The following is a 112345-nucleotide window of genomic DNA, read 5'->3' on the forward strand; positions in this document are numbered from 1 at the left end:
TTGGCACACTATTGAGTTCTCAAACAACAGACACTAACCGGCACCACCAACCAAACGACTGGATCGCTCCGGAGCAACTTTTCAAACTTACCCGAACCAGCCACACAAAGCAAACCAGCCCGAACCCCCACCAACAACCAGCAGCACACCAAAAGCGCCACCGGAAACCGGCCATTTGAAAGGGAGAATGTCACCATCAATTCCGCATCAGCGGCGGCAACTCGAATAACTTTACACACCCCAAACCCAACAAACAAATCCCAGCACCGTGAAGACCGTCACACAACACAACCACCACCAACCAGCCACCACAGCACCCAACCCAACACCCGCCGTCGAACCCCAAATAGACACCGAACAAAACGGCCAGCGAGAGAGCATCCGCCGCAAACAGGCATTCCGTGAGAGAGCGATCCCGAAAACGGGCCAAAAGGTGAGAGAGCATCCGGCGGAAAGGGCGATTACGTGAGAGAGCGTCCGGAGGGGGAAGCCAGCGACGCACTTTCTGCACGAAAAAGGCCGGCAACCACACGGGTTACCGGCCTTTCACAACAAGAAGGACAAACAGGAGCGGAACAGGGGGCGGCTAGGCGGAAACCTCTACCGTCGCCAGGTTCTTCTTGCCGCGGCGCAGCAGGAGGTACCGGCCGTGAAGCAACTGGTCCTGGCCAATGACGGCATCAGGATCGGAGATCTTGGCGTTGTTCACGTAGGCGCCGCCTTCTCCCACGGTGCGGCGGGCAGCAGACTTGCTGTCCGAGAGGCCGGAGGCAACCAAAAGATCGATGATGCCCAAAGAGTCGCTGCCGATCTTGGCGGACGGGAGTTCCGCAGTTGCGGCAGCGAGGCTTTGCTCGTCAAGTACGGTCAAGTCGCCGTTGCCGAAAACAGCTGCGGATGCCGCGATGACCTTCTCCGTCGCGTCAACACCGTGAACCAAGGACGTGACCTCGAAGGCAAGCTTTTTCTGGCCTTCGCGTGCGAACGGACGTTCCGCCACGGCCTGGCCGAGCTCCTCGATCTCGGCACGCGTGAGGAACGTGAAGACCTTGAGGCGATCCACCACATCGGCGTCGGCCGTGTTCAGCCAGAACTGGTAGAACGTGTACGGGCTGCACATTTCGGGATCGAGCCAGATGGCGTTGCCTTCGGACTTGCCGAACTTGGTGCCATCGGAGTTGGTGATGAGCGGCGTACCCAAGGCATGGACACTCTTGCCTTCCACCTTCCGAATGAGTTCGGTGCCGCTGGTGAGGTTGCCCCACTGGTCGGAACCGCCGGTCTGCAGCGCACAGCCGTAGTCCCTGAAAAGCTGGAGGTAGTCCATGCCCTGCAGGATCTGGTAGCTGAACTCGGTGTAGCTGATGCCCTCGTCGGAGTTGAGGCGCGACGCCACGGCGTCCTTGCGGAGCATGGTGCCCACACGGAAGTGCTTGCCGATTTCGCGCAGGAAATCGATGGCGCTCAGCGGCGCCGTCCAGTCAAGGTTGTTGACCATCCTTGCGGAGTTTTCACCCTCGAAACTGAGGAAACGGCGAACCTGGCCTTGAAGGTACCCGACCCACTCGGCAACGGTGTCCTTGGTGTTCAAGGTGCGTTCCGCCGTCGGGCGCGGGTCGCCGATCAGCCCGGTGGAGCCACCCACGAGACCCAGGGGCTTGTGGCCGGCCAACTGCAGGCGGCGCATCACCAGGAGCTGGACGAGGTTGCCAAGGTGCAGTGACGGAGCCGTCGGGTCGAAGCCACAGTAATAGGTGATCGGGTCCCCCGCGAGCAGCTTTTCCAGTTCCGTTTCGTCAGTGGAAACGTGGACCAGGCCGCGCCATTTGAGCTCCTGCCAGATGTTGGCAAAGGCGGGATCGTTCTGTTGGGACTCGAGGCTGTTTACATGTGACACGGGTTCTAAGTTAGCAGGATTGCCCACGCTGTTTTTCCTAGCGTTCGATGCCGGCCGGGAGGGGCGCGGCGGTGATGAGGCGGAGGCGCTGGGTTGGCCGGGTCATGGCGACGTAGAGGTCGCCCACCTTGCCGTGCTCGTGGTTGAGCATGGCGGCAGGTTCCAGCACCACGACGCCGTCGAATTCGAGGCCCTTGGCTTCCTTGGGGCTGATGACCACGATGTCTTGCTCGTAACTGCCGGCACCCGTGCCGATACGGCGTCCATAGACCTCACGGAGGGCTGTTGTGGCTTGCGGAAGCAGCGGCCCGTCGGCAATCACGGCGAGCAGGCCGCCGTCGATCGCTTCGATTTCCTCGGGGAGTACTTCCACCAGGCGCGACACGATGGCATCCGCATCCACGCGGTCGACGATCGGCGACCATTTGCCCTCCCGCACGGCCTTGGGGGCGGAGACAACCAGCCCGGCACGATTGGCCATGCGTACGGCGGCCTCTGCGATCTGGGACGGCGTGCGGTAATTTACCGTCAGTTCCTCAAGCGTCCAACGGTCACCAAACAACGGCGCCAGCGCGCTTTGCCACGAGTTGGCACCGGCCGCGGCGCTCGTCTGGGCGATATCGCCCACGATCGTGAACGACTTCAGCGGGCAGCGGCGCACCAGGAGCCGCCACTGCATGGGCGAGAGTTCCTGGGCCTCGTCCACAACGATATGACCAAAGGCCCACGAACGGTCGCTGGTAGCCCGCTCAGCTGCCGTGAGACGGCCTTCGCGCTCCTGGTTCTGGTCCGCCAGTTCCTCGGCGGTCATGAGGACGTCCACTCCCATGGCTTCCATGTTGGCGAGGGTCTGCTTGGCGTTGGCGAGGTCGCGGGCACGGTCCGCCTCCTGCTGCGCCAATCCGCGGCCGGCTGCCGGATCCAACTCACCAAGCAGTTCGGCAGCCTCGTCCAGGAGAGGAACGTCGGCTTCGGTCCACGGGGCGTCCGCCGGCCGCTGCAGCAGCAAGCGCTGCTCCGGCGTGAGGTGCGGTGTGCAGGCCTCCAGGATCTGCGGCTTGCTGAAGAGCTCCGAAACGAGTTTCTCCGGCGTCATTGGCATCCAGCACAGGTTGAGCATGATGCGCACATCGCGGGCGGTCCGGACGTCCTCGGCGAGGTACGCGCGGTCGGCGTTGTTGCCGATGTTCGCGGCTTCAACCTGGTCCGTGAGTTGCTCGGTGAGTTCGCGGAGCAGGATCTTGATGAACGTCAGGCGGGCCTCGTTGTGCGGCTTGCCGGTGGCGCGCGCCTTGTCACGGGCGCGCCGGACCTGCCGCTCGGTGAGGGTCAGCTTGCGCGAATCGACCTCAAGGATCCGGTCCTTGCCGGGGGTCCGCTGCCGGTTGGCCACAGCGTTTGCCACCACGGTGGCCATGTCCAGCTTGCCCTTGAGGGCGGCGATGTCCGCATTCTCCTCAGGGATGGCGTGGATGCCCGGCATGAGCCGGCCGAGGCTCGCCATCACCACGCCGGTCTCACCGAGGGAGGGAAGGACGCGCTCGATGTAATGCATGAACGACGACGACGGACCCACGAGCAGCACGCCCGCACTCTTGAGGCGGTCACGGTGGGTGTAGAGCAGATAGGCGGCACGGTGCAGGGCAACGGCGGTCTTTCCCGTTCCGGGACCACCTTGGACAACCAATGCGCCGGAAATCGACGAACGGATGATCCTGTCCTGCTCGGACTGGATGGTGCCGACGATGTCCGACATGCGGCCGGTGCGCTTGGAGTTCAGTGCGGCGAGCAAGGCCCCCTCGCCCTGGAGGGAATCGTCGTCGGCCAGCATGTCTGCATCCAGGACGTCATCTTCGATCGCCTTGACGTCGCGGCCCTGCAGGATCAAATGACGACGACGGCGCACGCCTTGGCGGTCGAACGCGGTGGCCTGGTAGAAGTGGCCGGCTTCGGGGGCACGCCAATCCACCATGAGGCGCTGCAGATCCGCCGTGGACAGCCCGATGCGGCCGATGTACTGGGCTTCGCCGGAGTCCAGGTCCAGTCGGCCGAAAACCAAACGATCGTCGACGGCGTCGAGCTGGGCAAGGCGGTCCTCGTACAGTGCAGCGAACGCGTCACGTTCCGAAACGTTCTGCATGGTTCCCACGGCACCGGCCTTTCGCACCTGCGCCAGTTGGGTGCGCTTCTCTTCGCGCAGCTCATCGAGCCGGGCATACAACCCGGCAACGTATTCCTGCTCGTGAACCAAATCAGCGTCGTGCATCGAAACCGTAACCCCTATCGCAAAAGACAGACCGTCCATTCTACAGCGATTTTGGTGAACGCGTGGGGTACAAGCCATCGGGTGGATAGCCGGCGCGTCGACGGGGCGTCGTGGCGTTGGATCACGCGGTGGAGGGCCGGGTGCGCGGCCGTGCGGCTTTGTAGCGGGAGACCGTGGGATCGTCCTCGATCCAGAAACGCCAAGGATACTCCGTGGTCCCACCCGGACCGGCAACGCCCACCCTCGGTCCGCTGGCGACGGCAGCCGCCGGGGACTCAGGCAACCACAGGCTGAAAGGTGCCGCGAGCGCGTCACGGCCTGAGTCCGCCGTCGTAAGCCCCAGCGCCGAAGCGAGCCGGGCGGGTCCACTCGCCAGGTCATTGTGCGACTTCGACGCAGGGCGGCGGACCGCGGCCAACTCTTCGCCTGCAACGATCTCGCCGGCGCGGAGCAGCAAAGCGGATGGAGCCCCCTCCGGCCCGCAGACAATGTTGGCGCAGTAGTGCATGCCGTACGTGAAATAGACGTAGAGAAATCCCGGTGGCCCGAACATGGGCGCGTTCCGGGCGGTCCGGCCTCCGTAGGTGTGCGAGCCGGGGTCCGGATGGGCCGAGTCGCGCGGACCCATGTACGCCTCCACTTCGGTGAGCCGGACTGACACGGGACCAGACTCCGAGTGGTGGGTGAGCACCGCTCCGAGGACCAGCGGCGCGAGGGTCCGCGGGTCTCCTGAGAGGACGTCGCGGATGCCCTGTGTGTCTGTAGCTGTCATGTCTCAGACCTTAGCAACCAGGCTCCGCGGTCATGTCCGATTTCCGCTAGCAGCGGTGTCCGCCGACTGACAGGATGGAGCCATGGACTTCTGGCAGCGCTACAGGGCAATCGACGCCCGCGATCCCCGCTTTGACGGACAATTCTTCACGGCGGTCCGTTCCACGGGGATCTACTGCCGGCCGTCGTGTCCGGCCAGGACGCCCAAAGCCGAGAACGTCACCTTCTACGAAACCTCGGCGGCCGCGCACGAAGCCGGTTACCGGGCATGCAAGCGCTGCCTGCCCGAGGCCGTCCCCGGCACGCCGGCATGGAACCTCCGCTCCGATGTGGCCGGCCGGGCCATGCGGTTGATCAACGACGGTGTTATCAGCCGTGAAGGAGTGGACGGACTGGCCCACCGGCTGGGGTACTCTGCCCGGCAGTTGAACCGGATCCTGAGCCATGAACTCGGTGCCGGTCCCCTGTCCTTGGCGCGTGCCAGCCGGGCGCAGACGGCCCGGACGCTCTTGGTCTCCACCGACATGCTGTTTGCCGACGTTGCCTTCGCGGCCGGCTTCAACAGCGTCCGCCAGTTCAACGACACCATTGGCGAGGTTTTCGCTATGACTCCGACGGCGTTACGCGCCAGTGCGCCAGGCTTGGTTCCGCGACGCGGCGACGAAACGACGCCGCCAGCAACGCTGACCCTGAACCTGCCCTACCGGGAACCCTTCGATCCTGGCATCTTCGACTTCCTGGCCGTGCGTGCGGTTCCCGGGATCGAGGCGGCCGGCGTTGGGCCGGACGGACGCCGTCATTATTCCCGGACCCTCCGGCTCCCCCGCGGCGAAACCACGTTTACCGTGACGTACGTTCCCGACGGCGCAGGCATCAGGTCCCGGCTGCAACTTGCGGCAACTGTTGCCGACCTCCACGACCTTCCGGTCCTGCTGAGCCGGGTCCGTCGCCTGTTCGATCTCGACGCCGATCCGGTCGCCATCGATGAAGCCCTCGCGGGCGACCCGCGGCTTGAACCGGGCGTCCGGGCCGTCCCAGGGATCAGGCTTCCCGGTGCCGTGGATCCCCAGGAGCTGCTGATCCGGGCCATGATCGGTCAGCAGATCACCGTGGCTGCGGCACGAACGGCCCTCACCCAATTATCGGCTGCAGGGTCACAGTTGGAGAGTGGCGGCAACGGCCTGCACCGTTTGTTTCCGACGGCGGCACAACTCGCCGAGCACGGCAGGGACCTCCTCCGTGGACCGCAGAGGCGGATCGATTCCGTGGTGTCTGCGGCCACCGCGATGGCCAACGGCACCCTCGATTTCGGCTACGGCGACGACGAAGCGAGCCTGTCACTCAAGCTGCTGTCTCTCCCCGGTGTTGGACCGTGGACAGTGGGGTACGTGTCCATGCGCGTGCTCGGAGCCCCTGACGTTTTTCTCGGCAACGACGCCGCGGTGCGCAACGGATTGAAAGTGCTGCCGCCCGCTTCGCGTGGGGCGGCTTCGGAATTAAGTCCGGACTTCCGGGAAGTCAGTCCGTGGCGCTCCTATGCGGTCATGCACCTGTGGCGCGCCGCCGCCGCGAAACGCTAACCCCACCCCCGGATGCTCTCTCACCAAACCGCCCGTTTCCGCCGATCCTCTCTCACCAAACCACCCCACCCTCGGATGCTCTCTCACCAAACCGCCCGTTTCCGCCGATCCTCTATCACGTAATCGCCCGTTGCCGCCGATCGTCTATCACTTCCCTGAAGCAAGTGAGAGAGGGACCCACCCAAACAAGCGATCGGTGAGAGAGGGATTCCCGAAAAGGGCGATTACGTGAGAGAGGGATTCCCGAAAAGGGCGACTACGTGAGAGAGCGTTGGAGTTTGGGGACGGGGGTCGGGGGTTTGGGGGTGGGGTTAGTGGGCCGGGGTTTGGGGCTGGGCGGGGACGCCGCCGGGCCAGGGCAGGAGTTCGGGCAGGTCCACTCCATCCGCGGCGGCCGTCGCGCGGAGGGAACCGAGGCTTGGTTCGCGACCGGCAAGCCATGCCGCGATATCCGTCAGCATTCCCGTGATGGCAATGGAGGTACCCCCGCTGCCGATGGTCTGCGGAGCAAGGCCCGTGGGCTGGAGGACAAACCTGTACTGCTGCGGTACCCGTGCAGCCAGGAAGCCGAAAAGATGTTCACAGAAGGGCTTGCTCCACGTCTCGGGGCCGTAACCGAGCCCCAGGTCCGCGGCGTGGATGACCAGTTCGCGCCACAGCGCCAGCCCGCCGTCGAGCACTGTACCGTCCCGATAGGTGATGCGCGCCTGCCAGCCGTCCGGTTCCAAAGCGTCGAACGCACCAACCGCCGACTCCACCGCAGCGGTGACGGACGCCGTGTGCTCCGCGAGGCTGTGTCCCGCCGCCAGGTTGATCGCCTTGGTGCGGCCTTCCATGCCGCCGTCGTACAGTTCGATCTTTTCCCCGCGATCCGCGTACTCCAGTTGCCTGGCCATGGCGTTCGCTATCCCGGCAAGGTGCGCCAAGACGTGTCCGCGGGTCCAGCCGGCAAGTTCGGAGGGTTCCGCGACGGAGGTTTCGTCCATTTTGGTCAGGAGGCGGGTGACGGTGCCGGCGGCTTTGTGAAGCTCTGCGGGCAGCGTCTCAGGGGTGATCTGGGTCATAGCGCCATGCTAACGCACAGTTAAACGCAGAGCGGGATGGCACCAGGAGGTACCACCCCGCTCCGGGAGGAGAAGCGCTAGGACGCGTAAGCGCGTGCAGCGTCCAGTTCCGCTTCGAGGGCAGCAAGCTGGCGTTCGACGGCGGCTGGTGCCGTTCCGCCTTGCGAGTTGCGGCTGTTGAGCGAACCTTCAGTGCTCAACACAGAGCGGACTTCGGGCGTCAAGTGCTCCGAAATCGCGGCATATTCTTCGTCCGTCAGGTCCCACAGTTCCACGTTGCGGCTCTCGGCCTGCTTGACGGCAGCGCCGGAGAGTTCGTGGGCTTCGCGGAACGGCACGCCCTGGCGGACAAGCCACTCGGCAATGTCCGTAGCCAAGGCGAAGCCCTGCGGCGCCAAGGATTCCATGCGTTCGGTGTTGAACTTCAGCGTCGCGATCATGCCGGAGACCGCAGGAAGCAGCAGTTCCAGGGTGTCAGCGGCGTCGAACACCGGCTCCTTGTCCTCCTGGAGGTCCCGGTTGTACGCGAGCGGGAGGCCCTTGAGCGTGGCCAGCAGACCGGTCAGGTTGCCGATGAGTCGCCCTGCCTTGCCGCGGGCCAGTTCGGCGACGTCCGGGTTCTTCTTCTGCGGCATGATGGATGACCCCGTGGAGTAGGAATCATGCAGCGTCACGAAGGAGAACTCCTTGGTGGCCCAGAAGATGACTTCCTCGGAGATCCGGGACAGGTCCACACCGATCATGGAGCACACCCAGGCAAACTCGGCGAAGACATCGCGGGAAGCGGTGCCGTCGATCGAGTTGTGGACTGCCGAGTAGAAGCCGAGGTCCGCGGCTACAGCCTCGGGGTCCAGGCCGAGCGAAGAACCGGCCAAAGCGCCGGAACCGTACGGCGAGACACCGGCACGCTTGTCCCAGTCCTGGAGGCGCTGCACATCGCGCAACAGTGCCCAGGCATGGGCCAGCAAGTGGTGGCTCAACAGCACAGGCTGGGCATGTTGCAGGTGCGTGCGGCCGGGCATGGCCACACCCGGGTGCGCCTTTGCCTGCTCAACCAACGCATCGATGGTGGCCAGGACTCCCTGCGCGATGATCCGTGCGTGGTCACGCAGGAACATCCGGCCAAGGGTTGCCACTTGGTCGTTGCGGGAACGGCCGGCACGGAGCTTGCCGCCAAGCTGGACCCCAGCACGCTCGATGAGGCCACGTTCCAGCGAACCGTGGACGTCCTCATCGCTCTCGGCCGGAAGGTAGGCGCCGCTCGCGACATCCTCATCCAACTGGGTGAGTGCGGCAAGCATGCCCTCAAGCTCAGCGTCGTCCAGCAGTCCGGCCTTGGCCAGCACGCGTGCGTGCGCCTTGGAACCGGCAATGTCGTAGCGGGCCAGCCGCCAGTCGAAGTGCGTGGACTTGCTGAGTGCGGCCAGGGCATCCGCGGGGCCGCCAGCAAACCGGCCGCCCCACAGTGCACCTTCGTTTGTTGCCGACGTCATTCGCCGGCAACCCGCAGGTCGCGACCCGAGGCAACCTTGGAGGACATGCCCCACAGTTCGATGAAGCCGCGGGCCATGGACTGGTCGAAGGTGTCGCCGGTGTCGTAAGTGGCGAGGTCGAAGTCGTACAGCGAGGTGTCCGAACGGCGGCCGTTGACGATTGCCTGGCCACCGTGGAGGACCATGCGGATGTCACCGGAAACGTACTTCTGGGTGTCCTCGATGAAGGCGTCCAGGGAGCGCTTCAGCGGGGAGAACCACTGTCCGTCGTAGACCAGCTCGGCCCAGCGCTGGCCGACCGTTGCCTTGAAGCGGGCCTGCTCACGCTCGATGGTGACGTCTTCCAGGTGTTTGTGGGCCGTGATCAGCGCCATGGCTCCCGGAGCTTCGTAGATCTCGCGGGACTTGATGCCCACCAGGCGGTCCTCGACGACGTCGATGCGGCCGACGCCCTGGGCACCTGCGCGGCGGTTCAGCTCCTGGATGGCCTGCAGCGGGGTGACCTTGACGCCGTCGATCGCTACCGGGACACCGGCCTGGAAGGAAATGGTGACCTCATCCGGTGCCGGTGGGAACTCCGGGGTGGCGGTGTAGTCGTAGATGTCCTTGGTGGGGGCGTTCCAGATGTCCTCGAGGTAACCGGTCTCGACGGCGCGTCCCCAGACGTTCTGGTCGATCGAGTAAGGGTTCTTCTTGGTGGTCTCGATCGGCAGGCCCTTTTCCTCGGCGAAGGCGATGGCCTTGTCACGGGTCAAGGCGAGGTCACGGACGGGTGCGATGCACTTCAGGTCCGGGCCGAGGGTCTGGATGCCCACTTCGAAGCGGACCTGGTCGTTGCCCTTGCCGGTGCAGCCGTGTGCCACGGTAGTTGCGCCGAATTCGCGGGCGGCCTTGACCAGGTGCTTGACGATCACCGGCCGGGAAATAGCCGAGACCAGCGGGTAGTGGCCCTGATAGAGCGCGTTCGCCTTGAGGGTGGGCATGGCGTATTCATTGGCGAACTCGTCGCGGGCGTCCGCAACGTAGGCCTCGACGGCACCGCAGCCCAGGGCGCGCTGGCGAATGGTCTCCAGGGACTCGCCGCCTTGTCCAACATCAACGGCGACGGCGATGACCTCGGCGCCGGTGGCTTCACCGATCCAGCCGATTGCTACGGACGTATCGAGGCCACCGGAGTAGGCCAGAACAATGCGCTCAGTCACGAGAGTGCTCCTTTGTGTGTTGCTTGTTTGTTTCTAATGCTTGAAGAAAATCAGTCAGTTGCCTGGTCCGGCTTCTTCGGCCAGCCGCAGGAAGCGGGCAGCGAGTTCCGCCCCGCCGTCAGGATCCCGGGACACCAACATCACAGTGTCATCGCCTGCGATCGTACCCAATACCGACGGCATCACGGAGTGGTCGATTGCCAGGGCCAGGAAGTTGGCCGCCCCTGGAGGCGTCCGGAGCACTGCGATGTTGGCCGAAGCTTCCGCCGTCACCAACAACTCCCCGCACAACCGGGTGAGGCGCGCGTCCAGGATTTCCTGCGTGACGCCACTCTTGGCGTTCCGGTCTCCCCCTTCGCCTGGAACGGCGTAAACCAACGCGCCGTCCTTACCGCGAACCCGCACAGCGCCCAGTTCCACCAGGTCCCGCGACAACGTCGCCTGGGTGACCTGGACGCCGTCGTCCGCCAGCAGCGCCGCGAGCTCTGCCTGAGACCGGACGGACTCGCCTGTCAGGATGGCCGTGATGCGGGCCTGGCGGGCGGTCTTGGTGGCCGGGCTCGCGCCCGGTACCGAAGGATTGGTGGACACTAGAACGTGCTCTCGCCGGTTCCTTCGACGGGGGCCAGTCCGTCGACGAAGGCCAGGCCGGATCGGTGCATAAGCCAGGCCATGAGTGCTTTCTGGGCATGCAGGCGGTTCTCTGCCTCGTCCCAGACGATCGACTGCGGGCCGTCGATCACGCCTGCGGAGATCTCATAACCGCGGTAAGCCGGGAGGCAGTGCAGCACGACGGCGTCCGGCGCTGCCTGGCCCATGGCAGCCTCGTCCACGGAGTACTCGCGGAACAACTGCATCCGGGCCTCCTTCTCCGCTTCCTGCCCCATGGACACCCAGGTATCGGTGGCAACGACGTCGGCACCCTTGAGGGCCTCCGCTGCGTCGCTGGTGATCAACACCGAACCACCGGTTTCAGCGGCACGCTCCTTCGCGGCGGCCACGATCTCCGCGGCCGGCAGGTAGCCCTCCGGTCCCGAAATCCGCACGTGCATTCCTGCGGTGACACCGGCCAGCAGGTAGGAGTTGGCCATGTTGTTCGCGGCATCGCCGAGGTAGGCCATGGTCAGTCCGGACAGCTCGCCCTTCTGCTCCTTGATGGTCAGGAGGTCGGCGAGGAGTTGGCAGGGGTGGTAATCGTCGCACAGGGCGTTGATCACGGGGACCTTGGAGTTTTCCGCCATGGCAACCAGGCCCGCGTGGGCTCCGGTGCGCCAAACAATGGTGGACACCATGCGCTCCAGGACCTTGGCGGTGTCCTCCACGGACTCCTTGTGGCCGATCTGGGCCTCACCGGGGTTAATGATGAGGGCGTTGCCGCCCATGTCCGCAATGCCCGTGGCGAAGGAAACCCTGGTCCGCGTGGACGTCTTGTCGAAGATGACGGCGACGGTTTTCCGCCCATTGCCGTCCGCAGCGAAGGGCTGCACGCTGTACGGCGCAGCCTTCATGCGGACCGCGAGTTCCAATACCTCGGCCTGCTCGGCAGGAGTCAGGTCCGTGTCTTTGAGGAAGTGCCGGGTGGAAGTGGTCACTGTGCGTCCTTAGCGTTAGAGGCTGTGGCTGTACTGGTGGCAATAAGCCCAGGCAACGCGGCCAGGAAACGGTCAGCCTGTTCGATGGTCAGGATGAGCGGCGGGGCCAGGCGGATGGTCCTGGGACCTGGGCTGTTGATGATGAAACCGGCGTCCAGAGCTGCTGTGACCATCGCAGGAGCGATGTCCGCACTGAGGTCGAAACCGATCAGCAAACCTTCGCCGCGGACTTCGGTCACGCCCTCGACGGCGGCCAGTCCCGTCCGCAGGTGCTCCCCTGCAACGTTCACGTTCTGGAGGACGCCCTGGCTTTCGATGGCGTGCAGCGTAGCCAGCGCGGCGGCCGTGGCCACCGGGTTTCCACCGAAGGTGGTGCCGTGCTGCCCGGCGGTGAGCAGGGCCGACGTCGTGCTTCCAAAGGTCAGCAGCGCGCCGATCGGGAAGCCGCCGCCCAGGCCCTTGGCGAGCGTGATGGCGTCGGGGACGATGCCCGCACCGTCGCTGGCCAGCCACTTGCCCGTACGGCCTATACCCGTCTGGACTTCGTCCAGGATGAGGAGTGCACCCGCAGCCGTGGTGGCTTCACGGGCCGCCTGCAGGTACTCGGCGCTCAGTGGACGCACGCCCGCTTCGCCCTGGATCGGTTCAAGGAAGACAGCCGCGGTGGAATCGTCGACGGCGGCGCGCAGCACTTCGATGTCGCCGAACGGGATATGGACCACGCCACCGGGCAACGGCTCGAAAGGCGCACGGTAGGCTTCCTTGGCCGTCAGCGCCAGGGCGCCCATGGTCCGGCCGTGGAAGGCACCTTCAAGGGCAATGATCTTGGTCCGCTTGCCGTCGCCGCTGTTCCGGCGGGCCAGCTTGAAGGCGGCCTCGTTGGCTTCCGTCCCGGAGTTGGCGAAAAACACCTTGGAACCGGCAGGTGCGTTGCTGATGGCAAGCAGCTTTTCGGCGAGCGCCACCTGGGTGGGGCTCGTGAAGAAGTTGGAGACGTGGCCAAGGGTTGCCAGTTGGCTTGAGATAACCGAGGTGACGAACGGGTGGGCATGGCCCAGTGCATTCACGGCGATCCCACCCAGGAGGTCAAGGTATTCCTTGCCGTCGGCGTCCCAGACCAAGCAGCCGGCCCCGCGTACAAGGACACGCTGCGGGGTGCCAAAGACGCCCATGAGCGAGGTGGAGTAGCGGGCCAACCAGTCCGCGCCGCTGCTGTGCCCGGTGATGGCGTCGGCCGGAGTTTCGACCACTGCTGCTTCGTTGGTGCTCATGCGTTCACTTCCTCGTCGGGTACTACTTGGGTGCCGATGCCGGCCGTCGTGAAGGTCTCCAACAGCATGGAGTGCGGCAGGCGGCCGTCCACGATGTGCGCGCGTTCCACGCCCTCGTCGATGGCTTTGAGGCACGCGGCCATTTTGGGGATCATGCCGGATTCCAGGCGCGGCAGCATGTCCCGCAGCTCACTGGCTGTCAGGGAGGAGATCAGCGAGGACTTGTCCGGCCAGTTTGCGTACAGGCCTTCCACGTCCGTCAGGATGACGAGCTTGGTGGCACCCAAGGCAGAGGCCACGGCGGCTGCAGCAGTATCTGCATTGACGTTGAGCACCTGGCCCGTGGTCTGGTAGCCGGTGCCTTCGTCGGTGATCTCGGGGGCCACCGTGGAAATAACCGGGATGCGGCCGGCGTCGAGAATGTCCTTGATCCCGGCGGGATCGACTCCCACTACTTCGCCCACGAGGCCGAGGTCCACTTCTTCCCCGTCCACCACGGTGCCGGTGCGGACAGCGCGCAGCAGCCCGCCATCCTCACCTGACATGCCAACCGCGTAGGGTCCATGCGAGTTGATCAGGCCAACGAGCTCGCGGCCCACTTGGCCCGTGAGGACCATGCGGACTACGTCCATGGCTTCGGGAGTGGTGACGCGGAGGCCGCCCTTGAACTCGGATTCGATGCCAAGCCGGCCCAGCATCGAGTTGATCTGGGGGCCGCCACCGTGGACCACCACGGGGTGGATGCCCACGTGGTGCAGGAACACGATGTCCTCGGCAAAGGCCCGGCGAAGATCGTCGTTCACCATGGCATTGCCGCCGTATTTGATCACCATGGTGGTTCCGGCAAAGCGCTGGATCCACGGCAAGGCTTCGATCAAGGTTCCGGCCTTGTCCTGGGCGGCACTCATGGAGGTGTTCTCGCGGGTGTGTGCGGTCATGGTCACCCTTAGCTCGAGTACGCGCTGTTCTCATGCACGTAGTCGTGCGTGAGGTCGTTGGTCCAGATGGTCGCCTCGGCGTCACCGGCCTGGAGGTCGATTTCCACCAGGACTTCACGCGGTTCGAGGTCCACCAGGTTGCGGTCGTCGCCGATGCTTCCGTTGCGGCAGATCTGGATTCCGTTCATGGAAACGTTGAGCTGGTCGGCCTCGAAGACAGCGTCGGTGGTGCCGACTGCGGAGAGCACACGGCCCCAGTTGGGGTCCTTGCCAAAGATCGCGGCCTTGAAGAGGTTGGACCGGGCCACGGAACGGCCAACGATTTCGGCATCGCGTTCACTGGCCGCGTTGAAGGTGCGGATGGCGATATCGTGGCTCGCGCCCTCGGCATCGCCGATGAGCTTGCGGGCCAGTTCGGCGCAGACGCTGGTGACGGCTTCACTCAGTTGCTCCGCCGACGGCAGCGCCTCGGACGCACCGGAGGCGAGCAGCACCACGGTGTCGTTGGTGGACATGCAGCCGTCGGAATCCGCACGGTCGAAGGTGACGCGCGTGGCGTCCCGGAGGACGACGTCGAGTTCGTTGGACGGGACCTCCGCGTCGGTGGTCAGCACCACCAGCATGGTGGCCAGGCCGGGAGCCAGCATGCCGGCGCCCTTCGCGATGCCGCCGACGGTGAAAGCCTTGCCTTCGGCGTCCTGGCCGGTGAACACCGCTTCCTTGGAGACGCTGTCCGTGGTCATGATGGCGGTTGCTGCTGCGGCGCCGCCCTCCTCGGAAAGCTCTTTGAAGGCCGCTTCCACACCCCGCAGGATCTTGTCCATGGGCAGCTGCTCGCCGATCAGTCCGGTGGAGCACACCACGACGTCGGAAGCTGAGACTCCCAGCACTTCTGCCACTTTCTCTGCCGTGGCATGGGTGTTCTGGAAACCCTGCGGACCGGTACAGGCATTGGCGCCACCGGAGTTGAGGACCACGGCGTCCACCCGGCCATCGCTGACCACCTGGCGGGACCAGTGAACGGGCGCCGCCGCGACGCGGTTGGATGTGAACACGGCGGCAGCTGACTTGAGCGGGCCATCGTTGACGACCAGGGCGAGGTCCGGGTTGCCGGAAGCCTTGATGCCGGCTTTGATGCCTGCGGCCCGGAATCCCTTGGGGGCGGTAATGGTCACGGTGCTACTCCCTGCAGGTTGAGGCCGGCCGTTTCATCCAGGCCGAGGGCAATGTTCATGGACTGCACGGCACCGCCGGCAGTTCCCTTGGTGAGGTTGTCGATGGCGCACGTGACGATCACGCGGCCGGTGTGGGCATCGAAGGCCAACTGCATCACTGCGTGGTTGGAGCCCTGGACAGACTTGGTGGTGGGCCATTGGCCCTCGGGCAGCAGGTGCACGAAAGGCTCGTCGTCGTAGGCGTCGGCCCAGGCCTGCCGCAGCTCCTCCGCGGTGACACCGTGGCCAACCTTGGCAGTCGCCGTCGTGAGGATGCCTCGGCTCATGGGCGCCAGCGTGGGAGTGAAGGAAACCGTCACCGGCTCCCCCGCAGCGTTGGACAGACCCTGTTCGATTTCCGGCGTGTGGCGATGACCGCCACCCACGCCGTAGGGACTCATGGAACCCATGACTTCGGAACCGATGAGGTTGACCTTGGCGGCCTTGCCGGCACCGGAGGTACCTGAGGCGGACACAATGACGACGTCGTCCGTCAGCAGGAGGTTGCCGGCGAACCCAGGCGTCAAGGCGAGCAGGGCCGACGTCGGGTAGCAGCCCGGGACCGCGATGCGCTTGGCGCCCTTCAGCGCATCACGCTGGCCCGGCAGCTCGGGCAGGCCGTAGGGCCAGGTGCCTGCGTGCGCGGAGCCGTAAAACTTTTCCCACGCCGCGGCATCCTGCAAGCGGTGGTCAGCTCCGGCGTCGATGACTACCGTGCCCTCGGGCAGTTGGGCAGCGATCTCCGCTGACGCGCCGTGCGGCAAGGCGAGGAAGACGACATCGTGACCCGCCAGGTTGTCTACGGTGGTGTCTTCCAGGATCCGGCTGGCTAAACCATGGAGATGCGGCTGCAACTCCCCTAGTCTGGAACCGGCGTTGCTGTGCGCGGTGATCGCGCCGATGGTGACGTTGGGATGGTTCGCCAGCAGGCGCAGCACTTCTCCCCCGGCGTAGCCGCTGGCACCGGAGACCGCAACAGAAATAGTCATGACACCACCATACAGCAAAACTATTCATGGTTGCTGATATTTATGCATGCCGGGGAGAACCTCATTTGGTGCAGCCCCGTATGCTTATTGAAGGGTGATCCAGACCGGGCAGACCGAACGTCGGCTGCCACGTTGCCCGTTATCGATACGGGGCACATTCCATGGCACCCACATCCACCGCTGAGCGCCCCAAACCACGCGCAATTCAGCCGAATCCCGTCGTACAGAGCTATTCAGAGCTCCTTAAGAGCGTCAAGAAAGCCGGACTCCTCGAGCGCCGCAGCGGCTTCTACGTTTGGGTGTTCACGGCCTTGGTTCTGCTCATGGCAGGTACGTGGCTCGGCTTCGCTGTCCTGGGTGAGTCCTGGTACCAGCTCCTCATCGCCGCAGCCGTGGGCATCCTCTGCACGCAGCTGAGCTTCCTTGCCCACGAGGCAGGGCACAAGCAGGTCTTCGCCTCGCGCCGGGCGAACGACTGGTCCGCCCGGCTGCTTGCCACTGGCGTGGCCGGCATCAGCTATTCCTGGTGGGAGCAGAAACACGGCGCCCACCACAACCATCCCAACGTCATCTCCAAGGACCCGGATATCCGCAACAACGCCCTGGTCTTCCATGAGGACGCGGCTGCCGAGCGCAAAGGGCGCCTGGCCTTCCTGACGCGGCGGCAAGGGTGGTTTTTCTTCCCGCTCCTGACCCTTCTGGGACTGAGCCTGCAATTCGATTCCCTGCGCTTCGTTTTCGGAAAGCAGAAAGTGCGGCACCGCTGGGTGGAAACCCCCATCCTGGTTGCCCGCCTGGCAGGGCTGCCCGTACTGGCATTTACTTTCCTCCCCATCGGCATGGCCTTCGCGTTCCTGGGTGTCCAGATCATGGTTTATGGCTTCTACATGGGTGCGTCCTTTGCACCAAACCACAAGGGCATGCCGGTCCTCCCGGCAGACAGCCGCGTGGACTTCCTGAGCCGCCAGGTCCTGACCTCCCGCAATATCTCGGGCGGGCGCTTCATGGACTTCCTCCTTGGTGGCCTGAACCGGCAAGTGGAGCACCACCTCTTCCCGGACATGGCACGCCCCCAACTCCACCGCGCAGCAGGAATAGTGCGGGCGTTCTGCGCCAAGCACTCCATTCCCTACACGGAAACCTCGTTGCCCCGGTCCTACGGCATCGTGGTCAGCTACCTCAACGAAGTGGGCCTTGCAGCCGGGCGCGGCTTCGACTGCCCGGTCGCGTCGACGCACGGACGCCGCTAGCAGTTCGACACGTCAGGTGGCATGCTCCCTAGGATGGAAACCGGAACCGGGCACCGGAAGGACCGCCCCGGAGTAAGGAGCCACCATGACGCACGCAATCGTTGCACAGCAGCCCGGAGGACCCGAGGTCCTTGAATACGCCTCCGTCGAGCCACCGCAGCCCGGCCCCGGACAGTTGCTCATCAAGGTTGCCGCCGCGGGGGTCAACTTCATCGAGACCTACCAGCGAAGCGGCATTTATAAGGTCGAATATCCCTTCACCCCGGGTGCAGAGGCTGCCGGAACCGTGGAAGCAGTGGGCGAGGGCGTTGAGGACTTTGCCGTCGGGGACAGGATCGCCACGGCGGAGGCCTCCCGGACGTACTCCGAGTACGCCCTTGTGGACGCTGCGAAGGCACTGCCCGTGCCGGATAAGGTGGATGACCACACGGCAGCCGCGCTACCCCTCCAAGGCATCACGGCCCACTACCTTATGAATTCTTCCTTCCGCGTAGAGCCCGGGCACACGGTCCTCCTGCACGCCGGCGCGGGAGGAGTGGGCCTGCTCCTGACGCAGTTATTGAAGGCCCGGGGCGCACGGGTGATCACGACTGTTTCTTCGGACGAGAAAGCGGACCTGTCGAAGCTGGCAGGCGCCGACGAGGTGCTGCGCTACGACGGCTTCGCGGACAAGGTCCGCGAACTCACCGACGGCGAAGGCGTGAACGTCGTGTACGACGGCGTCGGCAAGGACACGTTCGACGATTCGCTCAAGAGCTTGCGCATCCGCGGTTCATTGGTGCTTTTTGGAGCGGCCTCCGGCCCGGTACCACCGTTCGATCCCCAGCGCCTCAACGCAGGCGGATCCCTCTCCATCACCCGCCCCACCATGGGCCACTTTGTCCAGAACACCCATGAGCGCCGGTGGCGGTCCACTGAAATATTCGAAGCCGCAGCGAACGGAACCCTTTCTGTGCGGATTGGCGCTACCTATCCGCTGGCGGAAGCCGCCCAGGCCCATCGGGACCTGGAAGGCCGCAAGACCGCCGGTAAGGTGCTGCTGCTTCCCTAGCCACAGGGAAACGTTCGGTTACTGCCAAACGAACTGCTGTGCAACAAATTGTGACGAGCAGGAAACGTCAGACACCTATTGTTCACCTTTCTGGGTAAAGCTGGGCGGGTGAGCATAGATCAACCTGGCGCAGCCGCGGATTCACATGCCCTGGCCGCCTACCGTCCCCAGTTCCCGGGGTCGTCAGCAGCACCCGCCGAACGTACCCTCGTGGACATCCTGGAAGAGACTGCACAGTCCTTCCCCGAATCATCAGCGTTGGACGACGGCCAGAAGTCACTGAGCTACACCGAATTGCTGGCCGCCGTCCGTACCTTCTCCCGGGCCCTGAACGAGGCTGGGCTGGGCCGCGGGGACAAGGTGGGTGTCCGCATTCCGTCGGGCACCAATGAGCTCTACATCGCCATCCTTGGCATCCTCATGGCCGGTGCCGCCTACGTTCCGGTCGATGCAGACGACCCCGAGGAGCGCGCCAAACTGGTTTTCGGCGAAGCCAAGGTGGGCGCGGTCATCGGCGCGGGGCTGTCCATCAACGCCACGGATCCCTCGCGCGGACCCGTCCAGGGCCTCAGCAAGCCGGGCCTGGACGATGACTCCTGGATCATCTTTACGTCAGGTTCAACGGGCACCCCCAAGGGCGTGGCCGTCAAGCACCGCTCCTCAGCCGCCTTTGTGGACGCAGAAGCCCGCATCTTCCTGCAACCCGAACCGATCGGACCCCAGGACCGCGTCCTGGCTGGATTGTCGGTTGCCTTCGACGCATCCTGCGAGGAGATGTGGCTTGCCTGGAGGCATGGTGCGTGCCTGGTCCCGGCTCCCCGCGCGTTGGTCCGGACGGGCATGGACCTCGGACCATGGCTGATCAACCACGGCATCACGGTGGTCTCCACGGTGCCAACCCTTGCGGCCCTCTGGCCCGCCGAAGCCCTGGAAAACGTCCGCCTCCTGATCTTCGGCGGCGAAGCCTGCCCGCCTGAACTGGCCGAGCGGCTCGCTGTGGACGGCCGCGAGGTGTGGAATACCTATGGCCCCACTGAAGCCACGGTGGTGGCCTGCGCTGCACCCTTGGGAGGCCCGGGCCCGGTCAGGATTGGCCTGCCCCTGGACGGGTGGGACCTGGCCGTCGTGGATTCCGCAGGCGTTCCGGTGGCCGAAGGCGACGTGGGCGAGTTGATCATCGGCGGCGTGGGCTTGGCCCGGTACCTGGACCCCGCCAAGGACGCGGAGAAATACGCGCCCATGCAGACGCTGGGCTGGGAGCGGGCCTACCGCTCGGGGGACCTGGTCCGCTGCGAGGCCGAGGGCCTCATCTTCATGGGCCGCGCCGATGAACAGGTCAAGCTCGGTGGCCGGCGGATCGAACTCGGCGAAGTCGATGCCGCCCTCCAAGCCCTGCCGGGTGTGGCCGGTGCAGCGGCGGCCGTGCAGACAACCGCCGCCGGCAACCAGATCCTGGTGGGCTATCTCGCCGCGTCCGACGGCGTCAGCTTGAACCTGGACGACGCCCGGAAGGCGCTCGGCGAAAACCTGCCCGCAGCTTTGATTCCCCTGCTCACGACGGTCGATACCTTGCCCACCAAAACCAGCGGCAAGGTCGACCGCCATGCGCTGCCCTGGCCGTTGGCCGGCGCGGCTGCTGCCGAACCCGGCGATGCTCCCCTGAACCTGCCCGACGACGCCCGCTGGGTGGTGGAGCAGTGGGAGTCTGTCCTGGGCAGCACCGTGGGCTCCCTCGATGCAGATTTCTTCGCCTATGGTGGGGGCTCACTGGCGGCAGCCCAGCTGGTTTCCGCGTTGCGCGTCAGGTACCCCACCATCACGGTGGCCGACATCTACGCCACACCGCGCGTCGGGGCGCTCATCGACGCGGCCCGGCAGTCGATTCCCGACGGCGGCGCACCCGGTCCGGCCGCTGAGCGCACCGTTCGTCCGACGGCCGTTAAGTCGCAGATTTTCCAGGTCCTGATGGGCGTCCCGCTACACATCCTTGTAGGCATGCGTTGGCTGACCTACCTGATGGCCGCCAACCGCCTCCTTGCCGATTTCGCGGGGTTCGCCGCGGCACCGGTGGTCTCATGGTGGTGGATCGCTGCTTCATGGCTCGTCTTCGTCAGCCCCTTGGGCCGCATGGCCATCTCCGTAGCAGCTGCCCGGCTGCTCCTGCACGGCGTCCAACCCGGCACGTACCCACGCTCCGGAAAAACCCACCTGAGGCTTTGGCTCGCGGAGCAGATCCAGGACCTGTCCGGAGCCATCGGCCTGGCCAGCGCACCTTTCGTTCCGTACTACGCCCGGGCTCTCGGAGCAAAAATCGGACGCGACGTCCACCTGCATTCCCTGCCCCCAGTGACTGGCCTCTTGTCCCTGGGCAGCGGCGCAAACATCGAACCCGAAGTCGATTTGTCCGGCTGGTGGGTGGACGGCGACTCCGTCCACATCGGCCAGATCCACGTGGGCGCCGGAGCCGTAGTGGGCTCCCGGAGCACCCTCATGCCCGGCGCCACCATCGGCGCGGGCGCCCACGTCGAAGCCGGCTCGGCCGTACTGGGCAAGGTCAAGTCCGGGCACCTCGTTGCCGGATCGCCCGCTGAGCGGCGGGGCAAGGCCAAGCACGAATGGCCCGAACTGGTCCACCAGCGGACCCTGGGCGACAGGCTCTGGTTCTCCGCCTTCGCCGGGGCCTCCGCGCTGCTGGCACTGATCCCCTACGTCTCGGCCTTCGTTGGCGCACTGGTGATTCTCGCCTTCATCCAAGGCCACGAATCCCTCGAAAGCGCCGTTCCCCAGATCCTGGCAGCCCTCCCGCTGGCCGCCTTGGCATGGTTCTTTGCCAATTTCCTCCTCATCTTGATCGTTGCGCGGCTTCTGGGACTTGGCCTCAAGGAAGGCTACTACCGCGTCCGGAGCCGCGTCGGGTGGCAGGTCTGGGCCACCGAACGCCTCCTGGACATGGCCCGCGACCTTCTCTTCCCCATTTACGCGAGTCTGTTCACGCCGATCTGGCTCCGCCTGCTCGGCGCCAAAGTGGGCAAAAACGTGGAAGCGTCCACGGTCCTCCTGGTCCCCCGCATGACCACCATCGGGGACGGCGCCTTCCTGGCGGACGACACCATGGTGGCCTCCTACGAACTCGGTGGTGGCTGGATGAAGATCGCCCCGGCCAAGATCGGCAAGCGATCCTTCCTGGGCAACTCGGGCATGACTGCGGCGGGCCGGAACGTCCCCAAGAATTCGTTGGTGGCAGTCCTGTCCGCGACGCCGGCCAAGGCTAAATCCGGCACGTCATGGCTCGGCAGTCCGCCCGTGAGGTTGCGACGTACCGCCGTAGACGCAGACCAGACCCGCACGTTCCAACCACCGTTCAAGCTGAAACTTGCCCGTGCGCTGTGGGAGTTGTGCCGCTTTGTGCCGGTGGTGCTCACCGTGGCCATCGCTGCAGGTTCCATGCTGGCCTTCGACGCGATCGCGCAGCTTTGGGGCTACTGGGCGGCTGCCCTGCTGGGCGGAGTGGTCATGCTGGCAGCGGGAGCTGTGGCCGCGTTGAGCGCAATCGTCGCCAAATGGGTGCTGGTAGGCACCATCCGGATTGGTGAACACCCCCTGTGGAGTTCGTTCATCTGGCGCAACGAGGTTGTGGATACCTTCATCGAGATGGTCAGCGCTCCTTGGTTCGCCCGCTCGGCCGCCGGAACCCCCGCCCTCGTGTGGTGGCTCCGCGGCCTCGGCGCGAAGATCGGCCGGGGAACCTGGTGTGAGAGCTACTGGCTGCCGGAGGCGGACCTTGTGACCCTCGGCGAGAACTCCACGGTCAACCGTGGCTGCGTCGTCCAAACACACCTCTTCCACGACCGCGTCATGAGCATCGACACCGTAACGCTCGGCACCGGTGCCACCATGGGTCCGCACGGCGTCATCCTCCCCGCCGCAAGTGTGGGCGACGGCGGAACGGTGGGACCGGCGTCGTTGGTTATGCGGGGCGAGACCGTTCCGGCCGGAACCTATTGGATGGGAAATCCCGTGAGCCCCTGGGAGGGTCCGGCCACCCAGGCCGCAGGACTCAAGTAGATTGGGCAGACCGCAAAGAGCGAAACAACCAGGATTGAGGCCAACGGACTTTATGACCGCAGCGATCACGAACACCGTCGACCCCTACACCCTCAACCACGGCAGCACGAGCTACCGGGTTGACAGGTATGAGCTGGACCTTGACGTGCGGCTGGGCAGCAACAGGTTGATCGGACGGGCCATCTTGCGTTGCACCGCGTTGGAAGCCATGAGCCAGGTTGTCCTGGATCTCGTGGGCCTGCGGGCCTCAAAGATCCAGTTGGATGGCAGGAAGGTCCAGAGGTTCAACCAGCGCAGCGAACACCTGGTGGTCACTCCCACGGCACAGCTCCGGCCCGGCCAGCACTTCGTGCTGGACATCCGCTATGAAGGCAACCCGCAGCCGCGGCGTGGGCTGTGGGGGGAAATCGGCTGGGAGGAGCTCACCGACGGAGTCCTGGTGGCAGGCCAGCCGAACGGTGCCGCGTCCTGGTTTCCCTGCAACGACCATCCCCGGAGCAAGTCGAGCTACCTTATTTCCGTCACCACCGACGACAACTACCGGCCGGTCTGCAACGGCCGGCTGGTGTCCCGCATCCGGAAATCGAGCCGCGAGACCTGGGTCTATGAACATGCCCAGCCCATGGCGACATACCTGGCGACGGTGCAGATCGGTCGTTACGGCCTGATTCCGCTGAACGCCAACGACACCCACCACCGCGTGCCACAATTCGCGGCCGTCACGGCGGGCCTGGCCGAAGACGCACGGAATGGCCTGCGCCGGCAGCCGGACATGATGCGGACCTTCGAGGATTGCTTTGGCCCCTACCCCTTCACCGATTACACCTCTGTGGTGACCGATGACGAACTGGAGATTCCCCTTGAGGCCCAGACCCTGTCCATCTTTGGCCGCAACCACATGCGGGACACGTGGGAAGCCCAGCGCCTGATCGCCCACGAGCTATCGCACCAATGGTTTGGGAACTCACTGACGGTGGATAACTGGAAAGATATCTGGCTGCACGAGGGCTTCGCGTGTTACGCCGAATGGCTGTGGTCGGAGGAGTCTGGGACCATGAGGGTCTCCTCGCGCGCGCTGGCCGCTTGGAAGAGGCTCGCCGCCAGTCCCCAGGACCTGCTGGTGGGCGATCCCGGCCCCGAACTGATGTTCGATGACAGGGTTTACAAGCGCGGCGCCCTGGCCGTGCACGCCCTTCGCGTCAAGGTGGGGGACGATGCATTCTTCGGTTTCCTCCAGCACTGGACCGCGGCCAACCGCCACGGTTCGGTGTCCACAGTGTCATTTGTGGCCGCCGCGGATTCGTTCATTCCCGGCCTGGACGCCGGTGCTGTACTGGGGCCGTGGCTCTACGAGGCAGCGCTTCCGCCGCTTCCCTCACCGCGGTAGTCCAGGCATAGCGCGGCGACCAGGCCTTCCGGCAGTGCCCGTCCGCCTATGGTATCCACGTCCTGTACGCCCGGACGGTCCAGCACGTCCACTTCTGCCGGGCTTCGCCGTAGGCCTTCCCCGGTCATCTTCAGCCAGGCTTCCTTCCGTGCCCACAGCCGCGCACGTTGGGTGTCCCTTTCCTCTTCCGGCGCCGCGTCGATCAGCCTGCGTTCCCCCGCAGTCAGGGCAACGCCGTCAAAACCTGCAAAGCCAACCCGGCTTACCGCTTCAAGGTCCACTCCCAGCCGGAGGCCTTCCGCTGGATGTACGACGCCGGCCAGCAGCACCCAGCCCGACGCCCGGGAGGCGCTGAGCACCAAAGGCGCCGGACCGCCGTCGAGCATGAATCCGGGCCGGCCGTGATCCTGGCCGGGGCCGCACTGCGGGCAGTCGAAGTGCGGCGTGAGCCGGGACGAATCCACGGCCAGCAGCTCCGCCGCGAACAGACGCAATGCGATCCGACCGGCAATAAAGCCATCCCGGTCCTGCGCGGATGCGAAACGCGCCGCACGTCGTTCCCCCGCCCTGCCCAAAACCATGGCACGCGGAGTGTCAGGGAGTGCCACCTCCCCCAGCTGGAGCAGCCTCAAAACCGGTTCCATTTCCACCCCTCTTAAAGCAACGCAGGGTCACTTACGGCCCAATAATCCCTTCGGAATGGGCCGCGAGTGACCCCGCGTTGTTCGGTCTGGACTAGCGCTGGACTGCTCCGAAGCGCTCGGCGGCAACGGCAACGGCTGCAGCGCGGGCTTCGGAGGCCTCGTCCGCGGTCAGGGTGCGGTCGGCCGCCCGGAAACGAAGGCCGAAGGCCAACGACTTCTTGCCTTCCTCGATGCCCGGGCCCACGTAGACATCGAACAGTGCAACGTCTTCAAGGAGTTCACCGGCGCCTTCGCGGAGTGAAGCCAAAACCTCGTCGGCAGGCACGTCCTGCGGAACCACCAAGGCCACGTCCTGGGTTGCCACGGGGAACCCGGAAATGTGCTTGGCCACGATCACGTCGGCCGCTGCTTCGAACAGCGCGTCCACGTCGATCTCCATGGCCACGGACCGCGCCGGCAGGTCATGCGCAGCGAGGAGTTTGGGGTGGAGTTCGCCGGCATAGCCCACCACGTCACCGTTGCGGAGGGCCAGCTGGGCCGCCCGGCCGGGGTGGAACGCCTGGTGGCTGCCCTGGCTGACCACAAGCTCGACACCCACGACGTCCGCAATGAGACGCGCAACGTCCAGCCCGTCAGCCCAATCCCATGCCCGCGGCGCGTGCGTCGCAGCGGCCGGTGAATCGTGGCCCGTGAGCACAGCGGCGATGTGCAGCGGCTGGTGCGGGACGCCGTCGAACAGTCCTTCAAGAACCTCATCCGAAGGCTTGATGCCCAGCGGCGGAATGGAGGCGGTACCCAGCGTTTCTCCCGGCAGGAAGACCGAGCCGGCCTCGTACAGTGCGAGGTCGCGGAAACCGCGCGACTGGTTGCGGCGGACAACCTCGATCAGCCCCGGCAGGATGGACGTACGGAGGTAGCCGTGTTCCTCGCTGATCGGGTTGGCGAGCTTCAACGCCGTGCGTTCCGCACCTTCCGCGGCCGCGCCGAAGGTGTCGTTGGCTGCCTTGGAGACGAACGGGTAGGACAGGACTTCCGTCAGGCCTGCGTCTGCCAGGGCCTGCACCACGCGACGCTTCTGCTGCTGCGTGCGGCTCAAACCACGGCCTGGAGGCGCCACCGGCAGGGTGGCCGGAATGTTGTCGTAACCGATCAGGCGCGCGATCTCTTCGGAGAGGTCTTCCTTGGTTTCAAGGTCATTCCGCCAGCTCGGCGCCGTCACGGCGTAGCCGAAAGCGGTTTTCTCAACCACGGCACCGAGGTCCACCAGGGACGTGACGATCTGTTCCTCGGTGAAGTCGATGCCAATGCGCTTGGCGGCGAAGTCAGCAGGCAACTCGATGGTAACGGCGTCCGGTGCGGTCCCGACGTCGGTTCCGGCCTCATCAGCCGTACCGCCCGCCAATTCGACCAACAGGTCCACAACGCGCTGCGCGGCGATGTTGGCGATGTGCCAGTCGACGCCACGCTCGAAGCGCTTGGATGCCTCGGAGGGAAGCTTGTGGCGACGACGCGAACGGGCGATCGAAACCTCATCGAAGTGCGCGGCTTCCACCAGGATGTTGGTGGTGGAGTCCGAAACTTCGGTGTGGGCACCGCCCATGACGCCCGCAATGCCAATGGCACCGGAGTCGTCGCTGATCAGCAGGTCCTCGACATCGAGCGTGCGCTCCTTGTCATCGAGCGTAGTGATCTTCTCTCCGGCAACGGCGCGGCGCACCACAATGTCGCCCGAGAGCTTGTCCAGGTCGTAGCAGTGGTTCGGCTGCCCGAGCTCCAGCATCACGTAGTTGGAGATGTCCACCGGCAGCGAGATGCTCCGGATACCGGCAAGGCGCAGGCGGGAGGACATCCACGCCGGCGTGGGGCGGGAGGGATCAACGCCGCGAACCGTGCGCGCCACGAAGCGGTCGCATCCGGGCTTTCCGTAGATCGGGGCGTCGTCGTTGAGCTTCACGCCGTAACCGCCCTGCAGGGTGGCCGGTGCGCTGACCTTGGAGGCGGGGTCGGTGAAGACAGTCCCCGTGGCGTGGGCGTATTCGCGGGCGACACCACGGATGGAGAACGCGTACCCACGGTCCGGGGTGACGTTGATCTCCGCGGCCTGGTCGTAGAGACCCAGGAGTTCCATGGCGTCCGTGCCGATTTCGGGGTCGAGGCCAATGCTGGACAGCACCAGGATGCCATCGTGGTCTTCGCCAATGCCCAGTTCCCGCACGGAGGCGATCATGCCCGCGGACAAGTGGCCGTACGTCTTGCGCGCCGAGATGTGGAAGTCTCCCGGGAGCACGGCACCAGGCAGCGTCACCACTACCTTGTCGCCTTCCACGAAGTTGTGGGCACCACAGATAATGCCCTGCACGCCGGAAGGATCAATGCCCTTGCCGGTGAGGGTCTGCTCCTGTCCTTCCGGAACGACGCGGACCTGGCACCAGTTGATGGTCTTGCCGTTGGTCTGCGGTTCCTTGACCAGGCTCAGCACTTGGCCAACCACGATCGGGCCCTTCAGGGCGTCCGTGGGACGGTGGACTTCCTCTTCTTCGAAACCAACCTTGACCAAATCGGCCATGACGTCTTCGGCCGTTGCGTCGGCCGGTACCTGCGCGAATTCACGCAGCCAGGAAAGTGGGATACGCACTGTTAGATCTCCATCCCGAAGTGCTCGCTGAAACGTACATCGCCCTCGATCATGTCGCGCATGTCGCCGACTTCGTTGCGGAACATGAGCGTGCGCTCAATGCCCATGCCGAAGGCAAAACCTGAATAGACGTCCGGGTCAATGCCGGCTGCCCGGAGGACGTTGGGGTTGACCATGCCACAGCCACCCCATTCAATCCAGCGCGGGCCGCCCTTGGCACCGGGGTGCCAGATATCCAGCTCGGCGGACGGCTCGGTGAAGGGGAAGTAGTTGGGGCGCAGGCGGATGGACGCTTCGTCGCCGAACATCTGGCGCGCGAAGTGCTCCAATGTGCCGCGGAGGTCCGCCATGCTCAGGTTCTTGTCGATGGCCAGCCCCTCGAACTGGTGGAACACAGGGGTGTGCGTTGCATCCAGTTCGTCGGTGCGGAACACCTTGCCCGGGCACAGGACGTAGATGGGAACCTCGCGCTCCAGCATGGAACGCACCTGCACCGGCGAAGTGTGGGTACGCATCAGCAGGTGGGCCTCTGGCGGCTCAATGAAGAACGTGTCCTGCATTTCACGCGCAGGGTGGTCCGGCTTGAAGTTCAAGGCATCGAAGTTGAACCATTCCGATTCCACCTCCGGGCCTTCGGCGATTTCCCAGCCCATGCCCACGAAGATGTCCGAGACGCGGTCCTGCAGCGTGGACAGCGGGTGGCGGGCACCGGCGCGGCGGCGACGCGGAGCCGCCGTGACGTCCACCGTTTCCTCCACGAGGATCCGGGCGTCGTTCTCCGCTTCGAGAACCTGCGTGCGCGCTGCGAGCGCCTGGTTGACCCGGCCACGCGATGACCCCATCAGCTTTCCCGCAGCCGCTTTGTGCTCCTTGGCCAGGCCACCGATTTCACGGTTGGCGAGGCTGAGCGGCGACTTCTCGCCGGTGTGGGCGAGGCGGACGGCCTTGAGTTCTTCGAGGGAGGAGGCAGCCGCAATAGCGGCGACGGCGTCCTCAACGGCGGCGGTGATGGCGGCCTCATCCAGCGGATTCGGGATGGCAGCGCCTGGCAAAGTGTCAGTCATCTACTGTTCTTAGCTACGAGTCGGGAACGGCCGGCATGGCTGGCCTGCAAAACAAGAGGCAGTGTCCGCCGTGGCGAACACTGCCTTCCAGTCTAGTAGAACCTTCCCTACCGGGTCTTCAGGGGGCCGGAGGTGCGGCGGGCGGCGGCGGTGTGGGTCCGCCGTCGTACCTTGGCTGCGGAGCCTGGCCGGGAGTGTAGCCTTGGCCCGCCCAATCCTGCTGTGGCGCGTGTCCCGCGGGTCCGTTCTGTCCGGGTCCGTACTGTGCGGCCGGGGCGGAGGCCGGAACGGGCTTCGGCGCGCGACGCCGCAGGAGTACGAACAGCAGCACCACGGCAGCGGCAACCACGGCGACACCCACTACCAACCAGATGATCCACAGCGGGAATCCGGCGTTGGCCTCGGCCTTGACCTGGACGGTGGATTCACTGATGGACAGCATGTCGAACGTTGCGGTGTTTCCATCGACGGTGGCGCCCTTCGCCTCGACTACCTTGCCGGGGAAAGTGAAGCGGACCGAGGCTTCGTCGAACATCGACCTGGCCATACCGGCCGAAGCCGGGTCGCTGGAGTCGGTACCCGTGACGCCACCCATGGAGAGGACGTAGAAGTCGCCTTCCTTCTTGAGCTCGAAGGTGTTCTCTGAACTGGAGGACTCCGCCAGTTTGGCCGGATCCAGGTTGGCGGCGGTGATCTTCTTGCCCTTGTACTTTTCGTCCTCGTAGTCCACCACCGTGGATCCTTCGGGGATATCCATCTCCTGGCTGCCAGTGCCGTTGGACTTCATGAACTCGTCAAAGGACTTGTCTCCCAGAACTGACTTCTGGATTGCGTAGACCACTTCATAGTCGACGCTCTTCTCGCTGTTGACCTTGACGGACATGTTGAGCTTGACGCAGCCGGTCAGGGCCAGCACGACGGCGACCAGGACGGCAAGGACGCCTGCAGCGCGCTTCACTTTCATTTCTTCTTCCCCCAAATGGTGACGTGGACTGGGTGGGTGCTGGATCAGCGTAACCCGCGGCCGGCGCGGCGCGGGGTACGCCGGGCTAGCATGGCTTCATGACTCCCGGGCAGCGCTTGCGACAGATCGCCAACGCCGTCAATCTCAGCACGCCGTTGGGCTTGCTGGTTGCGGCGGCTTCCCGGTCCCGGTTGTCGAAAGGACCGCGCGGCCTGCTCATCGCTGCCGGCTACCACTGGAAGTTCCCGCATGCCGGGGCGTTCACGCTGGGGAACGTTATTTTGTACCGGGCGCCCCACGGTGTTGCCGGCACCAGTGAGAGGTTGCTGGCCCACGAAGAACGGCACAGCACACAATACGCCTGGTGCCTGGGGCTCCCATTCCTGCCCCTGTACGGAGTGGCCGCCGCGTGGTCCATGCTTCGGACCGGGAACCCCGGCTTGGCCAATATCTTCGAGCGCCATGCCGGATTGGAAGCTGGCGACTACATTGACCACCAAGGGCCGGGCGTTCCGGCCCGCAAGCGAAGCGAGGCGGTATGAAGCGAACCATCACAGTCACAGGTACGGCGAGCGCCAAGGCTGCGCCGGACCTGGTGACGCTGACGCTGGGTGTCGAAACCCGCCGGGACTCGGCAGCACAGGCTTATTCCGACGCCGGGCGCGCGGCGGGCGCTGTAGCGGCCAGCCTGCGCCAGGCCGGCGTGACGGACGCCGATCTGCAGACCAGCGGCTTGAACCTGCGCGCCGACCTGGTGTGGGTGGAGGGCCAGGGACAAAAGGTCTCGGGGTATGTCGCATCCACGAACCTGCTGGTGGCCATCCGCTCACAATCCGACGCGCCTTCCGCCATTGCTGCTGCGGTGGCCGCCGGCGGAGACGACATCCGGATCAATGGCATCGAGCAGGGCTTCTCCAACCCTTCCCGGGTGACCGGCGCTGCACAAGAGGCTGCGTGGGCCGACGCGGAGCGCAGGGCTCAGCAGTATGCCCAACTGGCGGGAGCCCGGCTGGGCAGCGTAGTGACGGTGTCCCAGCAGCCAACGCCGGGCGCCCCGGTCCCGGTGGGCGGCCTGGTCAGGGCCTACGCAGCCGAAGCCATACCCGTTGAAGCGGGAGAGTCATCGGTGACGGCAAGCGTCACGGTGGAGTGGGAGCTCCTGGCCGGCTAAGCCCTGTCAGTGGATGGCACCCGCGGACAGCTTGGCATCGGTGCCGGTTTGGGCTGCGGTACGAACGACGACGGCGATGCCCCTCGCCATTGATTCGACGGGCATGGATGGTGCCGTGCTGCCCTGGACGAGATCCTCCGAGGCATACGGCACGTGGACAAATCCTCCCCGGGTCCCGGCACGGTCCTTCAAAGCGTGCATCAATGCGTAGAAAACATGGTTGCAAACGTAGGTTCCGGCGGACTGGGAGACTTCTCCTTTGATGCCTTCGATCTGCAGGCTCCGCAAGGCCGACTTAATGGGCAAGGTACAGAAGTATGCGGCCGGTCCCCCGGGCACTACTTCCTGGTCGATGGGACGGTTGCCCTTGTTGTCCGGGATGCGGGCGTCGTCGCAATTGATGGCCACGCGCTCCAGGGAGATCCTGCTGCGGCCACCGGCCAGGCCAACACTGAGGACCAGTTCTGGTTGGTGGGCCTCAATGGCCTGAATCAATACGTCAACCGACTCGCCGAAGACACACGGCAGCTCGACCGTCTCCACCGTCAGGCCCTCGGCGCGGAGCATCCGGGCGGCCTGCAGCACAGCGGTCCAGGACGGATTGGTGGAGTCGCCGCCGAAGGGTTCGAAGCCGGTCAGCAGGATCATGGGCCAACCTTAGCAACGCCCGGACCCGGTTTCGAAGCACTTGACTTAAATTCGAACATACCTTCGAATGGAGTTCATGAGATGGGACGCACAAGCACTTTCACCAAGCCGTGAACGCGCACCCGGATTTAGTGCCAGCACAGCTCCCGGCCCTGCCCCGGTTGTGGACGCCTTGCTGCCGCTCTCCGGGTTAGTGCGTTCCATCTCAACACCCGAATTCTCCGGAGTCACCTTCCATGAGGTCACCGCCAAGTCAGTGCTCAACAAGGTGGCTGCCGGTTCCCAGATGCCGTTCGAGTGGACCGTGAATCCTTACCGCGGCTGCAGCCATGCGTGCGTCTATTGCTTTGCCCGGAAAACCCACACCTACCTGGACTTTGATTCCGGCCGCGATTTCGACTCCCAGGTGGTGGTCAAGATCAACGCGGCCGAGGTCCTGCGGAAAGAGCTGGCCAAACCGTCGTGGCAACATCACCCCGTGGCGCTGGGCACCAATACGGACCCCTACCAACGGGCCGAGGGTCGCTACTCCCTCATGCCGGGAATCATCCGGGCCCTCGCCGAATCCGGAACCCCCTTCTCCATCCTGACCAAAGGCACGTTATTGTCCAGGGACATTCCGCTGCTCAAGCACGCGGCCACCATGGTTCCCGTGGACCTTGGGATCTCGTTGGCCATGACCAACCAGGACCTCGCGGAGCTTATGGAACCAGGGACGCCCTCCCCCAAAGCCCGGTTGAAGTTGATTGCCAGGCTTCGCGACGCCGGGCTCGGCTGCGGCGTCATGGCCATGCCCATCCTGCCGTGGCTCACCGACTCGGATGAAGCCCTGGACTCGTTGTTCTCCGAGCTCGCCGCGGCCGGCGCCACGGGGGTCACCGCCGGGGCGCTCTACCTCAAGCCCGGAACCCGCGAGTGGTACATGGAATGGCTGGCCCGTAACCACCCGGAACTGGTGGGCAGGTACAGCCGTCTTTACGGCAAGGGCTCCTACGCGCCCAAGGAATACCGAACCTGGTTGGCGGGGCGGGTCAATCACTTCAAGGCCAAGTACTGCTTCACGGGTACGCACGGGTTCAGCCACCGAAACGCCCGGCCACGGACTGCGGAGCCGTCGCACGACGCCGCACATCCTGCAGGGCCCACCGAGGCGGGCCAGGAAACCTTGTTCTAGGACAAGCTCCTACAGCGCGGAGGCGGCCACGCGCTCCAGCAACGCCCGCACGATGGGAAAGTCGGCGGGGATCCATTCGAGCGCCAGGACTTCGTCCCCGTCGAGGGATACCCACCGCAGTTCATCGTGGTCTTCCAGGGGACGGGGCTCTCCGCCCGTCAGTTCAGCGAACCACACCCGCATCGCGGCCCTCTCATTCAGCGTCCAGCCGGAGGTGCTGCCGGACTGCAGTTCCTCGCCCAATCGGACAGTGACGCCCAGTTCCTCCACGAGCTCCCGATGAAGTGCCGATTCCGCAGATTCCCCGGCTTCCACCTTCCCACCAGGGAACTCCCACATCCCCGCGAATTGGGGAGGCGCGGTACGGCGCGCGGCCAGGAGAAGGGCAGGAGCTGAAAGGGAGTCGACGACAGCAGCGCCCACCACGTTGATCAAAGCAGTCACTGGTCAAGTCTAGGGGCGCGGGACCATGGGCATCGTCACAAAACAAAGCCCCGAGGGCCACCGGCCACTAAACTTGATCTCGGATTTTCTTCCTTCCCCGGCCCCGGGGACACCCTCACGAAGCAGGCTTATGACTACCACCATGTCCCCACCCACCTCCCGTCCCACGCGGCGCCACCTCGGTTTGGCCATCCTGTCGCTGGCCATGGGTGGGTTTGCGATCGGCACCACCGAGTTCGCCATGATGGGGCTTCTCAAGGAAGTGGAGGACGGGCTCCGCATCAGCACGCCCGAGGCCGGGAACCTGATTTCGGCCTACGCACTTGGCGTGGTCATCGGCGCGCCGGTCTTCGCGGCCTTCGGTGCCAAGCTCCCCCGAAAGCACCTGGCGTTGGGACTGATGCTCTTCCTGTCCATCGCCAACCTGACCTCCTTCATCGCACCGGACTACGGCCTCATGCTGCTGTCCCGGTTCGCATCAGGACTCCCCCACGGCGCCTACTTCGGTGTTGCCGCGGTCATCGCTGCCAGCCTAGTGGCACCGACCAAACGTGGATGGGCCATTTCCATGGTCATGGCCGGACTCACCGTATCCAACGTCATCGGCGTTCCCCTGGCCACCTGGGTGGGACAAACGTTCGGATGGCGGCTCCTCTTCGTTATCGTCGGCGCGATCGGCCTGGTCACGGTCTTGATGGTCTGGAAGTTTGTCCCCTTCGAGCCGGTCCATCCGGAGGCAAGCATCAGGCGCGAACTGGGCGCCCTCAAGCGTCTCCAGGTTTGGCTGGCCCTCTTGATCGGCGTCATTGGCTTTGGCGGCTTCTTCGCCGTGTACACCTACATCGCCCACACCATGACCAGCGTGGCCGGTATCCCGGAGAGCCTCATACCGGCGGTCGTGGCCCTGTACGGCGTTGGCATGGTGGTGGGCAACATCATCGGCGGCAGGATCGCGGACCGTTCCGTCATGGGGACCATCTACGTGGTGATGCCCGGCATCGCCGTGGCACTGGTGGTGTACGCCATTGCAGCCAACTGGGCTTGGTCCGCCTTCCTCATGGCGTTCGTCGTGGGCGGCATCGGTTCCATGTTGACGCCGGCTCTCCAGACTCGACTGCTCGACGCGGCACACGGCGCCGCGTCGCTGGCCTCCTCGTTGAACCACTCGGCCCTCAACATTGCCAATGCCCTCGGAGCTTTCCTCGGCGGAACCGTGATCGCCTGGGGTTGGGGTTACGTTGCTCCGGCGCTGGTAGGCGCTGTCCTCGCCGTGCTGGGCCTGGGCGTCGCTGTAGTCAGTGGCTTGGTGGAACGCCGGAGGCCCTTGGCCTGACAGTTGACAGAACCAAAAGGCGATCGGCTCCGTGCTGCGGAGGCGATCGCTTTTTGCTTTGTCCTATCAGGCCTGGCCGGCATCGGTGCCGCCGATGGTGATCTTCGCGGCCACCAGCAGCACCGCCCCCCGGGCGTGGCTACCTATGCATTTCCGCCAACGGGAGCGTTGGTGAATACCGCTCCTTGTTGGGAGCGGGCACTGGCGTACAGGCATACCGTGGCCGCCGTTCCCAGGTTGAGGCTTTCGGCTGAACCGTAGACGGGCACAGCCACCCGATGGTCGGCCAGGGCGAGTTCCGCATCGGAGAGACCCTGCGCCTCATTCCCGAAGAGCCAGGCCGTGGGCGCTTCCAGCGCGTAGTCCGAGGCAACATCCCCGTTGCCGAGCCGCCGGGCGGCGTTCTCGTCCTGCAGTTTGTCAAGGTTCACGGTGCCGTAGCCGTCAGCTGCCAGGATGCCAATCCCACGCGCCTTACAGAGCGCCACGAGTTCCTCGACATCAGCCCCAAGGACAACGGGAAGGTGGAAGAGGGAGCCAGCCGTGGAGCGCACGGCCTTCGGATTGTAGATGTCCACGCTGCTGCCTGTCAGCACCACGGCGTCCGCCCCCGCTGCGTCGGCGGCCCGCAGGACGGTCCCAGCGTTACCGGGGTCGCGCACTTGGCACATCACGGCAAGAAGGCGGGGACCGGCGTCGAGCACGCTCTCAAGGCTGACGTCCACAAAGCTGCACACGGCCACGACGCCCTGCGGATTGACGGTGTCCGCCATGGCGGCCAACACTTCATCGCTGGCCAGCCGGAGTTGCGTGCCGCGGGCCAAGTCGGCAAGTTCGGGAAGCCTGTCCAGGCACGCTTCGCTGGCAAAGACTTCATGGACGACGGCGGAACCTCCGCCCGCGAGCCGCTCACGGTGGAGGGTCAGCGCCTCCCGCACGGCCTGCGGTCCCTCAGCGAGGAACCGGCCGCGCTTTAAACGCGCCGGGCGCCCGGCAAGTTTGGCGACATCCCTCACCCGATCAGCTCGGGGGTTGGTCATCGTTATTTCTTGCGGGCGCCCGGTTTCGTTCATATAAAGAACTTTAGTGGCAGTTGCGACTAGTTCTTGATCTGCTGGCGGGCTTCGCCACCGGCAGGCTCGAAGCCTGCGGCCTTGGCAGCCTCAACGGTGGAGAACCAGTACTCAGCAGCGGTGTTTTCGTACCAGGTGGAACCCGGAACGTGGTACTTCTTGGACTCGGCGTTGCCCTTGATGGCGTGGCCTTCGGGAGCGCCTTCACCCTCAACGGCTGCGACGGCACCGTCGATGGCGGGCTTCTCGGAAACGACAGCCTTGACAGCGGTGGCGGTGGCAGCAGCGGAAGCAACCTTGGCAGCCTTCGGAGCAGCTTCAGCCTTGGCCGGAGCGGAGGTGTCAGCCGGGAGGGCAGCCTTGGCAACGTTCACCAGGGCGGTGAAAGCGTTGGCGTCGGAAACAGCCAGTTCGGCGAGCATGCGGCGGTCAACCTCAACCTCAGCAGCCTTCAGGCCCTGGATGAGACGGTTGTAGGTGAGGCCGTTGGCGCGGGATGCAGCGTTGATGCGCTGGATCCAGAGGCGACGGAAGTCACCCTTGCGCTTGCGGCGGTCGCCGTAGCTGTACACAAACGAGTGCAGCAGCTGCTCTTTTGCCTTGCGGTAAAGGCGCGAACGCTGACCGCGGTAACCCTTTGCGCGTTCGAGGACAACCCGGCGCTTCTTGTGGGCGTTAACCGCCCGCTTCACACGTGCCACGTGCGTACTCCTTCAGAAATCTTTATCCCAAGCTGCTACTGCCGGATCTCCGGCCGGCCTGAGAAGGCTTTTGGTGTAGTCGGTCCCCGCCGGACGGCGGCAACCTAAGAGCTTGGAACTTAGACGCCCAGCATCTTCTTGATGACCTTGGCGTCGCCCTTGAAGACGATCTTGTCGCCGGCGAGGCGACGGGTCAGGGTGGTGGGCTTGTGCTCCAGGTAGTGGCGGCGGTTGGCCTGCTGGCGCTTCAGCTTGCCGGTGCCGGTCAGCTTGAAGCGCTTCTTAGCACCGCTGTGGGTCTTCATCTTCGGCATGGGAACCGATCTCCTTACGTATCCACGGACAGTGTCCGCAGTTCTTTCGTGCAGCCTGCCTTCAAGGGCCGGCGTGCTGGTTGCTTGCCGTTCGGAGCGGAGCTCCTTGGGCGTCGAACTAGTTGGTCTTGCGTGATGCAGGCTTCGGCGCGGCCTTGGGGGCCGTGGGCCGTGCGCCCGGCTTGGGGGCTGCAGGCTTTGCCATCGGCTTCGGAACCGCCGGAACGGCAGGCTTCGGAGCGGACGGGACAACCGGCTTCGGCGCTTCCTGTGCAGGTGCCGCTACGGGAGCGGGAGCCGGGGCTTCCTCGGCAGCAGGGGCTTCCTCAGCAACTGTTGCATCCTCAGCAGCAGGGGCTTCCTCAGCAACCGGCGTTTCCTCCGGAGCCTCCGAAACCGCGGGTGCTTCACTGACGGGAGCTTCCTCGGCTGCCGTCTGCGTGGCTTCCTCGACTACGGGGGCTGCGGTTTCCTGCGTGGTCTCTTCCTCGGCAGCCGTGAGGCCGGCAGGAAGGAGGTCCGCGAGGGACTGCGTCATGGGACCCTGGTCGCCCGAGGTGTCCACACGTGCTGCCGCCTTGGCCTCGTTCTGGGCCTTGGCTTCGGCACGCTGTGCAGCGCGGCGGGCTTCGGCCTTGGCCTCGGCCTTGTTCTTGAGCGGACCGATCACCATGACCATGTTGCGGCCATCGATGCGCGGGCTGGACTCAACAACGCCAACCTCGGCAACGTCTTCGGCGAAGCGCTGCAAGAGGCGGATACCCATTTCGGGACGCTGCTGCTCGCGGCCACGGAACTGGATCATGGCCTTGACCTTGTCACCGGCACCGAGGAAGCGGAGGGCGTGCCCACGCTTGGTTTCGTAGTCGTGCTTGTCGATCTTGAGGCGGAAGCGGATTTCCTTCAGAACCGTGTTGGTCTGGTTCTTGCGGGCTTCGCGCGCCTTGACTGCGGCCTCGTACTTGTACTTACCGAAGTCCATCAACTTGCAAACAGGAGGCTTAGCCTGCGGGGCAACTTCAACGAGATCGAGATCGGACTCGGCAGCAAGACGCAGGGCGTCCTCAATGCGGACAATTCCTACCTGTTCGCCGGCAGGGCCGACCAGCCGCACCTCGGGGACGCGGATACGCTCATTGATTCTTGGCTCGCTAATGTTAAAGCTCCTGTGGTTGTGGTGAGTTTCACCGGCAAAAAGAGAAGGCCTCCAATTGCTGGTGCAATCGAAGGCCTCGAAGATCGGTGCAGCCCCACGAAGGAGGCTAACTGCGCTTTCCGGCAATGCCGTAAAGCGTCCGACCAGGTTACCCGGCAACCTTCAAGTCCCGTGAGGGAAACGGCTGACGCGGGTGGGAGAGAACTCCGCTTGCAAACTGAAAATCAAGTCTACAGAAATAACCCGCCAAGCGCACATTCGCACGGCGGGCACAGACTGCACTTCCACTAAACGTAGAAATAACGACTTCCAGTCGGTCTGTGACAAGCTTACCAGTATGAGCACTGAAGACAGCAATCACCGCAACTCCTTCGGCGGAGACGCGGCCGACTCCGGGGTCTCCCAGCAGATCCGCGACATCGCCGAAGTTCCCGCCGTCGAAGTTATTACCACCGGCGCCGTGCACCTCATGAGCGCCGCGGCGGTCAAAGTTGGCCTGGCCGACGACCCCCACGCGGAAGACCTCAAGGACCTGGACGAGGCCCGCAAGCTCATCACCGCCCTGGCCGGCCTGGTTACCGCGGCCGCCCCGGAGATCGGATCCCAGCACGCCGGCCCCTTGCGCGATGGCTTGCGTTCCCTTCAGCTGGCTTTCCGCGAAGCTTCCCTCATCCCCGACGCACCGGGCAAGGGCCCGGGCGAAAAGTTCACCGGCCCGGTGAACTAGCGGCCAGCGCAGGCGACAAACGACGACGGCGACCCAACCTTTCGGTTCGGGTCGCCGTCGTCGTTAAGGCCCAAGCCGCCTCAGACGCGGGCGGCGCGGCGGCGCAAGGACATCAGGACGAAACCTGCAACACACAAAACGACGCCGGCAGTACCCACCGCAGCGAAACCCCCGGACGGTCCGACGTTGTCGATGAACACCCCGGCCAGCGGCGCCCCAAGGGCCACACCGGCCGTCAGCGCCGAACCGTACCAGCCCATTGCTTCGCCACGCCGTTCCTCGTCCACAAGGTCGGCAACCTTCTCCGAGGACGCGGACAGCACGGGCGCACACAGCAGGCCGGGGAGGATCGACAGGAAGGCCAGGGTCCAGGTGTCCCTGGCGAAGCCCATGGGAATGGTCAGCGCGGCCATGCCCAGCAGGAGGAGCATGGGCGATACCGGACGGTTCATGGCGCCGTATACAAGTCCACCGACCACCGAGGCAGCACACCAGAAGAAGAACACTATGCCGATCTGGTTCTGGTGGCCTCCCCGTTCCAGCAGGCCAACGATGCTTACGTCCGAGCCACTGAGCACCATCCCGGAGCCTGCCGCCACAGCGAACAGTGCGGCCACGGAGACGGTAAACCACGTGAAATTACGGGCAACGCGGCTCCGCAGGCCGCTCTTGGAAGCGGAAGGCGCCATTTCCGAGGCAGCCTCCTGGACATGGGCGGGCGCGGAAGCAACCATGGCAGCCTCGGCGGCAGAAAGATCGTCCGCGGCCCGTTCCGCGGACTCCTCAACCGAGCAGGGATCTTCGGTCCGCGTTGGTGGGTTGAACCAGATCAGGAACATCCCCGCAACGGAAACCGACACCCCCACGGCCGTCAAGCCCAGCGCCGAGAAACCGCTTGTGGCAACAATGGCGCCGATGGCCGGCCCGATCATGAACACGAGTTCGGTGGCGATCGAGTCCAGTGCGAAGGCGCCGCGACGCTGTTCACCGTCCACCATCACGCCCAGCGACTGCCGGACCACGCTGAAGATGGGCAGCGTGAACAGGCCGCCCACGAACACCAGGGGCAGCAGCCACTGATAGGAAACGTGCGGCACGATCGACCAGATCACGGTCTCGGATATGACAGATGGAATAAGTGCCTTGCGCAAGCCCACCATGTCTACCCGGCGTCCGCGCCAAGGAGCGCCCAACGCGATCCCGATGGTCATGACGGCCGCGGCAGCTCCCGCCGCAGCGTACCCCTCCCCCAAAGTCAGGACTATGTGCAACGTCAGCAGGACGCCGGCCGCCGAATGCGGTATGCGGGCCACCATGCCCACCAACAGCAACCGCCGCACAGGGCGGATGGACAGCATCTCCTTATAGAGAGCGAAATTCACAGCCAGTTTCCTCTTGTTCCCCAAGGCAGCCCCGGGGAACGGGTGCTGCCGTTAATGCTGCGCGGGCTCCTGTGCTGCACGCTGCAGTTTTACTTCAATGGAATCAACGCCCTCGGCAAAGGAATCCATCCTTGCCCAGGCCTCGTTCAACCGGGCCACGAGCGCTTGCACCGCTACGGCGTCCAGCCCGTCCTCTAGGAACAGCACTACCCGCAACTCCGGTCCCGCCCCGCCGCCGGGTACCTGGCGTCCGTCGGCCGTCAGGGACGCAACGCCCGCACCGGGTTGCGTCTCAAGCCTGCGGACCGTGCGGAAACCAGAAACCGTGGAAGCGAGAGCAGCCTCCAGTTGATCATCAAGGTAGGACGGCGTCCAGTCCTTCTGCTGAGCAAGCGCCCACATGGCGGGGCGCCGCACCACGAACGTGTAATCCGACCCCGGGTCCAGGACCAGCAGTTGCGCACCCTCGGACACTGCGGAAAGTGCCGCCCTGGCGGCGTAAACAGCCACAGGGCGGGCCTCCGGATGCCATCGCTCCAAGGCATCCGCAGAAGTGAAGACGGGCATGGCCGTCCTTCCGTCAGGAGCCTTGAGAGTGACCAACGCCATATCGGCCTGCTTGTCGGCGTGGAGCCCGTCCATGCCTTCGGCCTCTTCGGCGAGTGTCGCCACCACGGGCACGAATACCCTGGCCGTGGCGAGCGCCGATACTACGTCAGCTTCGCTGCCCCGGCCGTCCAGCAAGGCCGCCACTGCGGCGAGATAGCCGGAATCGGCCGAGCCGTCGTCGTCCTCGAAGTTGTGGATCTTTGCTGCGTCGCCCTCCAGGCTGCGCCCCGCCCACGGCTGCCCGGCGGAATCGGTGGGTCCGCCTGCGCCGGCCAAGGCTGCGGCAATGTGTCCGGGAAGCTCTCGCCCGTGTTCCTGGTGTCCTGCCATCAGCGGCGGCCGGCGACGTCCAGCGCTTCGGGGAGCGTGAAGGCACCGGCGTACAACGCCTTGCCCACGATCGCACCCTCAACGCCCAGCGGAACCAACTCACGGAGTACCCGAAGGTCCTCAAGGCTGGAAATACCACCCGACGCCACCACCGGCTTACCGGTCTTCTCCACCATCTGGCGGAGCAGGTCCACGTTGGGTCCCTGCAGCGTGCCGTCCTTGGTCACGTCGGTGACCACGTAACGGGCGCAGCCGGCGTCCTCGAGGCGGGCCAGGACCTCCCAGAGGTCGCCGCCCTCCTTGGTCCATCCGCGGCCAGCCAGCGTGGTTCCGCGGACGTCAAGCCCGACGGCGATCTTGTCGCCGAAGCGCTCGATGGCGCGGCGGGTCCATTCCGGGTTTTCCAACGCAGCCGTACCGAGGTTCACCCGGGCAACGCCCAGGGCCAGGGCGCGTTCCAGCGACTCGTCGTCGCGAAGCCCGCCGGACAACTCCACCTTCACGTTGAGCTGGGAAACCACGTCGCTGATCAGGTCCGCGTTGTTGCCTCGGCCAAAGGCTGCGTCGAGGTCCACCATGTGCACCCACTCGGCGCCGGCTTCCTGCCAGTTCAGGGCTGCTTCCAGGGGCGTGCCATAGCTGGTTTCCGAGCCCGCCTCGCCTTGCAGGAGGCGGACCGCCTGGCCGTCAACAATGTCGACGGCGGGAAGGAGTTCCAGAACGGACTGTGCGGGCGTGGTCATGTGTGTCCTTGCAGTTGATGGGAGCGCCGGGTTACTTGCCCGGAAGCGTCAGGAGGTAGGCGGCCAGAAGGGACATCCCGGCCAGCACGTAGAAGGAAATGGAAACCCAGAGGGGCTTTTTCTGCTGGTGGAAGGAGATGCCCCCACCTACCAGCAGGCCGGCGAGCCCCATGAGCACTATGGACCACATTCAGGCGGCGCCTTCAGGTTTCCGCAGGCCGTCCACCCAGTTGCGGAGCAGCCTGGCCCCGGCATCACCCGATTTCTCCGGGTGGAACTGCGTAGCGCACAGCGGCCCGTTTTCCACCGCGGCGATGAAACGGGCTCCGTGCTCGGACCACGTCACCATGGGCGGAGCCATCCGGGGCTGGACAACGTCGAAGTTCCATTCCTGCACGCCGTAGGAGTGCACAAAGTAGAACCGCTCATCCTCCACTCCGGCGAAGAGCTTGGACCCCTCCGGAACGTCCACGGTGTTCCAGCCCATGTGCGGAACCACAGGGGCTGGCAGGAGCTCCACCTTGCCCGGCCATTCAGCCATACCTTCGGATTCGGTGCCGTGCTCCACACCGGCCTCGAACATCACCTGAAGTCCAACACAGATGGCGAGGACCGGCCGGCCTCCGGCAACGCGGCGCCCGATCATGCGGATACCGTCAACAGCCTTGAGCTCCTTCATGACGGTCTCGAACGCACCGACGCCGGGAACCACCAGTCCGTCAGCGTTCAGCACGTCTTCCGGTTTGGCGCTCAACACGACATGGGCACCTGCGCGTTCCAAGGCCCGCACCGCCGAACGCACGTTCCCCGAGCCGTAATCCAGCACCGTAACCGTGGGCTTGCCCTCGGGCGATTCGGGCTTTGCCGAAGCCGACGCGTCAGTCACCGCGCCGTCTTTGAGGATCTGGTTGCTCATAGTGCTCCCTTGGTGGACGGAATACCCTCCACGCGGGGATCGGATTCAACGGCCGCGCGGAGCGCCCGGGCGAACGCCTTGAACTGTGCCTCAACAATGTGGTGGGGGTCGCGTCCTGCCAGAACATTCATGTGCAGGCAGATACCTGCGTGCAGCGTGATGGCTTCGAACACGTGCCGCGTCAGTGAACCAGTGAAGTGTCCCCCGATCAGGTGGTACTCCTGGCCGGCGGGCTCCCCGCCGTGCACCAGGTAGGGGCGGCCGGAAACGTCCACAACTGCGTGTGCCAAGGCCTCATCCAGGGGAACAGTGGCCTCGCCGAAGCGACGGATGCCTGCCTTATTCCCCAGTGCGGTGCGCAGGACTTCGCCGAAGGTTATGGCCACGTCTTCCACGGTGTGGTGCGCGTCGATGTGGGTGTCCCCCGTGGCCTTGACCGTCATGTCGATCAAGGAGTGCTTGCACAGCGCGGTCAGCATGTGGTCGTAGAACGGGACCGAGGTGCTGATGTCCGAGACACCCGAACCGTCCAGGTTGATCTCCACCAGGACAGAAGACTCACTGGTGGTGCGCTCCATGCGCGCGGTACGGGCAGCGGACGGCGTGGCGCCGGTTTCGCTCATCTGGGGAACGTCCTTAACACGAAAGGGGAAATGGATCTGGGAACAAGTCTAAGTGGGTGGCTTCTTAGCCGTGCCGGTTAACCGTGCTGGGGAGCCACACCGGCGTCGCCGGTTAGCAGGGCTTCCAACGCTTCCAGGAATGCCGTGGTCTCCCGTTCGGTACCGGCAGTGACACGCAAGTGCCCGGGGATGCCAACATCACGGATCAGCACTCCAGCATCGAGCAGCCCCTGCCAGATGGCCTGCGGGTTCTCCAAGCCACCGAAGAAAACGTAATTGGAGTCCGAAGCCGCCGGCTTGAGGCCCATCCGCAGCAATTCAGTGACGATGCGGTCGCGCTGGACCTTGATGTCCTCGACGTCGGCCATCAGGGCCTCCCGGTGCTGCAGGGCTGCCAGGGCGGTCGCCTGAGTTACCGCCGAGAGGTGGTACGGCAAACGCACCAGGCGGATGGCATCGGTGACCTCGGGCGCCGCAGCCATGTAGCCCAACCGCGCACCGGCAAGGGCGAAGGCCTTACTCATGGTGCGCGAAACAATGAGCCGTTCGCGGCCCGGCAGCAAGGTCAGGGCACTGGGCGTGTTGTCGTGGGCGAACTCGTGGTACGCCTCGTCCACGATCACGATCGCCTGGCTGGCCTCTCCGGCCTCATAGACAGCCTCCACGACGTCCAGGCCGAGACCCGTTCCGGTGGGGTTGTTAGGCGAGCACAGGAAGACGATGTTGGCGCCCGCCTCAGCCACCTGCGCGGCGGCAGACGCGGCGTCCAAACTGAAATCCTCACCACGAACGCCACGGACATACTCCGTGTCGGTGCCACTGGCCAGGAGCGGGTACATGGAATACGTAGGAGGGAATCCAAGGGCCTTGCGGCCAGGACCACCGAAAGCCTGGAGGATCTGCTGGAGGACCTCGTTGGATCCGTTGGCAGCCCAGATGTTCGCAGGACTGAGGCCATGGCCCAGGAACTCCGCCAACGCCTCCCGCAGTTCGGTGAATTCGCGGTCCGGGTAACGGTTCAGCCCGGTGGCTGCTGCGGCCACCGCTTCGGTGATCGCGGCCTGGACATCGGCCGGTACGCCATGGGTGTTCTCGTTGACGTTGAGCAGAATCGGAACGTCAAGCTGCGGTGCGCCATAGGGGCTCAGTCCACGCAGGTTGGCCCGGAGGGGAAGTCGGTCAAGTCGCTCAAGCTGGTCAGTCACCCCACCAGTTTAAGGGGCGCCGATGAGTGCCCTGTAACTGTGACGCCGGACAGTGTTCACCTGGCCGTCCGGATGGATTACTTGGCAGGAACAAACAGTTGCTGGCCGGGCGTGATGCGTCCGCCGCGGAGGTCATTCAGCTGGATGATCTCGGTGATGACATCCCGCGGGTCCCGCTCGGGAGCGGCGGCTCCCGCTATGCCCCACAGGGACTGGCCGGGCTGCACGGTCACGCTGACGGCGACTGGCGGCTGCAGTTGCGACGGAGAATCCGATGCCTTGGCCGGCGAGTTCAGAAGGCCCGCAAAGCTGAGCAGAACGGCGACCAGCAACATGGCCGGGATGCCAAAGAAAACGATCCGGCCGCGCCGGGTGAGCCGGATGCGGGTGGGCGCCGGCGTATTGCGGAACTCGTGGAACGTTGTGACTGCGGACATGAGCTGAGCCCTTCTGAGCGATTGCCTGATCCCGGGGAACCAGGACCCTGCTGCCAATACCTTGTGTTCTCCGGGGTAGCGGCGATATTCGAACACTTCCTTCGAACATCGCAACCAGGATCCGGATTACTAGAACACATATTCGAACCTTGCTATGACATTTTTAGCACTTATCAACGAACGGTGTCGAGACTCGCTAGAACAAATGTTTGATAAACGCTGGTGCCTGGCCTACGTTTGAGTGAAGAATCAGGCACAAAAGCAGTGCATCAGGAGGGTCTGACATTTTTGGACCCACATCCCGGCAACACTCAGAACGCCGCCGGGCGGAACGGAAGGGCAATGGCGAACATGGCAGCAAAGGCCACAGGCGGCGGGGCACCCCTGCGGAGCCAACAGCCCACCAAAAGTCCCAAAAGCCTGACTGTCCGTCAGAAGAAGATCCTCGAAACCATCCAGCGCTCCGTCAATGAGAACGGCTACCCGCCCAGCATGCGCGAAATCGGGGATACGGTGGGATTGGCCAGCCTCTCCAGCGTCACCCACCAGCTGTCCCAACTGGAAAAGCTCGGTTACCTCAGGAGGGACCCCAAGCGTCCTCGCGCCATGGAAGTCCTCATGCCACTGACCCTTGACGGCGGTGCCACCATCCCGGGCGTGGAAGCCCCCGCAACATTGCGCAGTACGGGCGGCCTCGCCGTAACGGAGCTGGCAAGTGCCAGCGACACTGCGCTGGTTCCCTTGGTGGGCCGCATCGCTGCCGGTGGCCCGATCCTGGCCGACCAGACCGTGGAGGACGTCCTCCCCCTCCCCCGGCAGTTGGTGGGCCATGGCGAACTCTTCATGCTGAAGGTCGCCGGCGATTCAATGATCGATGCCGCCATCTGTGACGGCGACTGGGTTGTTGTCCGCCGGCAAAACGACGCCATCAACGGCGACATCGTGGCCGCCCTCCTGGACGACGAAGCCACGGTCAAGACATTCCGGCAGCGCGACGGCCACACCTGGCTTCTCCCCCAGAACACCCAATACGAGCCCATCCTCGGCGATCAGGCCACCATCATGGGCAAAGTCGTGTCTGTATTGCGCTCCCTTTAGTCAGCACACACTGCTTCAGGGCCGCCCGCGCCAGCCGTGGCGGGGCACCCCCGAAGAATCTTCTTACCGCCCGGTCCGGGCCAGCCTTTCCAAGGCGCCCTGGACGATCTTCCGGTCCGTCGTGGCCCAGAAGGGTGGCAAGGCAGCCCGCAGGAAACCGCCGTACCTTTCGGTGGAAAGCCTCGAGTCGAGTATCGCCACCACGCCTTTGTCTCCCGTTGACCGGATCAGCCGCCCTGCTCCCTGCGCCAAGCGGATAGCGGCATGGGTCGCGGATACGGCCATGAACCCGTTTCCACCGGATTGGGCCACAGCACGGGACCTTGCCGTCATCAGGGGATCATCGGGCCGTGGGAAAGGGATCCGGTCAATGACCACCAGTCGGCAGGAGCCACCCGGCACGTCTACCCCTTGCCACAGGGACATGGTGCCGAAAAGGCACGTATCGGGTTCGTCGGCGAACTGCTTCACCAGCGCTGCCATGGTGGACTCCCCTTGGCACAGGATGTCCACATCGAGCCGCAGCCGCATGGCGTCTGCGGCTTCCTCGGCTGCACGCCGGGAAGAAAACAGGCACAACGCTCCCCCGCCGGAGGCACGAATGAGGTCCTCAAGCTCGTCCAGGGCTTCGGGCGATGTTCCGCGTCCGGGCTTGGGCAAGTGCTTGGCCACGTAGAGGACGCCCTGCTTCGGATAGTCAAAGGGCGATCCCACATCCAGGCCCGTCCAGCTGGGAGCTCCGTCCCCCAACAGGCCCAGCCCGCCCGCGGCCGGTTCGAAGGCAGACCCGATGGCCAGCGTGGCGGACGTCAGAACCACTGTGTGGCCCGCAAACAGCCCTTCCCGGAGCCGTCCGGCCACGCTCAAGGGAGCAATATTGATGAGGGCGGGAGCTGTTTCATCAGGCTGCGAGTAGCCCTGCTGGGGATCGAAGGTGCTGTTCCTGGAGAACCACACCACCTCCCTGTTTTCCTTCGCGGCCAGCAACCGCTCGGACAGTTCCAGAATGAGCATGAGCCGCGAGCGGGCCAATTGGCGTCCGCCGTCCACGGCGTTCGACGAATCCGTTTTCGAATCGGACAATGCTGCCCTGGTGGCGTCCCGGAGCTGGTCCAGGCAATCAAGTTGTTCGTCGTTGAGGCCGTTGGGCACCAAGCCGCTTGGAACACCAACAAGAGCCATGTCCAGCCGGTCCGCGGCCGCGTTCAGGGCATCGACAGTGATGGCCGTGTGCTTGCGTGCGCTTGAGGCAGCAGCATGGATCATGGCCACGGACAACTGGCCGGAAACGGCTCCGGTAACCCGGTCCTGGAGTTCGTGGGCTTCGTCCACCACCACCACGTCGTACTCCGGAAGGACTGCCAGTCCCTCAAAGGCGCTCACGGCGAGCATTGCGTGGTTGGTGACCACCACATCGGCTTCCGCCGCCCGGGCGCGTGCCTGCTCGCTGAAGCATTCTTCCGCCATGGGACACTTCTGCGCCCCCAGGCATTCCATCGAGGTAACTGAAACCTGGCGCCATGCACGGTCTGTCACGCCCGGCATCAGTTCGTCGCGGTCGCCCGTGGCGGTCTTCTCCGCCCACTCGCGCAGCCGCACCACTTCCTTGCCCAGTTGCGACGACGGTCCGCCCAGCGATGCGGCGAAGTGCGGAACGCTGGTGTCCTCTCCGAGGGAGAAAAGCTGCCCCTCGGAAGGTTCTTCGCTGGGAAACCCGCCCTCGAGCTTTTGCAGGCACACGTAGTTGGCCCGGCCCTTGACGAGTGCCACGTTCACGGGCCGTTCCAGGGCCGGGTTGATGGTCTCCAGCAGACGGGGAAGGTCCCTCCCCACGATCTGCGTCTGGAGGGCCAAGGTGGCGGTGGACACCAAGGTGGGCTTGTTGCTGTCCATGGAATGGGCGATCAACGGGATCAGGTAAGCCAACGACTTACCTGTTCCCGTTCCCGCCTGGACCAGCAGGTGCTCCCCGGACTCGATGGCCCGGGTAACGTGCTTGGCCATTTCATGCTGGCCTGTGCGGCTTTGGCCGCCCATGCCTGCTACAGCCTTGTCCAACAACTCGAGGGTGAACTTCTCCCCCACCGACGCAGCAGGTTCCGCCGCCACCTTCTCAACCATTGCTGACGAACGACTCCAGCTCGGCAGCCAGGCCCTCGCGGACCATCGCCACCACGCGCGTGCCGTTTTCCTCGTGCTCAAGGCTAAGGATTTCGGCGTCGGAGTTGTGCAGCTTGTTGATCATCTCCCCGCGGTTGTAGGGAATGAGCACCTCCAGGCGGACGCCCGGCCGCGGGATCGACTGGCTGATGGTCTCCAGGAGTTCGGCGATGCCCTCCCCCGTACGGGTGGAAACCACGGCGTGGCGCGGTTCCTTCTGCCTGAGGCGCTCAACGACGAACGGATCCGCCACATCCACCTTGTTCAGGACGATGATTTCCGGAACCTTCCGGGCGTCGACTTCGCTGAAGACCGTCCGCACAGCGGCAATCTGACCTTCGGGATCAGGGTGGGAGGCATCAACGACGTGCAGGATCAGGTCGGAATCGGCCACTTCCTCAAGCGTTGAACGGAACGCCTCCACCAACTGTGTGGGCAGCGAGCGGACGAAGCCCACAGTATCGGCCAAGGTGTAACCGATGCCGTCGGGCGTTTGGGCCTTCCGGACCGTGGGATCCAGCGTGGCGAACAGCGCGTTCTCCACCAGGACACCGGCATCCGTGAGGCGATTGAGCAGTGAGGACTTGCCGGCGTTGGTGTAGCCGGCGATCGCAACGGAAGGAACGGCATTACGACGGCGGTTGGCCCGCTTGGTTTCGCGCGCCGGCTTCATCGCGGCGATCTCCCGACGCAGCTTGGCCATCCGTGTACGAATACGCCGGCGGTCGAGTTCGATCTTGGTTTCACCGGGACCACGGGAACCCATGCCGGCCCCTGCACCACCCACCTGGCCACCAGCCTGGCGGGACATGGATTCACCCCAACCACGGAGCCTGGGGAGCAGGTACTCCAGCTGGGCCAGTTCCACTTGGGCCTTGCCCTCACGGCTCTTTGCATGCTGGGCGAAGATGTCCAGGATCAACGTTGTCCGGTCAACAACCTTGACCTTCACGATGTCCTCCAGGCCACGCCGCTGGGACGGCGAAAGCTCGGTATCCACCACCACCGTGTCGGCGCCGGTGGAGGCGACGATCGCCTTGAGTTCCTGGGCCTTGCCCGAACCAAGGAACGTTCCGGGATCAGGCTTGGTGCGGCGCTGGACCAGTCCATCCAACACCTCCGAACCGGCGGTCTCGGCAAGCGCTGCGAGCTCACGGAGGGAGTTCTCGGCATCGGCCAAGGTGCCCTCGGTCCAAAGGCCTGCAAGGACTACGCGCTCAAGGCGCAGCTGCCGGTACTCAACCTCGGTGACATCCTCGAGTTCCGTGGAAAGGCCTGCCGTCCGGCGGAGCGCGCGGCGTTCAGCAAGGTCTTCCTGCTCGCCGTCGAAAATGCTGTGCTCTTGGTCAAGCGTGGAGATCGCTTGGGCCTTGCCAAGAACGCCCTTGGCGTCAGGATCCCCGGATGCCTGCGCTGGTACGTCCTTGGACAGAATCCGGTCGATGACGGCCTGGATCTCTTCAGGACTCATGTCCTGGGCGTCGGAATCGGATCCGGAGTGCTTCTGGGTGGTCATGGTCTCCTTAGACTGTTCGGCAATTCCAGAATAATGCTGTTTGCTGTGCGGCGCGTCGGTATTCGCGCTGGGCTGACGTGCTTGGGCCAAAAGGGCCTCCTGGAGCGTGGCCGGCAGCCGGGTGGCGTCCGGCTGGCCTGGCTGGTGGGTGGTGGCGGTTGGATCCGCGCAGAGGTCCGGTCCGGCTGAAGACTGCCCATGCTTTCCGGTTGCTCTCACGCAAGCCGGTCAAGCCTGAAAGCAGCCAGGCCGGGTCAACGGAGCATGGTGTCGGATGGTGACTCGATCTTCTGAGCGCCCGCAACCCCGGAAAGGGAAGCGGACTGAGCCGGGGAACCTGCCGGGCGGAAGGGGCGGCGCTGGTCACGGAAAGTGATTCGGCAGCGCGGTCCTGCATCGCGGGCAGAGCCATGGGCTGATTACTCAAAGATCAAGAACATGCCTTCCACAGTAGCATCCCGTGTCAAACCGGCCCTTCCGGGCTGCAGTTTCCCAAGGCGCCGATCGCCAACTAATCTGGCAAATTATGGAGTCTGCACACTATTTCAGCGCCCAACCCGCCGGTCCCTTCACACGTAAGGCTTTGACGGTGGAACTGGCCGGAGCCACCCGGCACTTGCAGACCTCCTCCGGGATTTTCAGTCCGGACGGCATAGACAAGGGAACGGCAATCCTGCTCGCTGACGTGCCGCCGCCTTCGCCCCGCGGAAACCTGCTGGATATCGGCTGCGGCTGGGGTCCGATTGCGTTGACCATGGGGCTGATGGCACCGTCCGCGCAGGTGTATGCCGTGGATGTCAACGAACGCTGCATCACCTTGACCAACGAGAACGCGGCTTCGCTTGGGCTGGGCAATGTGAAGGCGAGCCTTCCCGACGAAGTTGCCGCCGACGTCGAGTTTTCCACCATCTGGTCCAACCCGCCCATCCGGATCGGCAAGGACGAACTTCACTCACTCCTGCTGACCTGGCTGCCCAGGCTGGCGCCGGGTGGCAACGCATGGTTGGTGGTCCAGAAGAACCTGGGCTCGGACTCCCTGCAGCGATGGCTGGCGGCCGAATTGGACAAGTCCTTCACGGTGTCCCGTGAAAGCACCTCCAAGTCCTTCAGGATCCTTCGCGTCAGGAAAGCGTCCCTTTAGCGACAATGACGGCTGGGCCGCTGAGTTCAACGTGCTCGCGGCCATCCGGCCCCGGGAAGAACTTGACGTCCACCACGCCGCCGGGAACGTTGACGTGCCACGCGTTCGGCGCGGTGCTTCCTGCCCAGTGGCGAATGGCGACGGCGGCTGCACACGCCCCGGTGCCGCAGGACTGGGTTTCACCTACGCCACGCTCGTGAACCCGCATGGTGATTGATCCGAAGCCGTCGTGGACCAGTGGCTCCGCGGGGACGACGAACTCCACGTTGGTGCCGTTGGCGGGCTTCGGATCCACCACGGGAGCCTTGAAAAGCTGCGTGGCCGACAATTCAGACAGTTCGGCCAGTGCCACCACGGTATGGGGGTTTCCCATGCTGACCGAAAGGCCAGGGCGGGCCACCTCGAGTCCGTCCGCACTCACCAGGGCATCCATGGCCTTGGAGGTGGCCTCGGCCGGGAAGATGAACTCCCACGGGCCCATGTCCACTGCGTAACCGTTGTCCGAGCGGACGATCTTCTTGATACCGCCACGGGTTCCGATGGTCAGGGCTTGTCCTGGACCAAGTTCAACCAGGCCCTGGTCAATGAGGAAGTGGACGAAGACCCGAACGCCGTTGCCGCACATCTCGGACAATGAACCGTCGCCGTTGCGGTAGTCCATAAACCATTCCGCCGAGGAATCCTGCTCCAGCAGGGCGCGGCCTTCGGGCAGATCGCGGGACGGCACGGCCCGGATCAGTCCATCTCCGCCAATGCCGCGGTGCCTGTCGCACAGCTGTGCCACTTGGTCCGGGGTGATCTCGTGGATGGCCCCGGGGTCAGCGATCAGCACAAAGTCGTTTCCGGTTCCGTGGCCCTTTGAAAAGGCCAGGCCAGACAGCTTGGCTTGGGGCAAGGTGGCCTCGGCAGCAACGGGCTGCGGGGCGGAAACTGCGGTGGTCTGATCCATGAACCTAGGCTACCTGCCGTGCTCTTCGGCCAGAAATCACGCGGCTTTGGTGAGTGCCACGGCTTTCGCAACGAGGGCCGGGTCCTGCCAGTCCAGCCAGTGGATCCGCGGGTCCGCCCGGAACCAGGTCAATTGCCGCCGGGCGAACTGCCTCGTTGCGACGATTGTTTCCTCAACCGCTTCGGGAATGCCGGCGTGGCCATCCAGCACTTTCAGGAACTGTGCGTAGCCCAAGGCACGCGATGCCGTCTTGCCTTGCCGCAGGCCTGCCGCGTCCAACCGTTCCACCTCGTCCAGGAGACCCGCGTCCACCATCCGGTGGACGCGGTCCGCCAGCCGGTCCCGAAGAACGTCCCGGTCCACCGAGAGTCCCACTTGGATTGCCTGTTGGAAGTACTCGCGTTGGGGCATGAAGGAACTGAAGGGCCGTCCGGTGAGTTCGTGGACTTCCAAGGCCCGGATCACCCGCCGGGCGTCACCCAGCCTGGCCGCCGAGACCGGATCGACGTCTTCCAGGCGCGCTCGGAGCGGGGACAAGCCGGTGGCCGCACACTCGGCTTCCAGCCGCTGGCGGATCACCGGGTCCGTACCCGGAAATTCAAGGACGTCCAGTGCCGCACGGACATACAGGCCCGAGCCGCCCACCATGATGGCACGCTTCCCGCGCGCATGGATGTCCTGGATGGTCCGCCGGCATTCGGCCTGGAAACCGGCCACGCTGGCTTCCTCGGTGACGTCCATGGTGTCCAGCAAATGGTGCGGCACGCCCCTGCGTTCGTCCACGGTAACCTTGGCCGTACCGATGTCCATGCCACGGTAGAACTGCAAGGCATCGGCATTAATGACTTCACCGTCCAACGCGAGGGCAAGCTCAACGCCAAGGTCCGACTTGCCCGAACCGGTGGGACCCACAACCGCAATCACGGGCAGCGCCGACGTATCCGGCCCTTCAGGGTGCATGATCTGCCAAGCCCGGTTCAGCGGCGGACAGGAATGGCCGGCATGCCCAGCGACACGCCGGTCTTCGCACTGCCGGCGCCCGGGGCAGGAACCCCACAACTGTCAGCCTGCGCACGATCCCATGCGTCCCCCGCCCTGGAGCGGCGAAGGACGTACTCCGCGGGTCCGGCGGGATCGGCCACCAGGTGGAAGGCAGCGGCCTCGGTGATGGTTACGGTGACGAAATCACCGGGCCGGGGCGACTCAGAACCTTCGGGCACCGAGAAGTGCACCAGCCGCTGGTCCTTGGAACGCCCGGACAGCCGATGCGTCTCCTCCGCCTTGCGTCCCGACTGCGCCGTCACGAGGATTTCGACGCTGCGGCCGAGCTGTTTGGCATTCTCCTCGGCAGCGATCCGGTCTTGGAGTGCCGTCAACCGCTCGTAGCGTTCCTGGACAACGGCCTTGGGCAACTGTTCGGGAAGATCGGCAGCGGGGGTGCCTGGCCTCTTGGAGTACTGGAAAGTGAAGGCCGAAGCGAACCGGGACTGTTCCACGACGTCCAGGGTGGCCTGGAAGTCTTCCTCAGTCTCGCCGGGGAAACCCACAATGATGTCCGTGGTGATGGCAGCGTTGGGGATCCGTTCACGGACCTTGTCCAGGATGCCGAGGAATTTGCTGGACCGGTAGGAGCGGCGCATGTCCTTGAGGACCTTGTCCGAACCGGACTGCAGCGGCATGTGCAGCTGGGGCATGACGTTGGGTGTTTCTGCCATGGCGTCAATTACGTCATCGGTAAACGCCGCAGGATGTGGGCTGGTGAAGCGGACACGCTCCAGGCCTTCGATGTCACCACAGGCCCTGAGCAATTTGGAGAAGGCCAGGCGGTCGCCAAACTCCACGCCGTAGGAGTTCACGTTCTGGCCCAGCAGCGTCACTTCAACAGCGCCGTCGTCCACCAGAGCCTGGATTTCCGCAAGGATTTCACCGGGGCGTCGGTCCTTCTCCTTGCCACGCAGGGACGGCACGATGCAGAAAGTGCAAGTGTTGTTGCAGCCAACGGAAATGGAGACCCACCCCGAATACACGGAATCACGCTTGGTAGGCAGCGTGGAAGGGAAAACATCGAGTGACTCGAGGATTTCCAGCTGGGCCTCGTTGTTATGGCGTGCCCTGTTTAGCAAGGCCGGGAGTGCCCCGACGTTATGGGTTCCGAACACGGCGTCCACCCACGGCGCCTTCCGGACAATGGTTTCCCGGTCCTTCTGGGCCAGGCACCCGCCGACCGCAATCTGCATTCCCGGGTTGGCGGCCTTGACCTGGCGCAACTGCCCGAGGTTCCCGTAAAGCTTGTTGTCCGCATTCTCGCGCACCGCGCAGGTGTTGAACACCACGACGTCGGCAAGCTCACCTTCAGCCGGCACGTACCCGGCGTCCTCCAGGAGTCCGGCCATGCGCTCGGAATCGTGGACGTTCATCTGGCAGCCAAAAGTCCGGACTTGATAGGTCCGCGGCTCAAGGGAGGGCTGCACTGAATCTGCTGAAGGGGAAGGAATGGTCAAACTCACTACTCAAGGGTACCGGCTTCGTCCAGTACCTCACCGACGATCCTGAACGCGAGTGAGGGTGCGTAGCCCTTCCTCGCCAGCATGGAGGCAAGCCTCCGGGTGTACTTGTCACGCTCGGCACGGTCCGCAAGATCAAGTCCGGGCCTGAGCTTACGCTGAACGAGCTCCCGCGCAGCCCGCTCTTCATCCTGATCGCTGAGCTGGGACAGGGCCTCTTCTGCGTGGTCCAAATCGATGCCTTTGTCCGAAAGCTCCCGACGCAGAGCACCCTTGGCAAGCTTCTTGCTTTGGGAACGGCTGCGGACCCACATTCGGGCAAACTCCGCGTCATCAATGAGTTGCACTTCTTCGAAGCGGTCCAGAACGGCTTCGGCGACATCCTCGGGAACCTTGCGCTCCGCCAGTTTACGCGCCAGCTGAAGCCGACTCCGCGGCGCCATGGTCAATTGACGCAGGACGATGGCACGCGCCACGGACTCGGGGTCTGGCTCGGGATCGTCCGCGATGGGCGAATCCGGGTCCGGCCCGAACCTATCCGTCAACGGCCTTCAGCTTCGGGGTGTCCTCTTCGGGCTTGACGCCAACGCCCAGTTTCTCCTTGATGAGGCGCTCCAGTTCCTGGGCAAGCTCGGGGTTGTCGCGCAGGAACCGGCGCGAGTTCTCCATGCCCTGGCCCAACTGGTCGCCATCGTAGGTGAACCACGAGCCGGACTTCTTGATGATGCCGTGCTCAACACCCATGTCGATGATGCCACCCTCGCGGGAAATGCCCTGGCCGTAGATGATGTCGAACTCAGCGACCTTGAAGGGCGGGGCCATCTTGTTCTTGACGATCTTGGCCTTGGTGCGGTTACCCACCGAGTCCGCGCCTTCCTTGAGCGTCTGGATGCGGCGGACATCGATGCGGACGGATGCGTAGAACTTCAGGGCCTTGCCACCCGTGGTGGTTTCCGGCGACCCGAAGAACACGCCGATCTTTTCGCGCAACTGGTTGATGAAGATGGCGGTGGTCTTGGTCTGGCTCAGGCGACCGGTGATCTTTCGCAGGGCCTGGCTCATGAGGCGGGCCTGGAGGCCTACATGCGAGTCACCCATCTCGCCTTCGATTTCCGCACGCGGAACGAGCGCGGCCACGGAGTCGATGACAATGATGTCCAGGGAGCCGGAGCCCACCAGCATGTCCATGATCTCCAGCGCCTGTTCACCGGTATCCGGCTGCGAAACGAGCAGGGCATCCGTGTCCACGCCAAGCTTTGCGGCGTAATCAGGGTCCAGGGCGTGTTCGGCGTCGATGAAGGCCGCAATGCCGCCATTGCGCTGGGCATTGGCTACGGCGTGGAGCGCAACGGTGGTCTTACCCGAGGATTCAGGACCGTAGATCTCTACGACACGGCCGCGTGGCAGCCCGCCGATACCGAGGGCCACGTCCAGGGCGATGGAGCCGGTGGGAATGACCTCAATGGGAGCCCGGGTATCGTCACCCAGGCGCATGATGGAGCCTTTGCCGAATTGCTTGTCGATCTGGGCAAGCGCTGCTTCAAGCGCCTTCTCACGATCCGGGGTTGCCGCCATGGTTCACACCTCTGATGCTTTCTCGCTGTGGAGTGGCCTGAACGGCCGCTTTCCTTGTCATGTCTGACGCTATTACGGGGCCCTGACATTTTGTGCAGCCCGCTTTTGCCTATGTGGAAAACAGCTGCGGACTGCGTAGGAAATCGCCGCTCAGGATCAATTTTCCTCTCACAGGAGCATATCCCCATCCGAACAGATATTCGAACAACACTGCGGCGTGTCATCAGCCGGACCCACGGTGTCCGCCTAGCTGATGGGCTTGATGTCCCTGCCCAACCGCCGTTCAAGGGGGACGTCCTGGACATCACAGACCGCGATCCAGACCTCGCGGGGAGGGAATCCCGCGGCGAGGGCGTCAACCGCAGTCCGCCCCCCGACCCCTGCCAGGACAAGGGAGCCTGCAAGGACCCGGGAATAGCCCGCGCCGAATTCGTCGTCCATCAATCGCCAGAAGTCACTCGCCCTCACGGATAGAGTCTCTCATGCTTGCCGGACCTTAGAATGGTTGCCATGAGCAATCCTCTTCCCAGCGCGCCCGCTCCGGCCGTTGCCAGTGACGACGTGGACGACGCCCTTCAGCAGGTGGAACACCAGCTGAGCCTGCTCTGGCGCCGCGCCCGCTCGATTTCGCATCAATTGTCCCGCCAGGTCCACCCGGACATGGAACCGGCCGCCTATGGCTTGCTGACCATTATCCGCCGCGAGGGTCCCATCCGGCTGACGGACCTGGCAACCTGCATTGGCGTCGGAAAGCCCTCAGTGAGCCGGCAGATCGCCTTCCTGGAAGGCATCGGCCTGGTCTACAAGGAAGCGGACCCGCAGGACGGCAGGGCACAGTCCATCCGTTTGACGGACAAGGGCGAAGAGAAAATGCACCAGGTGCAGGACGCGCGCCGGCAGGTCTTCCGCGAAAGGCTCGGCGAATGGCCGCTGGAAGACGTCAAGACCCTGGCCGATTACATGGGCCGCCTCAACGCCGTCTACAGCGACCCCCTCCTCAGGGAGGTTCCCCTCAAGGACAACGAGCCGGGCGAAGCCACGGACTAGGACGAAGAAAAGGTCCCCAGCCAAACGGCTGGGGACCTTTTCAGTGATCTTGGTGGCTTGGTTACCGGGCTCCGGAGAGCATGCCCTGGCCGAAATCGTCTGTGAGATCGAGATCGCGACCGTAGCGCTGGGAGAACTCCTGCGGAACGGTGTCCGGAACAGCGACGCCCTCGGCAACTGCAACGCGGTCGCTGACTTCGCGGAGCATGCTGGACAACGGAACGTCCAATGCGGTGCAGATCGAGGACAGGAGCTCGGAAGAAGCCTCCTTCTGGCCTCGTTCAACCTCACTCAGGTAGCCCAGCGAAACACGGGCGCTGTGTGAGACCTCACGAAGGGTACGGCCTTGACGCTGGCGGACATCGCGCAGTACATCACCGATCTCGTGGCGTAGTACAACCATTTTGCGCTCCTTCTGTTCGCTCTGTGCCTGATCAGCCAAGCCCACATCCTTCCAGCGGACAACGCCGTTCACGGATACGGGCTGCTTTACCATCTGTATCGCCTTGCTCCCTCGTTCTTCCGGTCCGCTGGCTGGCGGACCGGGGTTGGTTTCTCCATCCTAGGCGCCCCGGCCATTCCGAAGCGACACAATGACACAACTATTGGCAATCAGTTTTTGTTCCCGGCTACTTTACGAACGGTAACCAAGCCCGCGTACGGCGGTAAGCAACCGCTCCAGGGCACCCGTGCACGCTTGTTCCCTGATATCTTGCCTGTCCCCCGAAAAGGAGTATTCAAACCACCGGCTGCCGGCTTCCGTGGCAACGCCAATGAAGACGCTGCCAACGGCCTTGCCGTCGTGCGGATCCGGCCCCGCCACCCCGGTGGTGGAAATTCCGACGTCGGCCCCACACGCCCGGCGGGCTCCTTCCGCCATGGCCGCCGCGACCTCGCCGTCCACCGAACCAACTGCCGCCAACAACTCCCGGGATACTCCGAGGACGGCCGCCTTGACGGAGTTCTGGTAGGCAACCACACCCCCCTGGAGCATCCCGGATGCACCCGGCGTATTTGCCAACGTGGCCGCCACCATTCCAGCCGTCAAGGACTCGGCCGTGGCCACCGTCAGGTGCCGTTCGATCGCTTCGGCAACTGCCGCCGTCGCGGTTTCAGCCGCGGCGCCCGCGGTGGGGGCCGTGCTCATGCGCGGCGTCCGGCGGCGCGGAGCTTCAGTGCCTGGACCACGTACTCGACGCCGGTCCACAACGTGATGGCCAAGGCGACCATCATCACCCAGAAGGCAACATCGACCAGCCACGGCGCAATGGCCTTGAGCGGAAGGGTGTAGAGGAAGATCGCCACTGTCTGGACCACCGTCTTCAGTTTTCCGCCGCGGGAGGCAGGCATCACGCCGTAGCGGATCACGACGAAACGCAGCGCGGTAATCCCCCACTCTCGCACCAGGATCAGGATGGTCACCCACCAGGGCAACTCCCCCAGCACAGAGAGCAGAACCAGGGCGGAGCCAATGAGCAGCTTGTCCGCAATGGGATCGGCGATCTTGCCGAAATTGGTGATGAGGCCGCGCGCCCGTGCGATGTCGCCGTCGAGCTTGTCCGTATAGATCGCGACGGCGAACGCGGCCACCGCCGCCCAGCGCCACCATCCGTGCTGACCGTCGTCGGCAAGCAGGAACCAGACAAAGAAAGGAACCAGGACAATGCGTAGCATCGTCAGGATGTTGGGCAGGTTCCAAAGATCGGAACCGCTCGACGTGGCGTTGTCGCCCTCGGCTGTAGTCACCCCTCTAGGCTACCGTCTGGAGATCAGCGGCCAGTGAGCGACCAGGCGTCTTCGCCGCCCTCATCGTCATCGGAACCATCGGCGCCATCGTAGTAGTCGATCGCCTGTGTCCGGTTGTCGAGGTCCGCCGCTACCAGGTCCTCGGCATAACCGCCCGCGGCGATGTTCGCGTTCGCGTTGTCGCTCAGGGCCGCCGTCTGGGCGTCCGGCGCAGCAGGCGCCTCCTGACCTTTCATCGCCGCCAGGACGGCAGCGAGATCGTCCGGCTTGACCAGGACATCGCGGGCCTTGGATCCTTCGGACGGACCCACAACGCCCCGTGACTCCAGCAGGTCCATCAGCCGGCCTGCCTTGGCGAAGCCAACACGGAGCTTGCGCTGGAGCATCGAGGTGGAACCGAATTGCGTGGTGACCACGAGTTCGGTGGCCTGGAGCAGGACCTCGAGGTCGTCTCCGATGTCGTCGTCGATCTGTTTCTTCGGCGCCTCGGCTGCGACGTCGTCCCGGTAGACCGCCTGGAGCTGCCCCTTGACGTGCTCCACCACTTTATGGATTTCCGACTCGGATACCCAGGCACCCTGCACGCGCATGGCCTTGGACGCGCCCATCGGCAGGAACAGGGCATCACCTTGGCCGATGAGTTTTTCGGCACCCGGCTGGTCCAGTACAACGCGGGAGTCCGTGACGGAGGAGGTGGCAAAGGCCATGCGGGAGGGCACGTTGGCCTTGATGAGGCCCGTGACCACATCCACGGACGGACGCTGGGTGGCCAGGACCAAGTGGATACCGGCGGCACGGGCCAGCTGCGTGATGCGGACAATCGAGTCTTCGACATCGCGCGGAGCCACCATCATGAGGTCCGCGAGCTCGTCCACGATCACCAGGAGGTATGGGTAGGGCTTGATGACCCGCTTGGAATCCACCGGTGGCGTGACCTTGCCGGCACGAACAGCCTTGTTGAAGTCATCAATGTGCTTGTAGCCGTAGTTGGCGAGGTCGTCGTAGCGGGCGTCCATTTCCCGGACCACCCACTGCAGGGCCTCGGCAGCTTTCTTGGGGTTGGTAATGATGGGCGTAATAAGGTGCGGAACGCCCTCATAGGCAGTCAGCTCAACGCGCTTGGGGTCCACCATGACCATGCGGACCTCGTCCGGCGTGGCGCGCATCAAGAGCGAGGTGATCATGGAGTTCACGAAGCTCGACTTACCGGCACCGGTGGCACCGGCCACCAGAAGGTGGGGCATCTTGGCGAGGTTGGCCACCACGTAGCCACCCTCCACGTCCTTGCCGACGCCCATGACCATCGGGTGGTCCGTGCGGCGGGCATTCTGGCTCCGCAGGACGTCGCCCAAGGAAACGGTCTCGCGGTCCGAGTTGGGAATCTCGATGCCGATGGCCGACTTCCCGGGGATGGGGCTCAGGATGCGCACATCGCTGGAGGCCACGGCGTAGGAGATGTTCTTGGACAGCGCCGTGACGCGTTCCACCTTGGTTCCCGGGGACAGCTCGATCTCGTACCGGGTGACGGTGGGTCCGCGGCTGAAGCCGGTCACCGAGGCGTCCACATTGAACTGCGTCAGGGTGTCGGTCAGGGCTGCGACGACGGCGTCATTGGCCTCCGTGCGCTCCTTCGGAATGGAACCCGGTGTCAGGAAGTCCGAGGCAGGCAAGGTGTACGTCACGTCCCCGGCCAGGGACAGCTGTTCCGTGCGCTGCGGGATGGGTGCCTGGGGCAAAGGCGCTCCGGCCGGTTTGGCCGGTACCTGGGCCACGGGGGTGGTCATTTCCGGTGTCAGGACCGGGATGGCTTCGGTGGGATTGTCCAGGCCCGGTGCCGCGCCGAGTCCCTGGGCTGCCTTGATCTTCCCGACGGCGATCTCCGCCTGCGTCGGGCGGCGCACCCCCGGCGGTACGCGCGGTGCGGACGGCGCTGGATTCTCGTCGTCGTCCACTATTGCGTGTTCGAAGGCCTCGTCCCCGACGTAGCCTTCAAGCTTTGCCTCGGACTCCTCGTCCTTGCCGAAGAGCCGCGTGCGCTTCTTCTTGGGCTTCGCCTCCGGCTCCCCGCCATAGAGGTAGCTGCGGTCGTGCGCATCCTGGCCGGAACGGGCCTCTTCCAGGTCAACACCCATCAGGTGCTCATACCCGGTACGGATCCGCGAAGGAATGGCACCAAAAGGTGTTGCCGTGACGATCAGCAAGGAAATGAAGGCCAGCAGGCTGTAGATGAGGACCGGAACGGCCACGTGGATCGCCGCCAGCGGAGCCGCGGCGAGGAAACCAAGCATTCCCCCTGCCCGTCGCAGGCCGTCGAAGCCGTCGGCCACCGTGGGCTGGCCGCCGATGACGTGGGCCAGGGCCGAGCCGGCAAACGTCATGACCATGAAGCCGATGCCTACGCGGTTGTTGCCCCGGCCGTCCTGCGGCTTACGGAACAGCCGGAAGGCGCAGACAAAGAGCATGAAGGGAAGCAGCAATGACATCCACCCGAGGGTGCCGTTGACCACGCTGTACACGACGTCCGGAAGCCAGCCGGTCCAGCCCCACCACGCGAAGGTGGCAATTGCTATGCCCAGGACGAGGTTGAAGAGCGCGGCGCCATCACGGCGGTCCTCGGGATCGAGATCGCTGACGTCCGAACCGATGCGGCGGACGCCGGCGCCCACCACGTGGCCGATGCCCTGCCAGGCACCGGAGAGCATCCGGACCGGCAGCGGCGCATGGGGCTCGACGGCGGCCTGCTTTCCCCGCGCGGAACCGCCGCGGCCGTTCCGGGCTGCGGTGCTTTTGCTTGCAGCTCCGCCTCGGCCGGTGCCGGATTTATTGCTGGAGCTGCCTCGTGGCGTGGAGGAAGTACGGGTCGCCATGTTTGCCACGCTACCCGAAGAGGGCCTGAAATCCGCGGATTTCAGGCCCTCTTCGGGGTGCATGTTGCTGGAAGGTCAGGCCTCCAGGACCACCGGGATGATCATGGGGCGGCGACGCAGCCTCCGGTTGACCCAGGTGCCGATGACCCTGCGCACCACTTGCTGCAACTGGTGGTTGGTGTGGTCGGCGTGGCTCAGCACGGCTTCTTCGAGGGCGGCATTGATCTTGGGAATGATCTCGTCGAACACGGAATCGTCCTCCGCCACGCCGCGGGCGTGGATCTCCGGGCCGGAAACGATCTTGCCCGTGGTGCGGTTGATGACCGTGATGACGGAAATGAAGCCCTCGTCGCCCAGGATGCGGCGGTCCTTGAGGTCCGCGTCCGTGATCTCCCCGACGCTGGAGCCGTCCACGTAGACGAAGCCCACTTCCACCTGGCCCACGATGTCCGCTTTGTGGTCCTTGAGGTCAATGACCGTGCCGTTGTCACTGAGGATGATGCCCTCGGTGGGAACGCCGGATTCTTCGGCGATCCTGCCGTTGGCGATCAGGTGCCTGGTTTCCCCGTGCACGGGCATGGCGTTAAGCGGTTCAAGGATGTTGTAGCAGTAGAGCAGTTCTCCGGCGGCAGCATGGCCGGACACGTGGACCTTGGCAGTTCCCTTGTGGATCACGGCTGCGCCGAGCTTCAGTAGTCCGTTGATGATGCGGAACACGGCATTTTCGTTGCCCGGGATCAAGCTGGAAGCAAGGATGACGGTATCGCCCTGCCCCACCACCACGCGGTGGTCTCCGTTGGCCATGCGGGACAACGCAGCCATCGGCTCACCCTGGGAACCGGTGGACATCAGGACCACGCGGTTGTCCGGCAGGTCGTCGATGTTCTTGATGTCCACCAGGATGCCCGGCGGTACGTCCAGGTATCCGAGCTTGGCGGCAATCGCCATGTTCCTGACCATGGAGCGGCCCACGAAAGCGACATTGCGGCCATGCTTGGCCGCGGCATCCAGGACTTGCTGGACACGGTGCACGTGCGAGGAGAAGGAAGCCACAATGATGCGCTTCTTCGCCTGGGCAAAGAGGTTGTCCAGCGTGGGACCGATTTCCTTCTCCGCCGTGGTGAAACCGGGAACATCGGCATTGGTGGAGTCGGCCATGAAAAGGTCCACTCCTTCTTCACCCAGCCGGGCAAAGTGCCGAAGGTCGGTGATCCGGCCATCGAGCGGCAGCTGGTCCATCTTGAAGTCGCCCGTGTGGAGGACCGTTCCGCCTTCGGTACGGAGGAACACGGCCAGGGCGTCGGGGATGGAGTGGTTGACGGCCACGAACTCGCACTCGAAGGGACCGAACTGCTCTACCTGGCCTTCGGTCACGGTCAGCGTGTAGGGCTTGATCCGGTGTTCCTGCAGCTTGGCTTCCACCAGGGCAAGGGTGAGCTGGGAACCGATCAGCGGGATATCTGCCTTGAGGCGCAGCAGGTACGGTACAGCACCGATGTGGTCCTCGTGGCCGTGCGTGAGCACCACGCCCACGACGTCGTCCAATCTGTCCTCGATGTACGAGAAATCAGGCAGGATCAGGTCCACTCCGGGCTGCGTCTCTTCCGGAAAGAGCACGCCGCAGTCGACAACCAGCAATTTGCCGTTGATCTCGAAGACCGCCATGTTGCGGCCAATCTCCCCCAGCCCACCGAGCGGAACAATCCGCAACGTGCCCTGCGGCAGCTTCGGCGGAGTAACCAGTCCAGGAAGGGCGGTTTGGGTCATATTCAGCTACTTTCCGGCGGAACCGTCCTAGACGTTGAAGTCCATTCCGGCTTCCGCCAAGTCCCCGCGGATGGTGTCGATCTCGGCCTGGTCCGGCTCCACGAGAGGCAAACGGACAACCGAGTTGGGCAGGACTCCCTGCCACTTGAGAATCTGCTTGGCGGCTACTGCGCCCTGGACCCGGGTCATGGTTGCGCGAACCACGGGCTCCAATTCAAAGTTGATGGCCCTTGCCGTGGCGAGGTCGTTCGCGTTGACCGCGTCGATCAGTTCGCGGAAGCGGCGCGTCGCCACGTGCGTGGTTACCCCCACCAGGCCTGCGGCACCGAGCGCCATCCACTGCAGCGTCAGTCCGTCGTCTCCGGAGTAGAACACGAGGTCGGTCTCGGCCATCACGCGGGTGGCGGCGGCGAAGTCGGCCTTGGCGTCCTTGACGGCCACGATGTTCTGGTGCTTGGCCAGGGTAATCATGGTCTCGGGAGCAATCTGGATGGAGGAGCGGCCGGGAATGTCGTAGAGCATCACCGGGAGGTCGGTGGCGGACGCAATGGTCTCGAAGTGCGCGCGCACACCGGACTGGCTTGGCTTGTTGTAGTAGGGGGTGACGATCAGGAGGCCGTCGACGCCCACCTCAGCGGCACGCTGGGAGAGGTGGACGGAGTGTGCGGTGTCGTTGGTGCCGGTACCGGCAATGATCGCGGCCTTGCCGCCGACCGCTTCCTTGACGGCACGGAACATGCCGATGTTCTCGTCGTCGGTAAGGGTGGACGTCTCACCGGTGGTACCTGTGACCACGAGTCCGTCGCAGCCATCGGCAACGAGCTTTTCTGCCAGCGCCGCGGCTTGGTCGTAGTCGACCTTGCCGTCCTCGGTGAACGGGGTGACCATGGCGGTCAGCAGGGTACCAAGAGCGGGAATGTGGGCGCGGGAGTCAGACATAGGAAAAACGTTACCCTGTCCCGCACGGGTTACGGGAATACGGTCCGCGTGATGGTCGTCATGAGGTGGAGGCCGGGCGGACGGTCCGCCGCCCCGGCTCCTCGGCACAGTAGTGCGCGACAGCCCGCTCCTTGAGCTGTTCGGCCCACGCCACGAGCCGCTGCGATGCCCGCACATACTCAAAGAGTTCGAGCGGGGTGAGGGCTTCGAGGTCCGTTTCAGCCAGGCGCCGGGCCAACTCCGCGCCGGGCGCCTGCTCCCCCAGCACCACTCCCTCGCGACGCCACTGGACATCCTCGGGCGGCTCGCCGGCAACGAGTTGCCTGAACAGGAAGTCCACCACGCCGGGGCTGATCGCCTTCATGGGACCAGCCAGGCCATCCGAGGATCTTGGAGCGTTGTTCATGCGGCAATATTATTCGAACATATCTTCGAAAAACAAGGGTGGCTGTCCACCCAAACCATCCCACCGCCGGCACAGCACCTTCACAGCAGCCCATGAGACGATCACTTCATGACCAGGCGAGAGACGGCCCCATCCCGGGAATCTCCCCGCGGAAGCACGCTCTCCACCCGCCTCACCGGGATCGATGCGGCACGGGGCGCGGCACTCCTGGGCATGATGGCAACCCACCTGGTACCAACGTTCGGGCCGGCGCCGGATTGGGCACCCACGTGGGTTGGCTTGACGTTTTCCGGGCGCTCCTCGGCTTTGTTCGCCGTCCTCGCAGGCATTGGCCTGGCGCTCTCCACAGGCAAACAGGAGCCCCGGGAGGGTGCCGGACTCTGGGCTGCGCGGCGCGGCGTCGCCATGCGGGCCTTGGTGATCGCCGTCGTCGGGCTGATGCTCGGCGGCCTCGACGTCAATATCGCCATCATCCTGGTCCACTACGCCGTGCTGTTCCTGTGCATCCTGCCGTTCTTGGGCCTTCGGCTGAAGGCGCTGTGCTCTTGGGCCGCCGGCTGGCTACTGGCCGCGCCTGTCCTTGCCTATCTGGTCCGCCCGCTTCTCTTGGAGGCCAACCCGCCCCTGCAGTTGGGTCACAACCCAGGCACCGACGACCTCGAAACTCCCGGCAAACTCCTCGCGGATCTCTTCTTCACCGGCTATTACCCCGTGTTCCAGTGGATGGCGTACCTGCTGATTGGCCTGGTCATCGGCCGCCTCGCCCTCAAAGCCGTACGAATCCAATGGTTGCTGGTGGGCGTGGGCACGGCAGCGGCAGTGGCAGCAAATCTCGCGGGAACAGCTGCCATGGAATCATGGGGCGGCCGCGCTGCGTTGGAGGCGCTCCCGCAAACCCGCGGCTACCCCTTGGAAAGCATGCTGCAGGTCAACCTCACGGGGCTCCAGCAAACCGGCTCCTGGTGGTGGCTTGCCACTGCGGCGCCGCACGCGGGAACCACCTTGGACCTGCTGCACACCGGCGGCGTCGCAGCAGCCGTCACCGGCCTGTTCCTCCTCCTCGGCAGGGTGGCCGAGCGCATCAAGGTCAACTTCCTTGTGGTCCTCAGCGGCCCTGGAGCCATGACCCTGACCCTGTACACAGCCCATGTCTGGGTTGTTTCGGGTCTTACCGGGAACCCCCTGCCGGCAGGCTGGACGGACGAAGGAATGTACTGGGTCCAGGCCTTGGCGGCAGTGGCCGTGGGCGGATGCTTTGCCGTGCTGCGGCGTCGCGGGCCCCTTGAGTGGCTCGCCCACCAAGCGTCGCGGCTGGGCAGCTACCGCCCCGCCGCGGTGGGCTGAGAGCGGAACAGCTTAACGGCGTCGCGCATGGAGGCACGGGCGCGTTTCCGGTCCCCCGAGGCGTCGTACGCGCAGCTTAGCCGGAACCAGGAGCGCCAGTCTTCGGGAGCTGCCTCGGCTTCGGCCTTGTACTTTTCGAATTCAGCGTCCGCTGCGGCGCGGACGATCCGGCCGCCGGGTGTCCGCGGCAGGTTGTCGACCGGAAGGCCGCCTTCGGATTCAAGGACTTTGGCCATTTGCTCAGTACGGGCACCAAACAGCAGTTCCCGGATCAGCGCCCAGGCACCGATAACGGGCAACACCAGGTACGCGGCGCCGATCCCCTTGGCAACGAGGCTCGGATCGCCCAGCAACAGCAGCGACCGCTGCAGCGAAACCACCAGGTACAGCACCAGGAGCAGCGTGATCGCACCGACCCAGATCTTGGTGCGGTTCTTCTTCAACGCCTGCCATAAATTGCCCATGGTGCTAAAGCCCCAGGTCAAGGTAGCCGTCCAGCCCCACGGTGAGTCCGGGGTGCGCGGCGACTTTCCGTAGCCCAAGCAGCACGCCGGGCATGAACGACGCCCGGTCCAAGGAGTCGTGGCGAAGCGTCAGCTGTTCACCCGGACCGCCGAACAGCACCTCCTGGTGCGCCACCAGGCCGCGAAGACGGACGCTGTGCACACGCACGCCTTCCACGTCGCAGCCCCGCGCACCATCCAGCTCGGATTCGGTGGCGTCAGGGCTGGCCGGGACGCCTGCTTCCTGGCGTGCTTCGGCAATAAGCTGCGCGGTGCGAACGGCAGTACCGGAAGGTGCATCCACCTTGTTCGGGTGGTGCAGTTCGATGATTTCGACGGATTCGAAGTACTGCGACGCCTTGGCGGCAAAGGCCGATGCCAAGACGGATCCCAAGGCAAAGTTGGGAGCGATCAGGACACCGGTACCGGGCTTCTGTTCCAGCAGTTCGCCCAGCGATTCCAGACGCTGGGCGTCCCAGCCGGTGGTACCCACAACGGCGTGGATGCCGTGCTCAACGGCGAAGCGGACGTTGGTCTCGGTGGTGTCAGGAACCGTCAGGTCAACCACGTACTGCGCACCTGCCTCGAGCAGCGTCTCCAGGGAATCACCGCGGCCGAGGGCAGCCACCAACGTCATATCCTCGGCGGCTTCGACTGCCTTCACGGCCTCGATTCCCATGCGCCCGTGGGCGCCCAGCACTGCTACGGCAAGTTGTTCGGTCATGCCCTTAAGCCTACCGTCGGGGCGGGCAGGCCCAGGAACCGTTACTCCCCGGCGCCCACCCATTCGACGGTGCCGTCGCTGAAAAATTGTTCCTTCCAGATGGGAACCTGCGCTTTGATCCGGTCCACGAGTTCGGAGCAGACTGCGAAAGCCTGTCCACGGTGGGCGGCGGCAACAGCGCACACCAGTGCGGGATCGCCCACTTCCAACGTGCCGATCCGGTGGGCTGCCCAGATGCGCACCGGCTGCGAGGCTTCCCCGGAATGTTCGGCCACCAACTGTGCCACGACCTCGGTCATGGTGCGGTGCGCGGTGGGATGGGCGCTGTAGCTCAACCGGTCCACGGCCTTGCCGGCGTCGTGGTTGCGCACCACGCCGCTGAAGCTCACCACCGCACCGGAGGTTTCCGATTCGACGGCGGCGATCGCCTGGTCAACGGAGATCGGCTCGGCACTGAGCACGGCGCTGACTACTTCGAAGTCTGTTTCAGTGGGCATGGCTTCCTTCCAATTGTTCGCATAGGTGTCCGATCAGCGGATCGAGAACGGCCAGGCCGTCCATGACGCCCTTTGGAGAGCCCGGCAGATTGACGATGAACGTTTGTCCGGCCGCCCCGGCGTGGCCGCGGCTGAGCATTGCCATGGGCGTTTTTGCGGCACCTGCCCTGCGGATTCCCTCCATGATTCCCGGAATCTCCCGGTCAAGGAGCGGCAAGGTCATTTCCGGCGTGCGGTCGTCAGGGCTGAGGCCCGTACCGCCGCTGGTGATCACGACGGCGGGCTGCTGGGTCAGCAGGGCACGCAGGGCTGCGCCCACCGGCTCGCCATCAGGGACAACCATGGCGGGGAACGTCTCGAAACCGTGCTCCGCCAGCCAGTCCAGGATGACTGGCCCGGTCTCGTCGCGGTAGATTCCTGCCGCCGCCCGCGTGGAGGCTATGACGACGCCGGCCTTCCGCGGTCCGTGGGCGTTCGGCTCGCACGCACTCATTCAGCGGCACCTTCCTGCTCGGCTGCGACGCCCTGTCCGGTGATGTTCCAGTCGCCGCTCTTACCGCCGCTCTTGGCCAGGACATGGATGTCTGTCAGGACGGCGTGCTTGTCCACGGCCTTGATCATGTCGTACACGCTCAGGGCGGCCACGGACGCGGCAGTCAGTGCTTCCATTTCGACGCCGGTCACCCCACGGGTCTTCACCGTCGCCACGACGGTCACTGACGCGCGGTCCAGCTCAAAGTCGACGGTGACCTTGGAAATCGGAAGGGGGTGGCAGAGCGGGATCAGTTCCGGAGTCTTTTTCGCCGCCATGATTCCGGCCACGCGGGCAACGGCCAGCGCATCACCCTTGGGAAGGCCGCCCGAGCCCAGCAGGGCAAGCACCTCCGGGGTGCTGCGGACGGTCGCCGTGGCCGTGGCTTCGCGGGTGGTTACTGCTTTGTGGGAGACGTCCACCATCTGGGCCGTCCCATCCTGCCGGAGATGCGTCAGCTCGCCCGGCTCGTTGGAAAGGTGGTTCACAATACCCATACTTCCACTTCGGCCCCTTCGGGCAGTTCCGTGACGTTCGCCGGGATCTGGACCAGGGCGTTGGAGCGGGCCAAGGCATGGACCAGGTGTGAGCCGGCGCCACCCTCCATGCGGAGCACGCCGTCGGAAAGCCTGCCGCGCCGCACCTGGTGCTTGCCGTCCGGCGACGTGAGGCCTGCCGAGAGGCGGGCGTGTTGGACCGGTCGCGGCGCCGGGGTTCCCAGGACCTGGGACAGTGCCGGGCGCAGGAACATTTCGAATGAGACGAGGCAACTGACCGGGTTGCCCGGGAAGCCCAGGAACGGAACGCCCTGGAAGCGGCCAATGCCTTGCGGGCCTCCGGGTTGCATGGCTACCGGCACGAAGTCGACGTCGTCATCGGCGAGGGCCTGGCGGACCACCTCGTAGGCCCCCTTGCTGACGCCACCTGTGGTGACAATCAGGTCCACCTGCGCGGCGTGCCCGCGAAGGACCGCGAGGAGCGACTCCGGATGGTCGTCCGAGATCCCCGTCCGAACCACCTGGAGGCCGGCCTGCCGCATGGAGGCTTCCAGCAGCGTGCCGTTGGAATCGAAGATCTTCCCTGCAGTGAGGGACTGCCCCGGTTCAACCACTTCGTCGCCCGTGGTCACGAGGAGGACGCGGACGGGCCGCCGCACGTCCACCGTGGTCAGTCCGAACGCCGCGAGCAATCCCAGTTGGGCCGGGCCCAGCTGGGTGCCGGCTGCCAGGGCGAGTTGGCCCTCGGTGATGTCGCTGCCCACGTTCCTGACGAACGTGCCGGGAGCCGTGGCCGGAAGCCGGACCTCGGCGTCGTCGGCACCCGGCGCAGGGAACGTGTTCGGGACCGCCTTCTCGATGGGCACGACCGCATCGGCACCCTCCGGGATCATGGCGCCTGTCATGATGGGCACCGCAAAGCCGGGCTGCAGCGCTTCGGGGGCCGCGCCGGCCGGGATCGGAGCTGCCACTTTCAGCACCGCACCGCCTTCGGCAAGATCAGAGGTCCGGACGGCGAAACCGTCCATCTGGGAGTTGTCGAAAGGCGGCAGGGAGCGCGGGGCGTGGAGGTCGACGGCGAGCGCGCGGCCGAGCGCCTCAAGCAACGGGACGGGTTCGCTGCCGTGGTCCTGGACGGCAGCCCTGCCGGCCTGCTGGGTCCGGCCCACCAACTGGGCAGTGAGCAGCTCCACCACGGCGGCACGGTGGTCGGCAACAGATCTGGGCACGGAGGTCCTCCTGTGGTTGCGCAGTTTGCACGCTTGGGATCCGGAGTTGTCCGGACCTACCCAGAGTAGGGCCTCAAGCCACCTTCAGGTTGATCGTGTGATAGCCGGTGGCTCCGTCGGGGGCCACGGGAGCCCGGTTTTCGCTTTGGGGCTGCCCGGTCACGTCGGTGGCACGGACCTGGACCTCGTAGTCTCCAGGCGCCAGGTCGATTCCCAGTTGCCACTGGTACCACGTGTCGTTGGAGATGCCGGCTGCCAGCGTTGCCTGTTGCCAGGCTCCCCTGTTGACGCGCAGCTCCACGCGGCTGATCCCGCGATGTTGTGCCCACGCTACGCCGCCAAACCGGACTGTTCCTGCCTTGGCCGTCCGGCCACTGCGGGGTACGTCGATCCGTGATTGCGTCTTGATGGGTCCGTGGTCGCTCCACCCGCGCGTCGACCAGTACGCGGTGTCGTCGGCGAAACGGGTCACTTTGAGTTCGGTGAGCCACTTGGTGGCGGAAACGAACCCGTAGAGTCCCGGCACGATCATGCGGACGGGGAAGCCGTGCTCCAAGGGCAGCGGCTCGCCGTTCATGCCCACGGCCAGCAAGGCGTCCCGGTCATCGGTGAGGACTTCGAGCGGCGTGCTTGCGGTCCACCCGTCATTGCTCGTGGAGAGCACCATGTCCGCTCCGGGTTGGGGGCCCGCCATGGCCAGGAGTTCACGGACCGGCCAGCCGAGCCACAGTGCGTTGCCGATCAACTCTCCGCCCACCTCGTTGGAGACGCACGCGATGGTGATGTGCCGGGCCGTCATGGGTTTGGTGAGCAGCGTGGCGAAATCGATCTCGACTTCCCGTTCCACCATTCCCGTCACTTTAAGCTTCCAGGACGGTGGATCAATGGCCGGAACGGTCAAGGCAGTGTCGATCCGGTAGAAGTCCTGGTTTGGGGTGACCAAGGGGCTGATGCCGTCAACGGCCAGGGAGGCTCCAGCGGGGACCGGCTGCGGTGCGGTCACGGCGGACGGCAGCGTCAGCGAATCACGGAAGCCCGAGGCGACCGCGGCGGCCCGGGTGAGGACCACTGTGACGACGCCGGCCACGGCAGCGGCTATGGAGGTCACGGCCATGGCATTGAGGAAGCCGCGGCGCGCCAGCGGTCCCGGCTCGCCGGCAGGCCCGTTCCGGTCCTGCGCCGGCGCCCATTCCAGCAGCCTCCGCACGAGCGTCCGGAGCAACACCATGGTCACCACGGCGGCAACGATCGGGGCAAACCCGGCTTGCGGCGTGGATTGGGCCCGCGTCAGAACAGCCGTGAGCCCGGCGATGCCCGCCAGGCCCGCCATGGCCAGTCCCAGGCCCTTCCGACGGTGTTCCAACACGCCTGCCACCGCGGCGAGGACTGCAGCTACGAGCACAATCGAGGCAACCAGCACAATCTTGTCTGCCGTTCCGAAGAGCTGGATCACTACGTCCTTCACTCCCGGGGGTACGGCATCGATCACCGCGCCCCCCAAGGCAGTGACCGGCGAGACCAACGGACTGAGCAAGCCCGCAGTGAGCTCCCCTGCGGCGATCCCGGCGGCACCGGCAACAACTCCGGCCCCGGCGGCCCACTTTCCGGCCCTTGTTCTCATGAAGCCCCTCCCTGGACGTTGTTCGTGGCAGTACCTCCGCCCGCCGGCAGTGAGAGCGCAAAGCGGCAACCGCCGTCGACGTTTTCCACGCGGACGCGTCCACCGTGGGCTTTCACGATCCCGGCCACTATGCTCAAACCGATCCCGGCCCCGCTGTAACTCCCCTGCAGGCCGGCTGCGCTCCCCCGGGCGGGGTCCTTCTGCCAGCCGGTCTCGAACAGGTGCGGCAGGTCTTCGGCCGGGATTCCCCCACAACGGTCCTGCACGGCGACCACGGCGTGGCCATCGTCCCGGCCAACGGTCACATGCACGTCGGTATCAGGCTTGCTGTAGATGATGGCGTTCAGCAGGACGTTCCGGAGCGCCCTTGCCACGCTCGGACCGTCAGCGACAGCCATGCATTCCCGGTCGCCACCGCCGTCCAGCGTGATGCCGCGTTTGGCCGCCAAGGGAGCTACATCGGACAAGGCATCGCTCACGAGGTCGTAGAGGTCCAGGGGTTCGGCACGCAACTGCAGCGAGCCGGCCTGGATTTTCGACAACTCGAGGAGGTCGTTGACCATGGCCGTCATCTGCTCGGTTTGGCCGATGATCTTCCGGTAGTAGGCGGAAACGTCCGAGGCCATGCCGTCTTCCAGGGCCTCGGTCATGGCGCGCATGCTGGCCAGCGGGGTCCGCAGATCGTGGGAGATCCAGGAGACCAGTTCCCGGCGGGCGGTCTCGATCGCTGCTTCGCGCTCCCGGGACTCCGCCAGGCGCCTGCTGCTTGCCTCCAATTCCTGCGCGAGCCCGGCCAGCTCGGACGTCATGGCGGGGGCTGCCTTGTGCTGGTTGTCCGCGGCCTCCAGGGTTTCCCCGCGGCCCAGCCTGCGGGCGGCGTCCACCAACCGGGCCGCGTTCCGTGACACCCCGGCGCCCAGCATGAGGGACAACGTCACCGCGACCACTGAGGCCATGGCAAGGATGTACCACATGACTTCGAGGTCCCTGGCGGAGATGAACATGGCGTTGAAGGCGCTGACCATTCCCGCCACGAGCACGGCGACGGTTGCGACCACCACCAGGCAAATCTGTGCCAGGACCGAGGCCCGCCGCAGGGCGCGGAGCAGGAACAGCGTGGCCGTGCCGATCACCAACGCCCAGAGAAGCACCCATGCGAGGATGGTGGCCAGTTCATTGCCCTGCAAGGCCGTCTCCTGAATCGAAGCGGTAGCCGACGCCCCACACCGTCTTGAGCAGTTCGGGTTTGGTGGGATTGTCCTCGATTTTTTCCCGGAGCCGGCGCACATGGACCGTCACCGTAGAGAGGTCCCCGAAGTCCCATCCCCACACGGCTTTGATGAGTTCCTCGCGGCTGAAAACCTGGTTGGGCCTCCGGAGCAGGAATGCCAGGAGATCGAATTCCCGCACGGTCAACGTCAAAGCTGTCCCGTGGTGGGTGACCGTTCGGGACGCCGGGTCCAGGACGAACCCGGCCAGCTCCACGGTAGGTTCGGGCGCGTACTCCTTGACGCTTCGGCGAAGAACTGATTTCACACGGAGAACGAGCTCCCGCGGCGAAAACGGCTTGGTCACGTAGTCGTCCGCTCCCATTTCCAGGCCCAGTATCCGGTCATCTTCGGTGCCGAGGGCCGTCACCATGATGACGGGCACGCTCATGCTCAAACGCAGCCGGCGGCAGACTTCCACGCCGTCAAGTCCAGGCAGCATCCGGTCGAGGATGACCAGGTCCGGCTGCCGGCCCGCCGCAAGTTTGAGCGCAGTGAAGCCGTCCCCGGCGATATCCACCTGGAAGCCGGCTTTCAGGAGATAGTCGCGGACCACTCCGGCGATGGTCTCTTCGTCCTCCACCAGGAGGATGCGGCGGTTTCCGGTTTCCGCCGCTGGTGCTGCCGATTGCATGGTCACGCTTTCAGCATAGGTTCGCTGCCCGGGCACAGCATCCGAATCCGGGCCGGCAACGGCAAGCATACGGATTCCGTAAGAACTGGCTGTTCCAGCCGGATATGACTGCGCGGGCAGGTCCAATGCGTGGACTGCGAAGTGGCCGGTGTCACGGATCACGTCCGCTTGACGTAGCCTTGATATATGAGTGTTCAGCTGGGGATGCCGCCGCTTCCCGGAGGGAACGGCGCGGGTCCGGTACCGCCGCCGCGTCCGGCCGGCACGCCTGCAGGCCTCTGGGACCGCTACGGCCGCCGTGCCACTGACATGCGGTTGTCCCTGACCGACAAATGCAACCTGAGGTGCACCTACTGCATGCCCGCGGAGGGCCTGGAGTGGCTTTCCAAGCAGGCGGTCATGACCATGGATGAGATCGTCCGCATTGTCCGCGTGGGCGTAGAAGCCTTGGGCGTGCGGGAACTGCGGCTCACGGGCGGCGAGCCCCTGGTCCGGGCGGACCTCGTAGAGATCATCACGGCTTTGCGAGGCGAGCATCCGGACCTTCCCATCTCGATGACCACCAATGGTGTAGGGCTGGACAAGAAAGCCAAAGCCCTGAAAGCCGCGGGCCTGACCCGCATCAATGTCTCCCTCGATTCCCTGCACGAGGAAACCTTCACCAAACTGACGCGCCGGCCTTTCCTGGACCGTGTCCTGGCCGGCGTGGATGCCGCCTGGGCAGCGGGCCTGGGACCGGTGAAGCTGAACGCCGTGCTGATGCGGGGAATCAACGACGCCGAATCCCCGGACCTCCTCGCCTGGGCCTTGGACCGCGGCTACGAACTGCGCTTCATCGAGCAGATGCCCCTGGACGCCGACCACGGCTGGACCCGGCGCAACATGATCACGGCGGCCGAGATCCGCGGGTTGATGTCCGAGCGCTTCGTGCTCAGTGCCGATCCCCGCGAACGCGACGGCGCGCCCGCCGAGCGTTTTGAAGTACGACACCGGGACGCGGCTTCCGGTGAAGCTGCCGGGCCGGTCCTGGGCACCGTAGGTATCATCGCCTCTGTCACGGAGCCCTTCTGCTCCGACTGCCGGCGCACCCGCATCACCGCCGAAGGCAAGATCATGAGCTGCCTCTTCTCCCACGAAGAGTTCGACCTGCTTGGTCTTCTTCGGCAGGGTGCCACGGACCAGCAGCTCGCGGAACGTTGGCAGGACGCCATGTGGGTCAAGCCCAAGGCCCACGGCATGGACCACACCGGCCTGGGTGCACCCGACTTCGTGCAGCCGGACCGCAGCATGAGTGCAATCGGAGGCTGAAACCCTTGCTCGTCCGTTACTTCGCTGCCGCACGCGCGGCAGCGGGACTCGAAGAAGAAGTACACGAACTTCCGGCAGGCACCAGCCTGGAGGCACTGCTGGAAGCGGCACTCGCCGTCGAACGTCCGCAGCCGCCGGAAGGCACTCCGTCCTTGTCCCGGGTGGTTGCGCGCAGCAGCTTCCTGCGCAACGAAGTGGCCGTCCGGGACCGTGCGGCGCCGCTGGGCGCGGATGACGTCATTGATGTCCTGCCTCCCTTTGCAGGCGGCTAAGGCTCAGTCCCGCCGGAAGACGCTCTTCAACAGCGGCCTGAATGCCGGCCTGCCCTCCCCGCGCTTCGCTTCCAGCCGGAGCTCCGCGGTATGCACCAGAACATCGTCTTCAATGCGGAAGGTGTGGCGGGCGACGCCGTCGTCCGTCCTGCGTTCCAAGGTCAACACGCCCGCTGACCACAGTCCCCGCACGGGAGCGGCAGGCGGGCGGCCCATGCTGTCCACGTAGTACCACAGCGTGCCGCCGTGCCCCGGGTCCACGGTGAACATGCCGTGCCCCTCCAGGTGGGCGCCATCGGGTTCCCGGTGCCGGTAGCTCTGCACCACTGCATGTCCCCCGGCTGCCACGGTGAAAACCACCTCGGCTTCCGCAGTGCGCGCCGGACCCCACGGGGAAGACGCAATCTCGGTCAGTCCGCGCCAATGTCCAATGAACGGGCGCAGCAGCTCAGCAGCGCGTCCGGCGTCCGGGTGGTCCCGGGATGGCTGGCCCATGGCGACTCCAACGTTCGGCCTTAAAGGACAAGGCAGCATGATCGTGTGATCATGCTGCCTTGCCGGAAGTCCTGAGTCCAGAGGCTCACACGGCCTGGAGGCCGAATGTCTCGTTCTCTTCGAAAGGCCCGACGACGGTGATGGTCCGGGGAGCTGCTGCAAGCTCGCGGGCGAGTTCCTGCACTTCGTCCACCGTGACGGCCTTGATCCGGTCCAGGGTCTCGTCAATGTCCTGGAATTCTCCGGAGACAAGTTCGGCCCGGCCCAGGCGGGACATGCGGGAGCCGGTGTCTTCCAGGGCCAGGACTATCCCGCCGCTGAGCTGGCCCACGGCCTTGCGCAATTCTTCTTCCGTGATTCCATCGGCAGCCAATTTATCCAGTTCCACGCCCAGGAGTTCCAGGACCTGGGTGACCTTGGACGGCGTGCAGCCGGCGTACATGCCGAAGTAGCCGGCATCGGCATAGGCAGCAGTGAAGGAATAGGTGGAGTAGACGAGTCCGCGCTTCTCCCGGATTTCCTGGAACAAGCGCGAGGACATTCCGCCGCCCAGGACGGCATTGAGCACGCTCATCACGAACCGCCGGTCATCGGTCGCCACGATCGTGGGGCAGCCCATGATGATGTTGGCCTGCTCCACGGGACGCTTGACCACGTGGAGGCCGGCAGTCCCGGTGATGACGGCGCGGTCCGTGGCACGGCGGTCCACGGGGGCGGCTTCGGTGTCCAGCTTCCAGCCCGCCGATTCGAGCGCCGTCTGCACCAGTTCGCAGACGACGTCGTGGTCCAGGCCGCCGGCTGCGGTAATGACGAGTTCTTCGGGACGGTAATACCGCTGGTAGTGCGCCCACACCGAGTCCCTGGCCACGCCCTTGATGGCGTCTGGAGTTCCACCGATGGGACGGGCCAACGGGTGGCTGCCCAGTACCGCTGCCACGAACTTCTCGTGGGCCACATCCGTGGGGTCGTCGCTGTCCATGGCGATTTCTTCGAGGATGACGTCCCGTTCCTGCTCAAGTTCGGCAGGATCCAGGACGGCACCGGTAATCATGTCCGCGATCACGTCGATGGCCATCGGCAGGTCGGTGTCCAGGACCCGCGCGAAGTAGCACGTGCTTTCCTTGGCCGTCGCTGCGTTGGATTCGCCGCCAACTTCATCGAAGGCCGAGGCGATTTCCAGGGCGGTGCGGCGCTTGGTCCCCTTGAACAGAAGGTGCTCCAGGAAGTGGGTGGAGCCATGCTGGCCCTCGGCCTCATCCCGCGAACCTACTGCCACCCAAAAACCGATCGTGGCCGAACGCTGCCCCGGCATCGCTTCCGTGAGGACACGCACACCGCCGGGAAGGACCGAGCGCCGCACGACGGAACCGCCCTCGGCGCCGTGGATCAATTCGCCGCCGGGAAGCGTCTGCTGCAAGGGCAGGGGTACGACAGTCATTCAAACCTTTCAGATAAGCCGGAAGGGCCGGTGGACCTTTAAGCCCACCGGCCCCTTCAGGGTACTGCTTTGCAGACTACTCTGCGGATGCCTCAGCGGCCTCGGCCGGAGCGTCCTCGGAAGCGCCTTCTTCCTCGGCAACTACCGGGGAGAGGGACAGCTTGCCGCGGTCGTCGATCTTGGTGATCTCGACCTGGACCTTTTGGCCCACCGAGACGACGTCCTCCACGTTGTCCACGCGCTTGCCATTGGCCAGCTTGCGCAGTTCGGAGATGTGCAGGAGGCCGTCCTTGCCCGGGGTCAGGGAAACGAACGCGCCGAACGTGGTGGTCTTGACCACGGTGCCCAGGTAGCGCTCACCGACTTCCGGAACCTGCGGGTTGGCGATGGCGTTGATGGCCGAACGTGCGGCATCGGCGGACGGGCCGTCGGTTGCGCCGATGTAGACGGTGCCGTCGTCCTCGATGGAGATGTCCGCGCCCGTGTCTTCCTGGATCTGGTTGATCATCTTGCCCTTGGGGCCAATGACCTCACCGATCTTGTCAACGGGGATCTTCACTGCGATGACGCGCGGTGCGAACTCGGAGAGCTCGTCCGGGGTGTCGATCGCTGCGTTGATGACCTCAAGGATGTGGAGGCGGGCTTCACGGGCCTGCTTCAGGGCAGCGGCCAGGACGGAAGCCGGGATGCCGTCGAGCTTGGTGTCCAGCTGGATGGCCGTGACGAACTCGGAGGTACCGGCGACCTTGAAGTCCATGTCGCCGAAGGCGTCTTCGGCGCCGAGGATGTCCGTCAGCGCTGCGTAGCGGGTCTGGCCGTCAACCTGGTCGGAAACCAGGCCCATGGCGATACCAGCGACTGCTGCCTTCAGCGGCACACCTGCATTGAGCATGGACAGGGTGGAAGCACAGACCGAACCCATGGAGGTGGAGCCGTTGGAGCCCAGTGCCTCGGAGACCTGGCGGATGGCGTACGGGAATTCCTCACGCGTGGGGAGGACCGGAACCAGAGCGCGCTCAGCGAGGGCACCGTGGCCGATTTCGCGGCGCTTCGGGGAGCCAACACGGCCCGTCTCACCGGTGGAGTACGGCGGGAAGTTGTAGTTGTGCATGTAGCGCTTGCGCGTTACCGGCGACAGCGAATCGATCTGCTGCTCCATCTTGAGCATGTTCAGCGTGGTGACACCCATGATCTGGGTCTCGCCGCGTTCGAAGATGGCCGAACCATGAACGCGGGGAAGAACCTCCACCTCGGCGGTGAGCTGGCGGATGTCCGTCAGGCCACGGCCGTCGATGCGGATCTGGTCCTTGAGGATACGCTGGCGCACAACGTGCTTGGTGACCGAACGGAAAGCAGCGGAAAGCTCCTTCTCGCGGCCTTCGAAATCTGCGGCGAGTGCGCCGAGGACTTCGTCCTTGAGCTCGTCCGAAGCGTTGTCACGCTCCTGCTTGTCGGCGATCTGGAAGACGGCAGCAAGCTTGTCGGCAGCGGCAGCTTCCACGGCGGCGTAGGCGTCATCCTGGTAGTCGAGGAAGACGGGGAACTCCACGGTGGGCTTGGCGGCGCGTGCAGCCAGGTCGGCCTGTGCCTCGCACAAAGCCTTGATGAACGGCTTGGCAGCCTCGAGGCCCTCGGAAACAACCTCTTCGGTGGGAGCGGTTGCGCCCTGTTCCTTGATGAGGTTCCAGGAGTTGTCCGTTGCTTCGGCTTCGACCATCATGATCGCGACGTCGTCGCCTGCGATGCGGCCGGCGACAACCATGTTGAAGACAGCGTTCTCAAGCTGCGAGTGCTTGGGGAAAGCCACCCACTGCGAACCCTGCTCGTCGGCGATGAGGGCGACGCGCACGCCACCGATCGGGCCGGAGAACGGCAGGCCGGAGAGCTGCGTGGACATGGAGGATGCATTGATGGCAACGACGTCGTAGAGCTCGTCCGGGTTGATGGCCAGGACGGTGACGACGATCTGGACTTCGTTGCGGAGGCCCTTGACGAAGGCCGGACGCAGCGGGCGGTCCATGAGGCGGCAAGCCAGGATGGCCTCGGTGGACGGACGGCCTTCGCGGCGGAAGAACGAGCCCGGGATGCGGCCCGCGGCGTACATGCGCTCTTCGACGTCGACCGTCAGCGGGAAGAAGTCGAAGCCTTCACGCGGCTGCTTGCCCGCGGTGGTGGCGGACAGGAGTGCGGTGTCGTCATCGATGTAGACCATCGAAGCGCCGGCGGCCTGCTTGGCAAGGCGGCCGGTTTCGAAGCGGATGACGCGCTTGCCGAAACGGCCGTTGTCAATGATCGCTTCGGAGAACTGGATTTCGGGACCCTCCATGAGAGTCACCTCCGTTTCTGGTAGCGGAAGTCCGCCGCATCAACCCAGGCCCCTTCTTTATTACTGGCCTGTACTACACCCGGTCATCGATCGAGACCCACGGGCTGCACCGTCTCCGGTGCCCATCCCGGGAATCACTACCGAGGACCGCGAATGCGCGATGCGGTTGATTCCTGTTTTTAGTTGTTGAAGAAGGCGGCCCGTTCCGCAAGGGACCGGGCCGCCCAAAAGGCAGACTAGCGGCGCAGGCCGAGACGCTCGATGAGCGAACGGTAGCGGGCGATGTCGGTGTCCTTCAGGTAGGAAAGCATGCGCTTGCGGCGACCAACCAGTGCGAGCAGGCCGCGCTGGGTGTGGAAGTCGTGCTTGTGCGCCTTCATGTGCTCAGTCAGATCCTTGATCCGCTGGGTCAGGACTGCAACCTGGACCTCGGGCGAACCGGTGTCGCCTTCAGAGGTTGCGTATTCCTTGATGATGGACTGCTTTACAGCGGCGTCAAGTGCCACGTGAACTCCTAGAGTTGTGCCGTGCTTCCCGATGCAGCGCCTCGCTGACGGGTTGCTTCCAGTGCGTCACCGCACATAAAAACAGGTCCAGCTGCCACGGACTGCGGCCGGAACCATTCATCAGTTTACCGGCAGGTAAGCGGTGTTGTCGAAAGCGCTAGCCCTGGGCCAAAAGCTCGTGGGCCTGGGCAACGTCGAGGTTCATCTGTTCCACCAGCGCCTCCGGCCCCCGGTAGGCCACCATGCCGCGCAGGCGCTGGGTGAATTCCACTGCCACGGTCTGTCCGTAGAGGTTGAAATCCTCAACTTTCTCGTGTGGACGATCTATCACGTGGGCCTCCACCTGCCGGCTCACGCCGTCGAAAGTGGGGTTGGAGCCAACGGAAATCGCTGCCGGCCACCGGGTGCCCGCCTGGTCGATCAGCCATCCTGCGTAGATCCCGTCAGCAGGTACGTACCCGGTGGAATCGTGGGCCAGGTTGGCCGTGGGGAAGCCAAGGTCACGGCCGCGGGCGGCACCATGGACCACTTCGCCCCTCATGCGGTGCGGCCGGCCCAGCACTGCGGCCGCCGTGACCACGTCGCCCTCGGCCAAGGCATCACGCACCCAGGTGGAGGAACAACGGCGGTCGGCATCGCCGTCGTGATGCACCGGGAAGCCTCCCGCGCCGAACTCGTTGACCACCTGCACGCTGAAGCCCAACTCGTCGCCGATTTCCTGCATGGTGTCCACGTCGCCCACGTTGCCCGCACCGAAGCGGAGATCGTGCCCCACCACCACGTGGGCTGCGCGAAGGCCGTCCACCAGGATGTCCCGGACGAATTCCAAGGGAGTCATCGCCGCAAGGTCAAGGGTGTACTTCATGACCAGGACCGCATCCACGCCCGTGGATCCAAGGGCGTCGAGCTTGTCCTGAAGGCCCATGATGAGCTCTGGCGCGGACTCGGGCCGGTGCACCTGCGCCGGATGGGGATCGAACGTGACAGCGACGGCAGGAATGCCGTGGCGCTTGGCCGTCCGGGTCAGTTGGGCGAGAACGTGCTGGTGGCCCCGATGGACGCCGTCAAAGTTGCCGATGGTAACGACAGTCGGTCCGAAGTCCGCGGGGACCTCGGTGGGATCGTTCCAGATGTGGACCATCAACCTCGCCTTTTACTGCTGATTTTCGTTGCACCCGGCAACCATCCGGCGCCGGAACATTCTAAGGTTACCCGCAATGCCCCACTGCTGAGGGACGGTCACGGATCAGGAGGGCCGGCGGCGGTTCAGCCAGAGCAGGCCCAGTACGGGAAGGACCAAGGGGACGAAACCGTAGCCGCGGCCAAAGAGGGACCACACAGTATCGTGCGGGAACGCCACCGGATCGAAGAGGCTCACGGCCCCCACCACCAGGACGCCTACCAGCTCCACCAGCACGGCGGTCAAGGACACCTTGAACCACGTGCGTCCTGGCTTGGCCAGGGAGATGGTGGCCACGATGTACACCAGGGCGGCGAAGGCGGAAAGGATGTGCGCCAAGGGGGCCTCGGAGAACTTGGTGGCGATCTGGTAGCCGGCCCGGGCCGTGGCCGAGAGGGCAAAGACGGCGTAGACCGCGATCAGCAAACGGCCCGGACCCGTGTTGCGGGTGTCGTTCTTCTGCTTTCCGGAGGCTTCGGTCTCGGTTCCAGTCACGTTGTTTTCTTCCTTCAAGGTCAGTACCAGATCTGGTTCATGCGCGCCGCCATGACCAGGGCGGTGACGCCCACGGCAGCCAGGACAAAGTTGCTCCACCGGGTTCTTTCGAGGATGGACCAGTACACGGCGCCCAGCGGGATTATGAGCGCGGTGATGAGGTAGCCCCAGAATTCCCAGGGCTCCCCCGCCATCTGCTCCCCCAGGGCAACGCGGACGATCGAGCCGACGAGGTACACCATCAATGCGGCTTCGACGGCCAGCACCGAAAAGATGGTGACGTCGTTGGGAGCTTTCTTCAACAGGCCGGCCACCACGCACGTGATGGTGGAAACCAGCCCGACGATCAGGATGGAGTAGAAATACCAGTCCATGGTTAGCTGTCCGTCCCGGTTCCCGCGCCGGCACCTGTCCCCGGACCCGTCCCCGGGGCAAAGACCAGTACGGGTTTGGCGAAGCTTCCGGCATCGGCCAGGAGCGCAACGAGCTCACCCGACGGCGCGAAGGCTGCGGCGGGATTCTCGACGGTAGCAGCATTGGCGGAACCGGCACCCGGTCCGGCGGCAATCCGGCGGCCAAAGGAAATCTCGGTGGTTTCGTCCTCGGTGAGGTCTCGGTTGGGCATCAAAGCCCGCGCAGCGACGGACATCTCCAGCACGTCAAGCTCATCGGCCAGTTGCTCAAGGGTCCGCGCCTGCCCGATGCCGTACGGACCCACCTGCGTGCGGCGCAGCGCTGTGAGGTGTCCCCCCACGCCCAGCCCGTTTCCGAGGTCGCGGGCCAAGGCACGGATGTACGTGCCGGACGAACATTCCACGGTGACGTCGACGTCCATTACCCTGCCGCCGTCGATCCTTTCCATGCCGTGCACCTCGAAACGGTGGATAGTGACCGGGCGGGCGGCGAGCTTTACTTCCTCGCCGGAGCGCACGCGGGCGTAGGAACGCTCGCCGTTGACCTTGATGGCGCTGACGCTGCTGGGCACCTGTTGGATGGGGCCGGTCAGGGCTACAACACCTGCGGCGATCGCTTCCTCGGTGATGTCCGCGGCGCTCCGGGCCTTAGTGACTTCGCCTTCAGCGTCATCGGTGATGGTGCTTTCACCCAGCCGGATGGTGGCGGTGTAGGTCTTGGACGTGCCAACGATGTACGTCAACAGGCGGGTGGCCTTGTTGATCCCGATCACCAGGACTCCGGTGGCCATGGGGTCGAGCGTGCCCGCATGGCCCACTTTCCGGGTACCGGCCAGCCGCCGCATCCGTCCAACCACGTCATGGCTGGTCCATCCCTGCGGTTTGTCAACGATCACCAGTCCAGAAAGCACGCTTACCAGTATATGGGTGGCTAGGATGGCTCCCATGCCTGAGCTTGCCGAGCACGTCCGCGACGTCCCCGTGAACCAGATCCGCGAAATCACCGAGGCGGCGTGGTCCACTCCCGGCGCGATCGTCCTCAGCATCGGCGAACCGGGGTTTCCGCTGGCCCGGCACGTCCTGGATGCCGGGATCGCCTGCCTGGACCGGGATGAGACCAACTACACTCCCAACGCCGGCATCCCGGCACTGCGCGAAGCGTTCGCCGCAAGGTTCCGGGCACAACAACGCGTGGACGTAGGAGCTGAACGGGTCTACGTGGTGGACGGCGCCCAGCAAGGCCTGCACTTCGTCATGAGCATGCTCCTTGCGCCCGGCGACGAAATCCTGATTCCGAACCCCGGCTACCCCACCTTCGCCATGACGAGCCACCTCCTGCACGCAATCCCCGTGCACTATCCGCTGTATCCGGAGAACGACTTCCAGCCGCGTATCGAGGACATCGAGGCACTTATTTCGCCGCGCACCAAGGTACTGATGCTGAACTCGCCCTCCAACCCCTTGGGCGCGGTGATCGGCGAGGACGCGATGCGCCAGCTGGTGGAACTGGCTGCCAGGAATGACCTGTGGGTCATCTCGGACGAATGCTACGAGGCCTTCACGTTCGAGGTACCGCACGTGAGTCCGGCCCGCTTCGACAGCAGCGCTCCAGGCAAGGCGAGGGTCTTTACGTCCTTGACGTTGTCCAAGACCTACGGGCTGACGGGCCTGCGCATCGGCGCACTGATCTGTCCGCCGGGGTTGGAGAAGACCATGAACAACGTTATGGAGTCGATCGTCTCCTGCGTCGCTTCGCCATCCCAGTACGCGGCCTTGGCGGCTTTGACCGGCCCCCAGGACTACGTCGAAGAGGCGCGCAGGCACTACCGGGGCAACCGCGACGCGGCGTCGGCCATCCTTGCGGCCAAGGGAATTCCGTTCCTGGGAGCCCAGGGTGCCTTCTACCTGTGGGCCGATGTGTCCCACGTGAGCGACGGCAACGTCCGGGCGTGGGTGCGCGCCTTCCTGGCCGAATCCGGCGTCGCCTTCGCACCCGGTACGGCTTTCGGGTCCATTGGCGAAGGCTGGATCAGGATTGCGTTGTGCGGCAGCCGGGAGGACCTGCTCGACGGCGTCGCGCGCCTGCCTGCCCGGGCGTAAGTGGCGCGGGGCTGCTGGACCGGGACGCCGCCGTCGGGCATTCAGTAGTCGGTGCGTCCGGCGTTGCTCCGCCACGCTTCAAAAGGCGTGTCGGCTGAGGCCAGCGGCGAATGCTCCACGGGGAGCAGGTCGGGGCGTTCGCCGGCAAAGTATTCATAGAACAGGGCGTCGTCGAAGCCTGCACGCGCGGCACCGTGCCGGTCCGCGGCAAAGTAGACCCGTCCGATCCTGGCCCATAGAGTGGCGGACAAGCAGAGCGGGCACGGTTCGCAACTGGCGTAGAGCACCGAACCACTGAGATCGAACGTTCCGGTCTCTGCTGCTGCCCGGCGGATCGCCACGACCTCCGCGTGGGCCGTGGGATCGTTGTCCCGGGTGACACGGTTCACTCCCTCATGCACTGCGCCGTCGGGCGTCACCACGACGGCGCCAAAGGGACCACCGCCGTCGGATACGTTGCGGACGGCAAGCCCGATGGCGCGTTCAAGGTATTCGTTCCGCTGCTGGTCATTGTGAGCCGACATGCTCCGATCTTAGCGATGCCGGGCAGCAGAAAGGCCGGCTCCCTGCACGGGAACCGGCCTTTGCGCTGTGCTTGCTAGCGGCGGTTGGCGTCCTCGTCGAGGTCGTCCTCGTCGGAGAGGTCCGTGTCCTCTTCGTCGAAGTCGTCTTTGTCGATCTCGTGCGCGGAGTCGCCCTTGTAGGGATCGGCCTCGCCCGCGTGCTTTGCCCCCGCAGCCAAGGCGGCTACTTCGGCGTCGCGGCGCTTGGCCTCGCGCAGCAGTTCTTCAAGGTTCGAGGCGTTGACCGGAATCTGGTCGGCCACGAATTCGAGGGTGGGCGTCAGCCGCACGGTGATGTTGCGGCCAACTTCCTGCCGCAGGACACCCTTGGCCTTCTCCAAGGCCTTCGCAGCGTCCGCGTGGGCAACCTCGTCGCCGAACACCGTGTAGTAGACGGTGGCGTGCTGGAGATCGTTGGTGACGCGGGCGTCGGTTACGGTGATGGGCTCGACGCGCGGATCCTTGACCCGACGGCCGAGTGCCTCGGCAACCACCACCTTGATCCGTTGTGCCAACTTGGCAGCGCGTGCCGGATCAGCCATGACTTCCTCCTGGAAAGTAGAAACGGGAACGGAACGGGCCCGCCGGGACAACCCTGGCGGACCCGCTCCGAACGGAACCTAGACGCGCGGCTTTTCGCGCATCTCGAAGGTCTCGATGATGTCGCCTTCGGCGATGTCGTTGTACGAGCCCAGGCCAATACCACACTCGAAGTCGGTACGGACTTCGGTGGCGTCGTCCTTGAACCGCTTGAGGGTCTCGACGGTGAGGTTGTCACCGATGACCTTGCCGTCGCGGCTGACGCGTGCCTTGGTGTTACGGCGGATGATGCCCGTGCGGACGATCGAGCCGGCGATGTTGCCGAACTTGGAGGAACGGAACACTTCGCGGACCTCGGCGGTACCCAGCTGGACTTCCTCGTACTCCGGCTTGAGCATGCCCTTGAGGGCCATCTCGATGTCATCGATTGCTGCGTAGATGACGGAGTAGAAGCGCATGTCCACACCTTCGCGGTCGGCCAGTTCGGCCACCCGCTCGGCAGGCTTGACGTTGAAGCCGATGATGATGGCGTTGTCCACCGTCGCCAGGTTGACGTCGTTCTGCGTGATGGCACCCACACCGCGGTGGATGACACGGAGCTGAACGTCGTCGTCTCCCACGTCGATCTTGAGCAGGGCGTCTTCGAGGGCTTCCACGGCACCGGAAACGTCACCCTTGAGGATGAGGTTGAGGGTGTCGATCTTCCCTTCGGCGACGGCCTGGTCGAAGTCTTCCAGGCTGATGCGCTTGCGGCGCTTGGCCAGGGCAGCGTTGCGGTCCGCAGCTTCACGCTTCTCGGCGATCTGGCGGGCAGTACGCTCGTCCGGCGTCACCAGGAAGGTGTCACCTGCACGCGGCACGTTGGACAGGCCGAGGACCTGGACCGGGCGGGACGGCAGGGCGACATCGAGCGCCTCGCCGTTCTCGTCGAACATCGCACGGACACGGCCGTGGGCCGTGCCGGCAACGATCGTGTCGCCGACGGCCAAGGTACCGGACTGTACCAGGACGGTGGCCACGGAACCGCGGCCCTTGTCCAGGTTCGCTTCGATGGCAATGCCTCGAGCGTCCTTGTCCGGGTTGGCACGCAGGTCCAGGGCAGCGTCCGCGGTGAGGAGGACGGCTTCGATCAGTTCGTCGATGTTAAGGTTCTGGCGGGCAGAGACCTCCACGAACATGGTGTCGCCACCGTATTCCTCGGGAACCAGGCCGTACTCGGTCAGCTGGCCCTTGACCTTGTCAGGGTTGGCGCCTTCCTTGTCGATCTTGTTCACGGCAACCACGATCGGCACCTCGGCGGCCTGGGCGTGGTTCAACGCTTCAACCGTCTGCGGCATGACGCCGTCGTCGGCTGCGACCACCAGGATCGCGATGTCCGTGACCTTGGCACCACGGGCACGCATGGCGGTGAACGCCTCGTGACCCGGGGTATCGATGAAGGTGATGTCGCGGGGAGTGCCTTCGTGGACGTGGCTGATCTGGTAAGCACCAATGTGCTGCGTGATGCCACCGTGCTCGCCGGCCACAACGTTGGAGTTGCGGATGGCGTCAAGGAGGCGGGTCTTACCGTGGTCAACGTGGCCCATGACGGTCACTACCGGCGGACGGGCCTCGAGGACGTCGTCGCCCTCGGCGTCCAGTTCACCCTGGAGGTCGATGTCGAACGAGTCGAGCAGCTCGCGCTCTTCGTCTTCCGGCGAGACAACCTGCAGCTTGTAGCCGAGTTCGGCACCGAGCAAGGCGAAGGTGTCTTCGTCGAGGGACTGGGTAGCCGTTGCCATTTCACCGAGGTGGAACAGCACGGTCACCAGCGAGGCCGGGTTGGCATCGATCTTCTCGGCGAAGTCGGTGATGGAGGAACCACGGCGCAAGCGGATGATGGTCTCGCCATCGCCGCGGGGTACGGTCACGCCGCCCAGCGACGGAGCGCTCATCTGCTCCAGTTCCTGGCGCTTCGCGCGCTTCGACTTGCGCTGCTTGCCACGGCCTGCGCCGCCCTTGCCGAAGGCACCCTGGGTGCCACCGCGACCGCGGCCACCCTTGCCGAAGCCACCGCCGGCGGGAGCTCCGCCACCGGTGCCTCCACCAGGAGCGCCACCCGGACGGCCAGGACCACCCGGACGGCCGGGACCACCGGGACGGCCACCCGTGGGGGCCGGACGCTCAGTACGGTTGGGCATCATGCCCGGAGTAGGACGGTTTCCGCCAGGGCCGCCGCCGGGACGCGGAGCTCCCGGGCGGGGAGCGCCGGGGCGCGGAGCACCGGGACGCGGGCCGCCGGAACCGGCTGCCGGACGGGGACCGCCTGCACCGGCAGCGGGACGCGGACCACCGGGGCGTTCGCCTTCAGTGCGGCCGCCCGGGCGGGGCATGCCCTGGGACGTTGCAAACGGGTTGTTGCCCGGACGCGGCGGACGCTCACCATCGCCACCACGGCCGCGGGGCATGCCCTGCGAGGTGGCGAACGGGTTGTTTCCGGGGCGCGGACCACCGGGGCGCGGAGCCTGGCCGCCGCCGGAACGTCCCTGGGCCGGGGCGTCTGCCTTGGGAGCAGGACGAGCGCCGGGCTTTGCGGACACCGGGGTGGAGGCTGCCGGAGCAGCCGGGGTTGCCGGTGCAGCGGGGGCCGACGGGGCGGGAGCAGCAGGTGCTGCAGGGGCCGCCGGAGCCGAAGCGGCCGGAGCCTTGGGGGTTGCCGGACCCGGCGCCGGAGCGGCCGGACGGGACGGAGCCGGTGCTGCGGGACGGTTTGCAGCGGGGGCGGCGGGCGCTGCCGACTTTGCGGCACCTGCACCCGGGTAGGCGTCGCGAAGCTTCTTCACGACGGGGGCCTCAATGGTTGAAGAGGCGGAGCGAACGAATTCGCCCAATTCCTGCAGTTTGGTTACTGCATCTTTGGAAGTGATACCGAGCTCTTTGGCGAGCTCATGTACGCGGACCTTGGCCACATTTCTCCTGTCTCGGTCCGCACCGAGCCAGGCACGAACCGTCTACTTCTTACTGCGGGCCCTTGCCGCTTCCACGGCGGAAAGGCCCTTTGCAGAGCGCAACAAAGTTGTCATCGTTACGCACTCATCGCTGGGAACTCATCGGGTTTCCATCAGATTTCTGACCCGCTTTCAGGTTTGGACGGTTTTCCCGTGGCGACCGGGGCCTCCACAAGTGGCATGCCGGACATGAAACGGCGCTCGACGGCGGTGGTTTCGGTTACGCCCGCAAGGGCCCTTCCGAAAGCGCGCCGCTTGATCGCCAATGCCAGGCACTTTTCGTTGGGATGCAGCCACGCACCCCTGCCGGCCATCCGGCGTCGTTCATCCACTACGACAACGGGGGAACCGCTGCCCTGGGCGACCAGCCGGACAAGCTCGGACCGGGAGCCATGCTTCCGGCATCCGATACAGGTGCGAACAGGCCCAGCCGCGTGGCCATGGCCGTGCTCAGGCAGTTCAGCCACGATGTGTCCCACAGCTGCGCATGCCCCTCTACGAACGGATACCGGACGTAAGCCCGGTTCCATCTATTCTAGCCCCCTGCCCCTGACAGCCGAAACCGGGGACCCATCGAGCGCGGCGCAGACGCGCCGCGCCGGCTCTCCTAGTCGGTCTTCGCCGGCGCCGCGTCAGAGACGATGTCGATCCGCCAGCCCGTCAGTTTCGCCGCGAGCCGGGCGTTCTGGCCTTCCTTGCCGATGGCCAGTGAAAGCTGGTAGTCCGGGACCACCACGCGGGCGGACCGGGTGGCCTCGTCCGTAATGGTGACCGAAGTCACCCTCGAAGGAGACAGCGAGTTGGCGATGAAGGTGGCGGCATCGTCGCTGAAATCGACGATGTCGATCTTTTCGTCATTGAGCTCGGTCATGACGGCGCGGACACGCGAACCCATTTCACCGATGCAGGCACCCTTGGCGTTGACGCCGGCAGCGTTGGCCTTCACCGCAATCTTGGTGCGGTGACCAGCCTCTCGGGCCAGGGCCACGATCTCCACCGAGCGGTCCGCGATCTCCGGCACTTCCATTTCGAAGAGCTTGCGGACAAGCCCGGGGTGCGATCGGGACAAGGTGATGGACGGACCCTTGGCCCCGCGGTGGACGTCAACCACGAAGGCGCGGAGCCGGCTGCCGTGGAGGTACTTCTCGCCGGGGACCTGTTCCGGCGGCGGAAGCAGTGCCTCAACCGTGCCGAGGTTGACCTGGATCATGTGCGGGTTGTTGCCCTGCTGGATCATGCCCGCCACGAGCTCGCCTTCGCGGCCCTTGAATTCGCCCAGCACGTTGTCATCCTCAACATCGCGCAGCCGCTGGAGGATGATCTGGCGTGCGGTGCTGGCTGCGATGCGGCCAAAGCCGGCCGGGGTGTCCTCGAACTCGCCCACGGCCTCGCCGTCGTCGTCCAGTTCGGTGGCCCAAATAGTTACGTGGCCACTCTTGCGGTCCAGTTCGGCGCGGGCCTTCTCAAAGGCGCCGGGCGTCTTGTGGTAGGCCACCAGCAAGGCTTGCTCGATGGTGGGGATCAGGAGGTCCAGCGGGATTTCACGCTCACGCTCCAAGAGCCTCAGTGCGCTCATATCAATATCCATTAGGCCTCCTCGGAAGGTCCATTGTGTTCGTCTGCCAGCCCGGCCTCGTGGAGGTGGCTGAATTCAATCTCGACTTTTCCGTGGCGGATCCTGTCGAAAGGAATGGTGATGGGGTCACCCTGCTTGGGCTTCATGCCCTTCTTGACCTCATGCTCGGGGATGAGCGTCACGGCATCATCCTCCACCGAGGCGATGCGGCCAGTGAGGTTCTCGCCCTGGATGACGTTGACCTTCACCATCCGCCCACGGGCGCGGTGCCAGTGGCGGGGTTCGGTCAGGGGGCGACCCACGCCGGGTGAGGAAACCTCGAGGTCATACGGGCGCCCGTCGTCCTGGGGATCGTTGTCCAGGATGTCTGACAGGCCGCGGGAAACGTCCGCAATCGCATCCAGGCTCACTCCCCCGGTTTCTTCCTGGGGGAGGTCCACCACGACGTGGACGGTGCGGTGTGAGCCTGCAACGTGGATGGCAACATCCTCGAGGTAGAGCCGGTTGGCCAGGACAGCCGGTTCCAGCAGGGCCTTGAGCCTGCTTTCTTCCGGGTTGCGGATGGTGGCCGTCGAGTTGGTGTCAGTACGGTCTGTTGAAGTCGTGGCTTCCGAGTCACTCACGCTGCCCGCCGCCTCCCGATAGATGTTGTTGTGACTACTAGCCTAACGATTTTCAGAACAACATGGTGCACGGAGTTCGCCCCACACGTGACACCATGGTGTGTTGTGAACGAGCAAGCAAGTGAAAAACGGCCATCCCGCCACTGGGTCCGGATTGCGATCGTTTCGATCGTCGCCCTGCTCGTGATCGGCACCGGCATGGTCCTTCTTCCCCGGGATTCCGGGGAACCGGCGGCCGTTCCCTTCTCGGAGACAGCACGTAGCGGCGCTTTCCACGACGCCCTTGCGCTTCGGGATTCGGCGTCCTCGCTCGCTGCCTCGCCCTCCTCAGGTGTCGGAGCCGGCACCTGGAAGGGTTCTGTGACATTGCTGACAACCCATGCCCAGGCCCTGATGTCCCCGGTAGCATCAGGTCCTTCCTCCCCCGTTTCCAGCAGTGCTCCCGCCCCGGAACCAACGGCGTCTTCCTTTATCGCGGACCTGGCCGCGAGCGGCCGGAAGCGGCTTGACGACGCCAAGCAGGCCGACGCCGGAACCGCCCGGCTGCTCGCCGCCGTCGGGACCGCCCAGGTCCTGGACGCCGAACGGCTGGCAAGCCTGTTGAAGCTCCCCATTCCCTCTGCTGGTCCGGACAAGAAAGCAACAGCGTCCACGCAGGCAAGAACCTCATGCCCCTCGGTGAGCCCGACGCCGGAGCCCACAGCAGCCACGACGGATGCCGCCCTGGCCGCCGCAGTGCGGTCCGAGCACCAGGCCGTGTATGTCCACCAAGTAGCACTCAAGCGCCTGGATGCAGCGGCCGCTGTGACCGCCGCCAAGGCGCTCAGCACCCATGAGCGCCTCTTGGAACAGGCGGAATCCCTCACCCGGCTCAATTGCGGTGACGTCCCCACCCGGGAGGCCGGCTACAGCCTCTCAACACAGTTCGCCGGGGACCCTGCCGCGGCACTGGGCACCTTGGAAGCGGAATCCCTGCCGGTGTTCGGCGATCTCGTGGCCCTGTCCACCGGTCCCACCCGGGAGTGGGCCGTGGAAACGCTGCTGGCCGCTGCCCGCCGCGGTGCAGCGTGGGGTGCTGCCCAGCCGTCACTGCCGGGACTCAAGCTCGACGACGGCGACCTGCCGCAGCTGCCTTCCCCCGCTTCCAGCCGGGGGTAGGCCAGCCTTGCCATGCTGGCGGAGACTGCATGGCGGTGCTTGGCTGGGTGCATGGCTTCAGCAGGACCTGCCACGATGCACGGGAACGAACCACACCGCGACGACCTCGCCCACCGGCTCATGCGTTGGCCGCCCACCTGTCCGCCGAGCTGAACATCCAGGAGGACGACATCGTCAGCCCATGGAATGCTGCCCTCGCTTCCGCGGTCGCCTTCACGCTCGGAGCCATCCTCCCGATGCTGGCCATCCTCCTCCCGCCTCCCGGCCTTAGGGTGCCGTTGACGTTCGCCGCAGTGCTGCTCGCCCTGGCGGTCACGGGTGCCGTGGGTGCGTGGATCGGCGGTGCCTCCAGGTTCCGGGCGGCTGCGCGGGTGGTCCTGGGCGGTGCGCTGGCGCTGGCCGCGACGTTCTCCATCGGCAGCCTATTGGGCGCCAGCGGCGTTTTCTGACAGCCCGGGAGCGCCGCGGCGCTAGGCTGATCGCGTGAGAATCCACGCCATGATCCCCATCCCGGGCGAGCTGCACGCCAGGTACAACCGCGATTCCGCGGGACGCGACTGGCTGGCAAGCCTGCCTGGGCTCATCCGGGACTCCCTGGACCGGTGGAACCTGACGGTGGACCTGGCCCCGGGAACGGAACCTTGGAGCGGCCACGGCGCCTTGGTGGTTCCTGTCCTCCGGGACCGCGCCCAGGGCGCCCTCAAGATCGCCTACCCCCATGACGAAGCCTTGGTGGAGCGGCATGCGTTGACCCTGTGGAACGGCCACGGGGCCGTACGGATGCTGGAGTCGGATGCAGGCAGCTGCTCCATGCTGCTCGAGCGCCTTGATGCCTCTGCCTGGCTGCAGGACGCTCCCCTGGATGTGGCCCGCGATGCCTGGGGTGGCATTACGCGTCGCCTCTCCATCAGCCCCGACGAGCGGCCGCAGTGGCGGGCGTTCGAGCACGTGGCCGCGACGGCGGAGCGTTGGAGTGATGAACTGCCTCAGGACTGGGAACAGCTCAACCGCCCCTTCCCCCGCTGGCTGCTGGAGGCAGCCCTCGAGGTCTGCCAGACCCGGGGAGCGGTTGGCCGCCGTTCCAGCAGGGACGTGCTGGTACACACCGACCTGCACTACATGAACATCCTTGCCGCGCGCGACGGCGGCGAATACCTTGCGATCGACCCGCAGCCGCAGGTTGGCGAAGCCGAGTTCGGGGTTGCGCCGGTCCTGTGGAACCGCATCAAGGATCTCCCGCGCACCTCACCGGAGACGGCTTTGCGGGAACGGTGTGCCGACTTCAGCCTCGCCGCTGGCCTGGACCCGGAAATTGCCCGGCAATGGGGCGTCGCGAGGGAAGTGGACAATGCCCTGTGGTACGCCCGGAAACCGGGGCATGCGGGCGATCTGGCCCGTTCCCTCTGGGTGGCCAGTACGCTCGCCGGCAAGGCATTGGCGGACCTCCCGTCCGCGCACGACCTCCCCGGTCCGGGCGGGGCGGTCACCTGAGGCCTATGCGAAGTTGTCGTTCCAGACGTCCACGCCGAGCTTGATGATGAGCGCGGCAACCACGACCAGGAAAACGATGCGGACAAAGCTGCTTCCCCTGGCCACGGCAGTCCGGGCACCGAGGTACCCGCCGGCCATGTTGGCCAGGCCCAGCACGAGCCCTAGTCCCCACAGCAGGGAGCCATGCGGCAGGAAGAAGATCAAAGCCCCGGCGTTGGTGGCCATGTTGACGATCTTGGCTTTGGCGCTGGCCTCGAGGAAGGCGTACCCCATGGCCGACACCAGGGCGATGACCAGGAACGAGCCCGTTCCCGGGCCAATCAGGCCGTCGTAGAAGCCGATGGCTGCTCCAATGAGGCATGCCACCACATAGTGCTTGTGGCCATCGTGCCGGAGCGCCGTCAGCTCGCCGGCGTTGGGGCGCAGTGCCGTAAAGATCGCGACGGCGATGAGCGCCACCACGATGATGGGCTTGAAAACGCTGGCCGGCAATGACGCTGCCAGAATGGCTCCGCCAAAACTTCCGGCCAAGGCGATGACGGCCATGGGAACGGCTGTTTTGAGATCGGGACCGACGCGCCGGTAGAAGGTTACGGCACTCGTAGTGGTGCCGAAAATCGAGCCCATCTTGTTGGTGGCCAAGGCTTGGACGGGCGTGATGCCCGGGACCAGGAGCAGTGCCGGAAGCTGGATCAGTCCCCCGCCACCCACCACGGCGTCAACCCAGCCGGCGGCGAACCCAGCCACCACGATCAGGATGACCGTGGTGAGCTGGATCGACTCGAAGCCGGAGATCAACGGCCGCGGACGGCGTTGACCACGTAGTCCACGGCTTTGTCCACCGACACGTTCTCGGCGTCGCCGCTGCGGCGGTCCTTGATCTCCACGACGCCGTCAACCAGTCCGCGGCCCACGGCCAGGATGGTGGGGACGCCCAGGAGCTCGGCATCGCCGAACTTCACGCCCGGGGAAACCTTGGGACGGTCATCATAAATGACGTCCAGTCCGGCGTCCTGCAACTCGGCGGACAGCTTCTCCGCGGCCTCGAAGATTTCGTCGCCACGGCCAACGGCCACCACGTGGACGTCGGCGGGGGCCACGGTTCGCGGCCAAACCAATCCGCGGTCATCATGGTTGGCTTCGGCGAGGGCTGCGACGGCGCGCGTGACACCCACGCCGTAGGAGCCCATGGTCACCACTACCTGCTTGCCGTTCTGGTCCAGCACCTTGAGGTCCAGTGCCTCGGCGTACTTGCGTCCAAGCTGGAAGATGTGGCCCATTTCGATGCCACGTGCGGTTTCCAGCGGACCCGAGCCGTCGGGGGCCTCGTCACCGGCACGGACCTCCGTGCTTTCGATGACCCCGTCCCACGTGAAGTCCCGTCCGGCAACGAGCCCAAAGACGTGCTTACCGTCCTGGTTGGCGCCGGTGACCCAGGCAGTTCCGGAGACAACACGGGGGTCGACCAGGAACAGGAGCTTCGAGGAACCTTCAAGGCCAAGGACGGGTTCTTCCAAGGACAAGCCCGGCCCGATGTAGCCCTTGACGAGCCACGGCAGCTTCTTGAGGTCTTCCTCGTTCGCAGCCTCGAGCTGGATCTCTCCGGCGATCGGCAGGAAGGCCCCGATGTTCGCTTCAACCCGCTTCAGGTCAACGGCGCGGTCGCCCGGAACGCCGATGACCACGATCTGGCGCTCACCCGTGGGAAGCGTGACGGCGAGGACGACGTTCTTGAGCGTGTCAGCGGCAGTCCAGGCGCCGCCGTCGGCCTCGCTGCGGGGCGCGAGCTGGTTGGCTGCGTTCACCAGCGTTTCGATGGTGGGAGTATCCGGGGTGTCCAGCACCTCCGCTGCGGGGGCGTTGCTGAAGTCGATGTCAGCCGGAACCACCGTAGTGACGGCCTCAACGTTGGCGTAGTAGCCGCCCGCCGAGCGCACAAAAGTATCCTCGCCGATCTCCGTGGGGAAGAGGAACTCTTCGCTCTTGGAGCCACCCATGGCACCGGCCGTGGCCGCGACCGGAATGACTTCCAGTCCGAGCCGTTCGAAGATCTTGAGGTAGGCAGCACGGTGGGCCGCGTAGCTGGCGTCCAGGCCGGCGTCGTCGACGTCGAAGGAGTAGGAGTCCTTCATGATGAACTCGCGGCCGCGGAGGAGGCCCGCCCGCGGACGTGCCTCATCGCGGTACTTGTTCTGGATCTGGTAGATGCTCAGCGGCAGGTCCTTGTAGGACGAGTAAAGGTCCTTGACCAGCAGCGTGAACATTTCCTCGTGCGTGGGTGCCAGGAGGTAGTCGGCGCCCTTGCGGTCCTGGAGGCGGAACAGGCCTTCGCCGTATTCGGTCCAGCGGTTGGTGGCCTCGTAGGGTTCGCGGGGCAGGAGGGCCGGGAAATGCACTTCCTGCGCACCGATGGCTGCCATCTCCTGGCGGACGATTTCCTCCACCTTGCGCAGCACGCTCAGGCCCAGTGGCAACCAGGTGTAGATGCCGGGGGCGGCGCGGCGGATGTAGCCGGCACGGACCAGGAGCTTGTGGCTGGCCACCTCGGCGTCGACGGGATCTTCGCGCAGGGTGCGCAGGAACAACTGGGAAAGGCGAAGGACCACGGGTACCTATCCGTTTCTATGGCAGTCAGGGCAAAAAGAACTGTGTACTAATCTACCGGCTGCGCGGCGCCCCTCCGGAACGCGGGACACAGAAGAGCCACGCCCTCGCGTCTGGAAGCCCCTGGCCGAATCCGGCTGGTCATCCTGCGATGGCGTGGCTCAACGGCCGGCCGGCCGCAGACTCTGTCCGGGGACTAGTCCCCCATTCCCTCCAGCGGAATGGGATCGCCTGCGACTGGGAAGCATTGGTCATTGCCGAACTCACGGATGGCGCAGCTGCGTGTAGCAACCTTCAAGGTCAACGTCATGATTTCCCCCCGGCCACCCGCACCCCAACGACACGGCTAGGGACGAATGTATGTGATTGGAGACACCTTTTCAAGGATTCCCGGGCATGACCCGGCCTTGACCAGAGAGGGGCACGGACCTACTTTTATTTCATCAGGTGGTGAATTGTCAGTTTCGGAGGTCGCCATGTCCTACATTGCCAAGCACGCAGGAGGGACGCAGGCCAGTGCGATCGAAGCATCAGGACTTCACATCTCGCGTGGCCGGACCAGGATTATCCGCGGTCTCGATTTCACGGTTGGCAGCGGCCTGATCACGGGGCTCCTTGGCCCCTCCGGCAGCGGCAAGACAACGCTCATGCGCGGCATAGTCGGCGTCCAGCGCCTCACCCGCGGCTCCCTCACAGTCCTGGGACTGCCTGCCGGGAGCGCGGCCCTAAGGCACGACGTCGGCTATGTCACCCAGGGCGCCAGCGTCTACGGGGACTTGAGTGTCGAAGCCAACGTCAGGTACTTCGGAGCCATGCACAGCGCGACGTCGGCCGACGCCACCGAGGCGATTGCCGCCGTCGGGCTCCAGGACTTTGCCCGCCGGAAGGCCGCGGACCTGTCCGGCGGGCAGTTCAGCCGCGTTTCGCTGGCGTGCGCGCTGGTATCCCGCCCGAAACTGCTGGTCCTGGACGAACCGACCGTTGGGCTGGACCCGGTACTGCGCGCGGAGCTCTGGGAACGTTTCGCCGCCATGGCGGAGTCAGGCACCACACTGCTGGTGTCCAGCCACGTCATGGAAGAGGCATCGCATTGTTCCTCGCTCCTGCTGTTGCGAGACGGGCTGCTGTTGGCACAACTGACTCCGGACCAACTCGCCGAGCGCGGGCGGAGCAAAGACCTGGAACGGGCGTTCCTGACCATGATCAAGGAGGCCGAGGGGACTTCCGCCCCGACGCTGGGCCGGCAGGAAAGGACGGTGGCATCATGAATCCGCGCATGACGCTGGCCACCGCTGTCAGGGTCCTGGGCCAATTGCGGCACGACCACCGCAGCGTGGGCCTCATCCTGGTGGTGCCGGCCCTGTTGCTGGCGGCGGTGTACTTTCTTTTTGAGAATGAGACCCTGCCTCCGGGCGTCCCGCGCACCTTCGACCGTGTTGGGCTCATGATGCTGGCGATCTTCCCGTTCGTGGTCATGTTCCTGGTCACGTCGATCACCATGCTCCGCGAGCGGACGTCGGGGACGCTGGAACGGCTGCTCACCACGCCCATCCACAAGGCAGACCTGCTCTTCGGCTACGCCCTGGCATTCTCCATCATGGCAGCGTTGCAGTCGTTGGTGGCCACGGCCGTGGCCTACTGGGTCTTCAACCTGGACATCAAGGGCAGTCCCGGTTTGGTGGTGATGATCGCCGTGATCAACGCCGTGTTGGGCGTTGCCATGGGATTGCTGTGCTCAGCCTTCGCCCGGACCGAGTTCCAAGCCGTGCAGTTCATGCCGGTGGTGGTGGTGCCGCAGATCCTGTTGTGTGGTCTGTTCGTGGCACGCGACCACATGAACGACGTCCTCGACGCGATCTCCGGTGTCCTGCCCCTGACCTTCTCCGTGGACGCGCTGCAGGAGATCGCGGGAAACGCCGACGCAACGCAGGTACTCTGGCAGGACACGCTGGTGATGGGAGCAATCGTGGTGGGAGTACTGGTCCTTGCCTCCCTGACGCTACGGAGGCAGACTGCATGAGTCTGCAGCCCTTGCGCCGGGGCCGCCGGGGAGCCGGCGACCATTCCAGGGAGGCCATCCTCACCGCTGCCCGCAAACTGTTCGCCGAGCAGGGATTCGATGGCACCAGCCTGCGCCAGGTCGCCCGCGAAGCTTCCGTGGATCCGGCCATGGTGCACCACTTCTTCAAAGGCAAGGACGAACTTTTCGCCGCGAGCGTGGAGCTGCCCGCGAACCCTGCCGAGGTCCTGGCCGGCGTCGACGCCCTTGACCCTTCAGCCCGTGCCGAGGCAATCGTCAAAGCGGTCCTGCGGCTGTGGGAAGGGCCCGCGCAGCACGCATTGGTGGCCTTCGTCAGGGGCACCATCGGCTCCAAGGCGAAAACGGCGCTCCTCCGCGAAATGGTGAGCAGGACGGTCCTGGCCCGGATCGCCACGGGCCTTCCCGTGGACGAGCAGGAAGCCAGGCTCCGCGGGAACCTGGTGGCCTCGCAGCTGATCGGCCTCATGGTGGCTCGCTACGTTGTACGGCTGGAACCGTTGGCGTCCGCCGCCGAAGACGACGTGGTGCGCATGGTGACACCCACCATCCACCGGTACCTGACGGGCGAGCTGGACGGGCCCTAGAACAACACAGTCGCGAACATTCCCACTTGCTTGAAGCCCACCCGCTCGTAGCTTGCCCGGGCCTTCGAGTTGTAGTCGTTCACGTAAAGGCTCGTCACCGGGGCGAAGGTCCGGGAAAGATTGACGACGGCGGCCATGTAGCCTGCGCTCTGGCCGCGGCCACGAAGGTCCGGATTCATCCAGACGCCCTGCACCTGGGTCACGTCCTGCGTGACTGCGCCGAGTTCGGCCTTGAACACCACCGTGCCCCGGGCATCGATGTGAACCAGGGAATGACCCTGGCGGATGAGCCCTGCGACGCGCCGGCTGTAGAAGTCCTGGCCACCCAGATACGGCGAGTACCCCACTTCTTCCTCGAACATGGCGGCGCAGGCCGGAAGGATGGCGTCGAAGTCCGCCATGGTCCCGAAGGTGAGGGACGGGTTTGCCGGAATAGCCGGTGAACCGGAAATGGTCAGGAGCGGTTGCCGGGAACGAACCTCATGCGCATAGTGGCCCAGTTGTTCGAACCGTGAGTAGAGGGCCAGCACGGTTTCCGCAGGCCCGAAAATGGATGCGTAGCGGCGACCCGACTGGTGGGCGGCCGTTGCCACGTCGCCCACCAATTCGGGGTCCAGTTGCACGGGAACCAGGTTGGCCCCCGCCCAACAAGCGCCCAGGAGCCGGTCGTCGTCGAACACGCCGATGACGCTGGCTCCGCCGCTGGTGGGCGCGGCCGTCCCCACGCTGTCCAGATGGGCGAGGATGAAGACGTTGGCTACGGGGTCTTGGTTCGCAAGCGCGCGAAGGGCCAGAGTGTCGGCACCGCCGAGCACCCTGACGCCCAGGCCGGTCCCGTTACGAGACGCTAACCACGGGGCTACCTTTGACAGCATCTTCGCCATCGGCCTCCCCCATCTCTTCGGCGATGCGCATCGCCTCTTCGATCAGTGTCTCAACAATTTCGCTTTCGGGCACGGTCTTGATGACTTCGCCCTTCACGAAAATCTGGCCCTTGCCGTTGCCTGAAGCCACGCCGAGGTCGGCTTCGCGGGCCTCGCCCGGTCCGTTGACCACACAGCCCATGACGGCGACGCGCAATGGAATCTCCATGCCTTCCAGTCCGGCGGTGACCTGTTCGGCCAAGGTGTAGACATCCACCTGGGCGCGGCCGCACGACGGGCAGGAGACAATCTCCAGCTTGCGCGGACGCAGGTTCAGGGACTGCAGGATCTGGTTGCCCACCTTGATCTCCTCCACCGGCGGTGCGGAGAGGGAGACGCGGATGGTGTCGCCGATGCCACGGGACAGCAAAGCTCCGAAGGCGGTGGCCGACTTGATGGTTCCCTGGAACGCGGGGCCGGCTTCGGTGACGCCGAGGTGCAGGGGCCAGTCGCCCTTCTCCGCGAGCATCTCGTAGGCAGCAACCATTACCACGGGATCGTTGTGCTTCACGGAGATCTTGAAGTCGTGGAATCCGTGTTCCTCGAACAGCGAGGCTTCCCAGACTGCCGACTCAACCAGTGCTTCCGGAGTGGCCTTGCCGTACTTCTTGAGGATGCCGGGCTCCAGCGAGCCGGCATTCACCCCGATCCGGATGGACGTGCCGTGGTCCTTGGCAGCGGCTGCGATTTCCTTGACCTGGTCATCGAACTTGCGGATGTTTCCCGGGTTGACCCGGACCGCGGCGCAGCCTGCCTCAATGGCGGCGAACACGTACTTCGGCTGGAAGTGGATGTCCGCGATGACGGGTATCTGGGACTTGCGGGCGATGATCGGCAACGCCTCGGCGTCGTCCGCGGAGGGGCACGCAACACGGACAATGTCGCATCCGGAGGCCGTCAACTCGGCGATCTGCTGGAGCGTGGCGTTGATGTCCGTGGTGGGCGTGGTGGTCATGGACTGCACGCTGATGGGGTAATCGGAGCCAACACCAACGGACCCAACCTTGATTTGCCGCGTCTTACGGCGCGGGGCAAGGACGGGTGGTGGGGCTGCTGGCATTCCCAGGCTGACCGAGGTCACGTGGACTCCTTGGGTTTGGGGTGTATCTGGCGGTGGGATGCCCGGACTAGGACACGTGGTCCGAGAGGAGGCCGATGATCGGGGACCATTCGGTGGTGCGGATTCCGGCAATGGCGCCAGCGTCCGCGAACGGGTCCTTCTTCAGGAGTTCATTGAGTTCGGCCTCATCCTTGGACTTGAAGACGAGGAGCGCGCCTGCGCCGTCACCGTACGGGCCGCTAGCGAGGAGCTTGCCCTCTTCTGCCAGATCGCCGAGCCAGGCACGGTGGGCGGGGCGGGCTTCATCGCGGAGGGCGCCGGATTCGGCGACGTACACATACTCAACAGCGAAAACAGTCATGGAGTTAGCCTATCCCGCTCCGCGGCATGATCCGCCATCGGAAGGTCCCGCCAATCGGCCTAGCCAAAGATGTTGACCGGCTTGACGATGTCCGCGTAAATCAACAGCGCGCCCATGGCCATCAGGAGCGCGGCCACCACGTAGGTAGCCGGGAGCAGCTTGGCGATGTCGAACGCCCCGGGGTCGGGTTTGCCGAACAAGGCGGCCACCCGGCGTCGAACGCCTTCATAGAGCGCGCCGGCAACATGGCCGCCATCCAGCGGAAGCAGGGGGATGAGGTTGAAGATCGCCAAAGCGAAGTTGAGGCCTGCGAGCAGCCCCACCAGCGTGCCAATCCTCGCCTGCAACGGCACTTGTTCCATGGCTGCGACTTCACCGGCCACGCGCCCCACGCCCACCACGCTGATGGGGCCGTTCGGGTCCCGGGGCTCTTCGCTGAAGGCGGCCTTGGCGACGCCCACCACCCTGGCGGGCAGGTTGAAGATCACACCGGAAATCTGCTTGATGTTCTCCCCGGCCATGGGCAAAACGCTCGACGCCGGTTGGGGCACCAAGGCGCTTTGGGCGCCAATGCCCAGGAATCCGACCTCCTGGTATTTGAGGACGCCGCTGGCGTCCTGCTCCTGCCGGCCGTCGGTACCAATGACCGGACGGGAAGAGAGGACCGGAGTGACCGTGGTGGATACGACGGACCCATTGCGTTCCACGGTGATCGGAACTTCCTTGCCTGCGGAAGCCCGGATCCAGCCAGTGAGCTCGTCCCAACTGGTGACCTGTTTCCCGTCGAAGGTCTTGACGGTGTCGTTGGGCTGGAGGCCAGCCGCGGCGGCCGGGGTGGGCTTGCAGTCGGCGGAATCGGGGTCCACGGTCTGCCCTGCGGCCACCTGGCATTTGGAGACGTCGGCAATGGTGGTGGTTGCCTGGGCGGTGCCGAATCCCATGAGGAGGACGGCCGTGAGCACCAGGCCAATGAGCATGTTCATGGCGGGACCGCCGAGCATGACGATGATCTTCTTCCACACCGGCAGCTTGTAGAACACCCGGTTCTCGTCACCGGGGCCCACTTCCTCGTGCGCTACGGAACGGGCTTCGGAAGCCAAGGTCTGGAACATGCCCGTGCTGGACGGGCGGACACCGCCGTCTTCCTTGTTTGGCGGGTACATGCCGATCATCGCCACATAGCCACCCAAGGGAAGTGCCTTGAAACCGTACTCCGTCTCGCCCTTCTTCCGCGACCACAGGGTTGGCCCGAAGCCGATCATGTACTTGGTCACGCGCACCTTGAAGAGCTTCGCGGGAACCAAGTGGCCCACTTCGTGAAGCGCGATGGAGACCGCGACGCCGATGGCGACGAAAACGACTCCGAGGATGAAGAGAAGGACGGGACTCATGCGGCTGGGACTGCTTCCATCAAGGCTGGGTAGGTATCGCTACAAGGTGCTGGTGGCTAAACGATCGTGGGTACGGGCGCGTGCCCACACTTCAGCATCCAGCACCGACTCCACCGTTAGCTCGGAGGACCCTGAATGTTCGCTGAGGACGGACTCCACAGTATCCACAATGTCGGTGAAACGGATGCGGCCGTCATGGAACGCCTCCACGGCTTCCTCGTTGGCTGCGTTGAACACGGCCGGGAAGGTACTCCCCTGCTTCGCGGCGTCCTTGGCCAGGTCAACGGCGGGAAACGCTGCAGAGTCCAGGGGTTCGAAAGTCCAACTGGTGGCTTGGGTCCAGTCACATGCCTGGGCGGCGCGTGGCACCCGGTCCGGCCAGCCAAGGCCCAACGCGATGGGCAGCCGCATGTCCGGTGGTGAGGCCTGCGCGATGATGGAGCCGTCCACGAACTGGACCATGGAATGGACCACCGACTGGGGATGTACCACCACATCGATCCTGTCCAGGGGAACATCGAACAGCAAATGTGCCTCGATCACTTCCAGCCCCTTGTTCACCAGGCTGGCGGAGTTGGTGGTGACCATGAGACCCATGTCCCAGGTGGGGTGCGCCAAGGCTTCCCGCGGAGTGACCTCATGGAGTTGCTCCCGGGTCCGTCCCCGGAAGGGACCGCCGGAAGCGGTAAGGATCAATTTGTCCACTTCCCCGGCCGAGCCGGAACGCAAGCATTGGGCGATGGCGGAGTGCTCCGAATCCACGGGGACAATCTGGCCCTGCCGGGCGGCCGCCTTCACCAAGGCGCCGCCAACAATCAAGGACTCCTTGTTGGCGAGCGCCAGCGTGGCACCTGAGCCCAGGGCAGCCAGTGTTGGAGCCAGCCCGATGGAGCCCGTGATGCCGTTGAGGACCACGTCACAGGCGATGGCCGCAATGTGCGTTGAAGCGTCCGGGCCCACGTAGATGTCCGGCTCGTAGCTATTAAGGCCCGCAGCCGCCGCGTACCCGGCGATCAGCTGGCGTAACTGCCCGCCGTCGCCCCTGGCGATTCCAACGGCCTGCGCGCGCGTGTGCACGGCCTGCCGGGCAATCAGCTCCGGGTTTCCGCCGCCGGCGCTGAGGGCCACTACTTCGAAAAGGTGCGGCGCGGCGTCGATCACCTCGATGGCCTGTGTGCCGATGGAACCGGTGGACCCGAGGATGACGATCTTTCGCGGCTGCATGCTTCAAGTATCCCAGTAGCCGCGATGCCCGGAGAACGCCGCAGCACCCGCAGGTGGCGACCCTGTTGACCGCGGGCCCGCGGGCGTAGCGTGGGAATCGTGGAGTGGCTTTCCTGGTTCGACGCACGGGATTACGAGTTCGCGAGGCAGGTCTTGCAACGTGGAACCGCAGCGCTGTATTTCCTCGCCTTCCTGTCCACGCTGAACCAATTCCCGGTACTCCTGGGCGAGCGCGGCCTGCTTCCCGCTCCGGACTTCGTGGACATGGTGCGGCGGATGTCCAGGCCCACCCTGTTCCGCTGGCGCTATTCGGACCGGCTGCTGCGCCTGGTCTGCTGGGTGGGCCTGGCCGTCTCGGCGACGCTTGTGTTCGGCGTCCCACAAGCAGGGCCGCCCTGGGTACCCATGCTGGCGTTCCTTGCCTTGTGGTTCCTGTACATGTCGGTCGTGAATGTGGGGCAAACGTTCTACGGTTTCGGCTGGGAGATCCTTTTGCTGGAGGCCGGTTTCACCGTGGCGTTCCTCGGCTCAGACCAGACTCCCCCACCTACCACCATCCTGCTCCTGCTCGTTTGGCTTGTTTTCCGGCTGGAGTTCGGCGCCGGCATGATCAAGATCCGTGGCGGCAGGGAGTGGCGGGACATGACGGCCATGTTCTACCACCATGAGACCCAGCCCATGCCCGGGCCCCTGAGCCGCCAGGCGCACCTGCTCCCCAGGCCACTGCACAAGGTGGAAGTGGCCGGCAACCACTTCGCCCAACTGGTGGTCCCTTTCTTCCTGTTCGCACCCCAGCCGCTCGCCAGCATCGCCGCAGGGATCATCATCCTCACCCAGCTATGGCTGGTGGCCAGCGGCAATTTCGCCTGGCTCAACTGGGCGGCCATCACCTTGGCGTTCGCCGCCGTGAGCGACCCCGTGGCCCACGCGGTGTTCCCCTTCATTCCGCTTGAGTGGCACCCGGGCGCCCAATCCCCGGCCTGGTGGACCGGCGTCGTACTGGCCGTGACGGCACTGTTGCTGGTCCTCAGCTACCGCCCGCTCCGCAACCTGTTCTCGCGCAGGCAGCTCATGAATGCAAGCTTTAACCGGTGGCGCCTGGTCAACGCCTACGGAGCGTTCGGAACGGTCACCAAGCAACGTATCGAAGTGGTGGTCGAAGGGACGCTGGACGAGCAACCGGACGCGCCGGACGATCGTTGGCTGGAGTACGGCTTCAAAGGCAAGCCCGGCGATGTACGCCGGTTGCCACGGCAGTGGGCGCCCTATCACCTCCACCTGGACTGGCTCATGTGGTTCCTACCCCTGCGAACCGTGCACGAGGACTGGTTCTACGCTTTCCTGGACAAGCTCCTGGCGGCCGACGCGCCAACGCTGGGGCTGCTTCGCCATGACCCGTTCGACGGCGAACGCCCGCGTTGGGTGCGGGTGCGCACCTTCCTGTACCGGTTCGCCAGCCGGGCCGAGTTCAGGGAAACCGGCCAACGCTGGGTACGCGTGCCCTTGTACGAGGCCATTCCCCCGTTGTCCCTTGATTCCAGGCGCCAGTGGTTGCCGTAGCCGTCCTGCGTTAAACCGTGGCGTCCACCAGTCCTTGGCTTTCCTCAGGCAACGCACGCTTGCTGCTCCGCTTGCTGGTTGGTACGGTCACGGCTTTCTGTTCCACTGCTTCGGCCGCGATATAGAGGCCTTCGCGGTTGAGGTGCCGGGAGTAGCTCGAATCCAGGTACAAGGTGGGGAATGAATCCTCGCTGTTCATCTCCGCGGCCTTGGCCAGGAGGGCGCTGTACAGGTACTCCTTGACAGCCCCCGCTCCGGCTCCGCCACCATAGACGTAGGCAACCTCCGTGGTGGCGCCCACCACGGCCAAGACCCGGCCGAACTGTTCGGCAACTTCCTTCGCGAAGAACATGGTCTCTTCGTCGACAAATGCCTTGACGCGATCGTAAAAATTCAGCTTCAGCCGCGACGGCCCAGCGTGCAAGTACTCGGAAAGCTGTTTGCGGGAGGTGAACCCGGTCTGGAATCCGCGGTCCCGCATGGCCTTCATGGCATCGGTCAGCACCGATCCGTAGCCTTTCTTGAACGTGGTGGACGCGTCGGCGTTGAACTGGCCCGCCGTGAAGACCGGAAAGTTCACGGTTCCTTCGCCAATGTCGATGCCGATGGTGTGCTGCGCGGCCAGGACATCCCTTGGGGTAATGCCGTCCAGGGCCAGGCCCCGGCGGCGGACATCGGCAAGCATCGCTTCCATCAAGGGCTCGCCCTTGGCGGTGATCGCGTATTGGGCGGATGCGCCTTCCGGTATGACCTGCACGTCCATGAAGCGCAGCTTGACGGTCACGGGTGTCTCGAAATTGTGCACGGTCACCGTGTGGACGCCGTTCATGAATTCCGCGGCGTAGCTGGTCCGGTGCGAGAGGTATTCATCGATGGGCAGTGCCAGTGCTACCCGGGCACGCACGCTCAGGACTTCCTCCACCGGGGGCAATGAGCCGTTGGCGCGCACGTGGTCACGGACCGCCTTGGCAGCGAACACGCCCATGACCAGGATCTTGCTCAGTTCCTGCTGGGCCTTGCTCCTGTGCCCAATGACATCGAATTCCTCGAACGCTCCCTGGGCGCTCAACGCCCTGAGGCCAAAGAGGCGCCGGTACCGGTCACCTATCAGCGGCGAGTCGAAGCTCACATCCAACTCGTTGTAGAAGTCGCCCTCCATCCGGGCCGGCGCCTCCCGGTCCGGTGTTGGCAGTGCGTTGGACCGGGTAATAAGTGCCACGCCGCTGGGAAGGTCGATTTCATCGCCATCGGAGCCACCAGATCCCAGCGGTCCGCGAATGATTCCCTTGACGTAGCCGTTGCCTACGTCGATGCCGCCGGTGAGATTGGTCGAAATGGTCATGGGAAAGTCCCTTCAGTGTGCGTGGGTGTGGTTCGGGGTGCGGCGGGCGCCGTTATCGCCGCAATTGGGCGAAGAGGTGGTTGACGTCAACGGGCGCCGACGCAGGCGGATTCTCCTGCGCAGCTCCCGGATCGGCAGGGGCACGCGTGGTTTCCTCCGGCCCGGCGTCGAAAGCTTCAACGGAGATGCTGTCCACCGGACGTTCTCTGCCGGCGGGGAGTTGCACGACGGGCCTGTTGACGATGTCCACATAGCCTTGACGGGCAATGCTTTCCCGGATCAGCACGCGGATGGACAGCGACTGGTTGTCCTGCAGCTCCAGCCACGCGATGACGGCTTCATCCGCGTGGGGCACCGTCAAGCGGTAACGGTGCGGCGGCTGCTTCGCGGCCCCTGGGGTTCGAAGATCGGTCACGTGGTTCTCCTTCGCTGGCTTTCACCTGTGCGATCAAACCCGTCCCGGGATTGACCTGCCTGTGGTCAGGACTGGCCAAGATCGCACCGGTCACAACCCAGAAGTGGCCGGGGTGAGCCGATCGTGACGCAAAAGCGAAGGATCGTCGCTGAGCCTGAAGGATCAGGGGACGTTAAGGATCAGCGGACGCCCGGGCCCCCGTGTGAAGCACGCGGCGCTGCCGTGGACTCGCGGACGACTAAGTGGGTGGCGAGTTCCACCCGGCGGGAGTCGATGTCCTCGCCATGCATTTGGCGGAGGATGAACCGCAGGGCCGACCGCCCCATTTCCTGCAGTGGTTGGGAGACGGACGTCAACGGCGGCACGGATTGTTCGGCCTGGTGCGTCCCGTCGAATCCCACCAGGCTCATGTCGTCGGGAATCCTGACGTGCTGCCTCCGCGCCTCCGCAAGGACGCCCAGGGCAATGCTGTCACTTCCCGCGAAGATGGCCGTGGGCGGGTTGTCTAGGGCAAGCAAGGCTTTCATGGCGCGGACGCCGTTGGACGGCCGGAACGCACCGGCAGAGACGTACTCGTGGTCCACGGTGATACCTTCGGCCATCAGCGCGGCCATGTAGCCGTGCAGGCGGGCCTGGCTGCATTCGGCCTCGCTGGGCCCACCGATGAAGGCGATGCGCCGGTGCCCCAACTCCAGCAGGTGCGTGGTCGCGGCTTTTCCGCCGGCCCAGTTACTGGCACCCACACTGCAGACATCCGCCGGTGGCGGATTGAGGGGATCGACGACGGCGATGGGAATCTGCCGCCGCTGGAAGGCTTCCAACTGGGCGGAGTTGTAGGCGGAGGTCACCACAATCATTCCGCTGCGGCCGTCGTCGATCATCCGCTGGGCGCGTTCTTCCGGACCCAGCGGTGAGGAACCTTCCCGGCTGGTGACCGAGAGGATCACCTCCATGTCCGATGCCGCGGCGTGCTCCATGATGCCGTTGAGCACTTCCACGGAGTAGGCCGAATTCAGTGAATCGAAGACCACCTCCACGGCCCGGCGCTCCGGCACTGCCCGGCGCTGCAGTGGCGATTTATAGCCTGTGCGCTGCAGGGCTGCCAGGACCCTTGCCCGGGTCCCTTCTGCCACATCTTCGCGGCCGTTGACCACTTTGGAGACCGTCGGCGTGGAAACTCCGGCTTCCTTCGCAACGGCGGCCAGAGTCAGCTTGGGCGACTCCCTGTTGATTCCCATGCGTCCTGCTTTCGAAAAATTTCGATGTGCTCTGATCATCGTGCATCGACGCCCTCAAGGCAACATCTACTCATCAATGCGGAGAGAAGCTCTTGACGACCACCTGTTCACGCTTTAGTTTAGACCGCAACCTAAATCGGGTTTGCGAAACTTTTCGAAGCATTTCGAATACTCCCTTGTTCAATCATGCGAAAACACATGGAGAAGCAATGAAGCAATTCCAGTCCTCCCGTCGTTCCTTCCTGGCCCTCGCTGCCCTCACGCCTTTCGCGGCCATGGCAACCACAGCCTGCGGAACTTCAGGTCCCGGCGGAACCGGCGGAGGTGGTGGCGCCAGCATGTGGTTCCTGACAGGAGAGCCGAACCAGAGCATCATGCAGAAGGCAGCGGATGCCTTCGGAGCAGCGAATGCCGAAAACAAGATCAGCATCACCTACTTCCAAAACGACGCGTACAAAACAAAGATCAAGACCGCCATCGGCGCCGGCCAGGCACCGACCATCGTCTACGGCTGGGGCGGAGGCGGCCTTAAGACCTATGCCGAGGCCAACCAAGTGGAAGACCTGACGGCATGGTTCGATGCCAACCCGGACCTGAAGAAGAAGTTCTTCCCGTCGTCCTTTGGAGCAGCCACCGTCAACGGCAAGATCTACGCGCTGCCCAACCAGGCCATTGCTCCGATCGTTCTCTACTACAACAAGGATCTGTTCGCGAAGGCCGGCGTCCAGCCGCCCAAGACCTGGGACGACATCATGTCCTTGGTGAAGACGTTCAACGACATGGGAGTGGCCCCGTTCTCGCTGGGCGGCCAGTCGCGCTGGACCTCGATGATGTGGCTGGAGTACCTGCTGGACCGCATCGGAGGTGCGGAGGTCTTCAACGCCATTTTCGAAGGCAAGGCTGATGCGTGGAAGCACCCGGCGGTGATCGAAACCGGCACCAGGATCCAGGAACTCGTCTCGGCCGATGGCTTCATCAAGGGCTTCTCCTCCATCACGGCGGATTCCAAAGCAGACCAGGCCCTCCTGTTCACCGGCAAGGCCGCCATGATGCTCCATGGCTCCTGGACCTACGGATCCATGAAAAAGGACGGACAAAACTTCGTACAGGACGGCAAGCTCGGCTTCGTCCAGTTCCCCACGGTGGCTGGCGGCAAGGGCGATCCCAAGAGCGGCGTTGGCAACCCGGCGCAGTACATGTCCATCTCGTCGAAGGCCTCCGACAAGGAAAAAGAGACCGCCAAGAAGTTCTTCAAGGACGGCATCATGACCGATACCGTCATTGACGCCTACATCAACTCAGGCTCGGTTCCGATCGTGAACGGCATCGAGGACAAGCTCGCATCCTCCCCGGACAAGGACTTCCTGAACTTTGTCTACGAGCTGGCCAAGAATGCCCCCACGTTCCAACAGTCCTGGGACCAGGCCCTGAGCCCCACTGCGGCTGAAGCCCTCCTGAACAACATCGACCAGCTCTTCCTGAAGTCGATCACCCCGCAGCAGTTCGCCGAGAACATGAACGCAACCCTGGGCAAATGAGCACCTCTACTGCAGCCAGGACGGTGGCCCGCCGGACTGTGGACGCATCTGAGGGCCGGAAGAACTCCGCACTCGCTTGGCTGACCGTGCCTGCGCTGGTCTTCTTCGTCATCTTCGCCCTGGTCCCCCTGGTGGGTGTGCTCTTCCTGAGCTTCGCCAACTGGGACGGCATCGGAGCGATCGGTGCCGCCGGGCTGGACAATTGGTTCAGCGTCCTTGCCGATCCCGGCTTGTACAACGCACTGGGCCTCACCTTCCTGATCATGATCGTTTCATGGCTCGTCCAAACCCCCATCAGTCTCCTGCTGGGCGTCTTCACCGCCGGGAGCCAGAAGTACCGGGCCGCCCTGGCTGTCCTCTACTTCCTGCCGCTCCTGTTGTCCTCAGCCGCCGTCGCCATCGCCTTCAAGGCCCTCCTCGACCCGAACTTTGGCCTGGCCATGGGCCTGGGCCTGCCTTTCCTTGCGCAAGACTGGCTCGGTGTGCCGCAACTTGCCCTTGGCCTGGTGATCTTCGTCATCGCCTGGCAGTTCGTCCCCTTCCACACGCTGATCTACCAAGGCGGCGTGCGGCAGATTCCCAAGTCCTTGTACGAGGCCGCCCAAATCGATGGTGCGGGGACCATCAAGCAGTTCTTCCACATCACGCTCCCGCAACTGAAATACACCATCATCACGTCCTCAACGTTGATGGTGGTGGGATCCCTGACGTACTTCGACCTGATTTTCGTCCTGACGGGCGGCGGCCCAGGCAACTCCACGCGGATCCTGGCCCTGGACATGTACCTGCGCGGCTTCCGGGCCAACCTCATGGGTCCGGCCAGCGTCATCGCCGTCATTCTCGTTGTCATCGGCCTCGTGCTGGCGCTCTTCCTCCAGCGGCTCGGAGGCAAGGACAAGCAGGGCAGCCAATTGGAAGGTATGTAGCGTGAGCACAGTTCTGACACCCCAACAGCAATCGCCGGTAGCAGGCTCGGCCGCTAAACCCCAGGCAAACCGGCAAGGTCTGCTGATTCGCATCCGGCGGCTCAACCTGCCGGGCGGCCTCGGCGGCTGGATCTGGCTCGCCGTCATCATCATTCCGGTGTACTACATCGTCATTACCAGCCTGAAGACGTCCGAAGGCTATTTCGGCCAGAATCCGCTGGCACCGCCGACGTCGCCCACTTTCGAGAACTACCAGTTGGTCATCGAATCCGATTTCGCCAGATACTTCATGAACAGCGTGATGGTCACCCTGGGCGCCGTGATCCCCACGGTCCTGATCTCCTTCATGGCCGCCTTCGCGATTGTCCGTGGCCGCGGCAGGTTCCTCAAACTGGTGAATGGCATGTTCCTCATGGGGCTGGCCATCCCGCTGCAGGCGACGATTATCCCGATCTACCTGATGATCATCCGCTTGAACCTCTATGACAGCCTGCTGGCCATCATGCTGCCTTCGATCGCCTTTGCCATCCCCCTGACCGTCCTTATCCTGTCCAACTTCATCCGGGACGTTCCCAACGAGCTCTTCGAGTCAATGCGGCTTGACGGCTGCAGCGAATGGCAAACCATGTGGCGGCTGGCGCTGCCACTCACCCGTCCAGCAATCGTCACAGTGTCCATCTACAACGGGCTCCATGTGTGGAACGGCTTCCTCCTGCCATTGGTGCTCACCCAAAGCCCCAACCTGCGCGTCCTCCCCTTGGCTTTGTGGACGTTCCAGGGCGAATACAGCGTCAACATTCCGGCCGTCCTGGCTTCGGTGGTGCTGAGCACATTGCCCATCCTGGTGCTCTACGTCGTAGGTCGCCGCCAACTGCTCAGCGGCCTGACCGCCGGATTCAGCAAATAGAAAGGATTTCCCATGGCAGACAGCAAACCCTTGCGGGTAGGGATGGTGGGCTACGCCTTCATGGGTGCCGCCCACTCCCACGCGTGGCGGACCGCGCCCCGCTTCTTCGACCTCCCCCTCTCACCGCAATTGACAGCGGTGGCCGGCCGCACTGAGGCCGGGGTGCGTGCGGCAGCGGCCAAGTACGGCTGGGACTCGGTGGAAACGGACTGGCGTGCCCTGGTGGACCGCGATGACATCGACGTGATCGATATCTGCACCCCGGGCGACACGCACGCGGACATCGCCATCGCTGCCCTCGAAGCCGGCAAGCACGTGCTCTGCGAAAAACCGCTGGCCAACTCCGTGGCGGAGGCCGAAAAGATGACCGTGGTGGCCCGGGCTGCTGCTGAACGCGGCGTGCTCTCCATGTGCGGCTTCAGTTACCGCCGGACGCCTGCCCTCGCGTTGGCCAAAAAGATGGTGGAGGAAGGACGCCTGGGTGACATCCGCCATGTCCGGGCCCAGTACCTGCAGGACTGGTTGACCGACGCCAACGCCCCGCTCACGTGGCGCCTGGACAAAGCCAAGTCCGGCTCCGGTTCCCTGGGTGACATCGGGGCGCACAGCATCGATGCTGCCCAGTGGATCACCGGCATGGACATCACCGGAGTGTCCGCGCTTCTGGAAACGTTCGTCAAGGAACGCCCCCTCGCGGGCGACTTGGTAGGCCTCGGCGGGCAAGGCGGCCCGGACGGGCCCAAAGGTCCGGTCACGGTAGATGACGCGGCCCTGTTCACGGCCCGTTTCGCGCCAAAGCACGACGGCGGCAGCTCCTCGGGCGGGCAAGGCACCGACGGTGGTTCCCGCCAAGGTCCCATCGGCATCTTCGAGGCCACCCGGTTCGCGCTGGGGCGCAAGAACGCCATGCGCCTGGAACTCAACGGAACCAAGGGATCCCTGGCCTTCGACTTCGAGGACATGAACTCCCTCCGGTTCTACGAGGCATCGCTCGAGCCCGACGCCGGCTTCCGCAAGATCATGGTCACCGAGCCGACGCACCCCTACACAGCCAATTGGTGGCCCACGGGGCACGGCCTCGGCTACGAGCACGGCTTCACGCATCAGGTGGTGGACCTGGTGAACGCCATCCACGCAGGCGAGCAGCCCTCGCCGTCGTTCGCTGACGCGCTGCAGGTCCAAAAGGTGCTGGCCGCCGTCGAGGAAAGCGCCAACAACGCCAGCCGCTGGCAGTACGTCGAGGAGGAGGCATCATGAACCGGCCCATCACCCTGTTCACCGGACAATGGGCAGACCTGCCGTTCGAGGAAGTCGCGCGCCTGGCCGGCGAATGGGGCTTCGACGGCATGGAGATCGCCTGCTGGGGAGATCACCTGGATCCGCAGCGGATCGTGGAGGACGACGCCTACCTGCAGAACAAACTGGACATCCTGGACAAGCACCACCTGTCCGTCCATGCCATCGCCAACCATCTCACCGGCCAGGCAGTGTGTGACGACCCGATCGATGAAAGGCACCAGGACATCCTCTCTCGCGGAGTCTGGGGTGATGGAGACCCCGAAGGCGTCCGGCAGCGGGCAGCGGAAGCGATGAAGACCACGGCGCGGGCCGCGGCCCGGCTGGGCGTCAAGACCGTCACAGGGTTCACGGGCTCCTCCATCTGGAAATGCGTTGCCATGTTCCCGCCCGCGTCCGAGGCCATGATCGAACGCGGCTACCAGGACTTTGCCGACAGGTGGAACCCCATCCTCGATGTGTTCGACGAGGTGGGCGTCCGATTCGCCCTGGAAGTCCATCCCTCCGAAATCGCCTACGACTACTGGACGGCCAAACGCACCCTAGAAGCGATTGGCCACCGGGAGAACTTTGGGCT

At 64.8% G+C, this 112345-nt stretch carries 106 protein-coding genes and 1 pseudogene (1 of these 107 cut by a window edge); 29 read left to right on the forward strand and 78 right to left on the reverse strand.

Features of this window, described 5'->3' with window-relative positions; genetic code table 11:
- Window positions 1-586: 586 nt before the first annotated feature.
- The 3 genes from tyrS to ACIPV6_RS12940 all read right to left on the reverse strand — a co-directional run bounded on the left by tyrS (window position 587) and on the right by ACIPV6_RS12940 (window position 4935).
- Window positions 587-1897: a tyrosine--tRNA ligase gene (gene tyrS / locus ACIPV6_RS12930; protein WP_400271268.1), complete on the reverse strand. Its 1311-nt coding sequence runs from the start codon at window positions 1895-1897 to the stop codon at window positions 587-589.
- A 37-nt stretch (window positions 1898-1934) separates the two neighbouring features.
- Window positions 1935-4163, reverse strand: coding sequence for an AAA family ATPase (locus ACIPV6_RS12935; protein ID WP_400271269.1), 2229 nt, complete (start codon window positions 4161-4163; stop codon window positions 1935-1937).
- Between the two features lie 121 nt (window positions 4164-4284).
- Complete coding sequence (locus ACIPV6_RS12940; RefSeq protein WP_400271270.1) at window positions 4285-4935, reverse strand: DNA-3-methyladenine glycosylase; 651 nt, start codon at window positions 4933-4935, stop codon at window positions 4285-4287.
- An 82-nt stretch (window positions 4936-5017) separates the two neighbouring features.
- Between ACIPV6_RS12940 and ACIPV6_RS12945 the strand changes: the two genes are divergently transcribed.
- Window positions 5018-6514, forward strand: coding sequence for an AlkA N-terminal domain-containing protein (locus ACIPV6_RS12945; protein WP_400271271.1), 1497 nt, complete (start codon window positions 5018-5020; stop codon window positions 6512-6514).
- Between the two features lie 311 nt (window positions 6515-6825).
- Here the strand turns inward: ACIPV6_RS12945 and ACIPV6_RS12950 are convergent, their stop codons facing one another.
- The 9 genes from ACIPV6_RS12950 to argC form a co-directional block, all read right to left on the reverse strand.
- Window positions 6826-7578 (reverse strand): maleylpyruvate isomerase family mycothiol-dependent enzyme, encoded by a 753-nt coding sequence (locus tag ACIPV6_RS12950; RefSeq protein WP_400271272.1) that lies wholly within the window; start codon window positions 7576-7578, stop codon window positions 6826-6828.
- Window positions 7579-7655: 77 nt separating this feature from the next.
- On the reverse strand, window positions 7656-9071 hold the full coding sequence (gene argH, locus ACIPV6_RS12955) for an argininosuccinate lyase (RefSeq protein WP_400271273.1): 1416 nt from the start codon (window positions 9069-9071) through the stop codon (window positions 7656-7658).
- Window positions 9068-10273 (reverse strand): argininosuccinate synthase, encoded by a 1206-nt coding sequence (locus ACIPV6_RS12960; RefSeq protein ID WP_397324072.1) that lies wholly within the window; start codon window positions 10271-10273, stop codon window positions 9068-9070. The genes argH and ACIPV6_RS12960 overlap by 4 nt, the downstream gene beginning before the upstream one ends.
- A gap of 54 nt (window positions 10274-10327) precedes the next feature.
- Entirely contained in the window at window positions 10328-10864 is a 537-nt protein-coding gene (locus ACIPV6_RS12965; protein WP_400271274.1) for an arginine repressor, read from the reverse strand.
- Window positions 10864-11865 carry an ornithine carbamoyltransferase gene (gene argF, locus ACIPV6_RS12970; RefSeq protein WP_400271275.1) on the reverse strand — a complete coding sequence of 334 codons (1002 nt, stop codon included), beginning with the start codon at window positions 11863-11865 and terminating at the stop codon, window positions 10864-10866. Before argF ends, ACIPV6_RS12965 begins: the two co-directional genes overlap by 1 nt.
- Window positions 11862-13136, reverse strand: a complete 1275-nt coding sequence (locus tag ACIPV6_RS12975) for an acetylornithine transaminase (RefSeq protein ID WP_400271276.1) — start codon at window positions 13134-13136, stop codon at window positions 11862-11864. Before ACIPV6_RS12975 ends, argF begins: the two co-directional genes overlap by 4 nt.
- Window positions 13133-14074, reverse strand: a complete 942-nt coding sequence (gene argB / locus ACIPV6_RS12980) for an acetylglutamate kinase (RefSeq protein WP_400271277.1) — start codon at window positions 14072-14074, stop codon at window positions 13133-13135. Before argB ends, ACIPV6_RS12975 begins: the two co-directional genes overlap by 4 nt.
- Before the next feature lie 8 nt (window positions 14075-14082).
- On the reverse strand, window positions 14083-15249 hold the full coding sequence (gene argJ, locus ACIPV6_RS12985; protein ID WP_400271278.1) for a bifunctional glutamate N-acetyltransferase/amino-acid acetyltransferase ArgJ: 1167 nt from the start codon (window positions 15247-15249) through the stop codon (window positions 14083-14085).
- Complete coding sequence (gene argC, locus ACIPV6_RS12990) at window positions 15246-16277, reverse strand: N-acetyl-gamma-glutamyl-phosphate reductase (RefSeq protein WP_400271279.1); 1032 nt, start codon at window positions 16275-16277, stop codon at window positions 15246-15248. Before argC ends, argJ begins: the two co-directional genes overlap by 4 nt.
- A gap of 161 nt (window positions 16278-16438) precedes the next feature.
- On the opposite strand from argC, the gene ACIPV6_RS12995 reads away from it, so the two are divergent.
- The 4 genes from ACIPV6_RS12995 (at window position 16439) to ACIPV6_RS13010 (ending at window position 24030) form a co-directional block, all read left to right on the forward strand.
- Window positions 16439-17527 carry a fatty acid desaturase family protein gene (locus ACIPV6_RS12995; RefSeq protein WP_400271280.1) on the forward strand — a complete coding sequence of 363 codons (1089 nt, stop codon included), beginning with the start codon at window positions 16439-16441 and terminating at the stop codon, window positions 17525-17527.
- Between the two features lie 85 nt (window positions 17528-17612).
- Entirely contained in the window at window positions 17613-18578 is a 966-nt protein-coding gene (locus tag ACIPV6_RS13000) for a quinone oxidoreductase family protein (protein ID WP_400271281.1), read from the forward strand.
- 108 nt (window positions 18579-18686) lie between these two features.
- Window positions 18687-22643: a Pls/PosA family non-ribosomal peptide synthetase gene (locus ACIPV6_RS13005; RefSeq protein ID WP_400271282.1), complete on the forward strand. Its 3957-nt coding sequence runs from the start codon at window positions 18687-18689 to the stop codon at window positions 22641-22643.
- Between the two features lie 52 nt (window positions 22644-22695).
- A complete protein-coding gene (locus tag ACIPV6_RS13010; RefSeq protein ID WP_400271283.1) occupies window positions 22696-24030 on the forward strand; it encodes a M1 family metallopeptidase in 1335 nt (444 codons plus the stop codon).
- Here ACIPV6_RS13010 and ACIPV6_RS13015 read toward each other — a convergent pair.
- From ACIPV6_RS13015 to ACIPV6_RS13030, 4 genes are all read right to left on the reverse strand, one after another.
- Window positions 23991-24674 (reverse strand): 4'-phosphopantetheinyl transferase family protein, encoded by a 684-nt coding sequence (locus ACIPV6_RS13015; RefSeq protein WP_400271284.1) that lies wholly within the window; start codon window positions 24672-24674, stop codon window positions 23991-23993. The two genes, ACIPV6_RS13010 and ACIPV6_RS13015, sit on opposite strands and share 40 nt — an antisense overlap.
- A 91-nt stretch (window positions 24675-24765) precedes the next feature.
- A complete protein-coding gene (gene pheT, locus ACIPV6_RS13020; RefSeq protein WP_400271285.1) occupies window positions 24766-27309 on the reverse strand; it encodes a phenylalanine--tRNA ligase subunit beta in 2544 nt (847 codons plus the stop codon).
- 2 nt (window positions 27310-27311) lie between these two features.
- The gene (gene pheS / locus ACIPV6_RS13025) at window positions 27312-28373 is read right to left on the reverse strand and encodes a phenylalanine--tRNA ligase subunit alpha (protein WP_400271286.1); all 1062 of its coding nucleotides are present in this window, start codon (window positions 28371-28373) and stop codon (window positions 27312-27314) included.
- Window positions 28374-28491: 118 nt separating this feature from the next.
- Window positions 28492-29337 carry an LppM family (lipo)protein gene (locus ACIPV6_RS13030; protein ID WP_400271287.1) on the reverse strand — a complete coding sequence of 282 codons (846 nt, stop codon included), beginning with the start codon at window positions 29335-29337 and terminating at the stop codon, window positions 28492-28494.
- Between the two features lie 98 nt (window positions 29338-29435).
- Between ACIPV6_RS13030 and ACIPV6_RS13035 the strand changes: the two genes are divergently transcribed.
- The gene (locus ACIPV6_RS13035) at window positions 29436-29879 is read left to right on the forward strand and encodes a hypothetical protein (RefSeq protein ID WP_400271288.1); all 444 of its coding nucleotides are present in this window, start codon (window positions 29436-29438) and stop codon (window positions 29877-29879) included.
- Window positions 29876-30508, forward strand: coding sequence for an SIMPL domain-containing protein (locus ACIPV6_RS13040; protein WP_400271289.1), 633 nt, complete (start codon window positions 29876-29878; stop codon window positions 30506-30508). The genes ACIPV6_RS13035 and ACIPV6_RS13040 overlap by 4 nt, the downstream gene beginning before the upstream one ends.
- Window positions 30509-30514: 6 nt before the next feature.
- Here ACIPV6_RS13040 and pcp read toward each other — a convergent pair whose 3' ends face one another.
- Window positions 30515-31156: a pyroglutamyl-peptidase I gene (gene pcp / locus ACIPV6_RS13045; RefSeq protein ID WP_400271290.1), complete on the reverse strand. Its 642-nt coding sequence runs from the start codon at window positions 31154-31156 to the stop codon at window positions 30515-30517.
- A gap of 76 nt (window positions 31157-31232) precedes the next feature.
- Between pcp and ACIPV6_RS13050 the strand changes: the two genes are divergently transcribed.
- The gene (locus ACIPV6_RS13050; RefSeq protein WP_400271291.1) at window positions 31233-32330 is read left to right on the forward strand and encodes an Rv2578c family radical SAM protein; all 1098 of its coding nucleotides are present in this window, start codon (window positions 31233-31235) and stop codon (window positions 32328-32330) included.
- Between the two features lie 9 nt (window positions 32331-32339).
- On the opposite strand, the gene ACIPV6_RS13055 is transcribed toward ACIPV6_RS13050, so the two are convergent.
- The gene (locus ACIPV6_RS13055; RefSeq protein ID WP_400271292.1) at window positions 32340-32774 is read right to left on the reverse strand and encodes a (deoxy)nucleoside triphosphate pyrophosphohydrolase; all 435 of its coding nucleotides are present in this window, start codon (window positions 32772-32774) and stop codon (window positions 32340-32342) included.
- Between the two features lie 130 nt (window positions 32775-32904).
- On the opposite strand from ACIPV6_RS13055, the gene ACIPV6_RS13060 reads away from it, so the two are divergent.
- The gene (locus ACIPV6_RS13060; RefSeq protein WP_400271293.1) at window positions 32905-34107 is read left to right on the forward strand and encodes an MFS transporter; all 1203 of its coding nucleotides are present in this window, start codon (window positions 32905-32907) and stop codon (window positions 34105-34107) included.
- A gap of 143 nt (window positions 34108-34250) precedes the next feature.
- On the opposite strand, the gene ACIPV6_RS13065 is transcribed toward ACIPV6_RS13060, so the two are convergent.
- The 4 genes from ACIPV6_RS13065 to infC form a co-directional block, all read right to left on the reverse strand.
- Complete coding sequence (locus tag ACIPV6_RS13065; RefSeq protein WP_400271294.1) at window positions 34251-35180, reverse strand: TrmH family RNA methyltransferase; 930 nt, start codon at window positions 35178-35180, stop codon at window positions 34251-34253.
- Between the two features lie 26 nt (window positions 35181-35206).
- On the reverse strand, window positions 35207-35881 hold the full coding sequence (rplT, locus tag ACIPV6_RS13070; RefSeq protein WP_400271295.1) for a 50S ribosomal protein L20: 675 nt from the start codon (window positions 35879-35881) through the stop codon (window positions 35207-35209).
- Window positions 35882-36000: 119 nt separating this feature from the next.
- Entirely contained in the window at window positions 36001-36195 is a 195-nt protein-coding gene (rpmI, locus tag ACIPV6_RS13075; RefSeq protein ID WP_347110628.1) for a 50S ribosomal protein L35, read from the reverse strand.
- A gap of 118 nt (window positions 36196-36313) precedes the next feature.
- Window positions 36314-37309: a translation initiation factor IF-3 gene (infC, locus tag ACIPV6_RS13080; RefSeq protein WP_400271296.1), complete on the reverse strand. Its 996-nt coding sequence runs from the start codon at window positions 37307-37309 to the stop codon at window positions 36314-36316.
- 379 nt (window positions 37310-37688) lie between these two features.
- Between infC and ACIPV6_RS13085 the strand changes: the two genes are divergently transcribed.
- The gene (locus tag ACIPV6_RS13085; protein WP_397324039.1) at window positions 37689-38078 is read left to right on the forward strand and encodes a DUF1844 domain-containing protein; all 390 of its coding nucleotides are present in this window, start codon (window positions 37689-37691) and stop codon (window positions 38076-38078) included.
- 80 nt (window positions 38079-38158) lie between these two features.
- On the opposite strand, the gene ACIPV6_RS13090 is transcribed toward ACIPV6_RS13085, so the two are convergent.
- From ACIPV6_RS13090 to ACIPV6_RS13125, 8 genes are all read right to left on the reverse strand, one after another.
- Window positions 38159-39460: an MFS transporter gene (locus tag ACIPV6_RS13090; RefSeq protein WP_400271297.1), complete on the reverse strand. Its 1302-nt coding sequence runs from the start codon at window positions 39458-39460 to the stop codon at window positions 38159-38161.
- Window positions 39461-39511: 51 nt separating this feature from the next.
- Window positions 39512-40399 (reverse strand): SseB family protein, encoded by an 888-nt coding sequence (locus ACIPV6_RS13095; RefSeq protein WP_400271298.1) that lies wholly within the window; start codon window positions 40397-40399, stop codon window positions 39512-39514.
- Window positions 40399-41142 (reverse strand): bifunctional 1-(5-phosphoribosyl)-5-((5-phosphoribosylamino)methylideneamino)imidazole-4-carboxamide isomerase/phosphoribosylanthranilate isomerase PriA, encoded by a 744-nt coding sequence (gene priA / locus ACIPV6_RS13100; protein WP_400271299.1) that lies wholly within the window; start codon window positions 41140-41142, stop codon window positions 40399-40401. Before priA ends, ACIPV6_RS13095 begins: the two co-directional genes overlap by 1 nt.
- Before the next feature lie 31 nt (window positions 41143-41173).
- A complete protein-coding gene (locus ACIPV6_RS13105) occupies window positions 41174-41332 on the reverse strand; it encodes a hypothetical protein (RefSeq protein WP_397324034.1) in 159 nt (52 codons plus the stop codon).
- Window positions 41333-42058 (reverse strand): imidazole glycerol phosphate synthase subunit HisH, encoded by a 726-nt coding sequence (gene hisH / locus ACIPV6_RS13110; RefSeq protein WP_400271300.1) that lies wholly within the window; start codon window positions 42056-42058, stop codon window positions 41333-41335.
- Complete coding sequence (gene hisB, locus ACIPV6_RS13115) at window positions 42055-42681, reverse strand: imidazoleglycerol-phosphate dehydratase HisB (protein ID WP_089594411.1); 627 nt, start codon at window positions 42679-42681, stop codon at window positions 42055-42057. The genes hisH and hisB overlap by 4 nt, the downstream gene beginning before the upstream one ends.
- Window positions 42682-42758: 77 nt before the next feature.
- Window positions 42759-43886 (reverse strand): histidinol-phosphate transaminase, encoded by a 1128-nt coding sequence (locus ACIPV6_RS13120; RefSeq protein WP_400271301.1) that lies wholly within the window; start codon window positions 43884-43886, stop codon window positions 42759-42761.
- A gap of 77 nt (window positions 43887-43963) precedes the next feature.
- The gene (locus ACIPV6_RS13125; protein WP_400271302.1) at window positions 43964-44323 is read right to left on the reverse strand and encodes a LysM peptidoglycan-binding domain-containing protein; all 360 of its coding nucleotides are present in this window, start codon (window positions 44321-44323) and stop codon (window positions 43964-43966) included.
- 351 nt (window positions 44324-44674) lie between these two features.
- On the opposite strand from ACIPV6_RS13125, the gene lexA reads away from it, so the two are divergent.
- On the forward strand, window positions 44675-45421 hold the full coding sequence (lexA, locus tag ACIPV6_RS13130) for a transcriptional repressor LexA (protein ID WP_397324085.1): 747 nt from the start codon (window positions 44675-44677) through the stop codon (window positions 45419-45421).
- Window positions 45422-45484: 63 nt separating this feature from the next.
- On the opposite strand, the gene ACIPV6_RS13135 is transcribed toward lexA, so the two are convergent.
- Together ACIPV6_RS13135 and hflX are read right to left on the reverse strand one after the other, a co-directional pair.
- Entirely contained in the window at window positions 45485-47542 is a 2058-nt protein-coding gene (locus ACIPV6_RS13135; protein ID WP_400271303.1) for an ATP-dependent DNA helicase, read from the reverse strand.
- Window positions 47535-49097 carry a GTPase HflX gene (gene hflX, locus ACIPV6_RS13140; RefSeq protein ID WP_400271304.1) on the reverse strand — a complete coding sequence of 521 codons (1563 nt, stop codon included), beginning with the start codon at window positions 49095-49097 and terminating at the stop codon, window positions 47535-47537. Before hflX ends, ACIPV6_RS13135 begins: the two co-directional genes overlap by 8 nt.
- A 526-nt stretch (window positions 49098-49623) precedes the next feature.
- Between hflX and ACIPV6_RS13145 the strand changes: the two genes are divergently transcribed.
- Window positions 49624-50238 (forward strand): class I SAM-dependent methyltransferase, encoded by a 615-nt coding sequence (locus tag ACIPV6_RS13145; protein ID WP_400271305.1) that lies wholly within the window; start codon window positions 49624-49626, stop codon window positions 50236-50238.
- Here the strand turns inward: ACIPV6_RS13145 and dapF are convergent.
- The 6 genes from dapF to ACIPV6_RS13175 form a co-directional block, all read right to left on the reverse strand.
- The gene (gene dapF, locus ACIPV6_RS13150; RefSeq protein ID WP_400271306.1) at window positions 50219-51187 is read right to left on the reverse strand and encodes a diaminopimelate epimerase; all 969 of its coding nucleotides are present in this window, start codon (window positions 51185-51187) and stop codon (window positions 50219-50221) included. The two genes, ACIPV6_RS13145 and dapF, sit on opposite strands and share 20 nt — an antisense overlap.
- A gap of 36 nt (window positions 51188-51223) precedes the next feature.
- Window positions 51224-52147: a tRNA (adenosine(37)-N6)-dimethylallyltransferase MiaA gene (gene miaA / locus ACIPV6_RS13155; protein ID WP_400271307.1), complete on the reverse strand. Its 924-nt coding sequence runs from the start codon at window positions 52145-52147 to the stop codon at window positions 51224-51226.
- Window positions 52148-52164: 17 nt separating this feature from the next.
- On the reverse strand, window positions 52165-53694 hold the full coding sequence (gene miaB / locus ACIPV6_RS13160) for a tRNA (N6-isopentenyl adenosine(37)-C2)-methylthiotransferase MiaB (RefSeq protein WP_400271308.1): 1530 nt from the start codon (window positions 53692-53694) through the stop codon (window positions 52165-52167).
- Entirely contained in the window at window positions 53694-54236 is a 543-nt protein-coding gene (locus ACIPV6_RS13165; RefSeq protein WP_400271309.1) for a regulatory protein RecX, read from the reverse strand. The genes miaB and ACIPV6_RS13165 overlap by 1 nt, the downstream gene beginning before the upstream one ends.
- On the reverse strand, window positions 54226-55266 hold the full coding sequence (recA, locus tag ACIPV6_RS13170; RefSeq protein WP_364160281.1) for a recombinase RecA: 1041 nt from the start codon (window positions 55264-55266) through the stop codon (window positions 54226-54228). The genes ACIPV6_RS13165 and recA overlap by 11 nt, the downstream gene beginning before the upstream one ends.
- A gap of 246 nt (window positions 55267-55512) precedes the next feature.
- On the reverse strand, window positions 55513-55734 hold the full coding sequence (locus tag ACIPV6_RS13175) for a DUF3046 domain-containing protein (protein ID WP_397324021.1): 222 nt from the start codon (window positions 55732-55734) through the stop codon (window positions 55513-55515).
- Between the two features lie 42 nt (window positions 55735-55776).
- Here ACIPV6_RS13175 and ACIPV6_RS13180 point away from each other — a divergent pair, with 42 nt between their 5' ends.
- On the forward strand, window positions 55777-56313 hold the full coding sequence (locus ACIPV6_RS13180; protein WP_400271310.1) for a MarR family winged helix-turn-helix transcriptional regulator: 537 nt from the start codon (window positions 55777-55779) through the stop codon (window positions 56311-56313).
- A gap of 61 nt (window positions 56314-56374) precedes the next feature.
- Here the strand turns inward: ACIPV6_RS13180 and ACIPV6_RS13185 are convergent, their stop codons facing one another.
- The 7 genes from ACIPV6_RS13185 to ACIPV6_RS13215 all read right to left on the reverse strand — a co-directional run bounded on the left by ACIPV6_RS13185 (window position 56375) and on the right by ACIPV6_RS13215 (window position 64038).
- The gene (locus tag ACIPV6_RS13185; RefSeq protein ID WP_021472656.1) at window positions 56375-56809 is read right to left on the reverse strand and encodes a helix-turn-helix domain-containing protein; all 435 of its coding nucleotides are present in this window, start codon (window positions 56807-56809) and stop codon (window positions 56375-56377) included.
- Between the two features lie 138 nt (window positions 56810-56947).
- Complete coding sequence (locus tag ACIPV6_RS13190) at window positions 56948-57460, reverse strand: CinA family protein (protein ID WP_400271311.1); 513 nt, start codon at window positions 57458-57460, stop codon at window positions 56948-56950.
- A complete protein-coding gene (gene pgsA, locus ACIPV6_RS13195) occupies window positions 57457-58059 on the reverse strand; it encodes a CDP-diacylglycerol--glycerol-3-phosphate 3-phosphatidyltransferase (protein ID WP_400271312.1) in 603 nt (200 codons plus the stop codon). The genes ACIPV6_RS13190 and pgsA overlap by 4 nt, the downstream gene beginning before the upstream one ends.
- A 23-nt stretch (window positions 58060-58082) precedes the next feature.
- Complete coding sequence (locus ACIPV6_RS13200; protein WP_400271313.1) at window positions 58083-60926, reverse strand: DNA translocase FtsK; 2844 nt, start codon at window positions 60924-60926, stop codon at window positions 58083-58085.
- 75 nt (window positions 60927-61001) lie between these two features.
- Window positions 61002-62693 (reverse strand): ribonuclease J, encoded by a 1692-nt coding sequence (locus tag ACIPV6_RS13205; RefSeq protein ID WP_400271314.1) that lies wholly within the window; start codon window positions 62691-62693, stop codon window positions 61002-61004.
- Between the two features lie 27 nt (window positions 62694-62720).
- The gene (gene dapA / locus ACIPV6_RS13210; RefSeq protein WP_400271315.1) at window positions 62721-63632 is read right to left on the reverse strand and encodes a 4-hydroxy-tetrahydrodipicolinate synthase; all 912 of its coding nucleotides are present in this window, start codon (window positions 63630-63632) and stop codon (window positions 62721-62723) included.
- A 58-nt stretch (window positions 63633-63690) separates the two neighbouring features.
- Window positions 63691-64038 carry a hypothetical protein gene (locus tag ACIPV6_RS13215; RefSeq protein ID WP_400271316.1) on the reverse strand — a complete coding sequence of 116 codons (348 nt, stop codon included), beginning with the start codon at window positions 64036-64038 and terminating at the stop codon, window positions 63691-63693.
- A gap of 108 nt (window positions 64039-64146) precedes the next feature.
- Here ACIPV6_RS13215 and ACIPV6_RS13220 point away from each other — a divergent pair, with 108 nt between their 5' ends.
- Window positions 64147-65382, forward strand: a complete 1236-nt coding sequence (locus tag ACIPV6_RS13220) for a heparan-alpha-glucosaminide N-acetyltransferase domain-containing protein (RefSeq protein WP_400271317.1) — start codon at window positions 64147-64149, stop codon at window positions 65380-65382.
- Here ACIPV6_RS13220 and ACIPV6_RS13225 read toward each other — a convergent pair.
- The 9 genes from ACIPV6_RS13225 to ACIPV6_RS13265 all read right to left on the reverse strand — a co-directional run bounded on the left by ACIPV6_RS13225 (window position 65358) and on the right by ACIPV6_RS13265 (window position 72887).
- A complete protein-coding gene (locus ACIPV6_RS13225) occupies window positions 65358-65846 on the reverse strand; it encodes a hypothetical protein (RefSeq protein WP_400271318.1) in 489 nt (162 codons plus the stop codon). The genes ACIPV6_RS13220 and ACIPV6_RS13225 overlap by 25 nt on opposite strands.
- A 4-nt stretch (window positions 65847-65850) precedes the next feature.
- Window positions 65851-66609: a 4-hydroxy-tetrahydrodipicolinate reductase gene (dapB, locus tag ACIPV6_RS13230; protein ID WP_400271319.1), complete on the reverse strand. Its 759-nt coding sequence runs from the start codon at window positions 66607-66609 to the stop codon at window positions 65851-65853.
- Between the two features lie 41 nt (window positions 66610-66650).
- On the reverse strand, window positions 66651-67106 hold the full coding sequence (locus ACIPV6_RS13235) for a molybdenum cofactor biosynthesis protein MoaE (protein WP_400271320.1): 456 nt from the start codon (window positions 67104-67106) through the stop codon (window positions 66651-66653).
- Window positions 67096-67599: a MogA/MoaB family molybdenum cofactor biosynthesis protein gene (locus ACIPV6_RS13240; protein WP_400271321.1), complete on the reverse strand. Its 504-nt coding sequence runs from the start codon at window positions 67597-67599 to the stop codon at window positions 67096-67098. Before ACIPV6_RS13240 ends, ACIPV6_RS13235 begins: the two co-directional genes overlap by 11 nt.
- The gene (moaC, locus tag ACIPV6_RS13245) at window positions 67596-68135 is read right to left on the reverse strand and encodes a cyclic pyranopterin monophosphate synthase MoaC (protein WP_400271322.1); all 540 of its coding nucleotides are present in this window, start codon (window positions 68133-68135) and stop codon (window positions 67596-67598) included. The genes ACIPV6_RS13240 and moaC overlap by 4 nt, the downstream gene beginning before the upstream one ends.
- Complete coding sequence (gene glp / locus ACIPV6_RS13250; protein ID WP_400271323.1) at window positions 68123-69364, reverse strand: gephyrin-like molybdotransferase Glp; 1242 nt, start codon at window positions 69362-69364, stop codon at window positions 68123-68125. Before glp ends, moaC begins: the two co-directional genes overlap by 13 nt.
- 73 nt (window positions 69365-69437) lie before the next feature.
- Complete coding sequence (locus tag ACIPV6_RS13255; RefSeq protein WP_400271324.1) at window positions 69438-70985, reverse strand: molybdopterin-dependent oxidoreductase; 1548 nt, start codon at window positions 70983-70985, stop codon at window positions 69438-69440.
- Window positions 70982-72172, reverse strand: coding sequence for a sensor histidine kinase (locus ACIPV6_RS13260; protein WP_400271325.1), 1191 nt, complete (start codon window positions 72170-72172; stop codon window positions 70982-70984). The genes ACIPV6_RS13255 and ACIPV6_RS13260 overlap by 4 nt, the downstream gene beginning before the upstream one ends.
- Window positions 72159-72887 carry a response regulator transcription factor gene (locus ACIPV6_RS13265; RefSeq protein ID WP_400271417.1) on the reverse strand — a complete coding sequence of 243 codons (729 nt, stop codon included), beginning with the start codon at window positions 72885-72887 and terminating at the stop codon, window positions 72159-72161. Before ACIPV6_RS13265 ends, ACIPV6_RS13260 begins: the two co-directional genes overlap by 14 nt.
- Before the next feature lie 186 nt (window positions 72888-73073).
- Here ACIPV6_RS13265 and moaA point away from each other — a divergent pair, with 186 nt between their 5' ends.
- Together moaA and ACIPV6_RS13275 are read left to right on the forward strand one after the other, a co-directional pair.
- A complete protein-coding gene (moaA, locus tag ACIPV6_RS13270; RefSeq protein ID WP_400271326.1) occupies window positions 73074-74195 on the forward strand; it encodes a GTP 3',8-cyclase MoaA in 1122 nt (373 codons plus the stop codon).
- Between the two features lie 5 nt (window positions 74196-74200).
- Window positions 74201-74467, forward strand: a complete 267-nt coding sequence (locus tag ACIPV6_RS13275; RefSeq protein WP_400271327.1) for a MoaD/ThiS family protein — start codon at window positions 74201-74203, stop codon at window positions 74465-74467.
- Window positions 74468-74470: 3 nt separating this feature from the next.
- Here ACIPV6_RS13275 and ACIPV6_RS13280 read toward each other — a convergent pair whose 3' ends face one another.
- The 8 genes from ACIPV6_RS13280 to truB all read right to left on the reverse strand — a co-directional run bounded on the left by ACIPV6_RS13280 (window position 74471) and on the right by truB (window position 82231).
- A complete protein-coding gene (locus tag ACIPV6_RS13280; RefSeq protein WP_400271328.1) occupies window positions 74471-74962 on the reverse strand; it encodes a DUF1579 domain-containing protein in 492 nt (163 codons plus the stop codon).
- A gap of 85 nt (window positions 74963-75047) precedes the next feature.
- Entirely contained in the window at window positions 75048-76400 is a 1353-nt protein-coding gene (locus tag ACIPV6_RS13285; protein WP_400271329.1) for a M16 family metallopeptidase, read from the reverse strand.
- 76 nt (window positions 76401-76476) lie between these two features.
- Window positions 76477-78726 carry a polyribonucleotide nucleotidyltransferase gene (locus ACIPV6_RS13290; RefSeq protein WP_387433934.1) on the reverse strand — a complete coding sequence of 750 codons (2250 nt, stop codon included), beginning with the start codon at window positions 78724-78726 and terminating at the stop codon, window positions 76477-76479.
- 236 nt (window positions 78727-78962) lie between these two features.
- Complete coding sequence (gene rpsO, locus ACIPV6_RS13295) at window positions 78963-79232, reverse strand: 30S ribosomal protein S15 (RefSeq protein ID WP_387433932.1); 270 nt, start codon at window positions 79230-79232, stop codon at window positions 78963-78965.
- A gap of 157 nt (window positions 79233-79389) precedes the next feature.
- Window positions 79390-80373: a bifunctional riboflavin kinase/FAD synthetase gene (locus tag ACIPV6_RS13300; protein WP_400271330.1), complete on the reverse strand. Its 984-nt coding sequence runs from the start codon at window positions 80371-80373 to the stop codon at window positions 79390-79392.
- 105 nt (window positions 80374-80478) lie between these two features.
- Window positions 80479-80925, reverse strand: a complete 447-nt coding sequence (locus tag ACIPV6_RS13305; RefSeq protein ID WP_400271331.1) for a hypothetical protein — start codon at window positions 80923-80925, stop codon at window positions 80479-80481.
- A gap of 2 nt (window positions 80926-80927) precedes the next feature.
- Window positions 80928-81281, reverse strand: a complete 354-nt coding sequence (locus ACIPV6_RS13310) for a hypothetical protein (RefSeq protein WP_400271332.1) — start codon at window positions 81279-81281, stop codon at window positions 80928-80930.
- Between the two features lie 2 nt (window positions 81282-81283).
- Complete coding sequence (gene truB, locus ACIPV6_RS13315; RefSeq protein WP_400271333.1) at window positions 81284-82231, reverse strand: tRNA pseudouridine(55) synthase TruB; 948 nt, start codon at window positions 82229-82231, stop codon at window positions 81284-81286.
- 34 nt (window positions 82232-82265) lie between these two features.
- Between truB and ACIPV6_RS13320 the strand changes: the two genes are divergently transcribed.
- Entirely contained in the window at window positions 82266-83420 is a 1155-nt protein-coding gene (locus ACIPV6_RS13320; protein WP_400271334.1) for a pyridoxal phosphate-dependent aminotransferase, read from the forward strand.
- 41 nt (window positions 83421-83461) lie between these two features.
- Here ACIPV6_RS13320 and ACIPV6_RS13325 read toward each other — a convergent pair whose 3' ends face one another.
- The 6 genes from ACIPV6_RS13325 to rimP all read right to left on the reverse strand — a co-directional run bounded on the left by ACIPV6_RS13325 (window position 83462) and on the right by rimP (window position 89709).
- The gene (locus ACIPV6_RS13325) at window positions 83462-83944 is read right to left on the reverse strand and encodes a nucleoside deaminase (protein WP_400271335.1); all 483 of its coding nucleotides are present in this window, start codon (window positions 83942-83944) and stop codon (window positions 83462-83464) included.
- Window positions 83945-84018: 74 nt separating this feature from the next.
- Window positions 84019-84525, reverse strand: coding sequence for a 30S ribosome-binding factor RbfA (gene rbfA / locus ACIPV6_RS13330; RefSeq protein ID WP_400271336.1), 507 nt, complete (start codon window positions 84523-84525; stop codon window positions 84019-84021).
- Window positions 84526-84603: 78 nt separating this feature from the next.
- A complete protein-coding gene (gene infB, locus ACIPV6_RS13335) occupies window positions 84604-87471 on the reverse strand; it encodes a translation initiation factor IF-2 (protein ID WP_400271337.1) in 2868 nt (955 codons plus the stop codon).
- Window positions 87472-87623: 152 nt separating this feature from the next.
- The gene (locus ACIPV6_RS13340; RefSeq protein WP_400271338.1) at window positions 87624-88040 is read right to left on the reverse strand and encodes a YlxR family protein; all 417 of its coding nucleotides are present in this window, start codon (window positions 88038-88040) and stop codon (window positions 87624-87626) included.
- Window positions 88041-88117: 77 nt separating this feature from the next.
- Window positions 88118-89098, reverse strand: a complete 981-nt coding sequence (nusA, locus tag ACIPV6_RS13345) for a transcription termination factor NusA (protein WP_397323982.1) — start codon at window positions 89096-89098, stop codon at window positions 88118-88120.
- Complete coding sequence (gene rimP / locus ACIPV6_RS13350; protein WP_400271339.1) at window positions 89098-89709, reverse strand: ribosome maturation factor RimP; 612 nt, start codon at window positions 89707-89709, stop codon at window positions 89098-89100. Before rimP ends, nusA begins: the two co-directional genes overlap by 1 nt.
- Before the next feature lie 105 nt (window positions 89710-89814).
- Between rimP and ACIPV6_RS13355 the strand changes: the two genes are divergently transcribed.
- The 3 genes and pseudogenes from ACIPV6_RS13355 (at window position 89815) to ACIPV6_RS13365 (ending at window position 92358) form a co-directional block, all read left to right on the forward strand.
- Window positions 89815-90867 (forward strand): DUF4439 domain-containing protein, encoded by a 1053-nt coding sequence (locus ACIPV6_RS13355; RefSeq protein ID WP_400271340.1) that lies wholly within the window; start codon window positions 89815-89817, stop codon window positions 90865-90867.
- A gap of 122 nt (window positions 90868-90989) precedes the next feature.
- Window positions 90990-91316 (forward strand): annotated as a pseudogene (locus tag ACIPV6_RS13360) (VIT1/CCC1 transporter family protein); the annotation flags it as partial.
- 49 nt (window positions 91317-91365) lie between these two features.
- Complete coding sequence (locus ACIPV6_RS13365; protein WP_400271418.1) at window positions 91366-92358, forward strand: aminoglycoside phosphotransferase family protein; 993 nt, start codon at window positions 91366-91368, stop codon at window positions 92356-92358.
- A gap of 3 nt (window positions 92359-92361) precedes the next feature.
- On the opposite strand, the gene ACIPV6_RS13370 is transcribed toward ACIPV6_RS13365, so the two are convergent.
- On the reverse strand, window positions 92362-93156 hold the full coding sequence (locus ACIPV6_RS13370) for a sulfite exporter TauE/SafE family protein (RefSeq protein ID WP_400271341.1): 795 nt from the start codon (window positions 93154-93156) through the stop codon (window positions 92362-92364).
- Complete coding sequence (locus tag ACIPV6_RS13375; RefSeq protein ID WP_400271342.1) at window positions 93153-94964, reverse strand: proline--tRNA ligase; 1812 nt, start codon at window positions 94962-94964, stop codon at window positions 93153-93155. Before ACIPV6_RS13375 ends, ACIPV6_RS13370 begins: the two co-directional genes overlap by 4 nt.
- A 474-nt stretch (window positions 94965-95438) precedes the next feature.
- Here ACIPV6_RS13375 and ACIPV6_RS13380 point away from each other — a divergent pair, with 474 nt between their 5' ends.
- The 3 genes from ACIPV6_RS13380 to ACIPV6_RS13390 are packed head-to-tail and all read left to right on the forward strand — an operon-like array spanning window position 95439 to window position 97587.
- Complete coding sequence (locus ACIPV6_RS13380; RefSeq protein ID WP_400271343.1) at window positions 95439-96230, forward strand: ABC transporter ATP-binding protein; 792 nt, start codon at window positions 95439-95441, stop codon at window positions 96228-96230.
- A gap of 8 nt (window positions 96231-96238) precedes the next feature.
- On the forward strand, window positions 96239-96982 hold the full coding sequence (locus tag ACIPV6_RS13385) for an ABC transporter permease (RefSeq protein ID WP_400271419.1): 744 nt from the start codon (window positions 96239-96241) through the stop codon (window positions 96980-96982).
- The gene (locus tag ACIPV6_RS13390) at window positions 96979-97587 is read left to right on the forward strand and encodes a TetR family transcriptional regulator (protein WP_400271344.1); all 609 of its coding nucleotides are present in this window, start codon (window positions 96979-96981) and stop codon (window positions 97585-97587) included. The genes ACIPV6_RS13385 and ACIPV6_RS13390 overlap by 4 nt, the downstream gene beginning before the upstream one ends.
- On the opposite strand, the gene ACIPV6_RS13395 is transcribed toward ACIPV6_RS13390, so the two are convergent.
- The 5 genes from ACIPV6_RS13395 to dxr are packed head-to-tail and all read right to left on the reverse strand — an operon-like array spanning window position 97584 to window position 102546.
- Window positions 97584-98462 carry a DUF4081 domain-containing protein gene (locus ACIPV6_RS13395; RefSeq protein WP_400271420.1) on the reverse strand — a complete coding sequence of 293 codons (879 nt, stop codon included), beginning with the start codon at window positions 98460-98462 and terminating at the stop codon, window positions 97584-97586. The genes ACIPV6_RS13390 and ACIPV6_RS13395 overlap by 4 nt on opposite strands.
- Window positions 98425-99591, reverse strand: coding sequence for a flavodoxin-dependent (E)-4-hydroxy-3-methylbut-2-enyl-diphosphate synthase (gene ispG / locus ACIPV6_RS13400; RefSeq protein WP_397323972.1), 1167 nt, complete (start codon window positions 99589-99591; stop codon window positions 98425-98427). The genes ACIPV6_RS13395 and ispG overlap by 38 nt, the downstream gene beginning before the upstream one ends.
- A gap of 46 nt (window positions 99592-99637) precedes the next feature.
- The gene (locus ACIPV6_RS13405) at window positions 99638-99931 is read right to left on the reverse strand and encodes a YciI family protein (RefSeq protein WP_400271345.1); all 294 of its coding nucleotides are present in this window, start codon (window positions 99929-99931) and stop codon (window positions 99638-99640) included.
- A 59-nt stretch (window positions 99932-99990) separates the two neighbouring features.
- Window positions 99991-101322 (reverse strand): M50 family metallopeptidase, encoded by a 1332-nt coding sequence (locus tag ACIPV6_RS13410; RefSeq protein ID WP_400271346.1) that lies wholly within the window; start codon window positions 101320-101322, stop codon window positions 99991-99993.
- 39 nt (window positions 101323-101361) lie between these two features.
- Window positions 101362-102546: a 1-deoxy-D-xylulose-5-phosphate reductoisomerase gene (dxr, locus tag ACIPV6_RS13415; RefSeq protein ID WP_400271347.1), complete on the reverse strand. Its 1185-nt coding sequence runs from the start codon at window positions 102544-102546 to the stop codon at window positions 101362-101364.
- 99 nt (window positions 102547-102645) lie between these two features.
- Between dxr and ACIPV6_RS13420 the strand changes: the two genes are divergently transcribed.
- Window positions 102646-104106 (forward strand): lipase maturation factor family protein, encoded by a 1461-nt coding sequence (locus ACIPV6_RS13420; protein ID WP_400271348.1) that lies wholly within the window; start codon window positions 102646-102648, stop codon window positions 104104-104106.
- A 10-nt stretch (window positions 104107-104116) separates the two neighbouring features.
- Here the strand turns inward: ACIPV6_RS13420 and ACIPV6_RS13425 are convergent, their stop codons facing one another.
- From ACIPV6_RS13425 to ACIPV6_RS13435, 3 genes are all read right to left on the reverse strand, one after another.
- On the reverse strand, window positions 104117-105448 hold the full coding sequence (locus ACIPV6_RS13425) for a hypothetical protein (RefSeq protein ID WP_400271349.1): 1332 nt from the start codon (window positions 105446-105448) through the stop codon (window positions 104117-104119).
- 52 nt (window positions 105449-105500) lie between these two features.
- Window positions 105501-105863 carry a hypothetical protein gene (locus tag ACIPV6_RS13430; RefSeq protein WP_400271350.1) on the reverse strand — a complete coding sequence of 121 codons (363 nt, stop codon included), beginning with the start codon at window positions 105861-105863 and terminating at the stop codon, window positions 105501-105503.
- Window positions 105864-106042: 179 nt separating this feature from the next.
- Window positions 106043-107101 carry a LacI family DNA-binding transcriptional regulator gene (locus tag ACIPV6_RS13435; RefSeq protein WP_400271351.1) on the reverse strand — a complete coding sequence of 353 codons (1059 nt, stop codon included), beginning with the start codon at window positions 107099-107101 and terminating at the stop codon, window positions 106043-106045.
- A gap of 209 nt (window positions 107102-107310) precedes the next feature.
- On the opposite strand from ACIPV6_RS13435, the gene ACIPV6_RS13440 reads away from it, so the two are divergent.
- The 5 genes in view from ACIPV6_RS13440 to ACIPV6_RS13460 are tightly spaced (at most 12 nt apart) and all read left to right on the forward strand, a layout consistent with a single transcriptional unit that may run on beyond the window.
- Window positions 107311-108639: an extracellular solute-binding protein gene (locus ACIPV6_RS13440; protein WP_400271352.1), complete on the forward strand. Its 1329-nt coding sequence runs from the start codon at window positions 107311-107313 to the stop codon at window positions 108637-108639.
- A complete protein-coding gene (locus tag ACIPV6_RS13445) occupies window positions 108636-109565 on the forward strand; it encodes a carbohydrate ABC transporter permease (protein ID WP_400271353.1) in 930 nt (309 codons plus the stop codon). Before ACIPV6_RS13440 ends, ACIPV6_RS13445 begins: the two co-directional genes overlap by 4 nt.
- A 1-nt stretch (window position 109566) precedes the next feature.
- On the forward strand, window positions 109567-110472 hold the full coding sequence (locus tag ACIPV6_RS13450; RefSeq protein ID WP_400271354.1) for a carbohydrate ABC transporter permease: 906 nt from the start codon (window positions 109567-109569) through the stop codon (window positions 110470-110472).
- Between the two features lie 12 nt (window positions 110473-110484).
- A complete protein-coding gene (locus tag ACIPV6_RS13455) occupies window positions 110485-111729 on the forward strand; it encodes a Gfo/Idh/MocA family protein (RefSeq protein WP_400271355.1) in 1245 nt (414 codons plus the stop codon).
- Window positions 111726-112345, forward strand: the 5' portion of a protein-coding gene (locus ACIPV6_RS13460) for a sugar phosphate isomerase/epimerase family protein (protein WP_400271356.1). It continues 385 nt past the right edge of the window; the window shows 620 of its 1005 coding nt (coding positions 1-620); it begins with the start codon at window positions 111726-111728; its stop codon lies off the right edge, out of view. Before ACIPV6_RS13455 ends, ACIPV6_RS13460 begins: the two co-directional genes overlap by 4 nt.

The organism is Paenarthrobacter sp. NPDC089988 (genome assembly GCF_044748465.1).
Lineage (GTDB): Bacteria > Actinomycetota > Actinomycetes > Actinomycetales > Micrococcaceae > Arthrobacter.

What these genes read in the sequence shown, in the direction of transcription:
- ACIPV6_RS12935 (WP_400271269.1), bottom strand. Translation starts at nt 4,163, where the DNA reads ATGCACGACGCTGATTTGGTTCACGAGCAGGAATACGTTGCCGGGTTG.
- ACIPV6_RS12940 (WP_400271270.1), bottom strand. Translation starts at nt 4,935, where the DNA reads ATGACAGCTACAGACACACAGGGCATCCGCGACGTCCTCTCAGGAGAC.
- ACIPV6_RS12945 (WP_400271271.1), top strand. Translation starts at nt 5,018, where the DNA reads ATGGACTTCTGGCAGCGCTACAGGGCAATCGACGCCCGCGATCCCCGC.
- ACIPV6_RS12950 (WP_400271272.1), bottom strand. Translation starts at nt 7,578, where the DNA reads ATGACCCAGATCACCCCTGAGACGCTGCCCGCAGAGCTTCACAAAGCC.
- argH (WP_400271273.1), bottom strand. Translation starts at nt 9,071, where the DNA reads ATGACGTCGGCAACAAACGAAGGTGCACTGTGGGGCGGCCGGTTTGCT.
- ACIPV6_RS12975 (WP_400271276.1), bottom strand. Translation starts at nt 13,136, where the DNA reads ATGAGCACCAACGAAGCAGCAGTGGTCGAAACTCCGGCCGACGCCATC.
- argB (WP_400271277.1), bottom strand. Translation starts at nt 14,074, where the DNA reads ATGACCGCACACACCCGCGAGAACACCTCCATGAGTGCCGCCCAGGAC.
- argC (WP_400271279.1), bottom strand. Translation starts at nt 16,277, where the DNA reads ATGACTATTTCTGTTGCGGTCTCCGGTGCCAGCGGCTACGCCGGGGGA.
- ACIPV6_RS12995 (WP_400271280.1), top strand. Translation starts at nt 16,439, where the DNA reads ATGGCACCCACATCCACCGCTGAGCGCCCCAAACCACGCGCAATTCAG.
- ACIPV6_RS13000 (WP_400271281.1), top strand. Translation starts at nt 17,613, where the DNA reads ATGACGCACGCAATCGTTGCACAGCAGCCCGGAGGACCCGAGGTCCTT.
- ACIPV6_RS13010 (WP_400271283.1), top strand. Translation starts at nt 22,696, where the DNA reads ATGACCGCAGCGATCACGAACACCGTCGACCCCTACACCCTCAACCAC.
- ACIPV6_RS13015 (WP_400271284.1), bottom strand. Translation starts at nt 24,674, where the DNA reads ATGGAACCGGTTTTGAGGCTGCTCCAGCTGGGGGAGGTGGCACTCCCT.
- pheS (WP_400271286.1), bottom strand. Translation starts at nt 28,373, where the DNA reads ATGACTGACACTTTGCCAGGCGCTGCCATCCCGAATCCGCTGGATGAG.
- ACIPV6_RS13030 (WP_400271287.1), bottom strand. Translation starts at nt 29,337, where the DNA reads ATGAAAGTGAAGCGCGCTGCAGGCGTCCTTGCCGTCCTGGTCGCCGTC.
- ACIPV6_RS13035 (WP_400271288.1), top strand. Translation starts at nt 29,436, where the DNA reads ATGACTCCCGGGCAGCGCTTGCGACAGATCGCCAACGCCGTCAATCTC.
- ACIPV6_RS13040 (WP_400271289.1), top strand. Translation starts at nt 29,876, where the DNA reads ATGAAGCGAACCATCACAGTCACAGGTACGGCGAGCGCCAAGGCTGCG.
- pcp (WP_400271290.1), bottom strand. Translation starts at nt 31,156, where the DNA reads ATGATCCTGCTGACCGGCTTCGAACCCTTCGGCGGCGACTCCACCAAT.
- ACIPV6_RS13050 (WP_400271291.1), top strand. Translation starts at nt 31,233, where the DNA reads ATGAGATGGGACGCACAAGCACTTTCACCAAGCCGTGAACGCGCACCC.
- ACIPV6_RS13060 (WP_400271293.1), top strand. Translation starts at nt 32,905, where the DNA reads ATGACTACCACCATGTCCCCACCCACCTCCCGTCCCACGCGGCGCCAC.
- ACIPV6_RS13065 (WP_400271294.1), bottom strand. Translation starts at nt 35,180, where the DNA reads ATGAACGAAACCGGGCGCCCGCAAGAAATAACGATGACCAACCCCCGA.
- rpmI (WP_347110628.1), bottom strand. Translation starts at nt 36,195, where the DNA reads ATGCCGAAGATGAAGACCCACAGCGGTGCTAAGAAGCGCTTCAAGCTG.
- ACIPV6_RS13085 (WP_397324039.1), top strand. Translation starts at nt 37,689, where the DNA reads ATGAGCACTGAAGACAGCAATCACCGCAACTCCTTCGGCGGAGACGCG.
- ACIPV6_RS13095 (WP_400271298.1), bottom strand. Translation starts at nt 40,399, where the DNA reads ATGGCAGGACACCAGGAACACGGGCGAGAGCTTCCCGGACACATTGCC.
- priA (WP_400271299.1), bottom strand. Translation starts at nt 41,142, where the DNA reads ATGACCACGCCCGCACAGTCCGTTCTGGAACTCCTTCCCGCCGTCGAC.
- ACIPV6_RS13105 (WP_397324034.1), bottom strand. Translation starts at nt 41,332, where the DNA reads ATGTGGTCCATAGTGCTCATGGGGCTCGCCGGCCTGCTGGTAGGTGGG.
- hisH (WP_400271300.1), bottom strand. Translation starts at nt 42,058, where the DNA reads ATGAGCAACCAGATCCTCAAAGACGGCGCGGTGACTGACGCGTCGGCT.
- hisB (WP_089594411.1), bottom strand. Translation starts at nt 42,681, where the DNA reads ATGAGCGAAACCGGCGCCACGCCGTCCGCTGCCCGTACCGCGCGCATG.
- ACIPV6_RS13125 (WP_400271302.1), bottom strand. Translation starts at nt 44,323, where the DNA reads ATGTCCGCAGTCACAACGTTCCACGAGTTCCGCAATACGCCGGCGCCC.
- lexA (WP_397324085.1), top strand. Translation starts at nt 44,675, where the DNA reads ATGGCAGCAAAGGCCACAGGCGGCGGGGCACCCCTGCGGAGCCAACAG.
- ACIPV6_RS13135 (WP_400271303.1), bottom strand. Translation starts at nt 47,542, where the DNA reads ATGGTTGAGAAGGTGGCGGCGGAACCTGCTGCGTCGGTGGGGGAGAAG.
- hflX (WP_400271304.1), bottom strand. Translation starts at nt 49,097, where the DNA reads ATGACCACCCAGAAGCACTCCGGATCCGATTCCGACGCCCAGGACATG.
- ACIPV6_RS13145 (WP_400271305.1), top strand. Translation starts at nt 49,624, where the DNA reads ATGGAGTCTGCACACTATTTCAGCGCCCAACCCGCCGGTCCCTTCACA.
- dapF (WP_400271306.1), bottom strand. Translation starts at nt 51,187, where the DNA reads ATGGATCAGACCACCGCAGTTTCCGCCCCGCAGCCCGTTGCTGCCGAG.
- miaA (WP_400271307.1), bottom strand. Translation starts at nt 52,147, where the DNA reads ATGCACCCTGAAGGGCCGGATACGTCGGCGCTGCCCGTGATTGCGGTT.
- recA (WP_364160281.1), bottom strand. Translation starts at nt 55,266, where the DNA reads ATGGCGGCAACCCCGGATCGTGAGAAGGCGCTTGAAGCAGCGCTTGCC.
- ACIPV6_RS13180 (WP_400271310.1), top strand. Translation starts at nt 55,777, where the DNA reads ATGAGCAATCCTCTTCCCAGCGCGCCCGCTCCGGCCGTTGCCAGTGAC.
- ACIPV6_RS13185 (WP_021472656.1), bottom strand. Translation starts at nt 56,809, where the DNA reads ATGGTAAAGCAGCCCGTATCCGTGAACGGCGTTGTCCGCTGGAAGGAT.
- ACIPV6_RS13190 (WP_400271311.1), bottom strand. Translation starts at nt 57,460, where the DNA reads ATGAGCACGGCCCCCACCGCGGGCGCCGCGGCTGAAACCGCGACGGCG.
- ACIPV6_RS13200 (WP_400271313.1), bottom strand. Translation starts at nt 60,926, where the DNA reads ATGGCGACCCGTACTTCCTCCACGCCACGAGGCAGCTCCAGCAATAAA.
- ACIPV6_RS13205 (WP_400271314.1), bottom strand. Translation starts at nt 62,693, where the DNA reads ATGACCCAAACCGCCCTTCCTGGACTGGTTACTCCGCCGAAGCTGCCG.
- dapA (WP_400271315.1), bottom strand. Translation starts at nt 63,632, where the DNA reads ATGTCTGACTCCCGCGCCCACATTCCCGCTCTTGGTACCCTGCTGACC.
- ACIPV6_RS13215 (WP_400271316.1), bottom strand. Translation starts at nt 64,038, where the DNA reads ATGAACAACGCTCCAAGATCCTCGGATGGCCTGGCTGGTCCCATGAAG.
- ACIPV6_RS13220 (WP_400271317.1), top strand. Translation starts at nt 64,147, where the DNA reads ATGACCAGGCGAGAGACGGCCCCATCCCGGGAATCTCCCCGCGGAAGC.
- ACIPV6_RS13225 (WP_400271318.1), bottom strand. Translation starts at nt 65,846, where the DNA reads ATGGGCAATTTATGGCAGGCGTTGAAGAAGAACCGCACCAAGATCTGG.
- dapB (WP_400271319.1), bottom strand. Translation starts at nt 66,609, where the DNA reads ATGACCGAACAACTTGCCGTAGCAGTGCTGGGCGCCCACGGGCGCATG.
- ACIPV6_RS13235 (WP_400271320.1), bottom strand. Translation starts at nt 67,106, where the DNA reads ATGCCCACTGAAACAGACTTCGAAGTAGTCAGCGCCGTGCTCAGTGCC.
- ACIPV6_RS13240 (WP_400271321.1), bottom strand. Translation starts at nt 67,599, where the DNA reads ATGAGTGCGTGCGAGCCGAACGCCCACGGACCGCGGAAGGCCGGCGTC.
- moaC (WP_400271322.1), bottom strand. Translation starts at nt 68,135, where the DNA reads ATGGGTATTGTGAACCACCTTTCCAACGAGCCGGGCGAGCTGACGCAT.
- ACIPV6_RS13255 (WP_400271324.1), bottom strand. Translation starts at nt 70,985, where the DNA reads ATGAGAACAAGGGCCGGAAAGTGGGCCGCCGGGGCCGGAGTTGTTGCC.
- ACIPV6_RS13265 (WP_400271417.1), bottom strand. Translation starts at nt 72,887, where the DNA reads ATGCAATCGGCAGCACCAGCGGCGGAAACCGGAAACCGCCGCATCCTC.
- moaA (WP_400271326.1), top strand. Translation starts at nt 73,074, where the DNA reads ATGAGTGTTCAGCTGGGGATGCCGCCGCTTCCCGGAGGGAACGGCGCG.
- ACIPV6_RS13280 (WP_400271328.1), bottom strand. Translation starts at nt 74,962, where the DNA reads ATGGGCCAGCCATCCCGGGACCACCCGGACGCCGGACGCGCTGCTGAG.
- ACIPV6_RS13285 (WP_400271329.1), bottom strand. Translation starts at nt 76,400, where the DNA reads ATGACTGTCGTACCCCTGCCCTTGCAGCAGACGCTTCCCGGCGGCGAA.
- ACIPV6_RS13290 (WP_387433934.1), bottom strand. Translation starts at nt 78,726, where the DNA reads ATGGAGGGTCCCGAAATCCAGTTCTCCGAAGCGATCATTGACAACGGC.
- ACIPV6_RS13300 (WP_400271330.1), bottom strand. Translation starts at nt 80,373, where the DNA reads ATGGTCCACATCTGGAACGATCCCACCGAGGTCCCCGCGGACTTCGGA.
- ACIPV6_RS13310 (WP_400271332.1), bottom strand. Translation starts at nt 81,281, where the DNA reads ATGGACTGGTATTTCTACTCCATCCTGATCGTCGGGCTGGTTTCCACC.
- ACIPV6_RS13320 (WP_400271334.1), top strand. Translation starts at nt 82,266, where the DNA reads ATGCCTGAGCTTGCCGAGCACGTCCGCGACGTCCCCGTGAACCAGATC.
- ACIPV6_RS13325 (WP_400271335.1), bottom strand. Translation starts at nt 83,944, where the DNA reads ATGTCGGCTCACAATGACCAGCAGCGGAACGAATACCTTGAACGCGCC.
- rbfA (WP_400271336.1), bottom strand. Translation starts at nt 84,525, where the DNA reads ATGGCTGATCCGGCACGCGCTGCCAAGTTGGCACAACGGATCAAGGTG.
- ACIPV6_RS13340 (WP_400271338.1), bottom strand. Translation starts at nt 88,040, where the DNA reads ATGGAACCGGGCTTACGTCCGGTATCCGTTCGTAGAGGGGCATGCGCA.
- nusA (WP_397323982.1), bottom strand. Translation starts at nt 89,098, where the DNA reads ATGGATATTGATATGAGCGCACTGAGGCTCTTGGAGCGTGAGCGTGAA.
- ACIPV6_RS13365 (WP_400271418.1), top strand. Translation starts at nt 91,366, where the DNA reads ATGATCCCCATCCCGGGCGAGCTGCACGCCAGGTACAACCGCGATTCC.
- ACIPV6_RS13380 (WP_400271343.1), top strand. Translation starts at nt 95,439, where the DNA reads ATGTCCTACATTGCCAAGCACGCAGGAGGGACGCAGGCCAGTGCGATC.
- ACIPV6_RS13385 (WP_400271419.1), top strand. Translation starts at nt 96,239, where the DNA reads ATGACGCTGGCCACCGCTGTCAGGGTCCTGGGCCAATTGCGGCACGAC.
- ACIPV6_RS13390 (WP_400271344.1), top strand. Translation starts at nt 96,979, where the DNA reads ATGAGTCTGCAGCCCTTGCGCCGGGGCCGCCGGGGAGCCGGCGACCAT.
- ACIPV6_RS13395 (WP_400271420.1), bottom strand. Translation starts at nt 98,462, where the DNA reads ATGCTGTCAAAGGTAGCCCCGTGGTTAGCGTCTCGTAACGGGACCGGC.
- ACIPV6_RS13405 (WP_400271345.1), bottom strand. Translation starts at nt 99,931, where the DNA reads ATGACTGTTTTCGCTGTTGAGTATGTGTACGTCGCCGAATCCGGCGCC.
- ACIPV6_RS13410 (WP_400271346.1), bottom strand. Translation starts at nt 101,322, where the DNA reads ATGAGTCCCGTCCTTCTCTTCATCCTCGGAGTCGTTTTCGTCGCCATC.
- dxr (WP_400271347.1), bottom strand. Translation starts at nt 102,546, where the DNA reads ATGCAGCCGCGAAAGATCGTCATCCTCGGGTCCACCGGTTCCATCGGC.
- ACIPV6_RS13425 (WP_400271349.1), bottom strand. Translation starts at nt 105,448, where the DNA reads ATGACCATTTCGACCAATCTCACCGGCGGCATCGACGTAGGCAACGGC.
- ACIPV6_RS13435 (WP_400271351.1), bottom strand. Translation starts at nt 107,101, where the DNA reads ATGGGAATCAACAGGGAGTCGCCCAAGCTGACTCTGGCCGCCGTTGCG.
- ACIPV6_RS13440 (WP_400271352.1), top strand. Translation starts at nt 107,311, where the DNA reads ATGAAGCAATTCCAGTCCTCCCGTCGTTCCTTCCTGGCCCTCGCTGCC.
- ACIPV6_RS13445 (WP_400271353.1), top strand. Translation starts at nt 108,636, where the DNA reads ATGAGCACCTCTACTGCAGCCAGGACGGTGGCCCGCCGGACTGTGGAC.
- ACIPV6_RS13455 (WP_400271355.1), top strand. Translation starts at nt 110,485, where the DNA reads ATGGCAGACAGCAAACCCTTGCGGGTAGGGATGGTGGGCTACGCCTTC.